We start from the raw sequence: 112863 nt of genomic DNA, 5'->3' as shown, positions 1-112863 counted from the left end.
GCGAGCGGGCCATCAGGTGAATGATGCATTCGGTATCTGAGCTGGACTGGAAAATGCTGCCACGTTCGATCAGCTCTTTGCGCAAGGCGTCGGCGTTGGTGATATTGCCGTTATGCGCTATCGCCGCGCCACCCATCGCGAATTCGCCGAAAAACGGCTGTACGTCGCGAATCTGGGGGGCTTTGCCGCCAGAGGTGGAATAACGCACATGGCCGATGGCCAACGGGCCGGGCAGCGTCTCCATCAGGCTTTGCTTGGTGAAATTATCGCGGACATAGCCGAATCGGCGGGCGCTGTTGAAGCCCTGTTCGGGATCGTGGCAGACGATCCCGCCTGCCTCTTGTCCGCGATGCTGCAGCGCATGCAGGCCGAGGGCAACGAAATTGGCGGCATCCGTCACGCCGATAACGCCGTATACGCCGCACTCTTCTTTCAACTTATCCTCGTCGGCGACATCGCGCAGGTACGAGGTATCGAACGGGTGGGCAGGGGGCATGTGTTTGGACAAGGCAGGGCAGCTCCAAATCCGATTGTCTTTGATGTCACCCTAATAGGGGGTGCGGCAGCCGATGTCACGGGCCGATCCGCAGGGAATGTCCGATGAGGTACAGCGGTTGCAGAATTCGGTGCCGCAAAGTGTGGCTCAGAGCCGTGAGAGAATCACGCCGCCGACAACAAGTGCCGCTGCCAGCAGCCGAGTCGGTGACAGCGCTTGTGCGGGCAGGCCGAAGGCGCCGAAATGATCCAGCAGCAATGCGGCGACCAATTGACCCAGAATCAACACCGCGGTGGTGGTCAGAACGCCCAGTACCGGCACGCTCCAGATGGTGGAGAAAACAAAAAGCGCCCCCATCGACCCGCCGATCAGCAACCACAACGGCACTGAGCCCAGTCGTGTCAGGTTGCTGCCGTGACCGATGAGCAGGGTGAGCGCGAGCAGTACGGCAAAGCCGACCCCGAACGAGACCGCCGCCGCGGCCATCGTGCTGCCGAGGCCGCGCCCGAGCATCGCATTGATTGGCCCCTGCACCGCAATTGCCACACCCGAGGCCGCCATCAGCAACAGCGCGATCAGGGTTGAACTGGACATCGCTTATTCAGGCGCGTCGCAAGCACCGACCAGTGCTTCGTATTGTGCGGTGATCCAGCCAAGTGCCTGTTCGGGGTTGCCGTCTTCGATCCGCCCCGTGAGGTGGGCAAAGACCCGCGCCGATCGGCTGTCGTCGATCATCTGGATGCTCTGACTGGTGATGACTGTCTCGTAGACGAAATAGGCAATCGCCACCAACAGGATGCCGCGCGCCACGCCAAAGAGGAACCCGATCCCCTGATCGAGCCCGCCGAGCGCCGAGCGTTGCACCAGCGACGAAAAGAGCGGCGTGATCAGCGATGCGACGATCAACGCGACGGCAAAGACCAGCGCGAAGGCGCCGATCATACTCAACTCGCAACTGTCGGCGATGAATTCGCCAACGACGGGGATCTCCTTGACCAGCGGTTCGACCTGCGGGGCAAAGATGAAAGCGACGATGCCCGCCACGATCCAGCCGGCGATTGCCAGTGCCTCGCGGACGAACCCGCGGCTATAGGCCAGCAGCGCCGAGAGCACGATAACCAGCGCTACGACGCCGTCGATGATGGTGAAGCCTTCCATATGCCTTGCCTCGTCCTGATGGGCGCTAGCCTGCGCCGAAAATGTCACCCACAAAAGCGGTCAGATCTTCCAACTTCGTCAAGGTCAGACCGGTCGCGCCGCCGGATTTGCCACCTTTGGGAACGATAGCGGCGTTGAAACCAAGTTTTTGGGCTTCTTTCAACCTGTTTTCGGTCTGCGGCGCGGGTCGAAGCGCCCCGGACAGGCTTATTTCTCCAAAAACCACCGTATCGGCGGGCAATGCGCTGTCTTCTCTTGCGCTGAGAAGCGCCGCCGCGACGGCCAGATCGGCGGCCGGCTCGCTGATCTTCATGCCACCCGCGACGTTGAGATAGACATCGAGCCCGGCAAAGGGGATGCCGCAACGCGATTCGAGCACCGCGAGGATCATCGCCAGACGCGCGCCATCCCATCCAACCACCGCGCGCCGCGGCTGGGAGTGTGGGCTGGGCGCCACCAGCGCCTGCAACTCGACCAGCACCGGGCGGGTGCCCTCGATCCCGGCAAAGACCGCCGAGCCGGGCGTGGGTTTGCCGCGTTCGCTGAGAAAGAGCGCGGATGGGTTGGTGACTTGTGCGAGGCCGCGCCCGGTCATCTCGAAAACGCCGATCTCGTCGGCGGGGCCGAAGCGGTTCTTGACCGCGCGCAGGATGCGGAACTGGTGGCCGCGCTCGCCCTCGAAATAGAGCACGGTATCGACCATGTGTTCGACCACGCGGGGGCCAGCGATCTGGCCGTCCTTGGTGACATGCCCGACCAGAACGACCGAGACACCCTTGCGCTTGGCAAAGCTGGTCAGCTCATGGGCGGCGGCGCGGACCTGGCTGACGCTGCCCGGCGCAGAGCCGATGGTATCGAGCCACATGGTCTGGATCGAGTCGATGATGACCAACTGCGGCTTTTCCGCCTCCATCGTGGTCAGGATATCGCGCAGATTGGTCTCGGCGGCCAGTTGTACGGGCGCGTCGCGCAGCCCCAGGCGTTCGGCCCTCATGCGCACCTGCGCGCTGGCCTCCTCACCGGAAACATATATTGTCTTCAATCCCTTGCGCGCAAATTCTGACGCAGCCTGAAGGAGCAGCGTCGATTTGCCGATGCCCGGATCGCCCCCCACCAGCAGCGCCGATGCCGGGACGAGGCCGCCGCCCAGCACGCGGTCCAGTTCTGCCATGCCGCTCATCGTGCGCGGCGGGGGTGCTTCGCGGGCCGACAGGTCGGTCAGCGTCATGCCCTTGCCGCGTTTGGCGCCCAGCGTGTTGGCCGCAGGCCCGGTGCTGAGGCCGGTATCCTCGACGATGGTGTTCCAGTCACCACAGGCATCGCAGCGCCCGGACCATTTGTTGTGGACCGCGCCGCAGGCGTTGCAGGTGAAGCTGGATGTCTTGGCCATGATTGGGTCATGCCCCAAGGGCCGGGTGGCGTCAAACGCCTTGTGGCCTGCGCTTCTCTGTCAGATGCCCGATAACTATCGACGCCAGGATGCAGCCGGTAAAGAGATAGAGGCCCCAGGCGGTCTCGACCGTGGCCATGCCGACACCCTTGACCACCACGATATAGAGCGCGATCAGGAAGACGTCTGCCATCGCCAATTTGCCGAGAATTTGCAGTGCGGGCAATGTCTTGCGCCGCATCAGGCCGAAGTGGATCAGCGCGAGACCAATGGTTTTCACGTAAGGTGCGAAGAGCGCAAAGAAGGTGACGAGCAAGGCCAGTGCCACATCCGTGGACCAGAGCGATTGCAGGCCGGAGAGGACGCTGATTTCCGAGAGACCGAAGAGCGGCAGGTTCAGCCCGGCGCGCAACATCGGCGCGGACCAGGCGACGGGAAAGAGGATCAGCAGGGCGAGGTTGGCGAAGCGGAGCATGGGCGTAGCCTTGGGCGGGTCAGGTTAACAGGAGCTAGGCGCGGCGTGCGGCGGGTGCAAGGATGCGTGTGGGCCCTTGGTTCAAGGTTGGGTTGTAAGGCTATGGAATTCAGTGGAAATGCCGGATCGGCATCACGGCGGTATTCCATCGGTATCGCGTCGGTGCCGTGACGGGGGACTCCACCAGCATGTGCGCAGTCTAGCGTACCGCCTCGATTGGTCCCTCGGCGCGGCCGTGGATGAACTGGTCAAGATAGGGATCGCCCGAGGCATCCATTTCCGCCACCGGGCCGGTCCATTGAATCACCCCGTCATGCAGCATCGCCACATTGTCGGCGATGGCGCGGACGCTTGTCATGTCATGGGTGATGGTCATCGCGGTTGCGCCCATCTCGACCACGATTTCGCGGATCAGATCGTTGATCACGCCGGACATGATCGGATCAAGGCCGGTCGTCGGCTCGTCAAAGAAGATGATCTCGGGCTCTGCCGCGATTGCCCGCGCCAGTCCGACACGTTTTTGCATCCCGCCAGACAGCTCTGCCGGGAACAGATCGGCCACATCTGGTGTCAGCCCGACGCGGCGCAGCTTCTCGATGGCAATCTCGCGCGCCTCGGCCTTGGGGCGTTTCAGCGAGCCGCGCAGCAGGCGAAAGGCGACGTTTTGCCAGACGGGCAGCGAATCAAACAGAGCGCCGCCTTGAAAGAGCATTCCGAAACGGGCCAAGAATGCATCCCGCTCTGCGGTCAGCACGTTTTCACCGTCCAGCGTGATCGTGCCGCTATCCGGGCGTATCAACCCCAAGACCGATTTCAGCAGCACCGATTTGCCCGTGCCCGATCCACCGATGACAACCATCGACGTGCCGCCCTCGATCTTCAGGTTGACCCCGCGAAGAACCTTTTTGGGGCCGAACGCTTTATGGACGTCGCTGAGTTCAATCATATCGAGAACATGATGCTGGTGAGGATGAAGTTGGCGGCAAGGATCAGGACTGCGGCGGCCTCGACCGCGCCTTTGGTGGCCTTGCCCACGCCAGCGGCGCCGCGTGTCGTGTTCATACCGTAATAGCAGCCCATGACCGTGGCGATAAAGCCAAAGGCCGCGCCCTTGGTGAGGCTGGAGACGATATCGCGCGCCTCGATGAAATTCACCGTGTTGTGCAGATAGGTGGCTGAGTTGAAGCCCAGGCTCTTGATGCCCACGATGTAGCCGCCAAATACGCCGATGATATCGCCAAGACCCACCAGCAGCGGCACCATGACCAGCCCCGCAAGGACGCGCGGCACGGTGAGGTATTTCATCGGGTGCGTGGACAGCGTGACCAGCGCGTCGATCTGTTCGGTCACTTTCATCGTCGCGATTTCGGCCGCGATGGAGGAGGTCACGCGGGCGGCGATCATCAACCCCACCAGCACAGGGCCCAGCTCTCGCACCATGCCGATGGCGACGATCTGTGGCACCACTGCCTCGGCGTTGAAGCGCGCGCCGCCGGAATAGATCTGCAAGGCCAGTGCGCCGCCGGTGAAGAACGCGGTGAGGCCCACGACCGGCAGGCTGAAATAGCCGACGCTGAGCAGGGCGCTGCCGATTTCCTTTAGGTAGATCGGCGGGCGGGCCATGTGCCCGATGGTCTGGCCTGAATAGATCGAGATGCGCCCCAGCGCGGCCAGGGCGTTCAGGACCGCCCGACCGATAGATGCAAGCAGGGCGGCGATCCAGCTCATCCGCCCAGATACCTGCGGGTATAGCGCGCGCCCAGCGATGTCAGGATTTCGTAGCCGATGGTGCCGGCGGCATCGGCCAGCGTATCGACCGACTGATGCGGGCCCAGTAGCTGTACCGATTTCGGGTCGCGCCCGAGGTCGGTCACGTCAATGCCGATCAGGTCCATCGAGATGCGCCCGGTGACGGGCAGGGCCGTGTCCTCGGCATGGACAAAGGCACGCGGGCCCATCGCGCGCATGATTCCGTCGGCATATCCTGCGCTGATCGTGGCGATTCGGCTGCTTCGTTGGGCGGTCCAGCTGTTGCCATAGCCCACGGTTTCGCCCGGCGCGACATCGCGGCACTGGATCACCGGGATATCGAGCGTAACCACGGGCCGCGCGTCAACGAAGGGCAGGCCGCCATAAAGGCCGATGCCCGGGCGGGTCAGGTCGAAATGATAGGCGCTGTCGAGCAGGATCGCGCCGGTGTTGGCCAGGCTCAGCGGGCAGTCGCAGCCCTGGGTCATGTCGAGAAACTGATTGAGCTGGTGCGGGTTCATCGCGTGATCGGGCTCGTCGGCGCAGGCGAGGTGGCTGATGATCAGTTGCGGGTTCTGTGCCAGCGCGATTTCGCGCACGGCGCTCCATTCGGAGGGCTCCATCCCCAGTCGGTTCATCCCGGTATCAAGCTGCAGGCCAAAGCTGCGGCCCGGCAGGGCCTCGACATGGCGGATCATCTGGTCAAGCGAGTTGATCACCGGCACGAGTTCGAGATCGTTGATCATGTCCGCATCGCCGGGCATGTGCCCGGACAGGATGTAGATCGCGGGGCCGGGGCCGAGCGCTTCACGCAGGGCCGCACCCTCTTCGGCGACGGCGACAAAGAAGGTCCGCGCGCCGGCCCGAGCCAAGGCGCGCGCGACGCGGTCGGCACCGAGGCCGTAGGCGTCTGCCTTGACGGCGGCACCGGTCTCGCCCTCGGACAGGGCGTTCAGTGCGCGCCAGTTGGCAACGATTGCGTTCAGGTCGATGGTGAGAATGGGCGTGCTCATGTCTGGGGTTTTGACATGGCGGCCACAGAGGTCAAGTGCAAAGCGCCGCCCGTCCGGGACATAAGGCGCCGCGCCCAGCCACGGGCGCAGAAAATTCGCGAATTTTCTTTGATCCAAGATTTTTCTGCGAAAAATCTCTGGCGCGCAGGGGCGACCGTATCAGAATTCCTGATCGTCCGACTGCTGCCAGGGCTGCACAAGGTTTCCGAACCGGGTGAATTTGCCCTCGAAGCTCAGCTTGATGGTGCCAATGGGGCCGTGACGCTGTTTGCCGATGATCACCTCGGCCATGCCGTGCAGCCGTTCCATGCGTTCCTGCCACGCGGCCATCTCTTCCAGCCGGTCCTCGGAAGGTTGCTCGCGTTCGGCATAATATTCCTCTCGGAACACGAACATCACCACATCGGCGTCCTGTTCGATCGACCCTGATTCGCGAAGGTCGCTGAGCTGTGGCCGCTTGTCTTCGCGGCTCTCGACCTGACGGCTGAGCTGCGACAGGGCGATCACCGGGATGTCGAGCTCCTTGGCGATCGCCTTGAGGCCCATGGTGATCTCGGAGATCTCGTTCACCCGGTTGTCGCTCTTGCCGGTGCCGCGCACCAGTTGCAGATAGTCGATGATCAGCAGATCAAGCCCCTGCGTCCGTTTCAGGCGCCGGGCGCGCGCCGCAAGCTGACTGATGGGCAGGGCAGGCGTGTCGTCGATAAAGAGCGGGCAGGATTCCAGCTGTTTGGCGGCATCGACAAATTTGCGGAATTCGGCCTCGGTCATGTCACCCGAGCGGATCTGCTGGCTGGGGATCTCGGAGGCTTCCGACAGGATCCGCGCGGCGAGCTGCTCGGCGCTCATTTCCAGGCTGTAGAAGCCGACAACGCCACCTTCCACGGCCCCTTGGGTACCATCGGGTTTGGTGCCGCGGCGGTAGGCCTTGGCGACGTTGAAGGCGATGTTGGTGGCCAGCGAGGTCTTGCCCATCGAGGGCCGTCCGGCGAGGATCAGCAGGTCGGATTTGTGCAGACCGCCCAGCATCTTGTCCATGTCGGTGAGGCCCGCGGAAATGCCTGACAGGCCGCCATCGCGCTGATAGGCCGCGTTGGCGACATTGACGGCGTCGGTTACCGCCTTGAGAAAGCTCTGGAAGCCGGTCTGGGTCTGGCCCTGTTCGCTCAGCTTGTAGAGCTGTTGTTCGGCCTCGACGATCTGGTCTTTGGGCTCGCTGTCCACTTCCATCCGCGCGGCCTTGCCCGCGATATCGTGGCCAAGGGCGATCAGCTCGCGCCGGATCGCCAGATCATAGATCATCTGGGCATAGTCGCGCACCGCGAAGCTGCTGATCGCGGCACCGGCGAGATTGACCAGATAGGCCGGGCCGCCGAGTTCCTTCAGCCCTTCATCATCTTCCAGAAACGCCTTGAGGGTCACTGGCGAGGCGAGGTTGTTCTTGGCGATGCGGGCGGCAGCGGTTTCGAAGATTCGGGCATGGACGGGATCGTAGAAATGCTGCGCTCCGATGATGGCGGCCACACGATCATAGACGTCGTTGTTGGTCAGCAGCGCGCCCAGCAATTGCTGTTCGGCCTCGATCGAGTGGGGCATCGTATCGGCGTTCTGGATCTGCGCGCCGGTGGCATTGAAAGCGGTAATTTCGTTCATGTCGAGTCCCATTGGCTGGCGGGCTTTGTCATACTAGAGGCGCGCGCGATGAGGCAATGGACAGCTACCCTGCGGGCGCATGTATCTTTTTGTGGATAACCGATAGGCGGCCCGAACTGGCGTATCTTGCGTCATATTGGCCTGACGGGTCAAGATATAGTGTGTCGCAGCTCGGGCTTTGGCCCTGTTGCGGCAAAGATGGGACAGGACCGGGCAATTTGCCCGGGATGCTTGCAGGGTGGCGGAGGGGAGTTGCGAATCGCGCGGTTGCGACGGGGCCGGGGGCCGGGCTGACGCCCGGCCTATGCCCGGGCGTCCTGCCAGGCGCGCGGTGCTTTGAGGAAGGCCTCGACCTCGTGCAGGGTCTCTTCGTCGAAGGCGCCTTGCGCGCGGGCTTCGGCCAGCACGTCCCACCAAGTGCACAGATGGTGCAGCGTGACGCCGTGGTCGCCCAGCGTCTTCATCGTGCCCGAGAAGATCCCGTAGTAGAAGATCACCGCCGTATGGGCGCAGGTGGCCCCGGTCTCTCGGATCGCATCGACAAAGCTGATCTTGGAGCCGCCATCGGTGGTCAGGTCCTCGACCAGCAGCACGCGCTCGCCCTCGGTCATCACGCCCTCGATCCTGGCATTGCGGCCGTAGCCCTTGGGCTTTTTGCGCACATAGGTCATCGGCAGCGCCATGCGTTCGGCCACAAGTGCGGCAAAGGGGATGCCGGCCGTCTCGCCGCCGGCGATATTGTCGAACGCCTCGAAGCCCGCGTTGCGCATCACGGTGACGGTCAGGAAGTCCATCAAGGTGGCGCGGATGCGCGGAAAGCTGATCAGCTTGCGGCAATCGATATAGGTCGGACCCGGCAGGCCAGAGGCGTAGATATAGGGCTCTTTGGCGTTGAAATGCACGGCACCGATTTCGAGCAGCATGCGGGCGGTGAGGCGGGCGATTTCGTCCTGGGCGGGGTAGGTGGAGGGAATCATGTGTCGGTCCTTTGTTCGGGCAGCGCGCGGCCGGTCTTATGTCTTCCCTCTCGGCGGGGAAATTCGGAGCCGGAAGATGCTCAGGTCACGCGCCAGTGAAGGGGGTAGCCGGGATCGAAGACGGTGACGGGGCCATCTTCCGTGTCGATCTGCGCGGGGATGTCCGGCGTGCCGCGTTCCAGCGTGAGTTGCGTGTCGTTTGGCGGCAGGCCGTAAAAGGCGGGGCCGTTCAGCGATGTGAAAGCCTCCAGCCGGTCGAGCGCACCCTCATCCTCGAACACCTGCGCGAGGATCGGCATCGTGTTGGGGGCAGTGAAGCAGCCGGCGCAGCCGCAGGCCTGCAGCTTGGCCGGGTCGGTATGTGGTGCGCTGTCGGTGCCGAGGAAAAACCGGGCGTCGCCGGACGTGGCAGCGGCGCGCAGGGCGAGGCGGTGCTCTTCGCGTTTGGCCACGGGCAGGCAGTAGTAATGCGGTTTGATTCCACCGGCCAGGATATGGTTGCGGTTGATCACCAGATGATGCGTGGTGATGGTCGCGGCCAGCCCTGCCGGTACGCTGCGCACATAATCGGCGGCGCGCGCGGTGGTGATATGTTCCATCACCACCCGCAGGTCGGGCACACGGGTGCGCAAGGGCTCCAGCACGCGATCGATAAACACCGCCTCGCGGTCAAAAATATCGACCGCCGGGTCGGTGACCTCGCCATGCACGCAGAGCGGCAGGCCGATTTCGGCCATCCGTTCCAGCACGCCCCGCACGCGGGTGAAATCGGCGACTCCGCTGGCGGAATTGGTGGTGGCGCCTGCAGGGTAAAGCTTGACGGCGGTGATCAGCCCGCTGGCATGGGCGGCGGCGACATCGTCGGCGTCAGTTTCCTCGGTCAGGTAGAGGGTCATCAGCGGGGTGAAATCGCTGCCTTCGGGCCGGGCGGCCAGAATCCGCGCGCGGTAGGCAGTGGCATCGGCGGAAGTCACCACTGGCGGCACCAGATTGGGCATGATGATGGCGCGGGCGAAATGCGCGGCGGAATGGGGCAGGACGGCGCGTAGCATCGCGCCATCGCGCAGATGCAGGTGCCAGTCATCGGGGGTGCGGAGTGTCAGGCGCTGGATCATGGCCCGGCTTTACACAATCGCGGCACGCAGCACCAGAGCCGCGCGTGCAGTGCAGGCGTGTCAGTTCCCCGCCGCGGTTTCGGCGTCGTTGCCGTCTTCGATGCCGGGGGGCAGGGCGGCGCCTTCGGCCTTGAGAGTGTTGATCGCGGCCTGCTTCATCTTGCGGAAGCGCGGTGCGCGGCGCTGCTTCAATACCTTGCCCGCCAGCAGGATGGTCAGGTAGTGCCGCGAATCGGCGGTTACGCGGCGCAGCAGATTGAACTGGTAGCCCGGATCGGTCCTGCGGGCGCGAAACAGGCGCGCCAATGCGGTGCGGTTCAGCTTGCCCGCGCTGGCCTGTGCGAGGATGCGGTAGAGGATCTGCATCCGGATGAGGCTCTTGTCGAGATCCTCGGCCATGAAACGCATGCGGAACTTGGTCACGTTGGGACGGGTGAAGAGCGCGGCATGCATCGCGTCCAGCTCGATCTCGGGATCGTAGAGGATATAGGCATGGGACGCGGCATCAAGCATGTCGGGCGCATAGCCGTAACGGTCATCAAAAGCGGTGCGGCGCATCCGCAGATAGCGGTCGTCCCATTCGGCAACCCGCGGGTCAAGCGTTGCCTGCGGCTGAATCGCCACCACCTGCGCGCCGGGGGCCGCAACCGAAAACGCCGCGGCCGCATAGCCGCAGGGGCCGGCGCCGTAAAAGATGACCTGGTCGAAATCCTCGAAAAACCCGTCATCCACAAGCCGGTCGAAATAGCCGTAAACCGACCGGTCGCGAAACCAGGTGTCGCCATCGCTGACGAGGCACAGATGCGACCAGCCCAGTGCCTTGACCAGGTCCCAGCCCATCGGCTGGCAATCCTCGGAAATTTCGGCGATGCGCTGGTGGGTTTCGAAGGTGACCAGCAGAATCGGCTTTTCCTCGACGAAAATGGCCGCGTGCCGGTCGCCCAGCCGCGCCGTATAGCCGTCTTCCTCGGTCAGTTCAGCCACCTTGTCGAGCCAGGCATCGCGGTCCTTGAGGCCCGAAAGCGGCATGTCGAATGTATTGGCTGCGTCCTGCATGGGATGGCGTCCTTACTGCTCGTCCGGTTTTTTTAGCCGGTTTGGAGTCGGGGTCTAGCGGACAATATGGGCGAAAATTTGGAAAATCCGAGAGGATTGGACGACATGGGCCGTATTCCCGCCTTCATCTGCGAGGCGGGCGGCGGGACCGTGGGTGCGGAGGGGTGATTGAACTTCCCCGGTGAGAAGGGCATTCTGGCGCGTGAAATGGTCAGGAGGACTCGGGCCATGAACCGATTTGACGACATCCCCGAAACAGCGCTGGCCTGGCACCGGGCCGGCAAGGGCGCGGCGCTGGCCACGGTGGTTCAGACCTGGGGCAGCGCGCCGCGCCGGACGGGGGCGCAGCTGGCGATTTCCGGTGAGGGCGAAATTGCAGGTTCGGTTTCGGGGGGCTGTGTCGAGGGCGCGGTGATCACCGAGGCGCTGGATGCGATTGCGGCGGAAAAACCCGTGATGCTGGAATACGGGGTCAGCGACGGCGATGCCTTTGCCGTGGGGCTGGCCTGTGGCGGGACGATCCGCGTGTTGGTCGAACCGGTGGGCCGTGTCCTGCCAGAGCCGTTGCTGGCCGAACTGGTCGAGGCGCGCGCCGCCCGCACGCCGGTGGCCTATATCACTGGCATGACCGGGACGCCGCGAATCGAGCGAGACGGGCACGAGGAGCGGTTTCGCATGGACCGCTCGGGGTTCGAGGAGGATGGCGAGACCTTCGTCGCGATCCACAATCCGCCCCTGCGGCTGTTGATCGTCGGGGCGGTGCATGTGGCGCAGGCGCTGGTGCCGATGGCGCGGCTGGCAGGCTATGATCCGGTCCTGATCGACCCGCGCCCGGCCTTTGCCAGTGCCGCGCGCTTTCCCGGTGAGACGATCATCGACGACTGGCCCGACCAGGGCGTGCGCGGCTTCGGCCTTGATACACGCACGGCGCTGGTGCTGTTGACCCATGATCCCAAGCTGGACGATCCGGCGCTGATCGAAGCGCTGGAGACAGATGTGTTCTATATCGGTGCGCTCGGCTCGACCCGGACACATGCGAAACGCATCGCCCGGCTGAAAGAGGCCGGGCTGAGCGAGGCGCAATTGGCGCGCATTCACGGCCCCATCGGCATTGATATCGGTGCGGCAGGCCCGGCCGAGATTGCCGTCAGTATCCTGGCGGAAATGGTCCGGGTTCTGAGGCAAGGGGCATGATCTTTGGCCCTGTACCGCTGGCAGAGGCGACGGGGGCCATTCTGGCGCATTCGGTTTCGGTCTCTGATGGCCGGTTGCGCAAGGGGATCGTGCTGACCGAGGCGCATGTTGCCACGTTGCAAGAGGCCGGTGTGGCCGAGGTAATCGTCGCGCGCCCCGAGGCAGGGGACCTGCACGAGGATATAGCGGCGATGCAACTGGCCGAGGCGGCCTGCGGGACCGCGCCGGGCATCACGCTCAGCCGCGCCTTTACCGGGCGGGTGAACCTGCTGGCGGCGGGGCCGGGGGTCGTGCGGCTGGATCCCGCGCGTATCAACGCGGCCAATGCGGTGCATCCGATGATCACCATCGCCACGGTGCCCGAGTATCAGCAGATGCGTGACGGCGGGATGATCGCGACGGTCAAGATCATCTCTTATGCAGTGCCCGAAACGGCGGTGCGCGCGGCGGCGCAGGCCGTGCAGGGGGCTGTCTCGTTCGCCCAGCCGGTGCTGCGCGATGCGAAGCTGATCATCACCCAGACACCCGGCGGCCCCGGCGAGAAGGGCAGCGAGGCGATTGCCGCGCGGCTTGAAGCGCTTGGGATGACATTGCGCACCCAGATCACCGTCCCGCACGAGATCGACCCGATCGCGCGTGCGCTGGCTACGGCGCAGGGGGATATGATTCTCGTCCTGACCGCCTCTGCCACATCGGACCCGAATGATACCGCGCCTGCGGCGCTGCGGGCGGCGGGCGGTCGGGTCGAGCGGTTCGGCATGCCGGTCGATCCGGGCAACCTGCTGTTTCTGGGCGCACTCGGGGGGCGTCCGGTGATCGGCCTGCCGGGTTGCGCGCGCGCACCATCGCTGAATGGCGCCGACCGGGTGTTGAGCCGGGTGGCCTGCGGGATCGCGGTCACGGCTGACGATATCGCGGGCATGGGGGTTGGCGGGCTGCTGAAGGAAATTCCGACCCGTCCGATGCCGCGCCGGGGCCGGAAGGATACGGCCGGATGATTGCGCAGATCTGGGCCAGCTATCGGGCTTTGCCATTTTGGGTGCAAATCTGGGTATTCGGCATTCTGGTGCCAGTCAACGCGGCTGCGATCTTCTTTGTTGCTGCGCCCTTCGGCGGCTGGGTGGCGGCGCTGGCGATTGGCGGCATGCTGCCGAACCTGTGGATCATGCTGCGCGAACGCGGCTTCCCCGACACGATGGCCCTGCCGCATGTGCTGGTCTGGACGCCTCTGGTGGTGCTTCTGGCCTGTCTGCTGGCCGGGACCGTCGAGCTGAGCGCTGGCTACACCCGTTATCTGTGGCTGCTGCTGGTGGTTGATCTGATCTCGCTGTTGTTCGACTTCAACGATGTGCGCCATTGGCTGCGAAGACGACGTGAGCATCCCTAGCGCAGCCTGACAGCCTGCCCCGGACATGAAAACGGCGCCCGCATCGGGGCGCCGTCCAGATCGCGTTTGCGACAGAAATTACCGCGCTGCGGGGCCGATGATCATGATCATCTGACGGCCTTCCATCTTGGGCATGTTTTCCACCTTGCCGACGCCTTCGACATCGGTGGCCACGCGCTCCAGCAGTTTGCGGCCCAGATCCTGGTGCGCCATCTCGCGTCCGCGAAAGCGCAGGGTGATCTTTACCTTGTCGCCGTTCTCGAGAAACTTGAAGACGTTGCGCATTTTCACTTCATAATCATGCGTGTCGGTGTTGGGCCGAAACTTGACCTCTTTCACCTCGATGATCTTCTGCTTCTTGCGGGCTTCAGATTCGCGCTTCTGCGTCTCGTACTTGTACTTGCCATAGTCCATGATCTTGCAGACCGGCGGGCTCGCGTTGGGCGAGATCTCAACGAGGTCCAGCCCCGCTTCTTCGGCCATTTCCAAGGCACGGCGGCCGGATACGACTCCGACATTTTCGCCGTCAGCGCCAATCAGGCGGATTTCGTCGTCACGTATGCGCTCGTTGACGCGGGGACCAGTGTCACGTGTCGGGGGAGCGTTGTGGGGTCTGCGGGCTATGGTTTTTATCCTTCGATGATTTGTAGGGTCGACTGAGTGGGCAAGCTAACCGCGTGACCCCTGCCTTTCAAGCCGCAAAATAGGCTGATCTGAGCCGAAATGCCGGTTATTCCCCTTGTGTCTTGGCAGGAGGGCCGCCATTTGGTCTGACATAACCAACGGCCTTGCGATCATGCATGAGCCAGAACGGATAAAGAGGGAAGATTAATGAAAAATCTGCTGTGGATCATTGTAGCCGCGGTTGTGCTGGGTGGTGGGTATTTCCTGATGACCGGCAAATCGCCAACCGAAATGTTGGGGACGACCGAAGAGCCGATCACGCCGCCCGCCGAAATCGACGTGGTTGAAGAGCCTGAAGCCGCACCTGCCGAAGCCGAAGACGTGACCGAGCAAACGGTTGAAGAGGCCGTCGAAGAGAAGGTCGAGGAAGCAACGCAGGAAGCGACCGACGCGGTGGACGAGATCACCGACGAGGCCAAATCGCTGGCCGATGACGCCGCCACGCAGGTGGATGACGCCGTGAACGAGGCCACACAGGGCGTGTCCGATGCGATCAATGACCTGACCGGCAATGCCGAAACCGCCGCCGAAGCGACCGAAGAGGCCGTTGAAGCAACCACGGATGCGGCAGCAGACACGGCAATGGATGCCGCAGAGGCCACTGAAGAGGCTGTTGAAGCGACGACCGATGCGGCGGCCGACACTGTAACCGATGCGGCCGAAGCAACCGAGGACGCTGTTGAAGCAACCACGGATGCGGCGACAGACACGGCAACTGACGCAGCAACGGATGCGGCAGACACGGCCACCGACGCCGCGACAGATGCCGCTGCGAACGACGTGCTGAGCGTGGACAATTTCGACCTCGGCGCGGCCACCGACATGATCGATAATTCGAGCATCGATGTGTTGCAGAAGACCGTGCTGAAAAAAGCACTGCAGGGCGCGGCCGACAATCCAGAGATGCTGAAAATGGCGATTGAACAGGTCAAGACCGCTCTGGGTCTCTGAATTCTGAAGCCTTCCGCGCTTTTCCTCGATGAGGGAGAGTGCGAAAAGCCCGCACCGATAATTTCGGTGCGGGCTTTTTTTATCCGTCGTTGCGGGAGTGACGAGCGTCCGCGCCTAGCCCGCGCGCGGCGGCGTCAGTCCAGAAACGCCTTTTCCACCACGTAATGCGCGGGCTTGGAATTGGCGCCTTCCTCCAGACCGTAGCTTTCCAGCAGGTCCTTGAGCTCCAGGTTGAAGGCCAGGTTGCCGCAAATCATCGCGCGATCGGTCTCGGGGCAGAGCGGGGGCACGCCAAGGTCCGCGAACACCTCACCGGAGCGCATCAGGTCGGTGATGCGGCCCATCTTGGGGCTCTCTTCGCGGGTGGTGGTGGGATAGTAGCGCAGCTTGTCGGCAAATCCCTCGCCGATCAGTTCCGCCAGCATCTCGTCTGCCCGGATGCTCTCGATCAGCTTTGCACCATAGGTCAGTTCGCCAACCTCGCGGCAGGTGTGTGTGATGATCACCTCGTCATAGTCGTCATAGGTTTGCGGATCGCGCAAGAGCGAGGCAAAGGGCGCGAAACCCGTGCCGGTGGCAAACAGCCACAGCCGTTTGCCCGGCAGCAGCGCGTCATGCACCAGCGTGCCGACGGGTTTGGGCCGCAGGATGATCTGGTCGCCCGGCTCGATATGTTGCAGGCGGCTGGTCAGCGGGCCGTCCTGAACCTTGATCGAATAGAATTCCAGCTCGTCGTCCCAACTGGGCGAGGCAATGGAATAGGCACGCAAGAGCGGCTTTTGCTTGCCTGTCTCGGGGTTGGGATCGCCCATCAGGCCGATCATCACGAATTCGCCCGAGCGGAACCGCAGGCTTGCGGGGCGCGTCACGCGAAAGGAAAACAGCCGGTCGGTCCAATGCGTGACCTGCGTCACGGTCTGGGCGTCGGGCAGGGTGGGCACTGGTTTGATCGGCGCGGCGTCTGTCACGGGCGAAATCTCGTTCATGGGTCCATTGACCGGCTGCATAGGCCGGCCCCTCTTACTAGGCTTTGATGTGGATCAGGAAAAGGGTGTGATTATCCGCGTATGCGCGCCTGATAGTCATGGGCCTGCCAGTTGGCGCGAAATTGCCACTGGTCCTGGGGTTGGCGGGCGGCCAGATCCGGGGCGATCTCGATCTCGTCGTATCCCACGCGGCGGGCCATGGCATATTGGTCGGCGATCACATGCCCCCTCGCCCGCAACCTGCCGGTATAGCCGTGCAGGCGCAACTGCCGCGCGAGGGTAAAGCCGCGCCCGTCCGCCGCGCTGGGGAAATCCACCCGCACCATGCGCAGGTTCGGGATCTTGTCCAGCAGCGCCTCCAGATCGGCATCGGCGGGCACGTCCAGCACGCCGGTCGTTTCGGTGGCCTCGTCCAGCGGCGTGAACGGCTCGTTCCAGCCATCACTGTCAAACCCGGTATCGGTGACGATCACGTTCATGCATTCACTCCTTGTCTTACGATCTTGCCATTCACGACGTGAATCCCACATTCGCTTTTTTCCGCGCCGCGCCAACGGCCTGCGCGTGGGTCTTCGCCCGGTTTCACCGGCGAGGTGCAGGGCATGCAGCCGATCGAAGGATAGCCGCGCGCCACCAGCGGATGACGCGGCAGGCGGTTTTCCTCCATGTAGGTGCGCACGTCGGTGGGCTGCCAATGTGCCAGCGGATTCACCTTCATGCGGCCGGTGGCCTCTTCGACTTCGAAGAAATCCATTTCGGCGCGGGCGCCGCCCTGATAGCGTTTGCGCCCAGTGATCCAGCCGTCAAAGCCGCGCAGCGCCTGTTCCAGCGGGCGTGTCTTGCGCAGCGCGCAGCAGGCATCGGTGTCGCGTGTATGCAGCGTCATGTCCGGATCGTCGGCCGCTTTTTCGGCAGGATCGGCGCGGATGATGCGCACATCGGTCAGGCCCAGCCGTTCGGTCAGTTCCTGTTGGTAGACCAGCGTTTCGGCAAAGAGCAGTTCGGTGTCGAGAAAGATCACCGGCGTATCCCGTCGGATCACCGAAACCATGTGCAAGAGCACGACGGATTCGGCCCCGAAGCTGGAAACCAGCGCCAGACGCCCGGCATCAGGGCCGGTCAGTGCATGTTGCAGGACCGTATGGGCTGCGTTCAGCCGGTACCAGTCATTGAGCGACGCAACCCGCGTCCCCAGCTCATTCTGCGGCATAGGCCTGCGCCTCGATCTCGTAGAGCGCGGCCTTGAACGGGGCCAGCCCCAGCCGCTGGTAAGCCGCGAGGAAGGTCTCGGACGCATCGAGGCGCAGGTCCAGATAGGCGTGGATGATCCGCTCGATGGCGGGGACGATCTCATCGGCGGAAAAGCCCGGCCCGGTGCGGTCGCCCAGCCGTGCATCCTCGCGGTGATCGCCGCCAAGGGTGATCTGGTAGCTTTCCACGCCCGCCCGGTCGAGCCCGAGAATGCCGATATGGCCGACATGGTGATGTCCGCAGGCATTGATGCAGCCCGAAATCTTGATCTTCATCTCGCCGATTTCATGCTCCAGCTTCAACTCGTCGAACCGGGTCGCGATCTGTTGCGCGATGGGGATCGAACGCGCGGTGGCCAGGGCGCAGTAATCCATGCCGGGGCAGGCGATGATATCGCTGATCAACCCGATATTGGCGGTGCCAAGGCCCGTGGCGCGCAGCGCGGCAAACACGCTGGGAACGTGGGATTTGTGGACATACGGCAGGATCACGTTTTGCTCGTGAGAGATGCGCAGCTCGTCATGGCCGTAGCGTTCGGCCAGGTCCGCCATCAGGCGCATTTGCTGCGCCGATGCGTCGCCCGGCGTTGCGCCATGCGCCTTGAGCGAGATCGAGACGATCGCGTAGCCCGGCGCGCGGTGTTCCGACAGGTTGGTGTCGGCCCAGGAGCGAAAGACCGGATCGTGCTGGCGGGCCTGATTGTAGGGGGCCTCGGATGCGGTGATAAACTCCGGTGGGGCAAACTGGGCGCGGATGTCGGCCAGCATCTGTTGATCGACGCCTTTAAAGCTGGGTTTGATGGCGGCGAATTGTTTCTCGACCCGGGCGCGGATATCGTCGATGCCATGCTCGTGCACGGTGATCTTGATGCGCGCCTTGAACTTGTTGTCGCGCCGCCCCAGCAGGTTCCAGACGCCTACCACCGCCTCGATATAGGGCAGCAGATCGGCCTCTGGCAGGAAATCGGCCAGCACCTTGCCGATCATGGGCGTGCGGCCCAGACCGCCCCCCACGAGAACCTGATAGCCGATTTCGCCATCCCGTTCGACGATGCGCAGCCCAATGTCATGCGCGGCTGTCACGGCGCGGTCATTGGGGCTGCCGGTGACGCCGACCTTGAACTTGCGCGGCAGGAACTGGAATTCGGGGTGGTCGGTGGACCATTGGCGGATCAGCTCGGCCACCGGGCGCGGGTCGGCCACCTCGTCGGCGGCGGCGCCTGCGAAATGGTCCGCGGTCACGTTGCGGATGGTGTTTCCGGAGGTCTGGATGCAATGCATTTCCACCTCGGCCAGTGCCTCGAGAATGTCGGGGACATTGGCGAGGTTCGGCCAGTTGAACTGGATATTCTGGCGCGTGGTGAAATGGCCATAGCCCTTGTCCCACCGCTCGGCGATCATTGCCAGCTGGCGCATCTGCGCGGAATTGAGCGTGCCGTAAGGGATCGCCACGCGCAGCATGTAGGCGTGCAGTTGCAGGTAAAGCCCGTTCATCAGGCGCAGTGGCTTGAATTCATCCTCGGTCAGCGAGCCGTCGATACGGCGTTCGACCTGAGCACGAAACTGGCGGTTGCGTTCGGCGACGAACGCCTTGTCAAATTCGGTATAGGTGTACATGACTTTTTTCCTGAGAAGAGGCTGCGAAGCGTTAATCCGGGTCAGGCTCGGGTCGCGCTGTCTGCCTGTTTGCCGTGGAAATGGTTCGAGGGGCCGGTGCGCCGGAATTCCTCGCGGAAATGCACCGGGACAGGGCCTTCGGGGGTGGGTTTCATCGCCGTCAGGTAAACGCCGACCACTTCGTGATGGCGTGCCTCGGCGATCAGCAGACGCAATGCGGCATCGGCCTCGTCGGTGAGAATGTCGGCATCGCTCAGGGCGCGGCTCCAGGTGTCCTGGGTGGTGAAATAGACCACGTCGCCCTCGATCAGGGCGTTGGCGGTGATGACTTGGGGCGTGAATTCGCGGGGCATCAGGCAGTCTCCTGCAAGGGGGTAAGATTGGGCAACGGGGCGATGCCGGGAATGACCAGTGCGGCGATCCCGGCGCTGCGACAGGAAGCCAGCAATTGCGCATCCGGTGCGGACGGCATCAGGCAGATGACGTGCTGTCCGGCGCGCGCGGCGTCGATCAGCGGCCGGGCCGAGCCGGGCAGGGCGCCGAACGCTGCTTCGCGTCGGGCCAGATCGAGGATCTGTGGAGAAATGGCCGCGCCATGCAGGACCAGATCGGCCTCGTGCAGGATGTTGCGCGTCTTGAGCGGCAGCAGTTCGGGATCGGCGGCCCCGACGATGGCAAAGCTCACGCGGCCTGCGCTGCTGCGTGCGCCCAGATGCGCGGCCAGATGGGTGTCCAGAACCTGGCCCAGATCGGCGGTGGCGTCACGGTCCAGCGCGTCCGGGCCTGCGTGAAAGAAGAATTCGCTCCAGAAACGGCGCCGTGCGCGGCCCATCGGCAGGGCCTCGGCCATGCGGCGAAAGGCGCTCGCGGCGCGGGCCAGTGGGCCGAGCGTTGCGGGCAGGCGGGCCTCCAGATCGGCCTTGATCGCGCGCGCCAGAACCGGGGCCGTGCCTTCGGTGCCGATGGCGATGGTCACCGGGTCGCGATCGACGATGGCGGGGGTGATGAACTGGCTGTCCTGCAGATTGTCGACGATATTGGTCAGCGGGCCATCGGCGCGGGCGATGCGCGTGGTGCGGGCATCCTCGGACGCATCCTCATCGGCGGCATAAAAGAGCACGGCACCGCGCGTGTCGCCGGGGGCCAGCGGGCGACGGACCAGTGTCAGGGCGCCGGACTTGGCCCAAGCGACGATCTCGGCGGCGGGCGACGCGGCATATACGGTCAGCTGGGCTTGGGTCTTGAGCAGCAGGCGCAGCTTGGCCAATGCGGCGTCACCGCCGCCCGACAGGACGACGCGGCGTCCCTCAAGAGCCAGGAAGATTGGGAAATGTTTCATCTGCGGGCTGTCCGTTCTCGTGTTGACTTGCCGCATTATAGAAAATAATCCCGCATTTGCGCCAGATGGGCGGGGGAATAAGGACGTATGTTCCAATCACGCCCGCCGCTTGCTGGATTGTTCCAAACGCAAAAGGATAATGGAATGTCTGTTCGCATCGATGACCTGGATCGAAAAATCCTCATGGAATTGCAGGCCGATGGCGGGCAGTCACTCGACGATATCGCGCGCGCGGTGGGCAGTTCGAAGACGCCGGTGTGGAACCGGATTCGCAAGATGCGCGAGAACGGGGTGATCCGGCGGCAGACCTTTCTGCTGGATGCTGACGCGCTGGGGTTCGAGGCGTGTTTCTTTGTCCTGATCCGCACGTCGGAACATGATGCGAACTGGCAAAAGACCTTTCTGAAGGCGTTGCAGGACCGCCCCGAAGTGCAGGAGGCGCACCGGCTGGCGGGTGATATCGACTATATCCTGAAGGTCCGCGTGGCCAATGCGCGGGCTTATGACACGTTCTACCAGGCGCTGATTTCAGAGGTGAAGGTGCATAACGTGACGGCGCTGTTGTCGATGGAGGAGATCAAATCGACGACGATCCTGCCGCTCTGAAAATAGCCAAGGGCCGCCGGGTGCTGCGGCAGGAGTAGTTAAGCAGCACTCTCCAACGCGTTGATAATGGGGCTGAAATCATCCGCCTTCAGGCTGGCGCCACCGACCAGCGCGCCGTCGACATCGGGGATTGCGAAAATCTCGGCGGCGTTGCCGGGCTTGACCGATCCGCCATAGAGCAGACGCATGCCATCCGCCTGCGCGGCGCCGAAACGGGTGGTCAGCCGCGCACGGATGAAATCATGCACTTCGCCGATCTGTTCGGGGCTGGGGGTCAGGCCGCTGCCGATGGCCCAGCAGGGTTCGTAGGCGATCACGGTGTTGGCCGCTGCTGCGCTGTCGGGCACCGAAAGCGACAATTGCCCGGCGATGATATCGAGCGTGTTGGCCGCCTCGCGCTGTGCAAGGCTCTCGCCTAGGCAGATAATCGCGGTCAGGCCGGCGGCATGGGCGGCCTTGGCCTTGGCGCGCACGATTTCGCTGCTTTCCTCATGAGCCTCGCGCCGTTCGGAATGGCCGACGATCACCGCGCTGGCGCCGGCATCCTTGAGCATCAGGGCCGACAGATCGCCGGTGAACGCGCCCGAGGCGCGGGCGTGGCAATCCTGCCCGCCGATCTGCATCGCGCTACCTTCGCAGGTGGCACAGGCGGCGGTGATCAGCGTCGCGGGCGGGCAGATCAGGATGTCGATCGCGGGCGCAGGGTGGGTCGCGTTCAGTGCCGTGAGCTGCGCCAGATCGGCCTGCAGCCCGTGCATCTTCCAATTGCCTGCCACCAGTTTGCGTCGCATGATCCCTCCACTTTTCAGGTGCGGTATCATCGGCCATGAGGCCGCGCAATGCAAGGGTGCAGGTGCCCAGAAGTATCTTTTATTACAGCCGGTTAAGCAGGTATCTTACATACCTTCGAACTTGATCGACTCGCCGCAGCCGCAGGCCTCGGTCACGTTGGGATTGCTGAAGCGAAAGCCCGATTCCAGCAAGCTGGTCTGATAGTCGATCTCGGTGCCAAAGAGGAACATCTGCGCCATCGGCGCGATCATGATCCGCGCGCCTTCCTGCTCGACCACCTCATCGTTGGGGTCGACCTCGGTCACATAGTCCATGGTGTACTCCATGCCTGCGCAGCCGCCCTTCTTGACGCCGATGCGCAACCCCTTGTGGCCGTCCTTGGCCATCAGTTTGGATATCTGCTTTGCCGCCTTGTCGGTCATGGTGACCGCTTGTTTGCCGGGAATGCCGAACATTTTGGAACCTCATGTTACCTGCTGCAAACTTAGTGCGCCTGTGTCGCGATCTCAAGCGGGGGCAGATGAGAAAGCAGCAGTTGCGTGCCAAGGGCCACCGCGATGGCCCAGCCGAACGAGGCCAGCGTGCCTATGATGACATATTCCGCCGTGCGCTGGTCGCGGGTCGCGGTGCCGTAACGCAGGATCGACTTGGCGGTGATCAGAAAGCCAACACCGATGGGCAGGCCCGACAGGATCAGAAGGTAGATCAACCCGCGTTCCAGCACCCCGATCAGCCGCCCGCCATCGCGCAGCCCGTTGTTGCGAATCCGCTGGCTGTGGGGCTGCATCAGCAGCCCGACGGCATATTGGCCGGCCGTGACGCAGAGGATGAGGCCGGTCAGCAGCGCATAGAGCGGCAGAAACACCGACAGCTCTGCCCAGGCGCCGCTGTGCCAGAGCGCCGGGGCAAGGTAGGCGGCGACGAGCAGCGTCACCAGATGTGCGCCCTGATCGGCCATGAAAGCGGAAAACCCGCGAAATCCGGTGAACCGTCTTGCCGCCTGAAGCTTGGCCGTGTCGATGATGACATGCGCAACCGCGAGCGCGGTCAGCACCGGATCATAGGGCAGGCCCAGCGCGGCATGGGCGGTGATCCAGACGATGGCGCCATGTAGCAGCATGACGGACGGGCGGGATTTGTTGGCGTTGATCCAATCGGTTTGCAGCGCGAAATCGGCGAGGACATGGGCGAAGAGGAGGGCGGCTAGGGTTTCGATCATCGGGCGGCCCCGCAATGCAAGCAAGTTATTTCGCTTGCTTTTGAGTGAAGCAAGCCATTCGGATTGCGGCTCTTCACTGTGCCGTCTCCACTGCATCAAGCGCGTCGATCAGTGCGTGATACCCGGCCCCGGCCAAGGCCTGATCGACCGCTTGCCGGGAAATCCCGAGCGTCTCTGCGGCGATCCGCCGTGGTCCGCTATCGGGGGGTAAGGTCAGGCAAAGCGCGCGGGCCTGGGCCTGAGTCCAGCCCTGCGAGATGTGATCGGCAAGGCGGAAGGTGGCATCGAGCGCGCCGCCTTCTGCATGGGCCATCAGGGTCCGGGGCGGCAATGCGTCGAGCAGGCGTCCGGAGGCGGTGAAGACCGGGCCATGCGCGCTGTTGAGGTCGGCCCCCGGACGGTCCGGAACCTCGCCAATGCCGGTGGCCACTGCGATGCGGGTGGCGGCGGTTTCGCTTTGGGCGCGGATGCAGGCCTGGGCGCAAAGGGCAGGGCGCAGGCTATAGCGAGGGGTGTCGATCAGGATCTGCCAGCCATCGCCGCCCCGGCGGGCGAATCCGGTGCGGGTTTCATCGCGGCCCTCGGACGGCCAGCGGGAGATTTCCACGGCAAGCCGGCTCAGGGCCGCGATCAGATCATCAAGCTCTCGGGGGGGCAGTTCCGATGAGTTTACGATGTCGCCAGTGAGGACGGTGCGAAGCATTGGCAAGCAATAAGGCTTGCAATCGCAAAATGCAAGCTAAATTACTTGCACTTTACATGAACCCCAGTTCGAGACGGGCTTCGTCGCTCATCATGTCCATGCCCCAGGGCGGTTCCCATGTGAGTTCCACATCGACCTGCTTGATGCCCGCCAGCGGTTCGACCGCTTCGGCGACCCAACCGGGCATTTCGCCGGCGACCGGACAGCCGGGGGCGGTCAGGGTCATCACGATCTTGACCGCGTTCTCTTCGTCGATGTCGATGGTGTAGATCAATCCCAGATCAAAGATATTCACCGGGATTTCGGGATCGAACACGCTGCGGCAGGCTTCAACCACCGCGTCGTATTGCGGGTGATCCGTGGTGGAAGGCGCGATCAGCGGAATGCCTTCGAAAGGTTGCGGGTTTTCGGTCATGACAGGGCCTGTTCAGTTACCTGACCAAACATATAGGGATTGCGGTCGCCCGCGTCCAGAGCCCGATCAGTGGCGAGTCGTCGCAAGCGCGCGAGATGCATTACTTGACCTTGCGGCGCCGGATCGGGGTGGGGCGCACCCGCGTTTCGATCATCTCGTAGAGCGTGCCGACGATGTTCTTGCCGGTGGAAGCCTCAATGCCTTCAAATCCGGGGGAAGAATTGACCTCGAGCACCTTAGGGCCGGTTTCGGCGCGCAGGAGGTCCACGCCGGCCATGTTGAGATCGAATGCCTTGGCCGCGCGTAACGCGGTCTCACGCTCTTGCTTGGTGATACGCACCGCCTTGGCGCTGCCGCCGCGGTGCAGGTTCGAGCGAAAATCGCCATCTGCGCCGGTGCGCTTCATGGATGCCACAACCTTGCCGCCGATCACCAGGCAGCGGATATCCTCGCCTGCGGCTTCCTTGACAAAATCCTGCACCAGGAAGTTCGCCTTGAGCCCGCGAAAGGCGTCGATCACCGATTCTGCGGCCTTGCGGGTTTCGGCCAGCACGACGCCCTTGCCCTGTGTTGATTCCAGAAGTTTGACGATCAACGGCGCGGTGCCCACCAGCGCGATGATGTTGCCGGTATCGCCCGGGCTGGCGGCAAAGGCGGTGTTGGGCATGCCGATCTTGGCGCGGGCCATGATCTGATGCGCGTGCAGCTTGTCCCGGCTGGCGACGATGCCGGTACTTCCATTGACGCACCATGTGCCGATGGTCTCGAACTGGCGCAGGATGGCCGCGCCGTAGGGCGTCACCGATGCGCCGATGCGCGGGATCACGGCGTCGAACCGCGGCAGGCGCTTGCCGTCGTAATGCACCTCGGGGGCCATCGCGTTGATCGCCATGTAGCAGCGAGTGGTATTGATGACCTCGACCGTATGGCCGCGTTTTTCACCCTCTTCCACCAGGCGGCGGGTCGAATAATTGTCCTCGCGGCTGAGCACCGCGATACGCAGTGCGCGGTCCGGTGCGGATTGGCGCATCTTGGCGGTGTGATAGACGTCATAGCTGAGTTCGGGCTGCAGGAACCGGTCGGTGGCGACGATCGAAATATGGTCCTTTAGCGCCTGCCGACCCAGCAACATGCGGCTGTTCATCTTGTCGCGGTTGGTCAGGGTGATTTCGATCGGCCAATCATCCCCGTTCACTTCCAGCTTGGTCTCGATTACGAAGCGCGATTCCTTTTCGCCGTTCGAGGATGTCACCTCGCGCCGGTCGATGATCGGAGCCGAACAGGGGATGATCAGATCGTCGCGGCCGGGAATGGGATGCACGGTAAAGCGCACCTTTGGCTTGGCGATGGGGCCGAAGGTTTCGATGTCGAAGGCGTGCAGCGCCGAGGTGCGCGCGCCGGTGTCCACCTTGGCGCGGATGGCGGGCACGCCCAGGTCTGGCAAGCCAATCCATTCTTCCCAGCCAAATTGCAGGGGCTCAACCGGATCGGATGGGGACATGGGGCACTCCTTGCTGGGGGGCTCTGGATAGGGGGATGGGTGGTGTTTCGGCTCAGGGTCGTTGGTTTCGCGGATCGCGTAGCCCAAGTATTCGGGTAGACCCTGCATCATGCCGCGCGATTGCCGGACCGCAAGACAATGCGCAGGCGGCAACCCCGAGGCGACCTTGATATCGCACCCGGTGCCGCCGTGCAATCGGGCCGGCTACTTGTTCACGTCATCCTTGATATACCGCACCTGACCTTCGCGCAGGCGAAAGCTGCGGCGCAACACCGCCCAGGCGATCAGCGACAAGGCCGCAAAGATCGCCAGCAGGGGTGGCAGACCCCAGCCCGCGCCGGTCACGGCCAGCAGCAGCCCGACAAGGGCCGCGCCAATGGCAAAGCCCAGAAACAGGAAGCCCGGCAGCACGACTTCGATGATCGCCAGCACCAGCGCCACCGCCATCCAGACCCACCACAGGGACCAGAGCGCCGCAGCCATCAGGCCTTGCCCTTGAGCATCTTGAACGCGTCGCCGAACGCCTCGAGCGCGCTGGCGGGGACGACGATGGTGGACGATCCGGCGCTGGAGCCCAGCGCGTTCAGCGCCTCGACCTGTTTCAGCGCGACCTGGTACTGCGCCGCCTCAAGCCCGTTATCGGCAATCGCCTGCGCCACCGCAGCGGTCGCATAAGCCTCAGCATCGGCCTGGATGCGGCGCGCCTTGGCGATCTGTTCCGCCGCATAGAGTTGGGCATCGGCATTCAGCTCGACACTGCGCTTGTGGCCCTCGGCCTCGGTCACCTGGGCGCGGCGGGCGCGCTCGGCATTGAGCTGTTGCAGCATCGCGTCGCGGGTGGCCTGATCGAGATTGACATCGAGGATTTCGGCGCGGGTCACTTCGATGCCCCAGTCATCCACCGAATCCTCGACCAACACCTTGATCGTCGAGATCAGCTCGTTGCGGTTCGATTGCACCTCGTCGAGATCCATCTTGCCGATCTCGGCACGCACGATCCCGGCGACGGTGGTCGAGATCGCGGCATCGACATCGCGGATACGGTAGACGGTCTTTTCCGGCTGGGTGATCCGGTAGAACACGGATGTATCGACCTGCACCAGCACGTTGTCCTTGGTGATGGCATCCTGGCTGGCGGTCGGCAATTGCCGCTCGAGAATGGAAATCTTGTGTGCGATCCGGTCGAGAAACGGCACGATCAGGTTGATCCCCGGCCCCAGTACGGAATGCAGGCGGCCAAAGCGCTCGACCACGTGCTGTTCGGATTGCGGGACGATCTTGACCGCCTTGATCGCCAGAATGACGAGCAGCACAGCGCCGAGCAGGTAGAGCAGGTTTTGTTCCAGCAGATCGCTGAGCAATGTTTCGAGATCCAAGGCGGGCATCCTTCCATAGGGGGGCGTCCTGAGAGATATGGCCGTAGTTCGGGAAAACTGCAACGGTCCACGGGTGGCGCAAGGCGCGGAGTTGCTGGCAGCAAAGGCGCCATGCGGGTTCCCGGTGTCCCATAACCCTTGGGGGCGGGGCCGGTGGTGACAACCCGATCCGGTCGTGTCTGCACTTGTTCCCATTGCCCGTCCGCGCATCTGCGCCTATAGCCCGGCCATGACCAGATTTACCTTTGACCTCAAGGCCCGCGACGGGCGCGCGCGCGCAGGATTGATCAGCACGCCGCGCGGCGACATCCGCACGCCGGCCTTCATGCCCGTGGGCACCGCCGCAACCGTCAAGGCGATGCTGCCCGAAAGCGTGGCCGCCACCGGCGCCGATATCTTGCTGGGCAACACCTACCACCTGATGCTGCGCCCCACCGCCGAGCGGATCGCCCGGCTGGGCGGTTTGCACAAGTTCATGAACTGGGATCGGCCGATCCTGACCGACTCGGGCGGCTTTCAGGTGATGAGCCTTGCAGGGCTGCGCAAGCTGACCGAAGAAGGGGTGACGTTCAAATCCCATATCGACGGCTCGAAACATGCCCTGACGCCGGAACGGTCGATGGAGATACAGGCGCTACTGGGCAGCGACATCGTAATGTGTTTCGACGAATGCCCGGCGCTGCCGGCGGATCGCAAGCGGATCGAGGCCAGCATGCAGCTGTCGATGCGGTGGGCGGCGCGGTCGCGCGAGGCCTTCGGCGACCGGCCCGGACATGCCCTGTTCGGGATCCAGCAGGGCGGGCTGGACGAGGAACTGCGCGGGCAGAGCGCCGAGGCGTTGCGCAGCATCGGATTTGACGGCTACGCGGTTGGTGGTCTGGCCGTGGGCGAGGGGCAGGAGGCGATGTTTGGTGCGCTGGATTTCGCGCCCGCGCAATTGCCCGAGGACAAACCGCGCTACCTGATGGGCGTGGGCAAGCCCGACGATATTGTCGGCGCCGTGGAGCGCGGCATCGACATGATGGATTGCGTGCTTCCCTCGCGCTCGGGGCGCACGGGCCAAGTGTTTACCCGCATGGGCGTGCTGAACATCAAGAACGCGCGTCATCAGGACGATCCGCGCCCTCTGGACGAGAACTGTGGCTGCCCTGCCTGCCGCAACTACAGCCGCGCCTACCTGCACCACGTATTCAGGTCACAAGAGATCATCTCGTCGATGCTGCTGACCTGGCACAACCTGCAATATTACCAGGATCTCATGGCGGGGATGCGCGCGGCCATCGCGGAGGGCAGCTTTGCCCGGTTCGTCGCGAATTTTCATGCCCAGCGCGCCGAGGGCGATATCGTGCCGCTGTAGGGCCGCCGCCCGCGACGCCGAATTGACGACATGAAAAAGGCGCCCCCTCGGGAGCGCCTTTTACCAATTTCGGGTGTAGTGTTGCTGGCTGTCAGGCCGCTTTCTTCCGGCGGCGCAGGGCGACGAGACCACCCAGGCCACCCAGAAGCAGGGGCAGGGCGCCCGGCACAGGCACCGGCGTCATGTTCGATGTCAGGACGACGCGTTCCCAGTTGGCGGCGCTGTTCAGGTAGTTGTCACCTGACCGATACCCAAAGCTGAGGAAGGATGCCTCGTTATTGGGGCTTCTTCCGGCAAGCCCGACATCGGTGTGCCAGCTCATCCGGTCGCGCTCGAAACGGCCACTTGTATCGGCGGAACTTTGTCGAATGCGGTCGGTCAGGCCGGCAAAGCCCATCGAATAGCCGTTCTTGTACCATTGTGCGCCATTGGCGACGATCGTGGCACTACGGTCCGTTTGCAGCGGGATGTAGGTGGCACTGTCGATCGTGGCCAGCAGGTCGAATGTCGACGAGCCAACGCGGCGAGAGGCCAGCATGATCTGGTCACCGGCCCCGGCGAACAGGTTCGCGATAGGGACGTCAGTGTCACTGAAAAACCCCTTGTAGATGACGCTCCAGCCGCCATTCAGGACGTCGCTGACCGCGACGTCATTCTGGGGGCCGATGTAATTGACGGTGGCAGCCGAGGCAGAGCCTCCGGCCAGACCGGTGGCAACGATCAGCGCTGCGACCGTGGTCTTCATGGATTTAACGAAGTTCAATGCAATTTCCCCTGTGCGAAAAAGCGAATGTTGAAATGTCTCTGTACTCAGGGGAGTTAGTCACGCCTCGTGGGGGCGTCACGGGGAAAGAAATCACTTCCACCTCACTTGTAGGAAGCGCGGCGGATTCCGGGAAACAGTGCGCTGGTACGCCGCGCATTGTTGCGCCGCCGGAAGCGTCGTGCGCGCGCCGGAAGATGCATGGCAGGAATGGGCTGATCGGGTATCGCCAAACCCAGGACATGAAAAAGGCGCCCCGTTGGAGCGCCTTTCATCCCTCTCGGGTGTAGAGTTGCGGGCTGTCAGGCCGCTTTCTTCCGGCGGCGCAGGGCGACGAGACCACCCAGGCCACCCAGAAGCAGGGGCAAGGCGCCTGGCACGGGTACCGGCGTCATGTTCGCCGTGAGGACGACGCGTTCCCAGTTGGCGGCGCTATTCAGGTAGGTGTTGTTCCCTGACCGCCAGCCTGGGCTGAGCCAGGCAGCCGGATCGGACGCATTCTGACCCGGGGCGTAGCCAGTCCAGTTGGTGTGCCAGCTCAGACGGTCGCGCTCGGTCTGAGCTTGGACGTCTGCGGTGTTTTGGCTGATTGCGTCGGTGGCCCCGGCAAAGCCCATCGAATAGCCGTTCTTGTACCAGCGCGCACCATTGGCGTCGATCGTGGTGTTCAAGCTGGTTTGCAACGGAATGAAGATGGCACTGTCGATCGCGGCGAGCACGTCGAAGGTGCTGGAGCCGACCCGGCGAGCGGCCAGCATGACCATGTCGCCCGCACCGGCAAATACCGAAGTAAGCGAGGCGTTTTGTGACATGCGACCGGAATAGATCACGCTCCAGCCGCCGCTGACCACGTCAGCCACGGCGACGTCGTTCTGCACGCCGAAGGGATTGTAGGTAGCGGCCGAAGCGGCACCGCTGGTCAGCCCCGTCGCCACGACGAGCGCGGCTGCGGTTGTCTTGATGTACTTAATGAAACTCACGAAACTCTTTCTCCAGATATGCGTATTTCGAAAATGATATACGCGCGGTTAATTTCGACCGGAGCATGTCGGGCAAGTTTCTATTTTTCCACAAAAAAGTGGATTTCCCCGTAAACAGCGGTGCAACGCCGGTCCTGCGCGAAACAACGATATTGTCTCGCGCTCATTGGGGCGAATTTGGAAACCTTGTGTGGCGTGGGGAGGATGCGGGAGGGGGCTCTGATTCGGATGCCCGCCGTCCCGCTTAAGCGCGCTGTTGCGGGACGTCAGGCGGCTTTCTTCCGGCGGCGCAGGGCGACGAGACCGCCCAGGCCACCCAGAAGCAGGGGTAATGCGCCCGGCACGGGAACCGGCGTCACGTTGGCCGTCAGAACAAGGCGCTCCCATTCGTCGGAAGAGTTCAGATCAGTGTTGTCTCCCGACCGCCAGCCGCCGCTGAGGAACGAGGCGGCGTCGTTGCGGTCCCCTCCGACATTGGTATGCCAGCTCAACCGGTCGCGCTCTGACTGGCCGTTTATGTCGGCAGAGCTCTGATTAATGGTGTCGGTTTCACCCGCGAAGCCCATTGAGCGGCCGTTCTTGTACCAGCCCGCGCCGTTGGCGACGACGGAGGTATTCGGGGCGGTTTGAAGCGGAATGAAGATGTTGCTACCGATCGTCGCCAGCAGGTCGAATGTGGTCGAGCCGACGCGGCGAGTGGCCAGCATGAGCTTGTCACCGGCCCCGGCGAACAGGTCCGCGATGGGGACGTCGTCGTCACTCATGAGTCCTTGGTAAATGATGCTCCAGCCACCATTCAGAACGTCGCTTACAGCGACATCGTTCTGGGGGCCTGTATAGTCGACCGTCGCGGCCGAGGCAGAGCCTCCGGCCAGGCCGGTGGCAACAAACAGCGCTGCGAGGGTGGTCCTCATGGATCTGACGAAAGTCACAGCATTCCCCTAACACAAAAAAAACACATTTTTGACACTTCTCGTCTAACTGCTAATCGCGGGGATAGCCACGTGAAAGTTACTCATTCCCAAATAATTGCTGTCAGGGGGTCGGGGAGCATTGCCCGTTGGGAAACTGTGGTGCGGCGGGGCTGTCATTGTTGCGCATTCAGAAACTCATGTGCGACGGGCTTTGCACCGTCCGAAGCGTGGGGCGCTGTCCGAAGAATGTGGCACGGGTGACGATTCGGGGTGTGGCATTTTCTACAGTTACCTGCTTGCCCCTTGGGGCAGCAGCAGGCATTCTGAATCGCGTCGTGACGGTAGGGCGACAGACTTGAACAGGCCCGAACGGACCCCTACCTAAGACAGCCAGAAGGAGCCGGTGGGCGCTGCCGCATTGCGGGGCCAGTCCGGCTTGCCAAAAATAAGGAAAGAGCATGCAAGAGCCCCTCAATTTCTCTTATCCGGTGCTGCCGCTGCGCGACATCGTCGTATTTCCGCACATGATCGTGCCGCTTTTCGTAGGGCGCGACAAATCCGTGCGCGCGCTGGAAGAGGTGATGGCCGATGACAAGCAGATTCTGCTGTCCAGCCAGATCGATCCAAGCGTCGACGATCCTGACGCTGCGGGCATCTACAAGGCCGGCGTGCTGGCCAATGTGCTGCAACTGCTGAAGCTGCCCGATGGCACTGTAAAGGTGCTGGTCGAAGGCGTCGCACGTGTGCGCATCTCTGAATATCTCGACAACGAAGAGTTCTTCGAGGCACGCGCCGAATACCTGACGGAAATGCCCGGCGACCCCGCCACCATCGAGGCGCTGCTGCGCACCGTCGGTAACGAGTTCGAGCGTTACGCCAAGGTGAAAAAGAACATCCCCGAAGAGGCGCTGGCCGCCGTGTCGGATTCCGAAGAGCCCGCGCGGCTGGCCGATCTGGTCGCGGGGCATCTGGGCATCGACGTCGAACAGAAGCAGGAATTGCTGGAAACGCTGTCGGTCTCGGAGCGCCTGGAAAAGGTCTATGGCCTGATGCAGGGCGAAATGAGCGTTCTGCAAGTCGAGAAGAAGATCAAGACGCGCGTGAAATCCCAGATGGAGCGCACCCAGCGCGAATACTATCTGAATGAGCAGATGAAGGCCATTCAGAAGGAGTTGGGCGATGGCGAGGAAGGCGAAGGCGAGATCGCCGAGCTGGAAGCGCGCATCAAGGAAACCAAGCTGAGCAAGGAAGCGCGCGAAAAGGCCGAAGGCGAGCTGAAAAAGCTCAAGAACATGAGCCCGATGAGCGCCGAGGCCACGGTGGTGCGCAATTACCTCGACTGGATGCTGTCGATCCCGTGGGGCGTCAAATCCCGCGTGAAGAAAGACCTGAGCCGCGCCGAGAAGATTCTGGACGACGATCACTACGGGCTGGAGAAGGTCAAGGAACGGATCGTCGAATACCTGGCCGTGCAACAGCGCAGCAAGAAGCTGAAAGGCCCGATCATGTGCCTTGTCGGCCCTCCGGGCGTGGGCAAGACCAGCCTGGGCAAATCCGTGGCGCGGGCCACCGGGCGCGAGTTCATTCGCATCAGCCTTGGTGGTGTGCGTGACGAATCCGAGATCCGCGGCCACCGTCGGACCTATATCGGGTCCATGCCGGGCAAGATCATCCAGGCGTTGAAAAAGGCCAAGACCACGAACCCGCTCATCCTGCTCGACGAGATCGACAAGATGGGTCAGGATTTCCGTGGCGACCCGGCCTCTGCCATGCTCGAAGTGCTTGATCCGGAACAGAACTCCACCTTTGTGGATCACTATCTTGAGGTCGAGTATGATCTCAGCAACGTGATGTTCCTGACCACCTCGAACAGCTACAACATGCCTGGGCCGCTGATGGACCGGATGGAGATCATTCCGCTGGCGGGCTACACCGAGGACGAAAAACGCGAGATCGCCAAGCAGCACCTGTTGCAGAAGCAGATCAAGAACCACGGCCTGAAGGCCAAGGAGTTCTCGCTGTCCGACGAGGCGCTGACCGACATGATCCGCTATTACACACGTGAAGCGGGCGTGCGGAACCTTGAGCGTGAGATTGCCAAGGTGGCGCGTAAGGCGGTGACCAGGATCATCAAGAAAGAGGCGACCACGATCAACGTGACGCCGGAAAATCTGAGTGATTTCCTTGGAGTCAAGAAGTACAAGTTCGGCTTGGCTGAGGAAAAGGATCAGGTCGGTGTTGTTACCGGGCTGGCCTATACCTCGGTCGGTGGCGAGTTGTTGAACATCGAGGCCCTGCGCCTGCCGGGCAAGGGCCGGATGAAGACCACCGGCAAGCTGGGTGATGTCATGAAGGAATCGATTGATGCGGCGTCTTCCTACGTCCGGTCGGTCGCGCCCAGCCTTGGCATCAAACCGCCGAAGTTCGACAAGTGGGACATCCACGTGCACGTTCCCGAGGGCGCCACGCCCAAGGACGGGCCGTCGGCAGGGCTGGCGATGGTTACTTCCATCGTATCGGTGCTGACCGGCATTCCGGTGCGCAAGGATATCGCGATGACCGGCGAAGTGACCCTTCGCGGTAACGCGTTGCCCATCGGCGGGCTGAAGGAAAAGCTGCTGGCGGCACTGCGGGGCGGGATCAAGACCGTCATCATCCCGCAGGAGAACGAAAAGGACCTGGTGGAGATCCCTGACAACGTCAAGGAAGGGCTCAAGATCGTGCCTGTCACGCATGTCAGCGAAGTGCTGCGCATGGCGCTGACCGAACAGCCCCAACCGATCGAGTGGGACGAAGCCGCCGAAGAGGCTGCCGCCGCCGAGGCCGCGCTCAAGAACGAGAACAAGGGCAGCGGCGCGACAGCGCATTAAGTTCTGTACGCAAATATATGAAAAGGGGCGCTTTTGGCGCCCCTTTTTTATGTTCGATACTGTGTTTTCCGGGCGCTGCACAGGCCGGCGCAGATCAAGGGGTGCTGCGCAAATCCGCGAGCAAGTCACGATAGGCCTTTTCGGCGCGAGCGATACGCTGTGGGGGCAATGCGGTGTTTTCGACCCGGATCAGCGCCTCGAAGCCCAGCATGAAGGGCAGGAAGACGTCGCGCTCTGCGGGCTCAAGCCGGAAAGCCGTGCAGAAGGCCTCGAACCCGGCGCGGTTGACGCCGTAGAGCAAGGGGCCGCCCATATTCACCCGCCGGCGTCCCAGATGCATCAGGAAGCGCGCCATGTCCTTGTAGATGGGCATTTTGCGCGACCCGCCGATGTCGATCCCTGTCAGCCTGTTTTCCTTTGCGATCAGATTGTTGGGATGGAAATCACCGTGACTGATCGCGGTGCGCCATTGGCTGCCCTCGATCTGTTCCGCGAGCCGCTCCATTTCGGTCACGATGCCGGATTCGTACCGCGCGAGGTTGTCCCATGGCTGTGTTTCCGAGGCGGCTCGGGCCCGGCGCAACCAGCCCTTGGCCGAGGCGACATGCCAACCTTTGGTCATCGATGTGCTTTGTCGCAGCCAGTTCGCGGCAGCGGGCAGATAGGGGGGGCGTGCCGCAGGCGTGAGGCTTTGCAAGTGTTTCAGCAATGGCACCCCCGGCACCATGGCGGTGACGACGATTCCATGGGCCGGGCAGGCGAAAAGCGGACGCGCGATGCGCATGCATCCCTCTTTCATGTAGGGCCAGAGGCGCTGCATTTCGGCCCATTCGCGGGCGGGGCTGCCATCCTCGGGCGTCAGGCACAGGCGGACGACGGCATCATGGCCTTCGAAACCGGCGTGAAAGATCGCCCTTTTGCCGGGCACATGGCGGATCAGTTCGCGGGGCTCGATCGCGGCCACACGCGGATCGGTGGCGCAGGCGGCCTCAAGCTGGCCTGCGATGATCATCGCACTGTCGAAATCGGCGATTGGCGGCGTGCTGTCGGATGGGACCATGCCCCAACTGAGCCGAACGCTGGAGGGGCGTCAACCGAATTGAACCCGGCTGCGAGCACCGTTATGGTGTTCGGGCAATTCAGCCGCCAAGGAGGCACCAACAATGGCCGATAAACCGGTTTCGGAAATGACGTTCGAAGAAGCTATGACCGAACTGGAGCAGGTGGTCGGCCAGCTGGAGCGTGGTGATGTTGCGCTGGATGCGTCGATCACCTTGTACGAGCGTGGCGCGGCGCTGAAAAAACGCTGTGAAGACAAGCTGAAGGAAGCCGAAGAGAAGGTGGCGGCGATCACGCTCGATGGCAATGGCCAGCCCAGCGGAACGACTCCGGTAGAGGCGCAGTAGCGCCCGTGCAGGACAGGTTGGAAGCGACGCAGCGCGCGGTGGCGGCGCATTTGTCGCAAGCACTCGCACCGTTCGGAGATGGCCCCGTCACGCAGGCGATGGGCTATGCCGTGGCGGGGGGCAAGCGGATCCGCGCGATGCTGGTGATCGAAGGTGCGCGATTGCATGGTGTGAGTGCCGACCGGGCGTTGTGGCCTGCGGCCGCGATCGAGGCGATGCATGCCTATAGCCTGGTGCATGACGATCTGCCCGCGATGGACGATGATGCGCTGCGCCGGGGGCAGCCCACGGTGCATCTGCGCTGGGACGAGGCGACGGCGATCCTGACCGGGGATGCGCTGCAGGCGCTGGCCTTCGAACTCGTCACGCATCCGGAGGTGGGCAGCGGCGAGGTTCGTGCCGATCTGGCCCGCGATCTGGCGCGCGCGGCCGGGGCGCAGGGCATGGTGCTGGGGCAGGCGTTGGATATTGCCGCCGAATCCGCACCCGTGCCGCTCGATCTGGACCAGATCACGGCGCTTCAGGCGGGCAAGACGGGGGCGCTGATCGAATGGGCCGCGACATGCGGTGCCCGGATGGCCGGTGCAGATCCCACACCGCTGGGCCGCTATGCCCGCGCGCTTGGTCTGGCGTTCCAGATACAGGACGACGTGATCGATGTGACCGGAAATGCCGCGGCAGCAGGCAAGGCGGTGGGCAAGGACGCCGCGGCAGGCAAGGCCACCTTTGTTTCCCTGCTGGGGCTGGATGGGGCGAGATGCCGCGCGGCCACGCTGGTTGACGAAGCCACGGATGCCCTATCTATGTATGGCAAGGACGCGGAAACCTTGCAGCAATTGGCGCGTTTCGTTATCTCGCGCCAGACCTGAGCCGATCCGCCCTGAACCACTACGCACCCGGAGGCCGCCACCCCATGCCGAACCGCCCTGAAACTCCGCTGCTCGACCGCGTTGACAGCCCATCGGACCTCAAGCGGTTCAGTGATGCGGAACTGACGCAGCTGGCGCATGAGTTGCGCAGCGAGACGGTCAGCGCGGTCAGCGAGACCGGCGGCCATCTGGGCGCGGGCTTGGGCGTGGTGGAATTGACCGTGGCGCTGCACGCGGTGTTTGACGCGCCGCGCGACAAGATCATCTGGGATGTGAGCCACCAGTGCTATCCGCACAAGATCCTGACCGGAAGGCGCGATCGCATCCGCACCATCCGGCAGAAGGACGGGCTGAGCGGCTTCACCAAGCGCTCGGAATCTCCCTATGACCCGTTCGGCGCCGCCCATAGCTCGACCTCGATCAGCGCTGCGCTCGGTTTTGCCGTGGCGCGGGATCTGGGCGGGGCGAGCGAAACCGGCCATGGCGACGCGATTGCAGTGATCGGCGACGGCGCGATGAGTGCCGGCATGGCCTTTGAGGCGATGAACAATGCCGGGCACCTGAAAAAGCGCCTGATCGTCATTCTGAACGATAACGAGATGTCGATCGCGCCACCGGTTGGCGCGTTTTCCTCGTACCTTTCGCGGCTCTACGCCGAAGCCCCCTTTCAGGACCTCAAGGCGGCGGCCAAGGGGGCGGTGTCGCTGTTGCCGGGGCCGTTTCAGGAAGGCGCACGGCGGGCCAAGGACATGCTCAAGAGCATTGCCGTGGGCGGAACGCTCTTTGAGGAACTTGGGTTTTCCTATGTCGGGCCGATTGACGGGCACGACATGGATCAGCTTCTGCCGGTGTTGCGCACGGTGCGCCAGCGCGCGACCGGCCCGACCCTGATCCATGTGCTGACCAAGAAGGGCAAGGGCTATGGCCCTGCCGAAGAGGCGCGCGATGGCGGCCATGCCACCGCCAAGTTTGATGTGGTCTCGGGCAAGCAGAAAAAGGCGCCCAGCAACGCGCCAAGCTATACCTCGGTCTTTGGCCGCGCACTGGTCGATCACGCTACACGCGACGAACGGATTTGCGCCGTGACCGCCGCGATGCCGGATGGCACGGGGCTGAACCTCTTTAACGAACGCTATCCCAGCCGGTGTTTCGACGTGGGCATTGCCGAACAGCATGCCGTGACCTTTGCGGCGGGCATGGCGGCGGGCGGGCTGCGGCCGTTCTGTGCGCTTTATTCGACATTCCTGCAACGCGGTTACGATCAGGTGGTGCATGACGTGGCCATCCAGCGCCTGCCGGTGCGGTTCGCCGTTGATCGTGCCGGGCTGGTTGGGGCCGACGGGGCGACCCATGCGGGCAGCTATGACATCGCGTTTCTGGCCAATCTGCCGGGCTTCGTGGTCATGGCCGCTGCCGACGAGGCGGAACTGGTGCATATGGTTGCCACGGCCGTCGCGCATGACGAAGGTCCCATCGCGTTCCGCTATCCGCGTGGCGAGGGCGAGGGCGTCGAGATGCCGCAAACCGGCGTGCCGCTGGAGATCGGCAAGGGCCGCGTGATCCAGGAGGGCGCGCGGGTGGCGTTGCTCAGCTTCGGCACCCGTCTGGGCGAAGTGCGCCGCGCCGCCGAGGCGCTGGCCGCCAGGGGGATCACGCCGACCATTGTTGATGCCCGATTTGCCAAGCCGCTGGACCGCGATCTGATCTTGCGGCTGACCCGCGACCACGAGGCGATGATCACCGTCGAGGAAGGCGCGATTGGCGGGTTCGGCAGCCATGTGGCACAGCTCCTGGCCGACGAAGGGGTGTTTGATCACGGCTTCAAATTCCGCGCGATGGTGCTGCCCGACATCTTTATAGATCAGGCCAGCCCGGCCGATATGTACAAGGTCGCGGGGCTGAGTGCCGCACAGATCGAAGCCAAGGTGCTGGAAGTTCTCGGTGTGGCGCAAATTGCGGGCAAACGTGCCTGATTATCGCGATTTGTAAAGTTACCCACAGGTTTATCCACAAGTATTTGTGGGTAAAGTCACGAATGTGATTCTGGACTTTCGCGCCAGCGGCCACATATTTAGTCGTGATCCTATCAGGAGGGCGGCATATGCACTGCCTGAGAACGCTGTTATTCGTCCCGGCATTCCTGCTCTGCCTGACCGCGCCACTGGCCGCGCTGGACAGCAGCGCAGGCCGCCTCACGGTCGAGACGGTCGTAAGCGGGTTGAAATCGCCGTGGGCCTTCGGGTTCCTGCCCGATGGCGCGGTGTTGATCACTGAAAAATCCGGTCGGCTTTGGCATGTGGGTCCGGATGGAGAACGGCGCGCCGTTGACGGTGTCGGGCCGGTGGATGTGAACGGGCAGGGCGGTCTGCTCGATATTCTGGTGCCGCGTGATTTCGCGCAGAGCCGACAGCTATTTTTCACGCAGGCATTGGCGCAGCCGGCAGGCGGATCGGGCACCGCCGTTGCCACGGCCCGGCTGAGCGCCGACGCGCGACAACTGACCGACTGGCGCGTGATTTTCGAGATGACCGAGGGCAGCCGCGGTGGCCAGCATTTCGGGTCGCGTCTGGTTGAGGCGCGCGACGGCACGCTTTTTGTCACGATGGGCGAGCGCGGCGACCGGCCTTCGGCGCAGGATCTGGGGCGGGAGAACGGCTCGGTCCTGCGGATCGCGCGCGACGGCAGCGTGCCGCGTGACAATCCCTTTGTGGGCAAACCGGGCGCACGGCCCGCGATCTGGTCTTACGGGCACCGCAATCCGCAAGGTGCGGCACTGGATCGTCGGGGCCAGCTCTGGGTCAGCGAACATGGGGCCAAGGGCGGTGACGAGGTGAACCTCATCCGCAAGGGCGCCAATTTCGGCTGGCCGGTCATTTCCTACGGACGGCATTACTCGGGCCTGAAAATCGGCGAGGGCACTACGAAACCGGGCATAGAGCAGCCGGCATTCTATTGGGACCCGTCGATCGCGCCGTCTGGATTGATGATCTATTCCGGGCGGCTATGGCCGGAGTGGGCAGGGCATTTCTTTGTCGGATCGCTGAAATTCGGTCATGTGGCGCGCCTATCGGGTGAGCCATTGGCGCTGCGCGAACGGATCAAAGGCCCCGAAACCGCCCGCACCCGCGATATTCGCGAAGCCCCGGATGGCACGATCTGGGTGCTGTCCGCAGGGCAGGGCGCGCTTTACCGGCTATCGCCGTAGGCCATGCATCAACAGCTCTGCGCCTGCTGAATCGGGTTGCGTGATGTTTGCGAAGATCAGACCGACAGACGCGAGGCGTGCGCGCCGCGTTCGCGGTAGGGCGTCGTGTCGTAATGCGCGCGGTAGCATTTGGAAAAATGCGAAGGTGACGAGAACCCACAGGCCAAGGCCACATTGATCACGGTCATGTCGGTCTGCATCAGCAGGTTGCGGGCCTTTTGCAGCCGCAATTCCATGTAATAGCGTTTTGGCGACCGGCTGAGGTAGCGGCGAAACAGCCGCTCGAGCTGGCGCGTGGACATGCCTGCCTCGCGGGCCAGAATCGAGGGGCTGATCGGTTCCTCGATATTGGCTTCCATCATCTGGATGACCTGGCTCAGCTTTGGGTGGCGCACGCCGATGCGGGTGGGGACCGACAGGCGCTGTGTGTCCTGATCGGTACGGATCGAGCTGTAGATCAGTTGATCGGCGACCGCGCTGGCCAGTTTTTCGCCGTGCTCGTCCGCGATCAGCTTTAGCATCAGGTCGATGGAAGAGGTGCCGCCCGCCGTGGTCATGCGGTTGCCATCTACGGTAAAGACGGATTTCGTCAGGTCGACCTCTTCGAACTCTTCGGCAAAGCTGTCGTGGTTTTCCCAGTGGATCGTGGCGCGCTTGCCGTCCAGCAGCCCCGCCTTGGCCAGGACGTAGGACGCGGTGCACAGCCCGCCGATCTTGAGGCCGCGCCGGGCCTCTCGCCGCAGCCAGTTGAGCAGGCGTTTGCTGGTCGCCTGCTGGATGTCGGCACCGCCGCAGACGATCACGGTGTCGTCGCGCAAAAGCTCGTCGAGGTTGATATCGACCTGAAAGCGCGCACCCGCGGAACAGGCAACCGTATCGTCGGAATCGCCTGCGACGATCCAAGTGTAGAGCTTGCGCTCGGCCATCCGGTTGGCGATCCGCAGGCATTCGACGGCAGAGGCAAAACTGAGCAGCGTGAAATTATCAACCAGCACGAAAACGAAACGGCGCGGAGGCTCTTGCCCGCCGACCTGTCCTTTTGCCACTTCGTCGAGCATCGGATATCACTCCCAAGTCCGAGTTTGCACCGCATCGGTGATCCACGATTGTGCCGTGGAACACAAGGCTTCGGCGGCGAATTTGACTTAATTCGCACGGTCCCCATATGGCCTATCAGATGTGGCTTTGCTAAAGAAGCATTTCATAAACACGATCAGCGGAGATCACGACCATGACAGAATGGCAAAAAACCACCTGGCGCACCAAGCCGCGGGTTCAGATGCCGGTCTATACCGACACTGGCGCTCTGGCCGATGTCGAGGCCAAGCTGTCGAAGTTTCCGCCGCTGGTTTTTGCCGGCGAGGCGCGCCGCCTGAAGGCAGAGCTGGGCGCCGCGTCGCGGGGCGAGGCGTTTCTGCTGCAAGGTGGGGATTGTGCCGAAGCCTTTGATCAGTTCAGCGCCGATGCGATCCGCGACACGTTCAAGGTGATGCTGCAGATGGCCATGGTCCTGACCTTCGGGGCCAAGGTGCCGGTGGTCAAGGTGGGCCGCATGGCCGGCCAGTTTGCCAAGCCGCGCAGCGCGCCGACCGAAACGGTGAACGGAGTGGAACTGCCCAGCTACCGTGGCGACATCATCAACGAGTTGTCCTTCAGCGAGGCATCGCGCACGCCTGATCCCACGAAGATGCTGCAGGCCTACACTCAGGCAGCGGCGACCCTCAACCTGCTGCGCGCCTTTTCCAAGGGCGGCTATGCGGACATGCACAAGGTACACAGCTGGACGCTTGGATTTACCGAGGGCGAAAAGGCCGCGCGCTACCGAGACATGGCGAACCGGATCAGCGATGCGCTGGATTTCATGAAGGCGGCAGGTCTGAACAGCGACAATACCGAAGCGCTGCAAACTGTGGATTTCTACACCAGCCACGAATCGCTGTTGCTGGAATATGAAGAGGCGCTGACGCGGCTTGACAGCACGTCGGGCAATTGGCTGGCAGGATCGGGCCACATGATCTGGATCGGCGACCGCACGCGGCAGCCGGATGGCGCGCATGTGGAATTCGCACGCGGCGTGCTGAACCCGATTGGCCTGAAATGCGGCCCGTCGATGACGGCCGAGGATCTCAAGCTGCTGATGGCGCGTCTCAACCCGAAAAACGAGGCGGGGCGCCTGTCGCTGATTGCACGCTTTGGCGCGGGTAACGTGAACGAGCATTTGCCACGTCTCATTCGCACGGTGAAGGAAGAGGGCGCCAAGGTGGTCTGGGTCTGTGATCCGATGCATGGCAACACGATCAAGTCGGAGTCCGGCTACAAAACCCGGCCCTTTGAATCCGTCTTGCGCGAGGTGCGTGAATTCTTTGCCGTTCACAAGGCCGAGGGCACGATCCCCGGCGGCGTGCATTTCGAGATGACAGGCCAGGACGTGACCGAATGCACCGGCGGTGTCCGCGCGGTCAGCGATCAGGATCTGAGCGCACGCTATCACACCGCCTGCGATCCGCGCCTCAATGCGTCGCAGTCGCTGGAACTGGCGTTCCTCGTGGCCGAAGAGCTTTCGAGCCTGCGCGCCGAGCGGCCAGCCGAAGCGATCTGATCGGATGGCATGTGCCGGGCGAAAGCTCGGCTTGCGGCAATTTCGGAAACCAGTTCTCAATGGAAAGGCCGGGTTTTAGCCCGGCCTTTCTGGTTTCGGAGCGGGACCTGCCCGAGAGTCATTCATCGGGTTGCGAATGAACGAGGCGCAGATATGGGCGTTCGGAACGGGATTTCGGCGTGAAGGGGGCTTTCGTTTCTGCAAAGCCTCTGGCGGCCTTTGGCACCGCGCCTGCCGTCGGCGCCGGCCCGGTCACGTCGAGCGGGACGATCTGGCTGCCGGTGATCTCGAACCGGCGCGGCGGGCGCAGGGCCGTGCCGTTGGTGACGAGGCAACCCAGGGCGCGCGAGATATCGCCGAGGTCGCTGGTCAGCGGCAGCAACAGCATCGTCCCGGTGAGCGCAGCTTCGCCGTGGCCCCCTTCGGACCGGAGCGACAGATTCATGGTTGCGGGCGAGTCAAACACCTGAACCAGATGTCGAGCCAGCGCGTCGCGATGACCGGCGTTGAAAAACGCGCTAATCGGCATGCCGCGCACCTCCATTCCCAGCAGATCCGACAGATGCACGCCGGCCACGCGCAGACGCGCCAGACCCGGCGCGATCCGCTCGACGATAAAGGCATTGGACAAGAGCGGCTCGATCCCGCGCGGGTCAATATCCGCGCGGCGCGGCACCCTTCCATTGACACGAAGCTGCTGCCAGTAGCCGACGAAAGCCTTCAGCGCCTTCGCGTCCTTGGCGCCCGCGATGTTCCCTGCAAGGCGGCGAAGACCTATCGTATCAGGGTTTTCGTTCCGGGGCTCGTCGGACATTTCATCAACCTCGCTCATCTGCCCGGACCAGAGCGGGTACCGGGCGCTTCGCAAAGTATCTCATAAATCGACATGATTTTATCTAAAATTCCATGCAAATAGTTAACCTGTCGATCCTGTGGGTCCTTGAGGGGCGGATGCTTGCCTATGAAGGAGCAACCGCTTAGGACACGGGGCACGACATGACTTCGCAGCTTCTGGAGGGCAGTTCTTGCTGATATCAATGACAGGTTTTGCCTCGGAGCGCGGAGCGCATGCGGGTTACGCTTGGGTCTGGGAGTTGCGCAGCGTGAACGGCAAGGGGCTGGATCTGCGCCTGCGCGTTCCCGATTGGATCGAAGGGCTGGAGGCGGGGCTGCGCGCGCGGCTGACCAAGGCACTGGCGCGCGGCAATGTCTCGCTGGGCCTGCGGGTGCAGGCCGAAGAACAGGGTGGACGGCTGCGGGTGAACACGGCGCAACTGGATGACGTGCTGGCGGCGATGGCCGAGGTCGAGGCGCGAGCGATGGCGCAGGGCCTGTCGCTGGCGCCTGCGCGCCCGGGCGATGTGTTGTCCGTGCGCGGCGTGCTGGAGACGGCCAGCGCCGAGCAGGATACTGCGGAACTGTCCAAGGCGCTGATGGCGGATTTCGATGCTGTGCTGGCGGCGTTTCAGGCCATGCGCGCCGCCGAAGGCAAGGCGCTGCACGGCGTTCTGGAGGCCCAGCTGGACGAGGTGTCACGCCTGACGGACGAGGCGGCACTGGCCGCCGAAGCGCGTCGCGACGACATGGCCGCCGCGCTGCGCGCGTCGCTGGCGCGGGTGCTGGACAATGCCGACGGGGTGGACGAGGCGCGGCTGACGCAGGAACTGGCGATGATCGCCGTCAAGTCGGACGTGACCGAGGAGATTGACCGCCTGCGCACCCATGTGACCGCCGCGCGTGATCTGCTGGCGCAGGACGGCGCGGTGGGCCGCAAGCTTGATTTCCTGATGCAGGAATTCAACCGCGAAGCCAACACGCTGTGTTCCAAGGCGCAATCAAGCGGGCTTACCAGCATCGGCCTTGCGCTCAAGGCGGTGATCGACCAGATGCGTGAGCAAGTGCAGAATGTGGAATAGGGACGACATATGACCCAGCGGCGTGGCCTACTGATCATCCTCTCGTCGCCCTCGGGCGCGGGAAAATCCACCCTTTCGCGGCGGCTGCTGGAATGGGACGAGAGCCTGAGTTTCTCGGTCTCGGCCACCACCCGCGCACCGCGCGAGGGCGAAGTGGACGGGAAACATTACCATTTCCTGAGCGAAGAGGCATTCCGTCACGACGTGGCGAATGGCCAGATGCTGGAGCACGCGCATGTGTTCGGCAATTTCTACGGCTCTCCCAAGGCGCCGGTGGAGGCGGCAATAGATGCCGGGCGCGACGTGCTGTTCGACATCGACTGGCAGGGCGCGCAGCAGATTCAGAACTCTGATCTGGGCAAGCATACGCTGTCGATTTTCATCCTGCCCCCCTCCATCCCCGAATTGCACCGCAGGCTGGAGGCGCGCGGTCAGGACAGCGCCGAGGTGATCACCAAGCGTATGCAGAAAAGCTGGGATGAAATCAGCCACTGGGCCGAGTATGATTATGTTCTGATCAATGACGATCTGGACGCGACTGACGCGCAATTGAAACAGATCATCTCGGCGGCGCGGCTGCGCCGTATCCAGCAGCCCGGCCTGACGCATCATGTGCGCAAGCTGCAACGTGAATTCGAGGACCGCAAATGACCCTTTATACTCTGGACGGAGTTGAACCCAGCACACCCGATGACGGCGATTTCTGGGTGGCGCCCGACGCCAATGTGATCGGATATGTCAGGCTGGAGAGCGGCACATCGGTTTGGTTCGGCGCGACGCTGCGGGGCGATAACGAGTTGATCACCGTGGGCGAGGGCACGAATGTGCAGGAAAGCACGGTAATGCACACCGATATCGGCTATCCGCTGACCATCGGCACGGGCTGCACCATCGGGCACAAGGCGATGCTGCATGGTTGCACCATTGGCAACAATTCCCTGATCGGCATGGGCGCGACCGTGCTGAACGGTGCGACCATCGGCGACAATTGCCTGATCGGGGCTGGCGCGCTGATTACCGAAGGCAAGACCATTCCGGATGGCAGCCTGGTGATGGGCAGCCCCGGCAAGGTGGTCCGCCAGCTGGACGACAAGGCGATTGCCGGGCTGAAGGCGAGCGCGCTGCATTATCAGGAAAACATGCGCCGGTTCCGCGCCGGTCTGATCCCCGTCGCCGTACCTTTGCGCGGCTAGGGGCGCGGATGCAGCCCGAGGGGCTCAGCGCGCTTTTGCAGGCGATCCCGATGCCTGCACTGCTGATCGGCACATCGCAATGGGTCGTGGGCGCCAACAGTCGCGCGCGCGCTCTGCTGGGCGAGGCGATAACGGGACGGCACTACATCACTGTCCTGCGCCAGCCCAATGTTCTGGATGCCATTGAGGGTGCGCTAAACGATGAGGGCCAGCGCACCACGCGCTACCTTGGCAGCGACGGCGCGCAGGACACCACCTTCATCGTCACGGCAAGCCACGTGCAGCATGCGGGCGAAGCCGCCGCGCTGGTCTGTTTCGAGGATATCACCCATCTGGAGCAGACCGACCAGATGCGCCGCGATTTCGTCGCCAATGTCAGCCACGAGCTGCGCACGCCTCTGACAGCGCTGCTGGGCTTCATCGAGACCCTGCAAGGCCCGGCAAAGGGCGATGCGGTTGCGCATGAACGCTTCCTTGCCACGATGCATCACGAGGCCAGCCGGATGGAACGGCTGGTGCGCGATCTACTGTCGCTCAGCCGGGTCGAGGGGCAAGAACGCGTCCGTCCTGCGGACATGGTCGATCTGGGGGCGCTGTTGACTTCGGTCTGTGATGCCCTGCGCCCGCTGACCGACAGCGCAGGGGTCGAGGTGGTACGCGATCTGGCCAATGAGGCCGTCTGCGTTCCGGGTGATCCCGACCAACTGCGGCAGGTCTTTACCAATCTGCTGGAAAATGCGCTGAAATATGGTGGCGCGGGCGGGCGCATCGACGTGACCCTGCAGCTTTCGGACCATGAACCGGCGTTGCGTGGCGCAGCGGCGGTGGTGGCGGTGGCGGATCAGGGGCCGGGGATTGATCCGTTGCATATCCCGCGCCTGACCGAGCGATTCTACCGGGTGGACAGCCATCGCAGCCGCGAAATGGGCGGCACCGGCCTGGGACTGGCGATCGTGAAACATATCGTCAATCGCCATCGCGGCCGGTTGCAGATAGACAGCGACCTGGGAAAAGGCAGCACATTCAAGCTGTTGCTGCCTCTTGGGCAAGGCTGAGGCGGCGCGCGGCGCGTATGTGTCAGCCCATCGCGTCGCTGGATTGTCGTGACGGAAGGCGTCTTTGTCATGAAAGCGTTACAAAACCGTAACAAAAGCGCAGCACAACGCCCTTAGGCAGCACCCGTGAGGTCGCCGCACAGGTGGCGGCCAAGACCGAAAACAGGAGCTGCGAAATGTCCCTTTTGAAACTGTCCGCATCGGCACTGGCCATCGCGGCCGTCACCGCGGGTGCCGCCGAGGCCCGCGACAATATCCAGGTTGCCGGTTCGTCGACGGTGCTGCCTTACGCGTCGATCGTCGCCGAAGCATTTGGCGAAAACTTTGACTTTCCTACGCCGGTAATTGAATCGGGTGGATCCTCTGCGGGCCTCAAGCGGTTCTGCGAAGGCCTGGGCGAGAATACCATCGACATCGCGAATGCCAGCCGGGCGATCCGCGAGCGCGAGCTCAAGGTTTGCGCCGAAAACGGTGTGACCGACATCATCGAAGTACGCTTTGGCTATGACGGCATCGTGTTCGCTTCGGACATCAACGGCAACGCCTTCGAATTCACGCCGACGCACTGGTACAAGGCCATGTCTGACAAGCTCGTCGTGGACGGCGCCACGGTGGACAACCCCTATACCATGTGGAACGAGATCGACCCGGCTTTGCCCGCGCAGGAAATCCAGGCCTATGTGCCCGGCACCAAGCACGGCACGCGCGAAGTATTCGAGGACAAGGTGATCCTCGCTGGCTGTAAAGAGACGGGCGACTTCGACACATTCAAGGCGGCGTTGGACGGCGACAAGAAGGCCGCAAAGCATGCCTGCATCGCGCTGCGTACCGATGGCCGTGCTGTTGATATCGACGGTGACTACACCGAAACGCTGGCCCGTGTTGACGCCAACAAGGCCGGTATCGGTGTCTTTGGTCTGGCTTTCTACGAGAACAACACTGACCGGTTGCAAGTTGCGACCATGGGGGGTGTTGCACCCACGACCGAGACGATCTCGACCGGGGACTATCCGGTGTCGCGCCCGCTCTACTTCTACATCAAGAAGGCACATCTCGATGTGGTTCCGGGCCTCGCCGAGTTCGCCGCGTTCTTTGTCGCGGACGAAATCGCAGGTCCTGACGGCCCGCTGGCACAATATGGTCTGGTCGCCGACCCCGATCTGGAGGCAACCCAAGCTGTTGTGGCCAACCAAAGCACCATGAACGGGATGTGATCCCCAAGTGGTTCTCGAGAATGGCGGGAGCGCCCGCCATTCTCGTCCTTTTCCCAAGCTTTGCGTAATTGATCCCACGGAGCACCCATGCCGGTTTCCTGGCTTATATCAATCCTTCTGACACTCGCCGTGATCGGCTACTTTGCCGGGCAGGCGCGGGCGATGCGCAGTGCCGGCGGGGACCCGCGAAACCTGCATTCGCGGCCCGGCTATTATGGCGCGCATGTCGCGCTTGCGGGGCTCTTGCCCGCGCTTGGCCTGTTAGTGGTCTGGCTGATACTCCAGCCACTGGTGCTGGACCATGCGCGCGCCGCCACCGGCAACCTGATCGGGACGATAGCAATACTCGGCCTGATGCTGCTCGGATGCGGCTTGGCATATCATCGCACGCGGCGAGATTTTCGCGCCCGAAATGTGATCGAGGCCGGGGTCATGGCGCTGCTGATCGGTGCCGCCAGTATCGCGATCCTGATCACCATCGGGATTGTGCTGTCGCTGGTGTTCAACACGGTCGAGTTTTTCCATCTCTATCCGGCCGGAGATTTCTTTTTTGGTACTACATGGTCGCCCAGCTTTGGCGGCGGGTCCCAACTGGCGGTGCTCCCGCTCTTGTGGGGGACGTTCTACATTTCGATCATCGCACTTGGCGTGGCTGTGCCGATCGGGCTGTTCGCCGCGATCTACCTGTCTGAATATGCCGGGGTCCGGGTCCGCAGCGTTGCCAAGCCGATGCTTGAAGTGCTGGCCGGTATTCCGACAATCGTTTACGGCCTCTTTGCTCTGCTGACGGTGGGGCCCTTGCTGGCCCGTGTCTTTGGCGATGGCGGCCTGGGCTGGATGCAGGCGGGGATGTCTGTGATGACGGCCGGCCTTGTGATGGGGGTGATGCTGATCCCCTTCGTCAGTTCGCTGAGCGATGACATCCTCAATGCGGTGCCCCAGGCACTGCGCGACGGGTCATACGGGCTGGGAGCGACGCGCTCGGAAACCATCCGTCAGGTCGTTCTGCCAGCGGCCCTGCCGGGCATTGCGGGGGCGATCCTGCTGGCCGCGAGCCGCGCCATCGGCGAGACGATGATCGTCGTGCTGGGGGCAGGGGCCGCGGCCCGGCTGAGCCTGAACCCGTTTGACGCGATGACCACCGTAACCGCCAAGATCGTCAGCCAGCTGACCGGGGATGCCGATTTCGCCTCGCCCGAGGCGCTGGTAGCCTTCGCACTTGGCATGACGCTGTTTGTCATCACGCTGGCATTGAACATTGTCGCGCTCGTCATCGTGCGCAAATACCGGGAGCAGTACGAATGACCGACACGCATGATGGCAGCGTTGCCCGCCCTTCGCTGATCCAGCCGGACACGCGCACCCGACGCCGCAATGCCGCCGAAGCACGATTCCGCGCCTGCGGCCTGGCGGCGGTCGTCATCGGGTTGATCTGCCTTGCAGGGTTGCTCGGCGCGATCGTGATGAACGGGGCCGGGGCCTTTCAGCAGACATTCATTCACCTGTCGGTACATCTGGACCCGGCCAAGCTGGACAAGAAGGGCAACCGCGATATCGAGGATATCAAGAAGGTTTCGACCTTTGGCTATGCGCCACTGGTGCAGGCCGCATTGTTGCAAGCGGTTCAGGATCACGGCATCGATACGCCACTGACCCGCGCCAAGGATGTGAAACACCTGATTTCGGCCTCTGCCCCGGCGCAAGTTCGTGACTACGTGGTCGCCAACCCCGACCAGATCGGAACAACTGTAACGTTTCGCGTGCTCGCCTCTAGCCGGGTGGACGGCTATATCAAGGGCCGGGTGACGCGCGAGGATGTGGCGCGCGACAAGAACATCTCGGTGGAGCAATTGGACCTTGCCGATGCGCTGGTCGATGCCGGTGTGATCGCCAAGACCTTCAATACCGGCTTCATCCTCGGCGCGGATGCCAGTGAAAGCCGCCCCGAACAGGCGGGTATCGGGGTGGCGATGCTGGGGTCGTTCTTCATGATGCTGGTGGTGCTGGGGCTCAGCCTGCCCATCAGTGTCGCCGCTTCGATCTATCTTGAGGAATTTGCCCCCAGGAACCGGCTGACGGATCTCATCGAGGTCAATATCTCGAACCTCGCGGCGGTGCCTTCCATCGTGTACGGTATTCTCGGGCTGGCGGTGTTCATCCAGTTCGCGCATCTGCCACAATCGGCGCCGCTGGTGGGCGGTCTGGTGCTGACGTTGATGACGCTGCCGACGATCATCATCGCCACGCGCGCCTCGCTCAAATCTGTGCCGCCGTCGATCCGGGACGCGGCCCTCGGAGTGGGCGCGTCGAGGATGCAATCGGTCCTTCATCATGTGCTGCCGCTGGCGATGCCGGGTATCCTGACGGGCACGATCATCGGTCTGGCGCAGGCCCTGGGCGAAACCGCGCCGTTGTTGCTGATCGGGATGATGGGCTATGTCGCGACCAATTATCCGGGCGGGCTGGCCTCCGGTTTTTTCGATCCGAATTCGGCCATGCCCGCACAGATCTATGAATGGGCCAAACGCGCTGACCCGGCCTATTACGAACGCGCCTGGGGCGGCATCATCATCCTGATGGTGTTCCTTCTGGCCATGAACATCATTGCCATCATTCTGCGCCGCCGCTTTGAACAGCGCTGGTAAAAGAGAGGACGCCCCAATGTACGATGCGCAAATTCCCCAAAGTACCGTGGACCAGACGGATATCAAGTTTTCCGCCCGCGGCGTGCAGGTCCATTACGGTGATACCCACGCGATCAAGAACGTGGATGTGGATATCGCCGACAAGACCGTGACTGCCTTTATCGGCCCGTCGGGTTGCGGCAAATCCACCTTTCTGCGCTGCCTGAACCGGATGAACGATACCATTGATGTGTGCCGGGTCGCGGGTGATATCCGCCTTGACGGGGTCGATATCTACGACAAGCGCATCGACCCGGTGCAGTTGCGCGCAAGGGTCGGCATGGTGTTTCAGAAACCCAACCCGTTCCCCAAGTCGATCTACGACAATGTTGCCTACGGGCCGCGCATTCACGGGCTGGCCCGCAACAAGGCCGAGCTGGACGAGATCGTGGAAAACGCGCTGCGCCGTGGGGCGATCTGGAACGAGGTCAAGGACCGGCTGGACGCGCCGGGCACGGGCCTCTCGGGTGGGCAGCAGCAGCGGCTGTGTATCGCGCGCGCCGTGGCGACAGAACCCGAAGTGTTGCTGATGGACGAGCCATGTTCCGCGCTCGACCCGATTGCGACGGCGCAGATCGAAGAGCTGATCGACGAGTTGCGCCGCAGCTATTCGTTGGTCATTGTGACCCATTCGATGCAGCAAGCCGCCCGGGTCAGCCAGAAGACAGCTTTTTTTCACCTTGGCCATCTCGTCGAATTCGGCGAGACCGGACAGATATTCACCAACCCCGTTGATGAACGGACCGAGTCCTACATCACCGGGCGGATCGGCTAGGGAGCCAAACCCATGCAGGAAACGCATATCGCCTCGGCCTTTGACCGCGATCTGGAGATGATCCAGGCGCAGATCATGAAGATGGGCGGGCTGGTCGAAGAAGCGATCATCGACGCCGCCACCTCGCTGGAGACGCGCGACGCGGATCTGGCCGAAACCGTTCGCCGCCGCGACAAGGTAATCGACAATCTGGAATTGCAGATCAACGAAGAGGCCGCGCGCGTCATCGCATTGCGCGCGCCCACCGCCAGGGACTTGCGTCTGATCCTGTCGGTAATCAAGATCAGCGCCAATCTGGAGCGGATCGGCGACTATGCCAAGAACATGGCAAAACGAACCGGCGTGCTGGCCGGGCTGGCCCCGGTCGATGAATCAATCTCGGCGCTGCGCCGGATGGCCCGCGAGGTCGAGCGGATGTTGAAAGACGCGCTCGACAGTTACATCCAGCATGACGTGGACCTGGCTGCCGAGATCATTCTGCGCGATCGCGATGTGGACCAGATGTACAACGCACTGTTTCGCGAGCTCCTGACCTTCATGTTGGAGGATCCACGCAGTATCACCTCGTGCATGCATCTGCATTTCATTGCCAAGAATACCGAGCGGATGGGCGATCATGTCACCTCCATCGCCGAGCAGGTCATTTACCTCGTGACCGGCGAGATGCCCGACGAGGCCCGCCCCAAGGGTGACCGGACATCGACCGATGCGGGGTTGATCCCATGAGCGGGGCGCGCGAAGTGAACCGCGACCGCCCCTGCGTTCTGCTGGTCGAAGACGAGGCCGCGCAACGCCAGATGCTGTCTTACAATCTGGAGGCGGACGGCTATCAGGTGGTGATGGCGGAAGACGGTGAAGAGGCGCTGCTGGTGGCGGCGGAAACGTCGCCCGATGTTATCGTGCTGGACTGGATGATGCCAAAGGTATCGGGCATCGAAGTCTGTCGCCAGCTCAAGACCCGGGCCGAAACCCGCGGCGTGCCGATCATCATGCTTTCAGCGCGCTCTGAAGAAGTGGACCGGGTGCGCGGCCTGGAAACCGGGGCGGACGATTACGTTGTGAAACCTTATTCGGTGGTCGAACTGATGGCGCGGGTGCGCGCGCAGTTGCGGCGTACCCGTGCCGCCGCCGTGGGCCAGCGGCTGGAATTCGGGGATATCGTCTTGGATTCCGAAACCCACCGCGTCATCCGTGCGGAACAGCCGCTCAAGTTGGGGCCGACCGAATTTCGGCTGATGGCCACGTTCATGGAAAAGCCGGGCCGGGTGTGGAGCCGCGAACAGCTGCTGGACCGGGTCTGGGGGCGTGATATCTACGTCGACTCACGCACTGTCGATGTCCATATAGGTCGCCTGCGCAAGGCGCTGTGCCGGCATGGCGGCGATGATCCGCTGCGCACCGTGCGCGGGGTAGGGTATGCCTTGGGGTGATGGCGACTGAGGCGCTGCCCCTTATCGCGGCAGCAGATCCTCTTCGCCGACCTGACCCGAGATCCAGTCCCGGAACTTGACCAGCGCCGTGTCCTCGGCCTTGGATTCGGGCCAGACCAGCCAATAGGCCCCCGGCGACGGGGTCACTCCGCCCCAGGCGGTGACCAGCCGCCCGGTGGCCAGATCCTGCTCGGCCAGGTAATCGGGCAAGAGCGCCACGCCGAGCCCGTGCAGCGCCGCCTGAGTGATGGTCGAGAACTGATCATGTACGGTGCCTGCAACCCGCTGAGCCGCAACTCCATGCGCCGCGAACCAGGCAGGCCATGCTTCGGGCCTCGTTTCGATATGCAAGAGCGGCAGTGCCAGAAGATCGCGCGCATCAGCCGGGGCGCGGCCAGCGATGAGTGCGGGGGCGCAAACCGCGATCACCGCTTCAGGGCGCAGCTGGATCGCATCGGTGCCCGGCCAGTCGCGCTGACCGAAATGGATCGCAGCGTCAAAGCCTTCGGCGGCGAAATTGAACGCCTTGAACCGTGTTGACAGGTTGATCGTCACTTCTGGATGGACGCGCGCGAAATCCGGCAGGCGCGGGACCAGCCAACGCATGCCGAAGGTGGGCAGGATCGCGAGGCTGACACTGCCGCCAGCGGGGTTCAGCGCCGCCTTCATCGAGGCCTGGGCGATCTGGCCCAGGGCGCTGCGGATCTCACCGGCATAGTCCGTGCCCTGCGGCGTCAGAGACATGCCGCGGCCTTCACGCCGGATCAGCGATACGCCCAGTTGTTCTTCCAATGTCTGCAATTGGCGGCTGACCGCGCTCTGGCTCAGCGCCAGTGCCTCGGCCGCCGCGGTGGCGCTGCCCAGCCGGTCAAGTGCCTCGATCGCACGCAGGCTGGCGATGGACGGCAGAAAGCGGCGGGGCAGGGGCATCTATGCGGTTTCCTCATGTGTGTTTGCCAAAACCTCGCTATTCTTTTGCCTGCTAACTGGGTATAGAGCAACCTAAAGCGTTACACGAAAAGCCTGAATTCCCGGCCATGGCAAAGCGCGCGCAGCTTCCGAACCTTGTGCGCCCTTCATTTTTTGCCAGATGCCGCAAGTTACAGGTGAAACGCTTTGATCAGATTTATCTTGCGCAAAACGCATGAAAGGACCCGACATGAGCCTCGACGCCCCCAAGATCAAAGCCAAGGACGCCCCCGACCTTAGCAATTTTGACTGGCAGGATCCGTTCCGCCTTAACGATCAACTCGAAGAAGACGAGCGGATGATCGCGGAAAGCGCCCGCAGCTTTGCGCAGGAAAAGCTTCAGCCGCGTGTGATCAAGGCCTATGCTGAAGAGACCGTGGCACCCGAGCTGTTCGTCGAAATGGGCGAGATGGGTCTGCTGGGCACCACCATCCCCGAGGAATATGGCGGGCTGGGCGGCGGCTATGTGGGCTACGGGCTGGTCGCGCGCGAAATCGAGCGTGTGGACAGCGGTTATCGCTCGATGATGTCGGTGCAATCCAGCCTGGTGATGTACCCGATCTATGCTTACGGCTCGGAAGAGCAGCGGCAGAAATACCTGCCGGGCCTCGCCGCCGGGACGCTGATCGGTTGCTTTGGCCTGACTGAGCCGGATGCTGGCAGCGATCCTGCGGGGATGAAGACCCGCGCCGAAAAGATCGATGGCGGCTACCGGATCACCGGGTCGAAAATGTGGATTTCCAACAGCCCGATCGCTGATGTGTTCGTGGTCTGGGCCAAGTCTGACGCCCATGACGGCAAGATTCGCGGTTTCGTGCTCGAAAAGGGCATGAAAGGGCTGAGCGCGCCCAAGATCACTGGCAAGCAATCGCTGCGCGCCTCGGTCACCGGCGAGATCGTGATGAAGGGTGTCGAAGTGGGCGAGGATGCCTTGCTGCCCAACGTGCAAGGCCTGAAAGGTCCGTTCGGCTGTCTGAACCGCGCGCGCTATGGTATCGCCTGGGGCGTCATGGGGGCCGCCGAATTTTGCTGGCATGCCTCGCAGCAATACGGGCTCGACCGGCACCAGTTCCGCAAGCCGCTGGCACAAACGCAGCTTTTCCAGTTGAAGCTGGCCAACATGCAGACCGAAATCACGCTGGGCCTGCAAGCGGCGTTGCGGGTAGGGCGCTTGATGGACGAGGCCAATGCAGCCCCCGAGATGATCAGCCTGATCAAGCGCAACAACTGCGGCAAGGCGCTGGATATCGCGCGGATGTCCCGCGACATGCATGGCGGCAACGGCATCTCTGAAGAGTTCCAGGTCATCCGCCACATGATGAACCTTGAGACGGTGAACACCTACGAAGGCACCCACGACGTGCATGCGCTGATCCTTGGTCGGGCGCAGACCGGGCTGCAGGCGTTCTTCTGATCTCGATCAACGCAGGCACTGTGCAATGATGCACAGTGCCTGCGTATATGTGGCACTTGTGCATTCGGCATCTAGATGCTTGATCCCGGTTCGGCGCAAATCGCGCCAGCCGCAACGTGATCAGGTATCCAAAAATGGCGCACGCATCTTCTGACCCCAGCTTCGTGACCGGCTCACTGATGCGGCATGTATCGGTCATGTCCCTGACATCGAGCATAGGATTGATGGCGATTTTCGCCGTAGATCTGATCGACATTCTCTTTATCTCGATGCTCGGACAGGACGCGCTGGCGGCCGCGGCGGGCTATGCCAGCACGGTGATGTTCTTTGCCAGTGCGATCAATATCGGCCTGTCAATTGCGGCCGGGGCGCTGGTGTCTCGCGCGTTGGGAAGCCGAACCGATGACAGAGCCCGAGAACTCGCCGCCAGCGTAGCGGTGTTTGCGGCAATCGTCGGGTTGCTGGTGCCGCTCGTGGCTTTGCCGAACCTACCTTTCTTGCTGGCTCTCATCGGTGCCGAAGGCGAGATTGCAGCGGCAGCCGAACGCTATCTCTGGATCATTCTGCCGACCACGGCACTGTCGGGGCTGGGCATGACGGCGGTTGCCGTGCTGCGCGCCTATGGCGATGGCAACCGCGCGATGTATCCCGCGCTGGTCGGGGGCGGGGTCAATGCGGTGCTGGACCCGATCCTGATCTTTTCCCTCGGGCTCGGGCTGGACGGGGCAGCGATTGCAACGGTGCTGGCCCGGCTGGCAACCATGCTGACTGCGTTTTATCCGGCGATCCGGCGCTACGGGGCCTTCGTGCTGCCCAGTCCGCAATGCGTGATGCGGGATTTTCGCGTCGCGTTGCAGATTGCGGTGCCGGCGGTTCTGGCTACCATTGCGACACCCGTTGGCGTTGCGATCGTCACCCGCGAGATGGCCAAACATGGCACAGATGCTGTTGCCGCGCTGGCGGTGATCAACCGGATGACGCCCGTGGTCTTTGCCGTCGTGCTGGCGCTTTCGGGGTCCTTGGGGCCGATCATCGGGCAGAATTTCGGGGCCGGGCAGATGGGCCGCGTGCGCACTGCGTTCTTTGACGGATTGATCTTTGTCGGTCTCTACGTGGTTGTCGTGTCTGTGTTGCTGTTCGCGCTGCGCGCCCAGATTGCCGACCTGTTCGACGCGACAGGCGGGATGCGGATGCTGATCTTTCTCTTTTGTGGGCCACTCGCGCTGGCGACGTTCTTCAACGGTGCGATTTTTGTCGCGAACGCGTCATTCAACAATCTCGGGCATCCAAGCTATTCGACCTGGATCAACTGGGGGCGCCACACCTTGGGCACCTGGCCACTGGCCATGGCCGGTGGCGCACTGTGGGGTGCGTCGGGAGTTCTGATCGGACAGGCGGTGGGCGGTGTGATCTTTGCCGGTATCGCGATCTGGCTGAGCCTGCGGTTGATCGGCGATCCGTCCGACAGGCCACGCAAGGTGAGCTTTCGCCACAAGGACCTTCGTATGCATGTTGTATGCAATCGAGGGCATCGCTGAGCCCGGCCTGTATCCTGTATGTGTAAGTCGCATAATCAGTATTATGTTAATATATAGATATGCAATGATCGTGATTGCGCCTTTAAAGCTCAGCGCTTAGGCCGCATCCCTCAACCGGCATGAGCGCCCACGTCAGGTAGCGCGTACAGGGTTACACGCCCAGGAACCGATCCGCGACAGCGGCATCCAGTTTCTCGATCGACCCGTGCCAGACATCGCGGCCCCGTTCGAGGATCACCGCGCGATCCGCGACTCCGCGCAGTTCTGCCAGCGATTTGTCGATCACCAGGATCGACATGTCCGACTGGGCCCGCAGCGCCGTCAGCGCCGCCCAGATCTCGGCCCGGACCAGCGGCGCCAATCCTTCTGTCGCCTCGTCAAGAATCAGCAGCCTTGGGTTGGTCATCAGCGCGCGTCCGATCGCCAACATCTGTTGTTCGCCGCCCGAGAGTGTCGCCGCGATCTGCGAACGTCGTTCCTCAAGCCGCGGGAAAAGTTCAGAAATCCGGCGCAAGTCCCAATGGCCGGGTCGCGCGGCGGCGATAAGGTTTTCGGTCACGGTGAGCGGCGCAAAGCAACGTCGCCCCTCGGGCACCAGCCCCAGACCCAGCCGTGCGGCACGAAAGCTGCTGAGCGGCCCAAGGTCACGCCCGGCAAAGCGCAGCGTACCGCCGCTGGGCAGCATCCGGCAGATCGCCTTGACGGTAGTTGATTTGCCCATGCCGTTGCGGCCCATCAGCGCCAGCGCCTCGCCTTCTGCGATGTCCAGTGAGACGCCGAACAGCGCCTGCGCCGGGCCGTAGGACGCGGTAACGTCCTGCAATGTCAGCAAACTCATGCCAAATCCCCCAGATAGGCCGCGCGCACCTCTGGATTGGCTCGGATTTCGCTGACGGTTCCGGTGGCGATGATCTGGCCATAAACCAACACACTGATCCGATCAGCGAGCGCAAATACCGCATCCATGTCATGTTCGACCAGCAGCACCGGTGCCTCGGCACGCAGACCGTCCAGCAGCGCCGTGATCTCGCGCGACCCTTCGATGCCAAGACCGGCCATCGGTTCATCCATGACGAACGCCTGTGGCGCAAGGGTGAGCGCGATGGCGATCTCCAGCTGACGACGCTGGCCGTGCGACAGCTCGCCCGTGGGCATCGCCGCGTGATCTGCAAGGCCCGTGCGCTCCAACGCGGCCAGCGCTTGGTCCCGAAGATCGGTGTGCCCCAGCGCAGGTCGGAACAGGCCCAGCCAGCGTCCGGACGCGCCTAACGCGCCCAGCAGCGCGTTTTGCAGCACGGTATCCTGCATCGCCAGCGCCGATATCTGAAATGTGCGCGCGATCCCGGCGCGTGCGCGGGCCGCCACGTCCCAAGCGGTCACGTCACGGCCTGCCAGCCAGACCTGCCCGCTGTCAGGTTTAATTCCGCCGCATATCTGGCTGATAAGAGTTGATTTTCCAGCGCCATTCGGGCCAATCACGGCGTGGATTTCACCGGCCCGCAGATCAAGCGTCACGTCGCGGCTGGCCTCCAGCGCGCCGAAACGTTTGCACAAGCCCCGCGTCTCGATCACCGGATCAGTCATGGGCTGCCTCGCGCCGTGTCACAATTCCGATAAGCCCGCCGGGTGCAAACAGAACCACCGCCAGCAACAGAAGCCCCAGGTAGATGTGCCAGTACTCGCTGAGGCCGCCCAGCCAATGTTCCAGCGCGATGAACATCGCAGCCCCCGCGACCGGCCCGCAGAGCCGCGCAGTGCCGCCCAGAATGACGAACACCATGATTTCGCCCGATAGCTGCCAACTGAACATCGTGGGGCTGACGAAACGGTTAAGATCGGCAAAGAGCGCCCCCGCCAGCCCGGTGATCACACCCGATATGACAAAGGCCGCGAGTTGCAGGCGAAACGGGTTCAGACCCACGGTTTTCACGCGCTCGGGCGATTGCCGCGCTGCATTCAGAGCCAGACCAAACGGCGAACGGACCAGCGCGGCATGGAACAACAGCGCCAGCAACAGCAGCGCAAAGGTAATGCCGAAGAACTGGATCGGGTCGAGCGTGTTCAACCCCGGAAAGCTGTTGCGGACATAGATGCTCAGCCCGTCCTCTCCGCCATAGGCGGGCCAGGATATTGAAAAGTAATAAAACATCTGCCCAAAGGCGAGCGTGATCATAATGAAATAGACACCATTGGTGCGCAGCGATACCAGCCCGATCGACAGCGCGACAAGCCCGGCGGAAACCATCGCCGTGAGCCAGATCACCGGCATCGACTTGGTGCCTTCGATCATCCACGGGCCGAGTGTCATCGGCTGATAGCTCTGCGCGTGGCTGGCGAGGATTCCCATCGCGTAGCCGCCAATACCAAAGAACACCGCATGGCCGAGGCTGATCAAGCCCCCCTGCCCCAACGCGATATTCAGCCCGACACCAGCCAGTGCCAGGATCGTTACCTTGGTCAGCAGCGTGATGGTAAACGGCTCGTCCGCGCCGTAGGCCCAGAACGCAATCAGCGCCAGCCCGCCCAGCAGTGCGGCGTTAAAGTATTTCTCAGCAATCATGCCGCACCACCAAAGAGGCCGCGCGGCCGCAGAAAGAGGACAGCGGCCATCAGCAGGTAGATCAGCATCGAGGCGACCGCCGACCCGGCGGATGTCGCGCCGGAATTGTCCATGAATGTCGCAAATATGCGCGGCAGCAGCACGCCGCCCAGCGTATCGGTCAGCCCCACCAACAGCGCGCCCACCAGCGCGCCCTTGATCGAGCCGATGCCGCCGATCACGATCACCACGAAGGCCAGGATCAGCACCGGCTCTCCCATGCCGACCTGCACTGACTGGATGGTGCCCACCAGCGCGCCAGCTAATCCGGCAAGCGCCGCGCCGAGCGCGAAGACAATTGTGTAAAGCCTTGATATATCGACACCAAGTGCCGCGATCATTTCGCGATCTGCTTCACCGGCGCGGATCTGGATGCCCAGCCGTGTGCGCGCGATCATCAGGTAGAGACCGCCGGCAATCGCCAGGCCAACAACGATGAGAAACAGCCGGTAGAGCGGATACTGGATACCGCCCGGCAAGGTCACAGGCCCCGCCAGATAGGCCGGCACGTTGAGATAGAGCGGAAAGGACCCGAAAACCCAGCGCGTGCCTTCGGAAAAGATCAGGATCAGCGCGAAGGTTGCCAGCACCTGATCGAGGTGGTCGCGCGCATAGAGCCTGCGAATGACCAGCATCTCGACGATGGCGCCCGCCGCCGCAGCCGCAGCCAGCGCCGCGCAAAGCGCCAGCAGGAACGATCCCGTCGCCGCCGCCACGCCCGCCGCAGCAAAGGCCCCGACCATGTAGAGCGAGCCGTGCGCAAGGTTGATCAGGCCCATCACGCCAAACACAAGCGTCAGGCCAGACGCCATCAGAAACAGCATCACACCCAGCTGAACACCGTTCAGCACCTGTTCGGCGAATAAGACAAATGTCATGGGGAAACCTATGGGCCCCGGCGGCGCTGCCGCCGGGGCGAATGGACCTACATCTTGCAGTCTGCGCCGTAGACGTCCTGATGATCTTCGAGGGCGACACCAATGATCTTGTTGGTATAAACGTCACCCTCCTTGATCACTTCGCGAACATAGATGTCCTGGATCGGGTGGTGGTTCGGCGCGAAGGCGAAATCGCCGCGCACGCTTTCGAAATCGGCTTCTTCCAGCGCCGCGCGGAACGCGTCCTGGTCATGGATGTCGGCCTTGGCCATGGCGCTGATCAGCAGGTTGGCCGTATCATAGCCTTGGGACGCATAGAGCGATGGCAGGCGACCGTATTCGGCCTGGAACGCCTCGACGAAGGTCTTATTGGCCGCGTTGTCGATGTCCTTGTTCCACTGGCTGGTGTTCACCACACCCAGGGCCGCATCGCCCACGGCTTGCAGGATGCCCTGGTCAAAGCTGAATGCGGGGCCTATGACGGGCAGGTCGATGCCGCTGTCGGCATATTGCTTGAGGAACGAAATGCCCATGCCTCCGGGCAGGAAGAAGAACACACTGTCCGCACCGCTGGCGCGGATCTGCGCCAGTTCGGCGGCATAGTCCTTTTGCCCCAGTTGGGTGAACAGCTCGCCGGCCAGTGCGCCGGTATAGTGTCGCTTGTAGCCAGTCAGTGAATCATGCCCTGCGGGATAGTTTGGCGCGAGGATGAAGCTATTTTTGTAACCGGCGGAATTGGCATAGGCGCCCGCCGCTTCGTGCATGTTGTCGTTCTGCCATGCGACGTTGAAGTAGTTCTTGTGGCACCCCTTGCCCGCCAGCGCCGATGGGCCCGCATTGGGTGAAAGGTAGAACTTCCCCTGCGCGGTCGCCGAGGGCACCACTGCCATCGCCAGGTTCGACCAGATGATGCCGGTCAGGAGATCGACCTTCTCGGACTGGATCATCTTGTCGGCCAGTTGCACGGCGATGTCGGGCTTGCGCTGATCGTCCTCGATCACCACCTCGATATGGCCGGTGTCGGCCAGTTTGACCGCCAGCATGAAGCCGTCGCGCACGTCAATGCCGAGGCCCGCACCGCCGCCCGAAAGCGTCGTGATCATGCCGACCTTCACATCGCTCATATGTGCGCCTGCCAGTGCCGCTGTTCCCAGCGTCCCCGAACAGAGCGTCAGGGCCGAAGCCGCCGCTGCGATCAGTTTGGATTTCATCATCTGTCTCCCCTTAAATGACATTGCCGGACGCGTGCTTGCGCCGCACCTTCGGCTCCTGATTGACTTGCCGCCTAACAAAGATCAAAACGCCGCTCAAGGAAAGGGTGCAGCGACACTTTCCGCCGCTTACCCTACGTATTCTTTAGTTTGGCGGCCAGTGCGCCGGCGCAACAGCGCCCTGCGCAATCGACGCGCCCTTGCAAAGGCGGCTCGACAGTCGCGCGGGCTGCGAGCTAAGACTGAGGCAAAGAGGCGTGAAATGACATCGATCCTGATCCTGAACGGTCCCAACCTTAACCTGCTCGGCACCCGTCAGCCCGAAGTTTACGGCTCCACGACGCTTGCCGATATCGAGGCGATGTGCCGCGCCAAGGCGCAGGAACTCAACATCGCCTTGGCGTTCGATCAGGAAAACAGCGAGGGCGCGCTGCTGGATCATATCCACGCGGCACGTGGCGTGCATGACGGGATCATCCTCAACGCGGGCGCCTACACCCACACATCCGTGGCCCTGATGGACGCGATCAGCTCGGTCGCGCTTCCGGTGGTTGAGCTTCACCTCTCAAATATCCATGCGCGCGAGGAATTTCGCCACAACAGCTATATCTCCAAGGTTGCGGTTGGCGTGATCTGCGGCTTTGGGGCTGCGGGTTATCCGCTGGCAATGGAGGCGCTGGCAGGGCATTTGGCGCCGAACGAGTGAAGGGCGGTTTCGGGGGGCAAAGGCCGGTATTTTCGCGCGATTGACCGATGCCGGATCACGCCTTTTGGCGTACGTAAATCACTCATGCCGAGCAGAGGCCACTGATGTTGGGGATCGTTTTTGGCCGGATACCTTCAATTTTGGCCGGATACCCCCAATCGGCAGAAAACGAAACAATGATCTGAAAATCACCGGATTGTTAACCTCCCTCCCCCAAGAACACTGGATATTTGACGCGAAACCGGTTTCCTCCTGCCTGAAATGGTGCACTTTCTTTACAGCGCCTACTAAAAACAGCAGGATATCGATACATACATAGCTGGGAGGTAGTTTGATGAAGTATCTAATTTCTGTTTTTACGTTGGTGCTGACTGCGACAGTTGCCCAAGCTTCGGTCATTGCGACGCTTTCGGAACGCAATACTGATGTTCTTCTCACGATCGAAGGAAGCCTTGATATTTCTTCATTTGGTTCGGTGTTAACCCTCTCCAACAGCATCGATGTGAATGGTTTTTTGCCGTCGAATGGAGAGGTTTTCGTTGAGACACCGTTTGAGAGCGACGTTGATAGGTATGAATTTTCCGGTGTTTTGACACCTTTCGGTACAGGCGCGATTTCGTTTGGATCTTTCGATGCGGGCGGGCAAGTCGCCTTTTTTCGTAATGGATCCAATATTCAAATCCAGTTGCCAGACGCATATACGAGCGGCACCAAGTTATTCGGGCAGGCTTCCGTAGGCGGCGACTTTGCCAGCCTTGGAATATCGACCGGGATATTCGTCACCGCCCTTCCTGGGAATCAAAGCCTCACAGTGGTTACGACCCCATTGTCTGCCGTTCCGCTGCCGGCCGGGGGACTTCTACTGCTTTCGGGTGTCGCGGGTCTGACAACGCTACGGCGGCGGAAGAAAAAGGTCAGCTAACAAGAGATGATTGCGCACCGGTGAGGTTCGAAGCGGGGAAATCGCCGCAGGATCGCGGTGTGCGCTACACGTCCTTCAATTTGATATCTGTGGTGGCGGCTGCTCTGGTGTAGACCGAGTCCTGCGGACTTGGCCCGTAAAGGGCAATGCAAGACTCGGGCTCGCCCTCGCAAGCCCCCGGCTCAAAATGAAAAGGAGCGAGTCTTTCGGCCCGCTCCCTGAATTCACGGTCTGACGCCGAAGGCTCAGCCCTTGGCGGTCTTGGCGACTTCTGCGGCAAAGTCTTCTTTCTCGACTTCGATGCCTTCGCCGACTTCGAGCCGGACGAACCCGGTGATCTCGGCGCCTGCTTCCCTGGCGGCCGCTTCGACCGTCAGGTCAGGGTTCATCACAAAGGACTGACCCATGAGCGTGGATTCCGCGATGAATTTCTTCATCCGGCCCATGATCATCTTCTCGATGACCTGCTCGGGCTTGCCGCTCTCGCGAGCGATATCCATTTGAACCTGGCGTTCCTTTTCAACAACGGCCGAATCCAGCTCCGCCTCGTTGAGCGCGGCGGGGTTGGTGGCGGCAATATGCATCGCGACCTGCTTGCCGAAAGTTTCATCGCCCTTGAGCGCGACCAGAACGCCGATCTTGCCCATGCCGTCTGCGGCGGCATTGTGGACATAGGACACGACGGCATCACCGGTCACCGACGCCATCCGACGCAGCGACATGTTTTCGCCGATGGTGGCGATCTTGGCGGTGATGGTCTCTTCGACGGTCTTGCCGCCCAGATCGGTGGCCTTCAGCGCATCAATGTCAGCGGCCTTCACGGCGGCGTCTGCGACGCTACCGACCATCGCCTGAAACTCGGCGTTCTTGCCAACGAAATCGGTCTCGGAGTTGATTTCGACCGCGACGCCACGTCCGCCTTCGACCTTGACGGCCACGAGGCCCTCAGCCGCGGTGCGGCCCGATTTCTTGGCGGCTTTGGCCAGACCCTTGGTGCGCAGCCAATCAACAGCTGCCTCCATGTCGCCGTCGGTTTCGGTCAGTGCCTTTTTCGCGTCCATCATGCCGGCGCCGGTGGTGTCGCGCAGCTCTTTTACCATTGCAGCGGTAATCGCCATTGTGGCTCTCCTCAGAATTCAAATCGGATGGGGGGCAGCGATTGCCACCCCCTCGGTTTTCAGTGTCGCGGCGGGGTGCCTTGGCGTTACGCCTTGGCCTCTTCCGTCACTTCCGCAGCGGGGGCTGCGTCGGCCGCGGGCTCTTCTGCTGCGGCAGGCTCGAGGATCTCTTCGACCGGGGCCTGTTCCATCGCGCCGATATCAACACCGGCAGCGCCCAGCTGGGCCGACATACCGTCCAGCGCCGCACGGCTGACCAGATCGCAATAGAGCGCGATGGCACGGGCCGCGTCGTCGTTGCCGGGGATGATGTAATCGATCCCGTCGGGCGAGCAGTTGGTGTCGACGACAGCAACGACCGGAATGCCCAGCTTGTTGGCTTCGGCAACGGCCAGGGCTTCTTTTTTAACGTCGATGACGAACAGCAGATCAGGAACGCCGCCCATTTCGCGGATGCCGCCCAGCGATGCTTCCAGTTTGCTCTGGTCGCGCTCAATGCCCAGACGCTCTTTCTTCGTCAGGCCTTCGGCGCCGCCTTCCAGCGATTCGTCGATCTCTTTCAAACGGTGGATGGATTTCGACACGGTCTGCCAGTTGGTCAGCGTGCCGCCCAGCCAGCGGTGGTTCATGTAATACTGCGCGCATTTCTCGGCCGCTTCGGCGATGGGTGCTGCCGCCTGACGCTTGGTGCCGACAAACAGGATGCGGCCGTTCTTGGCGACTGTCTCGCGGACGACGTTCAGTGCCGCGTCCAGCATGGGAACGGTCTGCGTCAGATCCATGATGTGGATGCCGTTGCGCGCGCCGTAGATGAACTCGCCCATGCGGGGGTTCCAGCGTTGCGTCTGGTGGCCAAAGTGAACGCCGGCTTCAAGCAGCTGGCGCATGGTGAACTCGGGAAGAGCCATGTCGTTTCCTTTTCCGGTTTTCGCCTCGGTACGGAGAGAGAGGCGGATGCCTCAACCGGTGGACAAACAGGGATGTCTCCCCCATTGGCCCGCCCGTACCTGCGGATTTCTAGTGCGGCGCGTATAGACTGGCCCTTTACCGAGCGCAAGAGGCAAGCGATCCGACCGAGTCATCGCAGGCCGTGGGGCGCGTATCGCTATATGCCTTTACGGCACGGCTACGGCACGGCGCACCTCAGAGGAAGACACGCTCCATGAACCAATACACCCCGACAGCTGCAATCACACATGACGCCGGGACCGCGATCCGGGCGCGGTACCAATCCTTATTGCGGAACCACACGCCGACCGCCAGGAACGCCAGCGCAATCACGGTCAGCTGCCCCAACTCGACGCCCACGTTGAACCCTATCAGCGCCGGGATGAACTGATCCGGAGGCAAGCCGAACTCGCCCAGCACGCTGGCAAAGCCCAGCCCGTGCAAGAGCCCGAAACAGAACACCACGACAGGCCGCCAAGGGGTCAGCCCGCGCGCCAGAATATTTTCGACCGCGACATAGGTGATTGAGGCGGCGATCAATGGCTCGACAATGCTGCCGGGCACATTGACCCAGCCCAGCGCGCCCAGCGCCAGCGTCACCGTGTGCGCCGCCGTAAAGGCGGTGACCTGCCACAACAACGGCCCCAACCGTGCCGACAGGAAAAACAATCCAAGCACGAACAGGATATGATCGAGCCCTTTGGGCAGGATATGATCGAAACCGACGGGAACGTATCCCGCAAAGGCCTGCCAACCGCTTTGTGCGCCGCCACCTTGAATGGCGATCTCGTCACTTTGCGCGCCTCCCCTGATAAAGCCGGTATAGGGCTCTGCCACCCCCTGCTGGCGCAGCACCAGCTCGCCAAAGCCCGCGCCCCACGCCAGAACCAGCGTAGAGGCCCCAACAGGCACCGCACCCTGCAAGGTCAGCGTGGTCCGGCGCGGCAGGTCTGTATTGCCGATCTGATCGACCTCGACCCGCTCAAGGCTCAGCGGAATGGCATCCGCCCCTGCCCGCAGTGCGATACCGATGGCCAGATCAGGCCAGACAGCGCGAAGCTGCTCTGCCAGCACCTCGGGCGGCAGCGCCCGCAGGGTATCGTAACGATCCGACAGGTCTGTCTCATTGGTGTCGGTGACGTCATCCAGATTGATCCCGGCGATGAAAGCCTCGGCATTCATCTGAAGCTCCAGCACCGCAGTCCCGGCCCCGATAGTCAGATCGGCGATGCTGGGCGACACCTCATGCGCTGACGCGGTACAGAGCGACCAGATCACGATCAGGCTTGACAGGGCCGCCTGCCAGTACAGTTTGGTCTTCATGAAAAATGTTATGTTCACGCTGCTCGCCTGCCTGCTCATTGCCGGTGCCGCGCCGCGCGCCGCTGTCGCACACGAGTTTTGGATCGAACCGCAGGAGTTTCAAGTCGAAACCGGTGCGCCGCTGACCGCATCTTTGCGCAACGGGCAGCATTTCGAGGGCATCACGCTGGCCTATTTCGACCGGCGTATCATCCGGTTCGACTGGCGCATGGGCGGCAATGTAACCCCCGTTACCGGGCGAGCGGGTGACAATCCGGCACTTAACCTGGCGGCGCCCGAGGCCGGATTGATGGTGCTGACCTACCAATCGACAGCCAGCGAAGTACGCTACAAGACGTGGGAGAAATTTGCGCAGTTTGCCGAGCACAAGAGCTTTGCGGATATCCAGGCACGGCACCGGGCGCGTGATCTACCCGACGCGGATTTCACCGAAGTCTACACCCGCTACGCCAAGAGCCTGATCGCGATCGGTGCAGGTATGGGGGCAGACCGCGCCACCGGGCTGGAAATAGAAATCGTCGCCCTCCAAAACCCCTATACGCGCAGCGAAACCGGCCCGCTGCCGGTTCAGGTATTGTATCAGGATGCGCCACGCGCCGATGCGCAGGTCGAGATATTCGAGCGCGCGCCGGATGGCACTGTCGTTGTAACAACTATCCGCACGGATGATGCCGGCATTGCACAGATTCCGGTACGGCCGGGGCACGCCTACCTGCTCGACAATGTGGTGCTGCGCGTGCCCGCGCCGGCCGTAGCCGAGGCCCACGGTGCGGTTTGGGAAACGCTCTGGGCGTCGCTGACCTTTGCGGTGCCCCACTAGGCTTGTGCCGGGGGCGCGGGCGCGCCACAAACGGGGCATGTCGCCAGACAGGCAGACCATGCCACCACGCTGGCCCACGCGCTTGATGCCGCTGCCACCTTTGTTTCCGGGGAGATAGCCACATGAGTCTACTGCACTGGTCCGACGAGGTCCGAACCGCGCGCGAAAACGGGGTTCCCATCGTTGCGCTGGAAAGCACGATCATCACCCACGGCATGCCCTATCCGCAAAACCTGGAAACCGCGCGCGCGGTTGAGGATATCGTGCGTAAGGCGGGCGCGGTTCCGGCCACCATCGCGGTAATCGAAGGCGCGCTACTTATCGGGCTGTCCCCTGATCAACTGAACTGGCTGGCGCAGGTTCCAGACGCGCGCAAGCTCAGCCGGGCCGATCTGGCCGTGTGCATGGCCTCTGGCGGCACCGGCTCCACCACCGTGGCCGCCACGATGATCGCCGCGGCACAGGCAGGCATCGCCGTATTCGCGACCGGCGGGATCGGCGGCGTGCATGTCGGTGCCGAACACACGTTCGACATCTCTGCCGATCTGCAGGAATTGGCGCAGACCGCTGTCACGGTGGTTTCTGCCGGTGCCAAGGCGATTCTCGATCTCCCCAAGACGCTGGAAGTGCTGGAAACCTTGGGCGTTCCGGTCATCGCCTACGGGCAGGATGATCTGCCCGCCTTCTGGTCGGCACGCTCGACCCTGCCCGCACCGCTACGCATGGACAGCGCGGACGCGATTGCCGCGACACATCTGGCGCGTGCCGCATTGGGTCTGCCCGGCGGGCAACTGGTGGCCAATCCGGTGCCGGCTGCCGATGAAATCCCGGCAGAGGTTCTCGCCCCGCTCATCGCGCAGGCGACGGAGGACGCTGCCGCGCGCGGAATCTCGGGCAAGGCGGTGACGCCCTTCTTGCTAGATCGCCTCTTCGTGCTGACCGAAGGCCGATCGCTCGCTGCCAATATTGCGCTGGTCCGGAACAACGCACGACTTGCCGCGGAAATCGCCCTTTGCATCGCGGCGCGGCACAGTTGATCGCAGGCCGGGCGCAGCGGAGGCGCCATTGGCCATATTGTCCGGTTGCCCCCACCCCTGCCCATTGCCGCCTGCGACAATTACGCTTAGATAACGGCAGTCTGATGGAACAATAGGCCCGATGAACACACCCTTCGACGAAGACCCGATCATCCCACGCCGCCCCGGATTGCTGGCGCGGCTGCGCGCGAGTTTTCTCACCGGTCTGGTGGTCATCGCGCCTGTCGGGCTGACGATCTGGCTGATCTGGACGCTGATTGGCTGGGTGGATGGTGTTGTGCTGCCGCTGGTGCCCTATACGTTCAGCCCCGAGAAATATATCGGCATTAACCTGCGCGGCATCGGTGTCATCTTTTTCCTGGTCTTCACGATCATTGTCGGCTGGATCGCCAAGGGGCTGATCGGAAAATCGCTGATCAGGTTCGCGGAATCCCTGGTGGGCCGCATGCCGGTCGTGCGTTCGATCTATTCCGGGGTGAAACAGATCGCCGAGACGATCTTTGCGCAGAGCGAACGCTCGTTCGAGAAAGCCTGCCTTGTCCAGTATCCGCGCAAGGGTATCTGGGCCATCGGGTTCATTTCGACCACCGCCAAGGGAGAGATCACGCGCAAGGCCGAAACCGGCGGTCAGCTGATGAGTATCTTTCTGCCCACCACACCGAACCCTACCTCGGGCTTTTTGCTGTTCATCCCGCGCGAAGACGTGATCGAGCTGGACATGACGGTCGAGGACGCGGCTAAGCTGGTGATTTCCGCAGGCCTGGTCTACCCGGGCAGCAAGACACCGGCCGAGCTAGAGAAAGCCGACGACGAAGAGTGACACTGGCGCGGTGCATCACGCACTGAACCCCTTGCGACTTTTCCGGAGCAGGCCGTGGGCAAAGGTCCCACGCGCTTTCAATCTTGTGGGTGTTAGGCGTCTGCTATGCGGTTCGGATCAGATGCAAAACACCTTAGCTGAACATCGCCGTCAGATCGGTGGTGCCGCGCTGGCCAATATCGTCCTTGTGCGCCTGCAAAAACTTGTCTGCTGCCGCCCGTCCTGCGTCTTTCAACTGGCCCAGCAGATAAGGTGACGGCGTCAGCTTGGTCGAGACCGACAGCTCTCGCATCAGCGCATCATCGGCAACCATGTGCACAAAGAGCCGCTTGAGCCCGCCCTCTGGGACGTGCCCGGTGTCCAGCAGCCGCTGCGCAAAGGAGATCGCGCGCAATTCACGCAAAAGCGAGCTGTTGAAGCTGATCTCGTTGATCCGGTTCTGGATGTCCTGCGGGCTGCGCGGCACCTCGGCGCGTTCCAGCGGGTTGATGTTCACGATCAGGATATCGGCGGGCAGATCGGCGCCGAAAAGCGGGAAGAGCGCGGGGTTGCCGGTATAGCCGCCATCCCAGTAATGCGCGCCGTCGATTTCCACCGCCTGGAACAGCGTTGGCAGGCAGGCCGAGGCCAGCAGCGCATCGGTGCTGATCTCGGTGCCGGTAAACACCCGGATCTTGCCGTTGTGAACATTCGTGGCGCCGACACAGAGCTTTGGCGCGGACTCGGCGCAGACCTTGTCATACTCGAACGCTTCCACAACGCTGCGCAACGGATTGCTGTAGAACGGACCATAGGAATAGGGCGATACCATGCGCGAAAGCGTATCGGTCATTGCATAGGGCCAGGATTGCTCCCACGCCGAGCTGACGACGCCCGGCATGGACAGCGCGCCGACCATCCAGGCCGGCATGCGCATGTCATGCACCGCACCCATCCGGCCCCAGAGCCAATCGAGATTGGCGCGAGCACCTTCGCGCCCGTCCTTCACCCAGCCAGCCTTGAAGGCAGCGCCGTTCAGCGCACCTGCGGACGTGCCGGAAATCGCCGCCACTTCGATGTCTTCATCATCGAGCAGTCGGTCGAGCACCCCCCAGGTGAAAGCGCCGTGTGCGCCACCGCCCTGCAGGGCCAGATTAATGCGCTTTTTTGTCATGTCAGGCGACCTCGAAAGGCCAGAGGCAGGATGTCTCCGGCGGAGATTTCACAGGCTGGAATGAGCTTTGGGAAGCCTCAGAGCGCGGTCCAGCCGCCATCGACACTGATCGTGGTGCCGGTGATCTGAGCCGCGGCGTCCGAGCACAGGAACAGCGCCGTGCCGCCAAGCTGCTCGACGGTGGCGAATTCCTTGGACGGTTGACGCTCCAGCATGACCTTCTTGATCACGTCCTCGCGGCTCATCTCATATTTTTCCATCGTGTCGGGAATCTGTGCCTCGACCAGCGGCGTAAGCACGTAACCCGGACAGATGGCGTTGGCTGTGATCGGCTCTTGCGCGGTTTCGAGCGCGGTGACCTTGGTAAAGCCGACGATACCATGTTTCGCCGCGACATAGGCCGATTTGAAGGGCGACGCGGTCAGTCCGTGGGCGCTGGCGATGTTGACCACCCTGCCCCAGCCCGCCTTGCGCATCATTGGCAGCGCAGCGGCTGTAGTATGAAAGGCGGAATTCAGGTTGATCGCGATGATCGCATCCCATTTTTCGGTCGGAAAACCGTCGATCGGGGCCACATGCTGAATACCGGCGTTGTTGATCAGGATATCGCAGGCGCCGGCGGTTTCGATCAGCGCGCGGCACTGCTCGCCCTTGGACATGTCGGCCTGAATATAGCGGACATCGGTGTCGAATTCGCTGGCCATGTCGGCTGCCAGTTTGTGGTCGTCGGCCGAATCGGTGAACGAGTTGAGCACGACATGCGCCCCGGCGCGTGCCATTTCCCTGGCGATGCCGAGGCCGATTCCCGAATTCGATCCGGTGATGATTACCGTCTTGCCCTTAACGCTCATTTCCTGCACTCCCATCAAACATTGCGCGTGCAGCATACCATGCTGCACTTGCGAATGTCAGGGGGGTGACGAACACACTCGCGCGATGCCGCAGAGGGCAAGGCCGGAAAAAAGGACGAAACCGATCGACCAAAAAAAACGCCAGCACGAAGCTGGCGTTAAGTTATTGAGGCAGGTTTCATACAGGCAAGAAACCTATCGAGCAGTGACACCTTTATATCCAATCCCTCGCCTCTATCCAAGCTAAAAGTTTGAAAAGACATGAATCCAACTTTACGGTTCGCCCCAGACAAACAACGGGCCAGAGGGATTGTTGCCGAAATGAGATCACTATTTTTCCATGCGACATGGCGGCTCAGGGTGCTTTCGACCTCGGTTTTGCTGGCGCTTCTCACTGCCAAGGCAGCCCTTGCCGAGCCGGCGCATGGCATAGCTATGTATGGTGCTCCGGCGTTGCCACCCGATTTTGTGTCGCTGCCCTATGCCAACCCGGACGCCCCCAAGGGGGGCAGCGTCACGACCGGCAATGTAGGTGGATTCGATTCGCTCAATCCCTTTCAACTGACCGGACAGCCGCCCTGGCAGTTGCGCTATTTCGCCTACGAGTCGCTGATGGGCCGTTCATGGGATGAACCGTTCACGATTTACGGCCTGCTGGCCGAATCGGTCGAGACTGGGCCGAATCGCGAATGGGTCGAATTCACCCTGCGCCCCGAGGCACGGTTCTCGGATGGCAGCCCGGTCACTCCCGAAGATGTGATCTGGTCTTTCCGCACAATCGGCAGCGAGGGGCACCTGCGCTACCGCGATCTGTGGTCCAAGGTCGAGACAATCGAGCAGACCGGCCCCCGCTCGGTACGCCTGACCTTCAACGTGGCCGAGCAGGACCTGGCGCTGTTGGCGGGTCTGCGCCCGATCCTGAAAAAGGATCAATGGAGCGAAACCGCCTTTGACGACGGCACCATCGAGGATATCCCCATCGGATCAGCCCCCTACGTGGTTGAAAGCTACGAGGTGAACCGCAATGTCGTCCTGCGGCGCAATCCCGATTACTGGGGCAAGGACCTGCCGCTGCGCCGTGGCACCAACAATTTCGACGAGATCCGCATCGAATTCTACGGCGACAATGCCGTTCTCAAGGAAGCCTTCAAAGGCGGTGCCGTGTCCTATGTGCGCGAATTCAACGCCGAGAAGTGGGAGACGCAGTATGATTTTCCCGCCGTGCAACGCGGCGATATTGTCAAATCCGAAATCCCGCATCAGAAACCCTCGGGGATCACCGGCTTCGTGATGAACACGCGCCGCGCGCCTCTGGATGACTGGCGCGTGCGCGATGCACTGCTGCATGCGTTCAACTTCGAATACATCAACGACACGCTGACCGGCGGGCGCCAGCCGCGCATCACATCGTATTTCTCGGGGTCCATTCTGGCTATGCAGCCCGGCCCGGCGCCCGAACCCGTGCGCGCATTGCTGGAACCGTACAAGGACAGCCTGCTGCCCGGCGCGATGGAGGGCTACGCCTTGCCCCAAGGTGACGGCACCCAGCGCAACCGCGCCAATATCCGCAAGGCGCTGGCGCTATTGCGCGAGGCCGGATGGACGCCGAAGGAAGGCGTCATGCGCAATGCCGACGGCAGGGCGCTGGAACTGACGGTGGTGCTGCAACAGGACGGGTTGATCCAGCAGGCCTCCTCAATCATGGAAATCTACGCCCGCGCACTGGAACGGCTGGGGATCAATCTGAACATCGAGAGCATAGACAAGGCGCAATATGCCGAACGCGAACGCACCTATGATTTCGACCTTACATTCATCCGCCGCGCCCTGTCGCTCAGCCCTGGCAACGAGCAGTATTTTTACTGGGGTTCGGACGGCGTAAACGAACCGGGCAGTCGCAACCTGATGGGAATGGCGAGTCCCGCCGCCGACGCGATGATCGCCGCGATGTTGTCGGCGGACACGCGAGAGGCCTTCATCAATGCAACGCGCGCGCTGGACCGGGTGTTGATTTCGGGTCGCTACGTCATTCCGATTCATCAGTACTCCGTGGGGCGTATTGCCCATATCCGCCAGTTGCACTATCCTGAAGACCGGCTGCCGATCTATGGCGACGGCGTAGGGTTTCTGCCCGAAGTCTGGTGGTATGCCGAGGATTGAGCGAGCACATGTTTATCGATGACTGAGAAAATCAGCGGGATGACGTGAACCAAGAAAAGAGCAGGCAAGGCAATCGAATGAAAAAGTTGATCCTAGTTGCGATGCTGACCGCGCTTGCGGGCTGTGCCACGGTAGAAGGCGTGGGCCGCGACATTTCCGGCGCGTCGCGCGGGGTGCAAAGCTGGTTCTGACCGGCCACGCAGTCTGAGGACATACTCGACGCATCAACCGGCGGCACTCCTGCAGTGTCCGCCTGTTTTGGCGTGGATGGCGCTCTTCAACGCAGCGCGGTGACCCAAAGGATCGTTGCATCTTCGGGGCTGGTGGAAATGACATTATGGCCCATCGCAGCGTCGTAATAGGCGCTGTCGCCGCGGCGCAGTTCGACCGGCGCGTAGAACTCGGAATAGACCATGATCACGCCGGTCAGCACATAGAGAAATTCTTCGCCATCATGGCGCACCCAGCCATCGAATTCGTCAATGCTGCGGGCACGGACGCGGGTTGTGTAGGGCATCATCGCCTTTTGCTGCAGGCTGCCCGCCAGAAGACTGTGTTCGTAGGTCGCGGTCGCAAAAGGTGCGCCTTCTCCCGCGGCGGTGACGTCCATGCGCCCGTTGATCTGCCCCTGTCGCGGCGCGGTAAAGAGCTGTGGCACAGAGATTTCCAACCCGACTGCCAGCTTCTTGAGCGCCTCGTAAGTGGGTGACATCTGGTCGTTTTCGATCTTAGACAAGGTTGATCGCGCCAGCCCTGCCTGCCGCGCAGCGCGTTCGAGCGTCCAGCCGCGCGCCTTGCGCAATTCGCGCACCCTCGTGCCCAGATTCAGCGGTTCGCCATCATCCTCTGCGCCGCCTTCCCGGGTGATCTGGATCAGGTTCGTTTTGCGCTTGGTCATCATGTCAACCTATACGCCGCCACTTTGCAGGCTTGCAATGGGCGCGCGCGCGTCCTAGTCCAAGGAATGGTTTCGCTTTTCGATCACGGCCCCTTCCGGCCCTGCCCCGCCCCGTTCAATATGGCCGCGCATGTTCTGGAACATGCCGGGAAACACTCTGACAAGGTGGCACTATCGGTGCTTGGCCTTTCGGATGCCACGCACTGGCGTTATGGCCCGTTGCAGGCTGCGGTGCTTGGCACCGGGCATGGCCTGCTGGCAGCAGGCGCGCGGCCCGGCGACCGAGTGCTGTTACGGCTGGGCAATACGGTTGAGTTTCCCGTCGCCTATCTCGGGGCCATCGCAGCGGGGCTTGTGCCGGTTCCGACCTCACCGCAACTGACCGCGACGGAAGTGGCCAAGGTGCTGACGCATCTGAACCCGGCGCTGATCCTGCATGACGATACTGTGGCCTGCCCTGAATCCGCCTGCACCATCCTCGGCACGCAGACGTTGCGCGCGTTCTGGGACGGACCAAAGACCGAGTGGCATATGGGCGATCCGAACCGGCCTGCCTATATCGTCTATACCTCGGGCACGTCGGGCGTACCGCGCGCTGTGGTACATGCCCATCGCGCGGTTTGGGCGCGGCAGATGATGCATGATGGCTGGCTGGGGATCGGGCCCGATGACCGGTTGCTGCATGCCGGCGCGTTCAACTGGACCTACACGATGGGCGTTGGGCTGATGGACCCGTGGCGCGTGGGCGCAACGGCGCTGATCCCGGAGCCGGGCATCGCGCCCGAAGACCTGCCATTGTTGCTTCGGCAACATGAGGCGACGCTTATTGCTGCCGCCCCAGGTGTTTACCGGAAGATGTTGAAGCGCGGCGCGCCGCTCGACCTGCCCTCCATGCGCCACGGGGTTTCGGCTGGTGAGAAACTGGCGCAACCCATCCGCGATGATTGGGAGGCCGCGACCGGCACGCCGATCTACGAGGCATATGGCCTGTCGGAATGTTCGACTTTCCTCTCGGGGTCGCCCGCGCAGCCTGCCCCGCCGGGCACTTTGGGGCGGCCGCAACCGGGCCGTCGGGTTGCAATCCTGGGGCCGGACGGCCCGGTGCCCATCGGCACGCCCGGAGTGATCGCGGTTCATCGCGCCGATCCCGGCCTGATGCTGGGCTACGAAGGTGCACCAGAGGCCACGGCAGCGAAGATGCAGGGCGATTGGTTCCTTACGGGTGATCTGGGGCAGATGGATGAGAGCCATGCCGTCACCTACCTCGGCCGCGACGACGACATGATGAACCCGGGTGGCTATCGCGTTTCTCCGCTGGAGGTTGAAAACGCTCTCGCAGATTTTCCGGGCATCACGCAGATTGCCGTGACGGACATTGAGGTGAAACCAGATGTGCGCATCATCGCTGCTTTTTACACCAGCGACACGCCATTGACAGAAGAAGAATTGCGCACCTATGCGCGTACGAAACTGGCACATTACAAACAGCCACGAGCCTATTACTTTACCGATCACATTCCAGTGGGCGCAAATGGCAAAATTTCCAGAAAAAACCTCCATTTACTTTTGGAGAAATGATTTCATGACCACATTTTTACGACATATCATGTCCATTTTGCCCCTCTTTATCACTGTGGGAACGGCTAGCGCACAGGATAGATACTGGCGTGAGATAGAGTCGGCTTTCCAGTATGGCTCTTCTTTCGAATACGTCTCGCCAGCCATGATAGGGTCAGAGTTTGTTCGCGTGCATCTGCTCTATGGTCAGGGGATCGGACGCGCCCTTGCGCGGACCAATCGCGCCCGCAGTGATGACGCCTATCGAAGCCTTTATGAAGCGACAGAAGAGATAGGCGGGTCTTATGGGAGCTGGCTCAACATGTGCAGTGCCCTTGAAGCCCATTCCCCTGATTTTCCGCTCGATGTCGGCCGGTGCCTCGCATCCGAGTGGTCTGGGAAGCAAGAGATTTTCTTTGAGATGAGCTTGTATACTGAGTTCTCTGCTGCAACTGTCCAGCCTGTTTTTTACTCTGAAGAGGAGGACAAATTTCGTAGCGTGGCGCGGGTTGCGGACAATGGCTATCTATTGGGCGAAAATTCAACAAATGCTCACGGCAGATGCTTTGCCGAGCGCGATTCAATCAGTGCCCTAAAAAAATCACGTTCTGAGATGGAAACCCTTGGGGCAAATACCCAATGTGGCAAGCCCGGCACAAAGGCAGCATATATCTGGGTCTCGATGAAGCCAGAAGTGTTCAACAATTTGCAGGATGGGAAAATGCGCTTTCCTTCGGTAGGGATGAACATTAAAAACTCTACCGGCAGAAGCTACCTTACATTTGTCCGATTTCTTGACCTGTTCGACAGAATTGGTGATGAGCTGTAATGTACCCACGGGATTGGCGACTTGCCGTTCCGACTAAGACAAGGGCGCCTAGCACGCGCAAAGCGGTTGTCATCCAGTTAAGAAAGAGTCGCAGTGACACAATCGGTTAAACTCGACATCATCTCCGATCCGATTTGCCCCTGGTGCTATATCGGCAAGACCTTGCTGGACAAGGCGTTGGCAGAGCGCCCGGATCATCCCTTTACCCTCGAATGGCACCCGTTTCAGCTGAACCCGGATATGCCTGCAGAGGGCATGGACCGGCGTGAATATCTGGAAACCAAGTTTGGGGGCAAGGAGGGCGCTGTGCGCGCCTATGCGCCGGTGGTGCAACGGGCAGAGGCCGCCGGGCTGAAGATTGATTTCGAGGCGATGAAACGCACGCCTAACACGCTGGATGCACACCGCCTGCTGCATTGGGCGGGGATCGAGGGCAAACAGGACGAATGCGCCATGACGCTCTTTCGTGCCTATTTTGAAGAAGGCCGCGACATTGGCGATCACGAGGTTCTCAGCGATATTTCTGACGGGCTGGGCATGGATGCCGCCGTGGTTCAGAAGCTGCTGAAAAGCGATGCCGACCGTGCCGACATCATCAACCGGGACAAACAGTTCCGCGAGATGGGCGTAAGCGCCGTGCCGACATTCATCGTGAACGGTCAACATGCGGTGCCGGGCTGTCAGGACAGCGCGCTTTGGCTGCAGGTAATTGACGACATCACGGCAAAGATCGCTAAGGCGGAGTAATCTGGAGCGTGGCACCGCTCACCGGCTGCCCTGCCCGCTTTTGGCGGTGATCTGCGTCGCGGAGGCCGTTTGCGCCATTCCTGTTTCCGGCAGGTTCCCTGTATCTTTGGCACCGATATGCCTGCCTGCCAGCACGATTGGCCCCTTCTATCGGGTGTTACGGCTGACTTCCGGACAATATTGTATACTTTCGCATACTGGACTTTCGCTGGGCTTCAATTTGGTCTAAGAGGCGGCCAAGACGTTCGTTTCACCTTTCACCGCAAAGGATCTCACTATGGCTGATACATCCCGTCCCGACATTATCTACACCAAGGTTGATGAGGCACCAGAACGCGCCAGCGCGTCACTCCTGCCCATCCTTCAGCGATTTGCAGCGGCAGCCGATGTGTCTATCGGCACCAAGGATATTTCATTGGCAGGCCGCATCCTTTCCACCTTCCCCGATCACCTGACCGAGGCGCAGCGCGTGCCCGACGATCTGGCCGAGCTGGGGGCCCTGGTAAAGTCACCGGATGCGAACGTGATCAAGCTGCCGAACATCTCGGCGTCGGAGCCGCAACTTGTCGCGGCGATCCGCGAGTTGCAGGCCAATGGCTATGCGGTGCCGGACTATCCTGAAACGCCTGAAACCGATGCGGAAAAGCAGATCCGCGCCCGCTATGACGCGATCAAGGGGTCGGCCGTGAACCCGGTGCTGCGCGAAGGCAATTCCGACCGCCGCGCCGCGGCCGCCGTCAAGAAATTTGCGCAGAACAACCCGCACCGCATGGGCAAATGGAGCCCCGACAGCAAGACCCGCGTTGCCAGCATGTCCGACGGTGATTTCTTTTCGAACGAGAAATCAATAACGCTGGACAAGGACGCGACAGCGCGGATCGTCTTGGAAACTGCCACGGGCGAGATCGTTCTCAAAGACGCGCTTTCCTACCCTGCGGGCACCGTGATCGATGCGACATTCATGTCCGCCACGGCGCTGGATGCTTTCCTTGCGGAAGAAATCGAGCGGACGAAGGCCGAGGGCGTGTTGTTTTCGCTGCACCTGAAAGCAACGATGATGAAGGTGTCCGACCCGATCATCTTTGGCCATGCGGTCAAGATTTGGCTTGCCCCGGTTTTCGAAGCCCATGGCGCCCGGATGGCCGAGCTGGGAGTGAACCCCAATTCCGGTCTTGGTGATCTGCTGGAGCGGGTCAAGGACGAGCCCGCGATCATGGCAGCAATCCAGAAGGTCACTGCCGGACGCCCGCCGCTCTACATGGTCAATTCGGACAAGGGCATCACCAACCTGCATGTGCCCTCGGACGTGATCATCGACGCATCCATGCCCGCTCTGATCCGGGCTGGCGGCAAAGGCTGGGGTCCCGATGGCAACGAGGCGGACACCGTCTGCGTCATCCCTGACAACGCCTACGCACCCGTCTATGACGAAGCGATCAAGTTCTGCAAAGCCAACGGCGCGCTGAACCCGGCTACGGCTGGCACGGTGCAGAACATCGGGCTGATGGCGCAAAAGGCCGAAGAATACGGCAGCCACCCCACAACCTTCGAGATCCCCGAAGACGGCACCGTCAGGATGGTGCTGGAGGATGGCACCGTCCTGCACGAGCATGCGGTGTCCAAAGGGGACATCTGGCGCTCTTCCTCGGCGCGCAAGGCACCGATCGAGGATTGGGTGAACCTTGCCATCGAGCGGCAGAAAGCCACGGGCTATCGCGCGATCTTCTGGCTGGATGCGAACCGCGCCCATGACGCGCAGCTGATCGAATACGTCAAACCGATCCTCGAAGCACGCGGTGTTGCTGACAAATTCGAGATCATGTCACCAGCCGATGCGACCAAAGCGTCGTTCGAAACCATTACCAAGGGTGAAAACACCATCGCCATCACCGGCAACGTGCTGCGCGACTATCTGACCGATCTCTTCCCGATCCTCGAATTGGCGACATCCGCCAAGATGCTGTCGATCGTCAAGCTGATGCAGGGCGGCGGCCTGTTCGAGACCGGCGCGGGTGGCTCGGCCCCCAAGCACGTGCAGCAACTGGACCAGGAAAACCACTTGCGCTGGGATAGCCTGGGCGAGTTCTGCGCTCTGGGCGAGAGCTTCAAGTTTCTTGCAGAGGCCAAGGGCAACGCGCGCGCGCGCGTGCTGGGAGAGGCTGTCGAGGCCGCGACACAGGGCGTTCTGGACAACGATCGCTCTCCCAGCCGCAAATGTGGCGAGCCGGATAACCGCGACAGCCACTACTGGTTCGCCCGCTACTGGGCCGAAGCGTTGGCCGCCCAAACAGACGATGCCGCACTGGCCAAGGAATTCGGCCCGATTGCCGAGGCGCTGGCCGCCAACGAGGCTGCCATCACCTCTGAATTGGCAGCCGTACAGGGCCGCCCGGCGGATACCGGCGGATACTACTTTCCGGACCCGCAGAAATTGGCCGCCGTCATGCGGCCCAGTGCGACGCTGAACAAGATCATCGGCTGAAGCCCGAAATGACGGGCGCGCCAGCACCGCCTTTGATATTCAACGAGGCGGTGCTAACTGCTACGCGGCCCTCCCCCGAGGCGCAGGAACATTCTGAAAGGCTGTTATATGTCCAAGATCAAAGTCGAAAACCCCGTCGTCGAACTTGACGGTGATGAAATGACCAGAATCATCTGGGATTTCATCAAGCAAAAACTGATCCTGCCCTATCTCGATATCGACCTGAAATACTATGACCTCGGGATCATGGCGCGCGACGAAACCGACGACCAGATCACCATTGACGCGGCCCACGCGATCCAGAAATACGGCGTCGGCGTCAAATGCGCCACGATCACGCCCGATGAGGCACGGGTCGAGGAATTTGGTCTCAAGAAAATGTGGCGCTCGCCCAACGGCACGATCCGCAACATTCTGGGCGGTGTCGTGTTCCGCGAGCCGATCCTGTGCAAGAACGTGCCGCGCCTTGTGCCCGGCTGGACAAAACCCATCGTGATCGGCCGCCACGCCTACGGCGACCAGTACCGTGCGACGGACATGAAATTTCCCGGCCCCGGTACGCTGTCGATGAAATTCGTTGGTGAAGACGGCACCGTGATGGAAGAGGAAGTGTTCAAGGCCCCCTCTTCGGGTGTCTACATGGGCATGTACAACCTTGATCAATCCATCAAGGATTTTGCCCGCGCCTCGATGAATTACGGCCTGCAACGCGGTTGGCCGGTGTATCTGTCGACCAAGAACACCATCCTGAAAAACTATGACGGTCAGTTCATGATCCTGTTCCAGCAGGTGTTTGACGAGGAATTCAAGGACAAGTTCGAAGCGGCGGGTATCACCTATGAACACCGCCTGATCGACGACATGGTGGCAGCCGCGATGAAATGGTCCGGTGGATATGTCTGGGCCTGCAAGAACTACGATGGCGACGTGCAGTCTGACACCGTCGCGCAGGGCTTTGGCTCTTTGGGCCTGATGACAAGCATCCTGATGACCCCCGATGGCCAGACGGTCGAGGCCGAGGCCGCACATGGCACTGTCACCCGCCACTACCGCCAGCACCAGAAGGGCGAGGAAACTTCGACCAACTCGATCGCGTCAATCTACGCCTGGACCGGCGGGCTCAAGCACCGCGCGAAACTCGACGATAACCCGCAGTTGCTGAATTTTGCAGAGACGCTGGAAAAGGTGGTGGTCGCTACGGTCGAAAACGGCCACATGACCAAGGATCTGGCGCTGCTTGTCGGGCCTGACCAGGGCTGGCTCACCACGATGGGCTTCCTTGAGAAGGTGAACGAGAACCTGAACAAGGCGCTGGCGGGATAAGGCTCCAACCAAACTTAGAAAAATATAGCGGGTGCAAATATTTGCACCCGCTTTTTCATGCATAATTCGAAGAACGCTAAGACCTGCGTCTGTCAGCCCAACTTGCGTAGACGCTTGAACAGGCTGGATGTATCCCAGCGCCCGCCGCCCATCTTCTGCACGTCCTTGTAGAACTGATCGACCAGCGCCGTGACGGGCAGCGACGCGCCGTTCTCGTTGGCGGTATCAAGGCAGATCCCCAGATCCTTGCGCATCCAGTCGACGGCAAACCCGTGTTCGAAATGATCGTCCAGCATCGTCTCGTAGCGGTTGGACATCTGCCAGCTACCGGCCGCCCCCTGGCTGATCACCTCGGTGACGGCGCGCCCGTCAAGTCCGGCCTTTTCGGCGAAATGCAGCGCCTCGCTGAGCCCCTGAACCAGACCGGCGATGGCGATCTGGTTGCACATCTTGGTCACCTGCCCAGCCCCGCTTTCGCCGATCCGGCGGCAGAGCTTGGCATAGGTGTTCATCACGGGCTCGGCGGCGTCATAGGCATCCTGATCACCGCCACACATGACCGACAGTTGCCCATTCTCGGCACCCGCCTGCCCGCCGGATACCGGCGCATCGACGAAATTCAGCCCCGCCGCCTTGGCCGCTGCATAGAGCTCTGCCGTCACCTTGGCTGACACGGTGGTGTGATCGACAAAGAGCGCTCCGGACTTCATCCCCGCAAACGCGCCGTCCTCGCCGAGGCAGACAGACCGCAGATCGTCGTCATTGCCAACGCAGGCCATGACCATATCCGCGCCCGCAGCTGCCTCTCGAGGGGTGGACGCCTGGGTGCCGCCATGCTCCTCGACCCATTTGGTGGCCTTGGCCGCCGTCCGGTTGTAAACGCAGACCGAATGCCCTGCCGCCTGCAGATGCCCCGCCATCGGGTAGCCCATGACCCCCAGTCCCAAGAATGCCAAATTGCTCATGTTCTTTCCCCGCTTGCCATTGTCTTGGCGTGAATTTCTGACTATCCCGACCCGGGATGCAAGGGCAAAAGCCTTTTGCGTTTTCCCGAATCGGGAAAAGCGGGAGTGGGCGGCGCCTCTTCGATGATCTGGGCGTTTGGTATCAGGTCTGCTAATTCAGGTTGGATGCCGAACGTGTCAAAGACAGGGTAAGTGACAGCGCCGATGGCAGACCTCTTCAAATGGTTGATGCGAATCGCCGGCGCGCTTGTGGTGTTGGCGATACTCGCGGTGATCGCGCTCTATTTCCTGCTGTCTCGATCCTTGCCCGATTATGACAAGACCCTGGAAGTGTCGGGCCTCACAGCCCCGGTAGAGATCGTGCGCGACAACGCCAACGTGCCGCATATCTTTGGCACGAAGGATGAAGGGGTTTTCTTTGGCCTTGGCTATGCGCATGCGCAGGACCGTCTGTGGCAAATGATCGTGCTGCGCCGGACGGCACAGGGGCGCTTGTCAGAGGTGTTCGGAGCCCGGACGCTGGCGGTGGACAAGCTGCTGCGCCGGTTCGACATCTACGGTGCGGCGCGCGCCTCGGTAGCGGCGCAGAACCCGGCGACCTTGTCGGCGCTGGAGGCTTATGCCGCAGGCGTCAACGCGCGGGTGGCCGAAATCAACGAGGCATCACTGGGACGCGGCGCACCCGAGATGTTCCTCTTCAATGCCCCGATGTCGCCCTGGGCCCCGGCAGACAGTATCGCGATCGTCAAGTTGATGGCGGTGCAACTGTCGGCGCAGATGAGCTACGAGGTGCGGCGCGCCCGAGTGTCGCTGATGCTGAAGGATCCCGCCCGTCTGGTCGATATCCTGCCCGACGCGCCGGGACCGGGTATCGCCGCCCTGCCCGACTATGCGCAATTGATGCCCGGGCTTGATCTGCCGCGCTACGCCGCTGGCATGCCGATGCCAACCGATCCGTTGTCGCCCTTCCCGCCGCCCGAACTCGCCGGAGCCTCAAACGCCTGGGCTGCCGCGCCGTCACGTTCGGCGGCGGGTGGCACGTTGCTGGCCAACGATCCGCATCTGGGCTTTTCCGCGCCCGCGATCTGGTATCTGGCGCGGCTGGAGCTGGAAAGTGGCGGCGTGATCGGCGGCACAATCCCCGGCGTGCCCGCCATCCTGACAGGCCGCAGCGAGCAGCTGGGATGGGGGATCACCTCGGCCTATCTTGATGATCAGGACGTCTATATAGAGCAGCTGAATCCTGAGAACCCACAGGAATATCTGACGCCAGACGGGTTCAAGCCGTTCAAGACGCGCCGTTCCATCATCAACATATCCGGCGAGAACCCGGTGACAATGACCCTGCGCTGGACCGACAATGGCCCGGTCCTGCCCGGCTCGCATTATGATCTGGGCACCGTGACGCCAAAGGGGCATGTGGCCTCGCTTGCATGGACGGCGCTCAGCCCGCGGGACACGACCATGAGCGCGGCGATGGCCCTCATGCGCGCCGGGACCGTAGGCGAAGCGCTGGAGGCTGGAGAGCTTTTCGTGGCGCCTGCACAGAACCTCACGGTGGTGGACCGCGAAGAGATCGCGATGAAGATGATCGGTGCCATGCCCCGTCGCAGCGCCGAGCATGAAAGTCAGGGGCGCCTGCCCACTCGCGGCTGGATCGCGGATAATCGCTGGCAGGGGTATTTCCCTTACTCGGCCAACCCCGCCTTCATGGCCCCCATCGGCGGCATATTGGGCAACACCAACAACAAGACGGTCGATCGTCCGTTTCCGCAGCATGTCAGCCATGTCTGGGGCGACACGCAACGTATCCACCGCTGGCAACGCCTGATGCAGAGCCGCCAGGTGCACACCCGCGACAGCTTTATCGAGGCGCAGCTGGATACGGTCAGTTTCACCGCCCGGTCGCTGTTGCCTCTGATCGGCGCCGACCTGTGGTTCACCGGTGAAAGTGCGCCCGAGGGGACCGCGCAGGAATTGCGTCAGCGCGCGCTGGCACTGTTGGCAGACTGGAACGGCGAGATGAACGAACACCTCCCCGAGCCGCTGATCTACGCCGCATGGCTGCGGGCGCTTCAGACCCGGCTGGCCAAGGATGAGCTGGGGCCGCTGATCAGCGAATTCACCCATCCCGATCCGGTTTTCATCGAGCGTGTGTACCGGGATGTGGATGGTGCTTCGGTCTGGTGTGACGTGGTGCAGTCCAGTCCGGTCGAGACCTGCACGGATATCGCGCGGCTGGCGCTTGATGATGCGCTGGTGTGGATCACCGACCGTTACGGTACGGCGCTGGAATCGCTGCGCTGGGGCGATGTGCATCAAGCCGTTCAGGACCACCCGGTGCTGGGCGATGTGCCTTGGGTGCGGTATTTCGTGAACATCCGGCAATCCACCTCGGGCGGTGACAACACGCTGCAACGGGGGCTGACGCGCGGCACGGGGCCGGATCCGTTCCAGAACGTGCATGGCGCGGGGTATCGCGGTGTTTATGACTTTGCCGATCCTGACAGCAGCGTATTCGTCATCTCCACCGGCCAGTCAGGGCATTTCCTCAGCCGCCATTATGACGACCTCGCGCAACTCTGGCGGCGGGGCGAATACATTCCGATGTCGCTCGACCCGCGCCTGGCGCGTGCGGCGGCAGTTGGCGTCACAACACTGACCCCCGCAAACCCATAAGTATGTTGCGGGTTGGCGGGTGATTGGCTGTGGTGAAAACCGGATTTAAGCGGAGCGCATAGAATTAAAGCAGGTGTCGATCCTGCGTTCAGGTCGTTACAGGGACTCGAATTTCGCCGCATCGCGGGCGGTCCAGCATACGGTCAGATCGAAACCGTCTTCGGTCTGAACCTCGTGCTCGACCAATCCGCGCTCGAAGAGCCACGCACGTTTGCGCCCCTCGTTGAATGGCAAATGCAGCAGCACTTCCTGAGTCTCGACCGTCAGCGCGGTTGCAATTCGCTGAATAAGTGCGACCATCCCCTCGCCCGTCACGGCCGAGATCGCCTGCACGTCTTCCAACCGCTCGGCGCGGGTCATCATTGCGGCGCGGTCATCATCGTCAAGCAGGTCGATCTTGTTCCAGATCTCGATCCGGGGCGTGTCCTCGGAAACATCGAGGCTCTCAAGGATGGCCTCGACATCGGCTTTCTGCGCCTCGGTTTCGGGGTGGGCAATATCGCGTACATGGCAGATCAGATCGGCGCTCAGCACTTCTTCCAGTGTCGCGCGGAAGGCTGCCACCAGTTCTGTCGGCAGGTCCGAGATGAAGCCGACGGTATCGCTCAGAATCACTTCGGGGCCGCCATCCGGCAACTCGACCCGCCGCATTGTCGGATCAAGAGTGGCAAAGAGCATGTCCTCTGCCAGAACCTCGGCGCCGGTGAGATGATTGAACAGCGTTGATTTACCCGCGTTGGTGTAGCCCACCAGCGCCACGATGGGAAACGGCACCTTGGCGCGCGCGGCACGGTGCAGAGTGCGCGTCTTGACGACCTTTTCCAGTTGGCGACGCAGACGCACCAGGTGATCGTCAATGGCGCGCCGGTCCGCTTCGATCTGCGTCTCACCGGGGCCGCCGACGAAGCCGAGCCCGCCACGCTGCCGTTCCAGGTGGGTCCATGCGCGGACCAGTCGCGTCCGCTGATAGCTGAGCGCGGCCATCTCGACCTGAAGCACGCCTTCGCGGGTGGCGGCGCGGTCGCTGAAAATTTCAAGGATTAGCCCGGTTCGGTCCAAGAGCTTCACGCCCCAAGCCTTCTCCAGATTGCGCTGCTGCACCGGTGTCACGGGGCCGTCAATCAGGACAAGCTCGATCTCTTCGGCCTCGAACTTGGCGCGCAGCTCTTCGATCTTGCCCTTGCCGAACAGCATGCCAGGATGGGCCTTTGGCAGCTTGACCACCGTACCGCCAAGCGCCTTGAGCCCCGGCAGCGCACGCGCAAGGCCCATTGCTTCTTCGAGCGCCAGCGCGGGTGTGCGGGCGGCCTCCTGGCGGGACCAGATATCAGGGTGCAGCACCCATGCGCGGGTGTCTACGGGGGTGTGATCCATCACGCGGGATCGTCACCACTGTACAGGTTGATCGGCTGTGAAGGCATGATGGTCGATACTGCATGCTTGTAGACAAGCTGCGACTGGCCGTCGCGGCGCAGCAGGATGCAGAAATTGTCGAACCATGTGATAACGCCCTGAAGTTTCACACCGTTGATCAGGAACACTGTAACCGGGGTTTTGGTCTTGCGCACCTCGTTGAGGAACGCGTCCTGTAGGTTTTGACGGTCAGAAGCCATATTTCCTCAATGCCTTTATTCTTGTGCGCGCGGCGGATCCGTGCCGGAAATCAAATTCACTAGCCAGTATGTCTTGCCCGCGAAGGAGTTTCCAGCCTAAAAATCAATTCCTTGACGGCGTTTGCCACCAACCCGTCTCAATCGCGCCACAGCGAGGGATTGATCAACGCGATGATCGCAAGGGTTTCGAGCCGTCCCAGCACCATAGCGGCGCACAGCACCAGCTTTGCCGCGGCTCCGATCTGGATCAGCACGATGGGTGAATCGCCGACAACCTGGGTCAACGGGCCGGTGGTCGAAAGGGTGGCAATCGACAGGATGAGCGCGGGCTCGAATCCGATACCCAACCCGCAGAGAATGACCGTGATCGCCGCCAGTGACAACGCGAAGAGCATGAAGAATATCCATGCCACGAAGGCGCCGTGCCGCCGGATACGACGACTGCGCGCGCCCGCACCACCCACCGAGGACGGGTGTACCAGCCGCTCCATTTCCCGCTGGCCATTGAGGTAGAGCGCATAGACCCGCAGCAGCTTGACCCCGCCAGCTGTGGTTGCGACCCCCCCGCCCACAAGCGACAGGCCCAGCAGGATCAGCCCCGGTGTCCCGAGGCCAGACCAGTCGCGCGCGGCCTCCCAATAGGCGCTCTCGAATCCGGTCGTGCTAAGAAAAGACAGCACGCTGAACATACCGCCCCAAAGAGCCGCGAAAGCCGACGGAAATTCTTCGAGCTGGTCCACTTCCAGCGCGCCCAGCCAATGTCGCAGGAAGAGCAGCAAGGGCACGCCGAGAACCAGCAGCATGCCAAGGCGGAATTCAGGGTCGTGGTGCAAACCGGGGCGCGCGGTGGTGATCGTGTCGGACGAAAATGTGAGCCGCGACAGCGCGAACATCATGAAAAAGAAGATGATCACCTCTCCGCCCAGGCCCGACCCGGCATTCTGCACCCCGTTCACGGCCGAAATGCCGCTGGTGGCCATGGTCGACATTGCATGCACCACCGCAACCAGCGGTCGGTCGCCGCTCAGCACCAGGAAGAGCCAGAGCGCTGCGGTCAGCGCGACATAGATCGGGCCCAACACATAGGTCGCTTGGCCCATCCGTTTGCCAACGTTTGCCCGCTCGAACCGGTCAAGGCGCGTGTCGCCCTGCCCCGGCTCGGCTGTCGCCGTGACTTCGAAGCCACCCAGATTGAGCGGCGCCAGCACTGCCGAGGCCGCAACCCACATCAGAAGACCGCCGAACCAGCCCACCATGCCCCGCCACAGATGCAGGCTGTCGCCCAGCCGCCCAGGCGTGTCGAACAGCGTCGCGCCCGTAGTCGTTAGCGACGAAACCATCTCGAAATAGGCGTTGAGAAAGCTGGTATTGCCCACAGCTTCGTAGAACGGCACGGCAAGAAACAGCGGCAGGAGGATGAAGGTTAGGCACAGCGACAGCAGGTTGCTCAGATCGCTGGCCTCGCCGCGCTGGACATTGCCACTGAGTGCGAGGCCGATCAACCCGACAACAGCCAACCCCAGAACGCCCGAATAGGCAAAGCTGCGCGAGACCGAGTGATCATCCTGCATCAGCGCGTGCAGCGCAGGCAGAAACATCGCGATTGCCGCAAAGCCTGCGAGAACCAGGATCAGCGGGAATCGCAGCAGGCGATTCGATATCGGGTTAGAAGAAATCAATCGAGACCTGAAGCAGCTGTTCGACCCGCGCCACATCCGCTGCCATGGCAAAGATCACGATGACGTCGCCTTCCTCGATGCGCATGCCGCCCGAGGGTTTGTGGATCTCCTTGCCCTTCTTTACGGCGCCGATCAGGACACCTTCGGGAAAATCGATTTCCCGGATCGCTGCGCCGGCTATGGAAGAGGTCGACATCACCTGTGCCTCGATCACTTCGGCCTCGGCATCACCGATGGAATAGACACCGCGCACGCGGCCATGGCGGATGTGCCGCAGGATCGAGCTGACCGTGGTGGCACGCGGGTTGATGTAGGCATCCACGCCGATGGGCTGCAAGAGCGGCACCAGCGTCGGGTCATTGACCAGACTGATGGCAAACGGACAGCCTTCAGATTTTGCCCGCACGGCGGCCAGCAGGTTGGTCTTGTCGTCGTCGGTCACGGCCAGCACGGCATCGGCGCGCGAAATGCCCGCCTCGTTCAGCAGCGCGCTGTCCAGCGCATCGCCGTTGAGAACGATGGTCCGCTCCAGCGCGTCGGCAGCACGTTCTGCGCAGGCGCGGTTGCGTTCGATCATCTTGGTACGGATACGCCGCCCGCTGTTTTCCAATGCGCGGGCCACGGCCAGCCCGACATTGCCGCCGCCCAGAATGACAAGGCGTTCCTGTTTCTGCGACTTCTTGCCGAAGACTTCCAAAGTACGCGGGATATCCTCGTTGGGGGCGAAGACATAGCACTCGTCGCCCACGAACAGCTGATCGCCCGCATTGGGCGCAAAGAGCCGCCCTTCGCGGCGCACGGCCAGCACCACCACGCGCAGCGTCGAGAAGAGATCGCTCAGCTGGCGCAACGGCGTGTTGACGACCGGGCAATCTTCTTCCAGGCGCAGCCCCATCAACTGGGCCTCGCCATCGAAAAACTTTTCGGTGTCAAAGGCCGCCGGTGCGGCAAGCCGCTGCAACGCGGCCTCGGCCACTTCCTTTTCCGGGCTGATCACCACGTCGATCGGCATGTGATCGCGGCGGTAGAGGTCGGAATAGATGGCGTCGAGGTAGGATTGGCTGCGCAGGCGCGCGATCTTGCGGCTGATCGCAAAGACCGAATGGGCGACCTGGCAGGTGACCATGTTCACCTCGTCCGAATGGGTGGCGGCGATGATCATGTCCGCGTCGCGCGCACCCGCCCGCTCCAGCACGTCAGGATAGCTGGCGAAACCCGCCAGGCCCTGCACGTCCAGCGTATCGGTGGCACGGCGCACCAGATCGGGATTGCTATCCACCACGGTAACGTCGTTGCGTTCGCCCGATAGATGGCGCGCGATCTGCCAGCCAACCTGGCCCGCGCCGCAAATGATAACTTTCATGTGACCCCTACGCCTTGCGCCTTGATCGGACTACAGGCATGGCAGAGGGGACTGGCGGGGTCAAATCAATTCAGATTCTCCCCGCAGGGCTCAGTCAGCCTCTTCTTCGGCAATCTTGGCCACGCGCGCGCCGGATTTGGCCGATGTGACCACCCCCAACGATTTCAGCTTGCGATGCAGCGCGCTGCGTTCCATCCCGACAAATTCGGCCGTCCGGCTAATATTGCCACCGAAGCGGTTAATCTGTGTCAGAAGATACTCGCGCTCGAACGCTTCGCGGGCCTCGCGCAGCGGCATGGTGGCCAGAGCACCGGCCAGAACGACGCGGCCATCCTCGGGTCCGCCGGCGTTTTCTCCCGGTAATTCATGCGCCTGGATCTCGCCTGTGCCTTCGCCGAGGATCAACACACGTTCGACCATATTGCGCAACTGGCGCACGTTGCCCGGCCAGGGCATCGTCTGCAGCAGGGCATTGGCCTCGCTGCTCAAACTGCGCAGCGGCAGGCCCTGCGTCTTGTTCAGCATCTCGATGAAGTAGCTCGCAAGCAACGGAATATCGTCGCGTCGTTCCTCCAGCGAGGGCACGCTGATCGGTACCACGTTGAGCCGATGATAGAGTTCGCGGCGGAACCGGTCGGCGGCGATTTCGGCCTCGAGGTCATGGCTGGTCGAGCTGATCACGCGCAGATCCACCTCGACCTTTTCCGATCCTCCGACGCGCAGAAACTGCTGGTCGACCAGCACGCGCAATATCTTGGACTGCGTGCCGGGCGGCATGTCGGCCACTTCGTCAAAGTAAATGATCCCGCCATTGGCCTCTTCCAGCAGGCCGGGCTCGATTCCGCGTTCTTCGCTTTCGCGGCCAAACAGCACCTCTTCCATGCGTTCCGCCTCGATCGAGGCACAGCCGACCGAAACGAACGGCGCCTGAGCCCGGTTCGAATTGACATGGATGTAACGCGCCGCCAATTCCTTGCCGCTGCCCGCAGGGCCGGTCAGCATGACCCGCCCGTTCGAGCGGGTGACCTTGTCCAGTTGGCTGACCAGCGCGCGAAACACGCTGCTTTCGCCGAGCATGTCCGCCGGTCCGGTCTCGCGCCGCTTGAGGCTGTTATTTTCGCGGCGCAGGCGGCTGGTTTCCATGCCGCGCCGGATAACCACCATCAACTGATCGATATTGAACGGCTTCTCGATGAAATCATACGCGCCCTGCTTGATGGCGGCGACGGCGATCTCGATGTTGCCATGCCCCGAAATGATCACGACCGGCACATCGGGGTAATCGCGCTTGACCGTCTTAAGGATGTCGATCCCATCCATGTTGCTGTCTTTAAGCCAGATATCGAGGATCAGGAGCGCGGGCGGCTGTTCGGCGATTTCGCTCATGGCGTCATCCGAATTGCCCGCCAGCCGGGTCGTATAGCCCTCGTCCTGCAGGATATCCGAGATCAATTCGCGAATATCGCGTTCGTCATCAACTATAAGAATATCGTTCATGGGTTTCCTCACACTGCCTCTGCGGCTTGATCTTTGCCACTGTCCGCTACTGTCAATTCAAGGGTGATGATGGCCATCGCCCCCCGTTGTGCCCCGTCAAAGAAAGGATCGGCATCCACCAGTTCCAGTTTGCCGCCGTGCTCTTCGATGATTTTCTTGACGATCGGCAGGCCCAGCCCGGTGCCCTTGTCGCGGGTTGTCACGTAGGGCTCGAACAGGCGCGACCGGTCTTCTGGCAGGCCGATACCGTTATCGGAGATGCGCAATTCGGCGCGCCCGTCGCGGCGCATGCTCTGGATGCGTATCGTCGGCTGAAAGCCATTTGGAGCCTGACCTTTTTCCACAATGGTTTCCGTGGCTTCACCGGCATTCTTTATAAGGTTCGTCAGGGCCTGACTAATCATCGTTGCGTCCACATCGGCCCACAGATCGTCATCGACGAAATCGGTCTCGAATGTCACATCGGGCTGGCCCGCTTCCTGCAACAGCGTGGCCTCGCGCAGCAGTCGGGTCAGGCTCTCGGCTTTGCGCTGCGGTTCTGGCATGCGGGCGAATTTCGAGAATTCATCAACGATGCGCCGCAGGTCGTCGGTCTGGCGGACGATCACATCCGTCAGTTGCGCCAGATCGGCGGCGTCCTTTTCCCCTAGCAGTTTCGAGAACTTGCGCCGCGTGCGTTCTGCCGACAGCTTGATCGGCGTCAGCGGGTTCTTGATCTCGTGGGCGATCCGGCGCGCGACATCGCCCCAGGCAGCCATGCGCTGTGCGCTGACCAGATCGGTCACATCGTCAAAGGCCACTACATAGCCTTCGCGCCGCCCGGCCTCACTGCGCCGGGTGGAAATGCGCACCAGCAGATGTTCCTGCGTGCCGCCGCGCGTCACCCGTACCTCATCCTGAACAAAGCCGTTGGCGCTGCGTTTGAGCCGCTCAAAGAGCTCGGAAAACTCGGGCACGGCCACAGACAGGTCCACCGATTGGCGGTCCTCCTGCCAGGCAAGCAGCCGCTCGGCCGCGCGGTTGACGAAGGTCACGCGCCCTTTGGCATCAAGCCCGACAACCCCGGAAGAAACGGACCCGAGCACCGAATCAAACAGTCTGCGACGCCGCTCGATCTGTTCGGTATTGGTCAGCAGTTTGGCGCGCTGTGCCTTCAGTTGCCGGGTCATCTGGTTGAAATAAGTGCTGAGTTGGGCAATCTCGTCATTGCCCTCTTCCTCACGGACTTGGACATCCAGATCGCCTGCGCCGACACGCTGTGCCGCGCTGGTCAGGCGCCCCACGGGCCGCGCCAGACGTTCGGCGAACCACAAGCCCAGCCAGACAGCGGCCAGAATCAGGATCACGGCGAAGCCGAGGTAGAGCAGCCCGAATTCGAACAGCACCCTGCCCCGCTCGCTTTCTCGCTGTTGATAGAAAACCGCGGTTTCCTTGGTTTCGTCCAGCAGGTTCAGGATGTCGCCGTCTACATTGCGGCTGACATAAAGAAACCTGTCGGGGATGGTTCGCAGTGGCAGAAGGGCGCGAAACTCGTTGTTGTCCCAGTCCTGAATGACGATGACATCCTCTTCCAAAGCGCGCTGGATCTGCTCTGGTGTCGGTTCTTCGAAATCAAAGAGGTAAGAACTTTGGCCGCGGGCGCGAATTTCGCCGGTCCCGTCGATTACGAAAGCCTCGCGCAGCCCGCGCTGGATTTCGCGTTGGCCTTCCGACAGGACCTTGCGGATGTCGCCGTCATCCAGAAACACTGTCGCGCGCTTGGTGGCGTTGATGATCGAGGCCAGCACCTTTGCGTCGGTGATCAAATCGCGCCGGTGTTCCTCTTCGTAAGCTTCGGCAGCCGCGACCGAATTGCTGACCACGCGTCCGACACGGTCCGAAAACCACGCCTCAAGCCCCATGTTGACCGACAGTGTGGCGAAAACCGCGACCGTCACCGTGGGCAAGAGCGCCATGATCGCGAACACACCCGTGAGGCGAAGGTGCAGGCGCGATCCAGCCGATTGGGCGCGCCGGGCGGTGATCATCTGGACCACCCGCTGCAAGACCAGCGCCGCGACGATGATCACATAGACCAGATCGGCCAGAAGGACGACGCGCAGACCGTTGGATTGTGCGCCTTGTTCAAGCGGCCCCATCACCAGGAACGTGACCAGCGCCAGAATAGGTCCGAGAACGACCAGGCCGAGCGTCGCGACGTTCTGGAAACGCTGCCAACGCCGCAACCTGACGATCCGGTCCCAAGTCGAAACGCGTGTCCTGGTTGCCACCAGCTCCCCCCCGCTCCTGATGCATGCGCACATGCCATCCCACAACATCTTGTGACGTTGACGGGCAGTGCCCCTTTTGCGCCACAGGCCTGTTGCGGTTTTACATCAATTTGCGGCGGCGTGTCACGCGAATATCAAGATCAGTGATTTTCTTGCGCAACGTATTGCGGTTGATGCCCAGCAGATCGGCGCATTTGGCCTGATTTCCCCCTGTCGCATCCAGCGCGATCTCGATCAGGGGTAGTTCCACTTCGCGCAGGATGCGCAGGTAAAGCCCGGCTGGAGGCAGCATCTCTCCGTGCAGGTCGAAATACCGTTGCAGGTGTTGCGCCACCGAACTGGCCAGCCTTTCAGGATCGCCCGGCCCCAACACCGGCGCGGCGGCGGGTTGATTTCCCAGCACGGCGGCGACCTCTTCACGGCTGATCTCGTCGGTGCGCGCGGTAAGCCCCATGTGCCGCACGGCATTCTCCAACTGGCGCACATTGCCCGGCCAGCTATAGGTCCGCATCATTGCCAGCGCCGTATCGGACACCCGCCGCGCCGGAGCGCCATCATTTTCGGATTTCTGCAGGAAATGCATGGCCAGTAGCGGAATATCGTCGACTCGTTCGCGCAGGCTCGGCACGTCGATCACGGCGCCGCCAAGCCGGTAGTAGAGATCGTCGCGCATCTCGCCCGGCCGGGGCTGGCGCGCCTGGATGGTTGCCATGAAACGCGGCCGGCTATCGGCCGGCATATCCATCATCCGCACCACCCGGCCTTGCGCGGCATCGTCCAGATCGGCAACTTCGTCCAGCACGATGGTGCCGCCCTTGGCCCGCGCCATGATGCGTGCAGGTCCGTCGAGATCGACCAGATCGGCAGGGCTGACCGTGACAAAGGGCAATGAGCGCCGGTCCGAGAAATCATGGATCGCCCGCGCGATCAGCGATTTTCCGGTGCCCGATTCGCCAGTGATCAATACCGGCAGATCCGCGTTCATCACCTTGGCCACCACACGGTAGAGCGCCTGCATCGCGGCGGTTTGCCCGATCAGCGGCAGATCGTCGGGGCGCTCGTGCTCTTCGCGCCCGGTCTGGCCCGTGCGCTTGCTACAGCTCGCCAGCGCGCGCGCGGTGCGCTTCATCAGGTCAGGCAGGTCAAACGGCTTGGGCAGGTAGTCATAGGCTTCGGCCTCGGCGGCCTTGATCGCGGTCATGATGGTGTTCTGGGCGGAAATCACGATGACCGGCATGCCGGGGCGGTCTTGGGCGATCTTGGGCAGCATCTCGAGCCCGTTGCCATCGGGCATGACCACGTCCGAGATCACCACATCACCGCGTCCTTCGGCGACCCAGCGCATCAGCGTGGTCAGCGACGATGTCGCATGAACCTTGCAGCCCGCGCGGGTCAGCGCCTGCGTCAGTACCGTGCGGATCGTGCGATCATCATCAGCGACAAGAACCGTGCCGTCCATCAGGTATTCTCCTCGTCAAGTTTCGGCGCGCGGGCCAGCGAAATGCGAAAGACCGTGCGCCCGGGCACCGAGGTGACGGATATCCAGCCGCCGATCTCGGAAATGATCTTGGCCGCCAACGCCAGACCGAGGCCGGTGCCATTTTCGCGCCCGGATACGAACGGGTCAAAGACGTCATCGGCAATGTCCGGCGGCAGGCCCGGGCCGTCATCGACAACCTCGATCTGCAAGGGCAGCGAACGCCCGGCACCATCGGCATCGCGCAGGCGTAGCGATTGCTCATAATAGGTGTGCAGCGTGATCGTCCCGCCCCGCCCGCCAGCCGCCTCGGCTGCGTTCTTGAGCAGGTTCTGCACCACCTGAAGCAGTTGATCGGGATCGCCCCATGCAGGTGGCAGCGAGGGGTCGTAGGCCTCGACCACGGTCATGTCGGCGGCAAAGCCCAGCAATGCGGATCGCCGGGCGCGGTCCAGCACGTCGTGGATATTCACCGCTTGCAGGCGCGGTGCGGTCACATTGCCGAATTGCTCAACCTGATCGAGGATGCCGACAATCCTGCGGCTTTCGCTCACGATCAGGTCGGTCAGTTCCAGATCCTCGGCCCCCAGCCCCATCGACAGCAACTGCGCCGCCCCGGTGATGCCTGCCAGAGGGTTCTTGATCTCATGGGCCATCATCTCGGCCATGCCGATGGCCGATTTGGCCGCAGATTTCACCGAATGGTTCTGCGTCATCCGCCCAGCTAACTCACGCGGTGACACCAGCATCAACATCTGCCCCGATGCCCCGCCCAGTGGCGCGATCTGCAGGTTGCATTGCAACGGTGCCCGGCTGCCGGTGCCCACATCCACATCGTTGACAAAAAGCGGCGTGCCGACCTGCCGGGCGCGGGCATAGGCCTCTTCCAAAGGAGCGTCGACCATCAGCGTATCCCAGACCGGCACGCCGACAAGCGCGCGGGAAGAGGAATTCAGGAACCCTTCGGCCGCCGGGTTGATCCGGGCTATGCGGTCCTGGGCGTCGAGGATCAGACCAGGTACTGGCAGTGCCGCCCAGATCGCGTCATCCGCCCCGGTCATGCCGCTTCCTCCTGTGGCATGGTTAGTGCCTCGGGCAACAGGGTCAGCACCTCTGCGGGCGCGCGGCTGGTCAGGATGCGGCGGCGCATTTCAGCTCCGGCACCGGCGTCGTCCAGATACCAACCCAGATGTTTGCGTGCGACGCGCAGCCCCAGATCGGTGCCGTAAAACCCCAGCATCGCCTCGTAATGCCCCGCGACCATGTCGGCCAAAGCGGCGCCCTGCGGTATGTTGGGCGAGGGCGTGTCATGCAGCGCATGTGCCACCTCGGCCAGCAGCCAGGGCCGCCCCTGCGCGCCGCGCCCGATCATCACGCCATCCGCACCGGACTGGGCCAGCGCCCGGCGGGCCGCGGCCGTATCTGTGATATCGCCGTTGGCGATCACGGGAATGCTCACCGCGTCCTTGACCGCGCGGATCGCGGCCCAGTCGGCGCGGCCCTTGTAGAACTGGCAGCGCGTGCGCCCGTGGATGGTGATCATCACGACACCCGCATCTTCGGCGCGGCGGGCCAACTCGGGCGCGTTCAGCAGCGTATCATCCCAGCCCAGCCGGGTCTTGAGCGTGACGGGAACATCTACCGCGCCGACCACGGCCTCGATCAGGCTGAGCGCGTGATCAAGATCCTTCATCAGCGCCGAGCCGGAGGCCCCTGCGCCGCTGGCGCTGGTCACGCGTTTGGCCGGGCAGCCCATGTTGATGTCGATCAGGCGCGCGCCGTTGGCGCAGGCCATGCGCGCGGCCTCGGCCATCCAGTAGGCCTCGCGCCCGGCCAGTTGCACCGCGCTCGCCGCCTGCCCAAAGCCCAATTCGGCGCGCTCGCGTACGCCCGGCTTTGCCTGAACCATTTCCTGGCTTGCCACCATTTCGCTGATCACGAGCCCCGCACCAAAGCCCGCAACCAGCGTGCGAAACGGCAGATCGGTGATTCCCGCCAGCGGCGCCAGCAGAACTGGCGGCGTCAGGGTCATGTCTGGCAGCTTCAGGTGCAAATGCTCAATCCTTGTGCAATGCGGGCTTTCTACCTGTGGAAGTTATGGGCGGCAATGAATGCTGGGGCATTTTGGCTGGTCTCAGAACCTTTCCGCCTAAATTTTGAGCATCCGTCACGGTCATTGCACAGGCCGCGCCGACCGCGCTATCACAGCCAACATGATCGTCGCAGCCATCATCGTAGCCGCCGGACGTGGCACCCGCGCGGGCGGGCCGGTGCCAAAACAATGGCAACCGCTTGCCGGTCGACGTGTGATCGACTGGACGCTCGACCGCTTTCGGGCACATCCGCGCATCGCACGCTTGGTGCTGGTGCTCCACCCGGATGACATGGCGGATTGGCCGCACGTACCGGGGATCGAGGTCGTCGCTGGCGGTGCCACGCGCAGCGCCTCGGTGCGCAATGGTCTGGAGCATCTGGCGTCCAGCGACGTGACACATGTTCTGATCCATGATGTCGCCCGCCCCTGCACGGCGCCCACCACCATCGATGCTGTTGCCGATGCGCTGGAACATGCCGTTGCCGCCGCCCCTGCACTGCCGGTGACCGATGCGCTCTGGCATGGACAGGCCGACCGCGTGACCGGCACGCAGGACCGCACAGGGCTTTACCGCGCGCAAACGCCGCAAGGGTTTGATCTTGCTGCGATTCTCGAGGCGCACCGCGACCACCCCGATCCTGCCACAGACGATGTGGCCATCGCCCGTGCTGCCGGGCTTGACGTGGTGATCGTGCCGGGCGATGAAACCAACCTGAAGATCACTCATCCCGGTGATTTCGCACGCGCAGAGGCGCATCTGGGGAAACCTATGGATATTCGTATCGGCAATGGCTACGACGTGCACCGGTTTGGCCCCGGCGATCACGTCATGCTCTGTGGTGTCGCGGTCCCGCATGAGCGCGGGTTGCAGGGCCATTCGGATGCTGATGTCGGGCTGCACGCGTTGACGGATGCAATCTATGGTGCGCTGGCCGAAGGCGATATCGGTCGTCACTTTCCGCCCAGCGATCCGCAATGGAAGGGCGCTGAGAGCCTCATTTTTCTGCGCCATGCGGTTGCGCTGGCATCTGAAAAGGGGTTCAGTATCAGCAATATGGACCTCACTCTTATCTGTGAACGGCCCAAGATCGGGCCACACGCCGCCGCGATGCAGGCGGCAGTGGCCGAGATTACCGGCCTCGCGCCAGAGCGTATTTCGGTCAAGGCGACCACATCCGAACGTCTGGGCTTTACCGGGCGCGAAGAAGGCATCGCCGCCATCGCCACCGCCGCACTGGTCAAACCATGAGGGTTGCAACATTCATCGCCACGGTCGGCGGCGTCGGCCATTTGCGCCCCGCACCCGGTACATGGGGGTCGCTCATAGCGCTTCCCATGGCCTGGCTGATCCATGTCATTGGTGGCCCTTGGCTGTTGGCGATTGCCATTATTGCGGCATTTATCATGGGCATATGGGCCACATCTCAGGTCACGCGTGGGAGTGAGAATCATGACCCGTCCGAGGTGGTCATTGACGAAGTCGCGGGCCAGTGGATCGCCCTTCTGCCGTTGTCTTTCGGGGCCTGGCATGCGGGGGCTGCTATCACTGCGCTTTGGCCCGGTTGGGTGGCTGCCTTTCTGCTCTTTCGCCTGTTCGACATTGCCAAGCCCAGCCTGGTTGGGTGGGCCGACCGGCGTAACGACGCGTTGGGTGTGATGCTGGATGATGTGATTGCCGGCGTCTTTGCGGCGATCGGCGTCGTGGCCTTCGCTGCGCTGTTCCACGGAGTGTTGGGCCTGTGAGCGCCTCGGCGGTTCTGAACGCAGCCCGCGCGGCAGGTCTGCGGATCGCCACCGCAGAGAGCTGTACCGGCGGCATGGTTGCCGCCGCCCTGACGGATATTCCGGGCAGCTCTGATGTGGTTGAAAGAGGCTTTGTAACCTATTCGAATACCGCGAAAATAGAGATGCTGGGCGTATCTCCTGAAACGTTGGAGCGCTTCGGCGCGGTCTCTGAAGAAGTGGCTTCCGAAATGGCCTCGGGAGCGCTGGCGCATGCCCATGCCGAATTGGCCGTGTCGGTCACCGGGATCGCCGGGCCGGGCGGCTCCGAACACAAGCCCGAAGGCCGCGTCTGCTTTGGTCTGGCGCGATCTGGCTCACCTGTCAGCACCGAAACACAAGAATTCGGGCCACTGGGGCGCGCCGCGGTACGGCAGGCAGCCTGCGACTACGCGCTCGCCCTGCTGTTGCGAGCGGCGTCCTGAGCAATGCGGTCAGCCGTATAGATCGGCTGCGCGCGCCTCGAACGCACGCACGATCCGCTGCATCGCCTCGTAGAAGAACAGCCCGCCTGCCTTTTGCAGCAAGAGGTTGCGAAACTCGAAATCGACCTTGAACGATACGTCGCAGCCTGCGTCCGTATCGGTGAATTTCCAGTTTGAGATCATGTATTTGAACGGCCCATCGAGATATTCTGTATCGATGGTCCGTGCCTCGGGGCGCAGCACGACCCGGCTGGTGAAACGCTCGCGGAATACCTTGAAACTGATCACCAGATCGGCGGTCATCACCTCGCTGCCATCATCCTGCGGGGTGACCGTCCGGACGCGCGCGGCGGCGGTCCAAGGCAGAAACTCCGGATAACGCGCAACATCGGCCACCAGGTCGTACATTTGCTGCGCCGTGTATGGCAGGTGGCGGGTTTCGGAATGGCTAGTCAAGAGAGCCTCGGTTTTCGCGTGACAGGAGGTGTCGTTGTCTTAGACTGACGGCAAAACTTCAAGGGGGCCTCATGGGCGAAAAACCTTATGTGATCGACCAGATGATTTCAGCCAAGTCGATTGCCGCACGGATCGAGGAATTGGCCCGCGAGATAACGACCGAGTTCGCGGAAACCGAGAAACTGGTGGTCGTCGGCCTGCTGCGCGGGTCGTTCGTGTTCATCGCCGATCTGGTGCGCGAGCTGCCGCTGCCCGTCGAAGTCGACTTTGTCGAGACCTCGTCTTATGGCAACGCGATGGAGAGCAGCCGCGAGGTCCGTATCCTCAAGGATCTGCGCGGCGATATCGAAGGGCGGGACGTGCTGGTTGTCGAGGATATCGTGGATACCGGTCATACGCTCGCGCATGTGCTGACGCTTCTCCAGAGCCGCAAACCGCGCAAGCTGCGCACCATCGCGTTGCTGGACAAGCCGTCGCGCCGCGAGGCCGCCATCAAGGCGGATTGGACCGGCTTCGAGATCCCCGATGAATTCGTCGTGGGCTACGGCATCGACTACGCACAGCGCAACCGTAACCTGCCCTATATCGGCAAGGTGCGGTTTACCGAAACATGATCCATCTGCCATGAACACCCGCTGGTTGCTCAGAATGGCCCGCTGGGCGCAGAACCCGCCCAGTGCGAGGAAGGTCATGTTCGTCTTTGGAATCGTGGCGGTTTGCCTCGCGCTGGCGGCGTTCGAGCATTTTTATGGCTGGCCGGACGCGCTGACCCCGAACCGCGATGTGCATCGCGGCTACAAACCCTGAAGTCTGTCACACTGCAAGAGGGGGAAAGTGGCGCGGTTGACGGGGCTCGAACCCGCGACCCCCGGCGTGACAGGCCGGTACTCTAACCAACTGAGCTACAACCGCGCGTGAGGGGTGGATTAGGCCAAGCGCGCGGGGCAGTCAATGCCCCAAAGGACAGAAAAACCATGCAAGTGCGCAATTTTTCAAAGACATGCCGATGCCATGCAAATGGCTTCGGCTGTCAGTGTCTGAATGTCCGGAAAATGCAGCGGTGGCGCGGTTGACGGGGCTCGAACCCGCGACCCCCGGCGTGACAGGCCGGTACTCTAACCAACTGAGCTACAACCGCCCACTGCACGCTCTGATCAGAGCGTCCGATGGGTTTAGTAGGGGCGCGCGGCGCCGTCAAGCGCAGAGGCGCAGCTTGCGTCGGTAAAATGTCGGTATTGCGTCGGTGCTGCGTAGGTTTGCCGGCAGGGAGGAAAGAGCGGCCTGTCCGCGAATCTGCTTTCGGCATTTCGCTATGCGATACGCCCGTCACTGATCGTTGGTACTTGTGGAGGCCGGGCCTTTTGCCTTGCAAAAGGCGTTTGGTGGGTGATGAGAGGCTCGAACTCCCGACATCTTCGGTGTAAACGAAGCGCTCTACCAACTGAGCTAATCACCCTGCCAACCGCCTCATAACCGGGAGCGCAAAGTCGTGCAAGAGGGGCTGTGGTTTTGTGTCGATTTCCGTGCGTCTGGCTTGGGCTACGCCTGGGGTTCCAGCAAGGTTTCAACCCCGCCGCGCAGCAGGAAGACACAGCCCTGACGATTCGGGAGCGCGGCCATTCCGGCACGATCAAGCCCGCAGACCAGCCCGCGCATCACCTGCCCCAGCAATCCGTGAGAGACGACAATCGCGGGGCCATCCAGCGAGTCCAGAAAGCGGCGCACCCGTGCCTGAAGAATATCGAATCCCTCGCCGTCGGGTGCGGCGGCATAGATGTCCAGATCAAAGCCGCCTTGTGGCAAGTCCGCCTTCAGGCAGCCTTCCCAGGCGCCGGTTCCGACCTCGGCCAGATCGGGATTGATTTCATAGGGCAGCCCCGGCATCGCAATCTCGGCAGTTGCCCGCGCGCGCCCCAGTGGCGAGACATGAATCGCCCCGCCAGCCGCCAGAACCTTGGGCACGATGGGCGCGACGATCGTCGCCTGCTGCGCCGCCTGCGCCCGGCCCCGCGCCGTCAGATCAGAATCACGGCGGCCCTGAATGCGCCCTTCGCGGTTCCACAAAGTTTCACCATGACGCAGAAACCAGATGTCGGGATAGTCAGGCAAGGATCAGGGCTTTCATCAAAGGCGTTGCGTCTGGGATGGGGGATGATCGCCCCGACGCACCGGCGATTTAGGGCCGTGCGCGGCATTGCGCGTTGTGAAACGCCCGCCGCTGATCATCGGGTGAACAAGGAACCTTGCACATGTAGCGGGCGAAAGATTTTTGGTGGGTGATAAGAGATTTGAACTCCTGACATCTTCGATGTGAACGAAGCGCTCTACCACTGAGCTAATCACCCGCCGGGCGCTTTTTAGCGTCACTCGGCAGGGTCTGCAATACTCTCTTTCACATCGAATGCACCAGCCACATGCGGCTTTTTCTGACGGATCTTGGCGATGATGATCCGCGCGGTCGGGGTTTCCTTGGTCCGGTTCTGCTTGACCTTGCCCAAGGGGGGCAGATTGAGTTCCCGACCCTCGGCCAGCGCCTCGCCGAGGACGGCGATCATCGCTTCCACGACCGGTTTGGCATATTTCTTCTTGATCTCGGAGCGGTCGACGACCCGTGCCAGCAGCTCCTGCTTTTTCATCTCGAGTTCCGCCGCCGGCGTATCAGGTGCGACGGCCGGTGCCGGGATGCCGGAGACCGTGGCGGGCTTGACGTCGTCCGGACGCTTGGCCGCCTTGGCGCGGGGCGGTTTTGGCACGCCGGGTTTCAACCGCATCTTGGCGGGTGGTTTCGGGTTCTTGGACCGGGATGCGGTTTTCGCGGTTGTTGAAGCCTCGTCTGCCGGTTTCTTGTGGGTTTTCATTGCCTGCGCCCCATTGTTTCTGCTCTGGAAACAGATTACCGGCAAAGCCCGAAAATAGCGAGCGTTTGTTGATATCCCGGCCCGCCTGCAGATAATTTGGCAACATGGATTTCTTGCGCGATTATCTGAGAGATCACGCCCTTTCAGGCGCGCGCGCCGCCCTGCCCTGCCGCCCTGTCAGCGCCCTTTGAACAATCCGCCAAGGATGCCGCGCACGATCCGTCGCCCGGTGGTGCCTTTCATCTCCTTGATCACGGCGCCGCTGATGGCCTTGCCGAACTGGCTGCCGAATCCTTCATCGCGCGAGGACGAGCGGCTGACACGTTTGCCGGAATAGCGCCGCCCGGCGTTGAATTCGCGCTCTGCCGTGTTTTGCTCTTCTGCCGCTTCTTCTGCGGACTGCGCGTCCTGCGCGGCAGCCTCGGCGCGGCTCTTGAGGATCTCGTAGGCTGAGCGACGGTCGATCAGTGTTTCGTATTTGCCCGCGATGGGCGATGCGGCGATGACCTGCTTGCGCTGTGCCGGATCAATCGGGCCGAGTTTCGACGATGGCGGACGGATCAGCGTGCGCTCGACGATGCCCGGCGCGCCCTTCTTCTCGAGCATCGAGGTCACGGCCTCGCCCACGCCCACATCGCGGATCGCATCGACGGTGCTGAACCGGGCATTGGGCCGGTAGGTTTCGGCTGCGCGGTTCAACGCCTTGCGGTCGCGGGCGGTAAAGGCGCGCAGCGCGTGCTGCACCCGGTTGCCCAACTGCCCGAGGATGTCTTCGGGCACGTCATCGGGGTTCTGGGTGATGAAATAGACGCCGACGCCCTTGGAGCGGATCAGGCGCGCGACCTGCTCGACCTTGTCCACAAGCGCCTTGGGCGCATCGTCAAACAGCAGATGTGCCTCGTCGAAAAAGAAGACCAGCTTGGGTTTGTCCGGGTCGCCTACCTCTGGCAGTGTCTCGAAGAGTTCGGACAACAGCCACAGCAGGAAAGTGGCATAGAGGCGCGGAGCGCCCATCAGCCGGTCGGAGGCCAGAATACTGATCCGCCCGCGACCGTCGGGGTCGCATTGCATCAGGTCGGCCAGTTCCAGCGCCGGTTCGCCAAAGAGCGCGGCGCCCCCCTGGTTCTCCAGCACCATCAACTGCCGCTGGATCGCGCCCACGGATTGCGGCGAGACGTTGCCATAGCGCAGCGACAGCGCATCGCGGTTCTCGCCCACCCAGACCAGCAGCGCCTGAAGATCCTTGAGGTCCAACAGCGGCATGCCCTCTTCGTCCGAGACGCGGAAGGCGATGTTCATGATGCCTTCCTGGGCGTCGGTCAGTTCCATCAGGCGGCTGAGCAGCAGCGGCCCCATTTCGGCCACGGTGGTGCGAACCGGATGCCCCTGCTGACCGAAGAGATCCCAGAAGGTGACGGGGAACGCCTCGTAGCGGTAATCGGTAAAGCCGATCGTCGCGGCACGGCTGGTGAATGCGTCGTGCAGCTTGAAATCCACGCTGCCGGCTGCGGCCAGACCCGACAGATCGCCCTTCACATCCGACAGGAATACAGGAACACCCGCCGCCGAGAAGCCCTCGGCCAGGATTTGCAGGGTCACTGTCTTGCCCGTGCCGGTGGCGCCCGCGATCAGGCCGTGACGGTTGGCATAGTCCAGGCGCAACCCCTGCTTGATGCCATAATCCGGCCCGCCGCCGCCGATAAAGACCTTGTTTTCCAATATTCTGCCCCCTGAATTTGCCCCACCGCGCGGGCTGAACATACTAACTTAACCAATTCCCGCCAGTCTAAAAGGGCCCCGGCGCCGCATGTCCTCCTGGTGTCACGGGGTGACTTCCTCCCTGTCAGACTGGCCGTGCCTTTGGGTGCAGCCCTTTTTCGCGGACAAAAAGCTTGTATTTTGACTGTTGACGGAGTTTTCGATCTGCCCTAGCGTTCGGTGTTAGTTTAGGTCGGCCGAGTCCGGCAGGGAGAAAAGATAGGGAGGGGCCGTTTCGGCCCCTTTCTTTTATCGTTCCTCCCTGCCCTTTGCCCCGCATTCCGCCGCTTTCCGGGACGCGCAGAAAAGGCAGCAGAATTCCGCCTTGTGGCGCTGACGGGACTGCGATTTACTCACTGACAGTGGCGACGCGACATGTTAGATCGCCATTGATTTCACATGATAGACGGGAACGCTATGCCCAGATCACTTTCGATATTGTCCTTTGCGCTGGCCGCGACCCTTGGCCACGCGGCACTGGCCCAAGAGGCCACAACGACCGAACCAGCGGCAGCCCCTGCCGCAGAAACCACCGATGCAGCCGATACCCCGACCGAGGGTGATTCGGAATTTGCCACCGGTCGCGAAGTCGCCGCCGAAGAGGACCTGACCTACACCAAGGAAACCTTTGGGGACTGGAGCGTGCGCTGCTTCCGTGCACAAGAGGGCGAAGATCCCTGCCAGCTCTACCAATTGCTGACCGAGGCGCAGGGCAACCCCGTCGCCGAGTTCAGCATTTTCGACATCAAGGATCAGGGCGCGGCAATCGCAGGCGGCACGATCATCGTTCCGCTCTTTACCCTGCTGACCGAAGAGCTGAAGATTTCCGTCGATGGTGGCAATCCCAAGAGCTACCCCTACCGGGTCTGCACCGAGGCGGGCTGTATCGCCCAGATCGGCCTGACCAAGGAGGATATTGACTCCTTCAAGCGCGGCGTGAAAGCCACCATGACGCTGGTGCCTGCACAGGCCCCGGATCAGAAGGTGCGCATCAACGTGTCGCTGAAAGGGTTCACCAAGGGCTTCGACGCGGTTTCCACGGCTGACAACTGATACGCGTCCCGACGTAATCGCTCAAAATAGCGGCCCGGCCCTGAAATCTCAGGGCCGGGCCGTTGCATTTTGGAGAGGTGATAGGCGCGCTGTGCTGCACGCGAATCTGGCAGGCGCGCGTCAGACGCCGCGCAGAGCCAGCACGGCGTTGAGGCCGCCAAAGGCGAACGCGTTCGAGAGCGCCACGTCTACTTCTCGTTCGCGTGCCTCATTGGGCACGATATCCAGCGCGCATTCCGGGTCCGGCTCTTCGTAGCCGATGGTCGGCGCGATCACGCCGTCGCGCACTGCCATGATGCAGGCCAGCAATTCCACCGCGCCGGTGCCACCGATCAGGTGGCCGTGCATGGATTTGGTCGAGGACATCATCAGCTTGTCGGCATGAGCGCCGAAGACATCGGCCACCGCCGCGCTTTCGGTCTTGTCATTGGCGGCCGTGCCGGTGCCGTGGGCGTTGATGTAACCCACTTGCTCGGGGTTGATCCGCGCGTCCTGCATCGCACCCGCGATTGCACGCGCAGCTCCCGGCTTGGACGGCATCACGATATCGGAGGCGTCCGAGGTCATGGCATAGCCGATCACTTCGGCCAGAATCTCGGCGCCGCGCTTCTTGGCGTGCTCGTATTCCTCGAAGACAAAGATGCCGGCGCCTTCGCCCTGCACCATGCCGTTGCGGTTGGCGGAGAACGGGCGGCAGGCATCGCGCGACATCACGCGCAGCCCTTCCCATGCCTTGACCCCGCCAAAGCACAGCATCGATTCAGAACCGCCGGTGACCATCGCGGGTGTCACGCCGCCATGCACCATCTGAAAGGCCTGCGCCATCGCGTGATTGGAGGACGCGCAGGCGGTCGACACGGTAAAGCTGGGGCCCTTGAGATTGAACTCCATCGACACATGGCTGGCAGCGGCGTTGTTCATCAGCTTGGGCACGACAAAGGGATGCACCCGGTTCTTGCCCTCTTCGTAGACGGCGCGGTAATTGTCATCGAGCGTGGTCATGCCGCCGCCGGAATTACCAAGGATCACCCCGGCGCGTGCCGCCAGTTCGCCCGAGAATTCCAGCCCCGACTGCGCGATCGCCTCGCGGGCGGCGATCAGCGTGAACTGCGTGAACCTGTCATAAAGCGACAGTTGCTGACGGTTGAAGCGCGTTTCGGGCTCGTAGCCGCGCACCTGGCCGCCGATGCGGATCTGCAGGCGTTCCACATCGCGGCATTCCAGCGGGCCGATTCCGCAGCGACCTTCGCGCATCGCCTCCAACGTGGTGGCGACATCATGGCCCAGCGAATTGATGGTGCCCGCGCCGGTGATGACGACCCGCTTCACGACTGCTCTTTCACCAGGGCTCCGATACCGGCGACGATGCTGGCAACGGAGGAAATGTCAAAATCGCTTTCTTTCGGATCATTTGCATTGAAGGGTATGTTGATGTCGAACTCTTCCTCGATGGCGAAAATACTCTCGACGAGACCCAGGCTGTCGATCCCCAACTCTTCCAGCGTGCTGGTGAGAGAGATGTCGGAAGGTTCGAGCACGGCCTGCTCTGCGATTATGGCAATCACCCTGTTCTGAATGTCGCTCATGTTTCTTGCTTCCTTTTCGGCAAACTCGCCGCATTTCCATGGCATTCGAAAACCGCATTGATGCGCAATGTGGCATCGTCAGCCTGACAGCGGTCATGTGTCGCGGTTATGACGGGGGACCACATTGGCGGCCCGACCGGCTTCACGAACGCTTAATCGCTCTGCTTTGGCTTGAAAACCGCTTTCTTGATCTCCGCGACGTCGGCAAACAGGCGCCCGAGCCGCCGCATGCGTTTGTACATCTCGACATGGACATCCATCTTTACCGCCGGATAGCCCATCATCGCGCGCCCGGCGGGCACATTGCTGATCACACCGGAGCCGCCACCGATGATGGCGCGATCCCCGATGAATGTGTTGTCGGCCACTGCCGAGCGTCCGCCCAGAACCACGTGATTGCCAACTGTCACCGACCCCGCCAGCCCGGCCATGCCGCAAATGAGCGTATCGGTCCCGACGATGCAGTTATGGCCGATCATCACCACTGCATCGAGTTTGGTCCGGTCGCCGATCACCGTGTCGCGGATCGTGCCGCGGTCGATCACCGTGTTCGCGCCGATCTCGACGTCATCGCCGATGCGCACCGAGCCAAGGCTGTGAATGCGCGAGTAGGATTGCGCGCGGGTTTCGCTCTGATCGCCCAGCGTCTCGCGCACCTTTTCAACGGCGGACAGTTCGGCGGTGACAAAGCTGAACCCGTCGCCGCCCAGAACTGCGCCAGGATGGATGATCACGCGCGCGCCAACATGCACGCGCGCCGTGATGCGTGCGCCTTCGCGAATCTTGCAATCCGCACCAATCACGGCATCGGCACCGATGCTGACATGCGGGCCGATCCGGGAATTGGCACCGATCCGCGCGCGCGCTCCGATGACCGCGAGCGGGCCAATCTGAACGTCTGCGCCCAGCTCGGCCGTTGGGTCGATGATCGCAGAGGGGTGAATGCCATCGCCCCAGCCATCGCCGGGGTCCATCATCGCCGTCAATGCGGCCATTGCGTAGCGCGGGCGCGGCACGAATATCGCCGCCTCCAGCCCCAACGCCTGCCAGTCGGCGCCTTCCCACAGCATTGCTGCGCGGGCCGCGCCCTTGGGCAGGTCCTCGGCATAGGCAGGTTTGTTGGCCAGCGCCAGATCGCGCGGCCCGGCATCGGCAGGCTCCGCAGCGCGGTCTATCTCGATATCGCAGGCCCCCACGGCTTTCGCCCCGAGCGCCTGTGCAATCTGATCAATCGTGTAGGCCATCCGGCTCCCCCTGGTGTCGGCGGAGTATCTAGCCCCGAACCGCGCTCAGCGAAACCCCTGCCTTTTGCAAGGCATCCCAGATACGGGCGTCGCGGCCGTAAACGTCGTTACGATACTGCATCGGACCTTTGGCCTGGGTGAACGCGGTGCGGTAGATGATATGCACCGGCACTTTCTTCTTCAGTTTCACCTGGGTCTGGCGCCGCGTGTCCAGAATCTTGTGAAAGAAGGTCTTGGGGTCCGCTTCCTGCTTGGCCAGCAGCGCATAGGCGAAATCGAACGGTTGCTGCAGACGGATGCACCCGTGGCTGAAGTCGCGTTTGTTGCGCAGAAAGAGGCTCTTGGACGGAGTATCATGCAGGTAGATGTTGTACTTGTTCGGGAACATGAACTTGACCAACCCCAACGCGTTACGCGACGAAGGCGGCTGTTTCAGGTCAAAGGGGAAGTTCCGCGCGTTATAGGCGGCGAAATTCACGTTTGCCCGGCTGACCTGTTGGCCCGACGCATTATAGAGCTTGAGGTGGCCCGCAGCCCCGGGATTGCGCTTCATCTGGGGCAGGTATTCCTTGACCGCGATCGAGCGCGGCACGTTCCAGGTCGGGTTGATCTCGAGATATTCCATCTCGTCGGAAAATTCGGGCGAGCGGCGATCCGAGACGTTTTTCCCCACCACGGCGCGGGTTTCAAAAGTCACCTTGTCATCGTCGATGATACGGGCGCTGAAATCAGTCAGGTTGACCAGGATATGACGCTTGCCGCGCGGCATGTTCAGCCAGCGCTCGCGTTCCATCGCGACCATGATCGACGCCAGCCGGGCCTCAATGGGTTTGTTGATTTCCTGGATCGTCGAGGGCCCGGCAGTGCCGTCGGCTTCCAGCCCGTGCGCCGCCTGAAAGCGTTGCACGGCCTGCTGCAGCTTCGTGTCGTAGCTGCTGGAGGACGAGCGCGCCAGAAAGCCCATCGCCGTCAGGCGATTGCGCAGCGCCACGACTGCAGCCTCCGACGATCCCGGCTTGAGTGAATTGGCAGGCACCTTGGCGCCCCAACCACCGGCGCTCATCTGGCGCTCGAGCCGGTTCTTTGCCTTCAGCAGGCGGGCGTATTCACCGGATTTTGGCGGCAAGGCGCGGAAAAAGCCGCGCGCGTTGCTCTTGGTGAAATTGGTCAGGTAGGATGTGGGGTCGCGGTACGGGACCTCGCGCACGATGCCGCTGTCCACGTTGGAGGGGATCAGCATGCCGGTCTGCATGTCGCGTGCCAGGCGCAGGAATGTCCGGCTCATCTCGACCTCGACACGGCCCAGATCGCGCGGCGTGCGTGCCGATTTCATCAGGCGCATCAGGTTGTCCGCGTCGTAGCGTTCGGCTGGCAGGCCGTGAACGCCGGATTCGGCAATCGCCTGCATCAGGGCCTGACGCCGCTGGCGATCCTTGCGGTCATTGCCGGTCCATATGCCGGTGTAGTTGTTGGCACGGTAGAAATCCGACAACGCCTCGTCGCGCGCCGCTGCTTCGGCGACCGCTTGCTTGAAGGCGGTGACCTGTGCAGATACTTGAGTGGGCAGCACAAGTATGGCCATCAAGACCGTGGCGATGCCGGCCAGAAGCCAGCGATGAATGGTGTACGAGGCAGTTAAAAGCATCGGTTCCCCCAGGAAACAAAAAACACATTTTCAGACGCGTCCCATTTTGAGGGGCCACCCGATGTTGTCCATTCAATTTTATGCCATCACGCCGGTATCTTGCGGGGCTGCGGCCAATTCGCACCGGTTCCATCGAATTTGACACAGTGCCCATGTTTTGCGCGGATTTGTGCCGAAATCACTTGTCCAGACAAAAAACCGCCCCACCCCGTCTTGAGTTAACGATTCTTTGTATGTCATAGATATGATGCATCTGGGGACGAGATGAACGCGCTCGCTGCTACGCGGGTAAATGAATAACGGGACAGGCGCAGATACATGGCTTTTGACACTTCTGGAAACGTAACGCGTCGCGCGTTGCTGGGTGCCTTTGCGGCGACGACGCTGGTGGCGGCACCCACATATTCGAACGCTGCAGGCTTTCTCAAAGGTGCAGGCGATATCCGCAGGATCCGGATGGTTTCACCGCGTACCGGTGAAAAGATCGACACGATCTACTGGATCGAAGGCCAGTATATCAAGGACGCCGTGCGCGAGATTTCGATCTTCATGCGTGACTGGCGCGTTGACGACATCAAGGATATCGACACCCGGACCATCGACATCATGGCGGCAAGCCATAACCTAGTCGATACCACGGAACCCTTCACAATGCTGTCGGGCTATCGCAGCCCCGAAACCAACGCGATGCTGCGCCGCCGGTCGCGCAATGTTGCGCGCAATTCCCGCCACATCGCCGGTCAGGCTGCTGATCTGCGGCTCAAGTCACGGTCTGTCGCCCAGTTGAGCAAAGCCGCCGTTGCCTGCCACAGTGGCGGCGTTGGTAAATATTACCGTTCAAATTTCGTCCATATGGACTGCGGCCCCACGCGCGTCTGGGGCGGCTGACGCACACCCTCCAAGCCTCTCTCAGGTTCATGATCAAGCGCCGTTCCCTTTGGAGCGGCGTTTTTTCTTGCCGATTGCCGATCAGGTGGCGACGGCTCGGCTTTGCTTTTGGTGGGTTCGATGTTGGCAAAGGGTGCGATTGCCTGTTCACGACCGCGCGCGGCCGTGAATTCCGTCAGCTTCGAGCTGCCTTGCAGCGCGTCTGCCTGTCAGCCCTTGGCCAGCTTTGCCATCCGCGCATCGCGCAGGCGCGCGAAATCGTCGCCCGCATGGTAGGAGGAGCGCGTCAGAGGCGTCGCCGAAACCATCAGGAAGCCTTTGCCGAATGCCGCCTTCTCGTAGGCGGCGAACTCTTCGGGGGTCACGAATCGGTCGATGGCGTGGTGCTTGGGCGTCGGCTGCAGGTATTGGCCGATTGTCAGGAAATCGATATCCGCCGCGCGCATGTCATCCATTACCTGATGCACCGCCTGACGATCCTCGCCCAGACCGACCATGATGCCGGATTTGGTGAACATGCTCGGGTCCAGTTCCTTGACCCGTTGCAACAGGCGCAGGCTGTGGAAATAGCGCGCGCCGGGGCGAACCTGGGGATAAAGCCCCGGTACGGTTTCGAGGTTGTGGTTGAACACGTCCGGCTTGGCGGCCACGACGATTTCCAGCACTTCGGGCGCGCAATTCAGGAAATCCGGCGTCAGGATCTCGATCGTCGTACCGGGGCTGCGGTGCCGGATGGCGCGAATCGTCTGGGCGAAATGCTCGGCCCCGCCATCGGCGATATCGTCGCGGTCCACCGAGGTGACGACAACGTGGTTGAGGCCCAGCTTTTGCACCGCGTCCGCGACGCGCCCGGGCTCGAACTCATCAAGCTCCTTGGGCGGCTTGCCGGTCGCGATGTTGCAGAAGGTGCAGGCGCGGGTACAGACCTCGCCCATGATCATCATGGTGGCGTGGCCCTGGCTCCAGCATTCGCCGACATTCGGGCATCCGGCCTCTTCGCAGACGGTGACCAGCTTGTGCTCGCGCATGATGTTGCGGGTATCGATATAGCCCTGGCCGGAGGGTGCCTTGACCCTGATCCAGCTGGGCTTCTTGGGCTGAGGATTGTCCGGGCGCCGGGCTTTTTCGGGGTGTCGCTGTTCCGGAATTTTGAGATCACGCACGTTTTTTTCCCCGCGAAAGATTTGGTAACTTCCCCTAGGTATAAGAGGTGGCGGGGGAAAGTTCCAGTAACGCAGAGCCGCATCGCGGCAGATGTGATTTGTGTAATGAGTATCCCCCGCACCCACGCTTTTGGGGCAAAGTGATGCCTGTATCCCGCCACCCGATTTTGAGCATGGCAGGTTTCCATATAGGCAAGAGTCGGCCCCTCTTCTCCCCCAAAAATGAGCGCGCTGAGCGGTGCAGATAACCGCGTTTATTGCGCCGGCATTATCGCCCCCAAATTTTGTTGGAATTCACCAGTAGCACGCCGTCAGGCGCCGCCGCCTTGCAGGCAAGGCTGATCGGGCATCACGGCCATGATGCGTCCCGCGACATAATGCGGCATCTTGTCAAAAGCAGCATTCCAGAGCTTGCACACGATCTAGAACCATTCTAAATCGTTCCCGTAACCACCTGAATTACTGTAATAGTAGAGGATAAAGCCATGAGAAAAGGCCTTCGCCTTCCCGACATCACGTTCCGCACGCGCGTCCGCGACGAAAGCATCGGCGGCGACAATCCCTTCCGCTGGGAAGACAAGACAACGGCCGATTATTTTGCCGGCAAGCGTGTCATCCTCTTTTCCCTGCCGGGCGCGTTCACGCCCACTTGCTCCACCTACCAATTGCCCGGCTTCGAGAAGAATGCAGAAGCTTTCCGCGAATTGGGTATCGACGATATTTACTGCATGTCCGTCAACGATAGCTTCGTGATGAACAAGTGGGCCGAAAGTCAGAACCTCAAGAATGTCAAAGTCATTCCCGACGGGTCTGGCCAGTTCACGCGCAAGATCGGCATGCTCGTCTCCAAGGACAATCTCGGCTTTGGCATGCGCAGCTGGCGTTACGCCGCGATCGTCGACGATGGCGTGATCGAAGCCTGGTTCGAAGAGCCCGGTCGCTGCGACAACCATTCTGACGATCCTTACGGTGAGTCGAGCCCGGAGAACCTGCTGCGCTGGCTGCGTGGCGAAGCGGAAAGCTCCGCCGCGTAATCATCCGCGCAAACGTTGTGACAGCATTGCGGCCCACCTAACCGGTGGGCCGTTTTTCGTGGTGCTGCTTGAGTCTGCAATCATCCGCCCTCACGGGGTGTTGCGCGAAGTCGCGATTGCTTTTCTCCCCGGCGCGGTGTTTGCTTTTAAACAAAGAAAAATACACCAACGGGAGAAGAGATATGGACGGCGACATCAAGTGCCCTTTTGCAACCCAAAAGCCGGTGACAAACCGCGACTGGTGGCCCGAGCAACTGAACCTGAAGGTGCTGCATCAGCACGGCCGGTCGCCCAATCCGCTGGGTGAAGCGTTTGATTATGCAGAGGCGTTCAAGAGCCTCGATCTGGAGGCGGTCAAGAAAGACCTGTTTGCGTTGATGACCGACAGCCAGGATTGGTGGCCTGCCGATTACGGTCATTACGGCCCGCTGTTCATCCGCATGGCGTGGCACAGCGCCGGCACCTACCGCATCGGCGACGGGCGCGGCGGGGCCTCGACCGGCAACCAGCGGTTCGCGCCGCTCAACAGCTGGCCCGATAACGGCAACCTCGACAAGGCGCGCCGCCTGCTTTGGCCGATCAAGAAGAAATACGGCAACGCGCTGAGCTGGGGTGATCTGATGGTCCTCGCGGGCAACTGCGCCATCGAATCCATGGGAGGACCGATCTTTGGCTTTGGCGGCGGGCGCGCCGACATT

Annotated in this window: 110 protein-coding genes and 4 tRNA genes (2 of these 114 only partly in view); 46 read left to right on the top strand and 68 right to left on the bottom strand. The window is 62.1% G+C overall.

The features are described 5' to 3' along the window. From purF to O3306_RS05795, 12 genes are all read right to left on the bottom strand, one after another. Nucleotides 1-496 carry the 5' end (the start) of an amidophosphoribosyltransferase gene (purF, locus tag O3306_RS05850; protein ID WP_272004488.1) on the bottom strand. Its footprint begins 983 nt before the window's first position, so 496 of the gene's 1479 nt are visible here — the first part of the coding sequence; the start codon lies at nt 494-496; the stop codon falls past the left edge of the window. Nucleotides 497-643: 147 nt separating this feature from the next. Beyond that, nucleotides 644-1090 carry a DMT family transporter gene (locus tag O3306_RS05845; RefSeq protein ID WP_272004486.1) on the bottom strand — a complete coding sequence of 149 codons (447 nt, stop codon included), beginning with the start codon at nt 1088-1090 and terminating at the stop codon, nt 644-646. Between the two features lie 3 nt (nt 1091-1093). Beyond that, nucleotides 1094-1654, bottom strand: coding sequence for a CvpA family protein (locus O3306_RS05840; RefSeq protein ID WP_272004484.1), 561 nt, complete (start codon nt 1652-1654; stop codon nt 1094-1096). Between the two features lie 25 nt (nt 1655-1679). Continuing rightward, a complete protein-coding gene (gene radA, locus O3306_RS05835) occupies nt 1680-3044 on the bottom strand; it encodes a DNA repair protein RadA (protein WP_272004482.1) in 1365 nt (454 codons plus the stop codon). 31 nt (nt 3045-3075) lie between these two features. After that, nucleotides 3076-3519 (bottom strand): paraquat-inducible protein A, encoded by a 444-nt coding sequence (locus O3306_RS05830; protein ID WP_272004480.1) that lies wholly within the window; start codon nt 3517-3519, stop codon nt 3076-3078. A gap of 199 nt (nt 3520-3718) precedes the next feature. Next, nucleotides 3719-4465, bottom strand: a complete 747-nt coding sequence (locus O3306_RS05825) for an ABC transporter ATP-binding protein (protein WP_272004478.1) — start codon at nt 4463-4465, stop codon at nt 3719-3721. Next, a complete protein-coding gene (locus O3306_RS05820) occupies nt 4462-5247 on the bottom strand; it encodes an MlaE family ABC transporter permease (RefSeq protein ID WP_272004476.1) in 786 nt (261 codons plus the stop codon). Before O3306_RS05820 ends, O3306_RS05825 begins: the two co-directional genes overlap by 4 nt. After that, a complete protein-coding gene (gene alr, locus O3306_RS05815; protein ID WP_272004474.1) occupies nt 5244-6281 on the bottom strand; it encodes an alanine racemase in 1038 nt (345 codons plus the stop codon). Before alr ends, O3306_RS05820 begins: the two co-directional genes overlap by 4 nt. 159 nt (nt 6282-6440) lie before the next feature. After that, on the bottom strand, nt 6441-7934 hold the full coding sequence (locus O3306_RS05810) for a replicative DNA helicase (RefSeq protein ID WP_272004472.1): 1494 nt from the start codon (nt 7932-7934) through the stop codon (nt 6441-6443). 302 nt (nt 7935-8236) lie between these two features. Next, nucleotides 8237-8911 carry an orotate phosphoribosyltransferase gene (locus tag O3306_RS05805; protein ID WP_272004470.1) on the bottom strand — a complete coding sequence of 225 codons (675 nt, stop codon included), beginning with the start codon at nt 8909-8911 and terminating at the stop codon, nt 8237-8239. An 80-nt stretch (nt 8912-8991) separates the two neighbouring features. Further along, on the bottom strand, nt 8992-10026 hold the full coding sequence (gene pyrC, locus O3306_RS05800) for a dihydroorotase (protein ID WP_272004468.1): 1035 nt from the start codon (nt 10024-10026) through the stop codon (nt 8992-8994). A gap of 60 nt (nt 10027-10086) precedes the next feature. Next, nucleotides 10087-11082 carry a phosphoadenosine phosphosulfate reductase gene (locus tag O3306_RS05795; protein ID WP_272004466.1) on the bottom strand — a complete coding sequence of 332 codons (996 nt, stop codon included), beginning with the start codon at nt 11080-11082 and terminating at the stop codon, nt 10087-10089. Between the two features lie 228 nt (nt 11083-11310). Here O3306_RS05795 and O3306_RS05790 point away from each other — a divergent pair, with 228 nt between their 5' ends. Genes O3306_RS05790 through O3306_RS05780 form a run of 3 tightly spaced genes read left to right on the top strand, consistent with a single transcriptional unit; the run spans nt 11311 to nt 13663 of the window. Next, a complete protein-coding gene (locus O3306_RS05790; RefSeq protein WP_272004464.1) occupies nt 11311-12276 on the top strand; it encodes an XdhC family protein in 966 nt (321 codons plus the stop codon). Continuing rightward, on the top strand, nt 12273-13274 hold the full coding sequence (locus O3306_RS05785) for a molybdopterin-binding protein (RefSeq protein ID WP_272004462.1): 1002 nt from the start codon (nt 12273-12275) through the stop codon (nt 13272-13274). Before O3306_RS05790 ends, O3306_RS05785 begins: the two co-directional genes overlap by 4 nt. Then, nucleotides 13271-13663 carry a hypothetical protein gene (locus tag O3306_RS05780; protein WP_272004460.1) on the top strand — a complete coding sequence of 131 codons (393 nt, stop codon included), beginning with the start codon at nt 13271-13273 and terminating at the stop codon, nt 13661-13663. The genes O3306_RS05785 and O3306_RS05780 overlap by 4 nt, the downstream gene beginning before the upstream one ends. Before the next feature lie 78 nt (nt 13664-13741). Here the strand turns inward: O3306_RS05780 and infC are convergent, their stop codons facing one another. Further along, nucleotides 13742-14287, bottom strand: coding sequence for a translation initiation factor IF-3 (gene infC / locus O3306_RS05775; protein WP_272004633.1), 546 nt, complete (start codon nt 14285-14287; stop codon nt 13742-13744). 207 nt (nt 14288-14494) lie between these two features. Here infC and O3306_RS05770 point away from each other — a divergent pair, with 207 nt between their 5' ends. After that, a complete protein-coding gene (locus O3306_RS05770; RefSeq protein WP_272004458.1) occupies nt 14495-15298 on the top strand; it encodes a hypothetical protein in 804 nt (267 codons plus the stop codon). Between the two features lie 134 nt (nt 15299-15432). On the opposite strand, the gene O3306_RS05765 is transcribed toward O3306_RS05770, so the two are convergent. The 6 genes from O3306_RS05765 to O3306_RS05740 all read right to left on the bottom strand — a co-directional run bounded on the left by O3306_RS05765 (nt 15433) and on the right by O3306_RS05740 (nt 20490). Continuing rightward, nucleotides 15433-16284 (bottom strand): ferredoxin--NADP reductase, encoded by an 852-nt coding sequence (locus tag O3306_RS05765; RefSeq protein WP_272004632.1) that lies wholly within the window; start codon nt 16282-16284, stop codon nt 15433-15435. A gap of 71 nt (nt 16285-16355) precedes the next feature. Continuing rightward, complete coding sequence (locus O3306_RS05760) at nt 16356-16763, bottom strand: DUF934 domain-containing protein (protein WP_272004456.1); 408 nt, start codon at nt 16761-16763, stop codon at nt 16356-16358. Further along, nucleotides 16760-17494 (bottom strand): phosphoadenylyl-sulfate reductase, encoded by a 735-nt coding sequence (locus tag O3306_RS05755; protein WP_272004454.1) that lies wholly within the window; start codon nt 17492-17494, stop codon nt 16760-16762. The genes O3306_RS05760 and O3306_RS05755 overlap by 4 nt, the downstream gene beginning before the upstream one ends. After that, complete coding sequence (locus O3306_RS05750; RefSeq protein WP_272004452.1) at nt 17481-19151, bottom strand: nitrite/sulfite reductase; 1671 nt, start codon at nt 19149-19151, stop codon at nt 17481-17483. Before O3306_RS05750 ends, O3306_RS05755 begins: the two co-directional genes overlap by 14 nt. A gap of 41 nt (nt 19152-19192) precedes the next feature. Further along, nucleotides 19193-19504: a DUF2849 domain-containing protein gene (locus tag O3306_RS05745; protein ID WP_272004450.1), complete on the bottom strand. Its 312-nt coding sequence runs from the start codon at nt 19502-19504 to the stop codon at nt 19193-19195. Next, complete coding sequence (locus O3306_RS05740) at nt 19504-20490, bottom strand: siroheme synthase (RefSeq protein ID WP_442969978.1); 987 nt, start codon at nt 20488-20490, stop codon at nt 19504-19506. Before O3306_RS05740 ends, O3306_RS05745 begins: the two co-directional genes overlap by 1 nt. 144 nt (nt 20491-20634) lie before the next feature. Between O3306_RS05740 and O3306_RS05735 the strand changes: the two genes are divergently transcribed. Further along, nucleotides 20635-21096 (top strand): Lrp/AsnC family transcriptional regulator, encoded by a 462-nt coding sequence (locus O3306_RS05735; RefSeq protein WP_272004448.1) that lies wholly within the window; start codon nt 20635-20637, stop codon nt 21094-21096. 38 nt (nt 21097-21134) lie between these two features. On the opposite strand, the gene tpiA is transcribed toward O3306_RS05735, so the two are convergent. The 8 genes from tpiA to O3306_RS05695 all read right to left on the bottom strand — a co-directional run bounded on the left by tpiA (nt 21135) and on the right by O3306_RS05695 (nt 27102). Beyond that, nucleotides 21135-21887 (bottom strand): triose-phosphate isomerase, encoded by a 753-nt coding sequence (tpiA, locus tag O3306_RS05730; protein ID WP_272004446.1) that lies wholly within the window; start codon nt 21885-21887, stop codon nt 21135-21137. A gap of 105 nt (nt 21888-21992) precedes the next feature. Then, the gene (locus O3306_RS05725) at nt 21993-22343 is read right to left on the bottom strand and encodes a HesB/IscA family protein (RefSeq protein WP_272004444.1); all 351 of its coding nucleotides are present in this window, start codon (nt 22341-22343) and stop codon (nt 21993-21995) included. A gap of 29 nt (nt 22344-22372) precedes the next feature. After that, complete coding sequence (locus O3306_RS05720; protein ID WP_272004442.1) at nt 22373-23107, bottom strand: DUF3307 domain-containing protein; 735 nt, start codon at nt 23105-23107, stop codon at nt 22373-22375. Between the two features lie 73 nt (nt 23108-23180). Next, entirely contained in the window at nt 23181-23810 is a 630-nt protein-coding gene (locus O3306_RS05715; protein WP_272004440.1) for a MarR family transcriptional regulator, read from the bottom strand. Between the two features lie 52 nt (nt 23811-23862). Then, on the bottom strand, nt 23863-24225 hold the full coding sequence (locus tag O3306_RS05710) for an SUF system Fe-S cluster assembly protein (protein ID WP_272004438.1): 363 nt from the start codon (nt 24223-24225) through the stop codon (nt 23863-23865). A 100-nt stretch (nt 24226-24325) separates the two neighbouring features. Next, nucleotides 24326-25726, bottom strand: a complete 1401-nt coding sequence (gene rimK / locus O3306_RS05705; RefSeq protein ID WP_272004436.1) for a 30S ribosomal protein S6--L-glutamate ligase — start codon at nt 25724-25726, stop codon at nt 24326-24328. 204 nt (nt 25727-25930) lie between these two features. Continuing rightward, complete coding sequence (locus tag O3306_RS05700) at nt 25931-26209, bottom strand: NfeD family protein (protein ID WP_272004434.1); 279 nt, start codon at nt 26207-26209, stop codon at nt 25931-25933. Next, nucleotides 26209-27102: an SPFH domain-containing protein gene (locus tag O3306_RS05695; RefSeq protein ID WP_272004432.1), complete on the bottom strand. Its 894-nt coding sequence runs from the start codon at nt 27100-27102 to the stop codon at nt 26209-26211. Before O3306_RS05695 ends, O3306_RS05700 begins: the two co-directional genes overlap by 1 nt. A gap of 229 nt (nt 27103-27331) precedes the next feature. On the opposite strand from O3306_RS05695, the gene tgt reads away from it, so the two are divergent. Then, on the top strand, nt 27332-28459 hold the full coding sequence (gene tgt, locus O3306_RS05690; RefSeq protein WP_272004430.1) for a tRNA guanosine(34) transglycosylase Tgt: 1128 nt from the start codon (nt 27332-27334) through the stop codon (nt 28457-28459). 91 nt (nt 28460-28550) lie between these two features. Here tgt and O3306_RS05685 read toward each other — a convergent pair whose 3' ends face one another. The 3 genes from O3306_RS05685 to O3306_RS05675 all read right to left on the bottom strand — a co-directional run bounded on the left by O3306_RS05685 (nt 28551) and on the right by O3306_RS05675 (nt 31116). Beyond that, nucleotides 28551-29204 carry a VPLPA-CTERM sorting domain-containing protein gene (locus O3306_RS05685; protein WP_272004428.1) on the bottom strand — a complete coding sequence of 218 codons (654 nt, stop codon included), beginning with the start codon at nt 29202-29204 and terminating at the stop codon, nt 28551-28553. Between the two features lie 320 nt (nt 29205-29524). Beyond that, nucleotides 29525-30202: a VPLPA-CTERM sorting domain-containing protein gene (locus O3306_RS05680; RefSeq protein WP_272004426.1), complete on the bottom strand. Its 678-nt coding sequence runs from the start codon at nt 30200-30202 to the stop codon at nt 29525-29527. A gap of 266 nt (nt 30203-30468) precedes the next feature. After that, complete coding sequence (locus O3306_RS05675; protein WP_272004424.1) at nt 30469-31116, bottom strand: VPLPA-CTERM sorting domain-containing protein; 648 nt, start codon at nt 31114-31116, stop codon at nt 30469-30471. A 458-nt stretch (nt 31117-31574) separates the two neighbouring features. Here O3306_RS05675 and lon point away from each other — a divergent pair, with 458 nt between their 5' ends. Then, nucleotides 31575-33986, top strand: a complete 2412-nt coding sequence (gene lon / locus O3306_RS05670) for an endopeptidase La (protein WP_272004423.1) — start codon at nt 31575-31577, stop codon at nt 33984-33986. A gap of 94 nt (nt 33987-34080) precedes the next feature. Here the strand turns inward: lon and O3306_RS05665 are convergent, their stop codons facing one another. Then, nucleotides 34081-35046: a phosphotransferase gene (locus O3306_RS05665; RefSeq protein WP_272004421.1), complete on the bottom strand. Its 966-nt coding sequence runs from the start codon at nt 35044-35046 to the stop codon at nt 34081-34083. A 103-nt stretch (nt 35047-35149) separates the two neighbouring features. On the opposite strand from O3306_RS05665, the gene O3306_RS05660 reads away from it, so the two are divergent. The 4 genes from O3306_RS05660 to O3306_RS05645 all read left to right on the top strand — a co-directional run bounded on the left by O3306_RS05660 (nt 35150) and on the right by O3306_RS05645 (nt 39466). Then, complete coding sequence (locus O3306_RS05660) at nt 35150-35392, top strand: exodeoxyribonuclease VII small subunit (protein WP_272004419.1); 243 nt, start codon at nt 35150-35152, stop codon at nt 35390-35392. A gap of 5 nt (nt 35393-35397) precedes the next feature. Further along, nucleotides 35398-36261 carry a polyprenyl synthetase family protein gene (locus tag O3306_RS05655; protein WP_442969977.1) on the top strand — a complete coding sequence of 288 codons (864 nt, stop codon included), beginning with the start codon at nt 35398-35400 and terminating at the stop codon, nt 36259-36261. Nucleotides 36262-36305: 44 nt separating this feature from the next. Next, nucleotides 36306-38234: a 1-deoxy-D-xylulose-5-phosphate synthase gene (gene dxs, locus O3306_RS05650; protein ID WP_272004417.1), complete on the top strand. Its 1929-nt coding sequence runs from the start codon at nt 36306-36308 to the stop codon at nt 38232-38234. Nucleotides 38235-38362: 128 nt separating this feature from the next. Further along, nucleotides 38363-39466: a PQQ-dependent sugar dehydrogenase gene (locus O3306_RS05645; protein ID WP_272004415.1), complete on the top strand. Its 1104-nt coding sequence runs from the start codon at nt 38363-38365 to the stop codon at nt 39464-39466. A 56-nt stretch (nt 39467-39522) separates the two neighbouring features. Here O3306_RS05645 and O3306_RS05640 read toward each other — a convergent pair whose 3' ends face one another. Next, nucleotides 39523-40524 (bottom strand): GlxA family transcriptional regulator, encoded by a 1002-nt coding sequence (locus tag O3306_RS05640; protein ID WP_272004413.1) that lies wholly within the window; start codon nt 40522-40524, stop codon nt 39523-39525. 173 nt (nt 40525-40697) lie between these two features. On the opposite strand from O3306_RS05640, the gene O3306_RS05635 reads away from it, so the two are divergent. After that, on the top strand, nt 40698-42065 hold the full coding sequence (locus tag O3306_RS05635) for a class II 3-deoxy-7-phosphoheptulonate synthase (RefSeq protein ID WP_272004412.1): 1368 nt from the start codon (nt 40698-40700) through the stop codon (nt 42063-42065). A gap of 118 nt (nt 42066-42183) precedes the next feature. Here O3306_RS05635 and O3306_RS05630 read toward each other — a convergent pair whose 3' ends face one another. Further along, entirely contained in the window at nt 42184-42897 is a 714-nt protein-coding gene (locus O3306_RS05630; protein ID WP_272004410.1) for a PAS domain-containing protein, read from the bottom strand. 205 nt (nt 42898-43102) lie between these two features. On the opposite strand from O3306_RS05630, the gene O3306_RS05625 reads away from it, so the two are divergent. The 10 genes from O3306_RS05625 (at nt 43103) to phoB (ending at nt 52332) form a co-directional block, all read left to right on the top strand. Next, the gene (locus O3306_RS05625; protein ID WP_272004408.1) at nt 43103-43981 is read left to right on the top strand and encodes a YicC/YloC family endoribonuclease; all 879 of its coding nucleotides are present in this window, start codon (nt 43103-43105) and stop codon (nt 43979-43981) included. A 9-nt stretch (nt 43982-43990) separates the two neighbouring features. After that, on the top strand, nt 43991-44632 hold the full coding sequence (gmk, locus tag O3306_RS05620; protein WP_272004406.1) for a guanylate kinase: 642 nt from the start codon (nt 43991-43993) through the stop codon (nt 44630-44632). Continuing rightward, nucleotides 44629-45174: a gamma carbonic anhydrase family protein gene (locus O3306_RS05615; protein ID WP_272004404.1), complete on the top strand. Its 546-nt coding sequence runs from the start codon at nt 44629-44631 to the stop codon at nt 45172-45174. Before gmk ends, O3306_RS05615 begins: the two co-directional genes overlap by 4 nt. Nucleotides 45175-45182: 8 nt before the next feature. After that, the gene (locus O3306_RS05610; RefSeq protein WP_272004402.1) at nt 45183-46229 is read left to right on the top strand and encodes a sensor histidine kinase; all 1047 of its coding nucleotides are present in this window, start codon (nt 45183-45185) and stop codon (nt 46227-46229) included. A gap of 176 nt (nt 46230-46405) precedes the next feature. Next, the gene (locus O3306_RS05605) at nt 46406-47443 is read left to right on the top strand and encodes a substrate-binding domain-containing protein (RefSeq protein ID WP_272004400.1); all 1038 of its coding nucleotides are present in this window, start codon (nt 46406-46408) and stop codon (nt 47441-47443) included. Nucleotides 47444-47530: 87 nt separating this feature from the next. Continuing rightward, nucleotides 47531-48748 carry a phosphate ABC transporter permease subunit PstC gene (pstC, locus tag O3306_RS05600; RefSeq protein ID WP_272004398.1) on the top strand — a complete coding sequence of 406 codons (1218 nt, stop codon included), beginning with the start codon at nt 47531-47533 and terminating at the stop codon, nt 48746-48748. Beyond that, nucleotides 48745-50088 (top strand): phosphate ABC transporter permease PstA, encoded by a 1344-nt coding sequence (gene pstA, locus O3306_RS05595; protein ID WP_272004396.1) that lies wholly within the window; start codon nt 48745-48747, stop codon nt 50086-50088. Before pstC ends, pstA begins: the two co-directional genes overlap by 4 nt. 16 nt (nt 50089-50104) lie before the next feature. After that, nucleotides 50105-50902, top strand: a complete 798-nt coding sequence (pstB, locus tag O3306_RS05590; RefSeq protein WP_272004394.1) for a phosphate ABC transporter ATP-binding protein PstB — start codon at nt 50105-50107, stop codon at nt 50900-50902. Nucleotides 50903-50914: 12 nt separating this feature from the next. After that, on the top strand, nt 50915-51628 hold the full coding sequence (gene phoU / locus O3306_RS05585; protein WP_272004392.1) for a phosphate signaling complex protein PhoU: 714 nt from the start codon (nt 50915-50917) through the stop codon (nt 51626-51628). Further along, nucleotides 51625-52332 carry a phosphate regulon transcriptional regulator PhoB gene (phoB, locus tag O3306_RS05580; protein ID WP_442969976.1) on the top strand — a complete coding sequence of 236 codons (708 nt, stop codon included), beginning with the start codon at nt 51625-51627 and terminating at the stop codon, nt 52330-52332. The genes phoU and phoB overlap by 4 nt, the downstream gene beginning before the upstream one ends. 21 nt (nt 52333-52353) lie before the next feature. Here the strand turns inward: phoB and O3306_RS05575 are convergent, their stop codons facing one another. After that, entirely contained in the window at nt 52354-53262 is a 909-nt protein-coding gene (locus O3306_RS05575; protein WP_272004390.1) for a LysR family transcriptional regulator, read from the bottom strand. A 229-nt stretch (nt 53263-53491) separates the two neighbouring features. Here O3306_RS05575 and O3306_RS05570 point away from each other — a divergent pair, with 229 nt between their 5' ends. Together O3306_RS05570 and O3306_RS05565 are read left to right on the top strand one after the other, a co-directional pair. Next, nucleotides 53492-54715 carry an acyl-CoA dehydrogenase gene (locus O3306_RS05570; RefSeq protein ID WP_272004388.1) on the top strand — a complete coding sequence of 408 codons (1224 nt, stop codon included), beginning with the start codon at nt 53492-53494 and terminating at the stop codon, nt 54713-54715. 134 nt (nt 54716-54849) lie between these two features. Next, nucleotides 54850-56253 carry an MATE family efflux transporter gene (locus tag O3306_RS05565; RefSeq protein ID WP_272004386.1) on the top strand — a complete coding sequence of 468 codons (1404 nt, stop codon included), beginning with the start codon at nt 54850-54852 and terminating at the stop codon, nt 56251-56253. Nucleotides 56254-56404: 151 nt separating this feature from the next. Here the strand turns inward: O3306_RS05565 and O3306_RS05560 are convergent, their stop codons facing one another. The 5 genes from O3306_RS05560 to O3306_RS05540 are packed head-to-tail and all read right to left on the bottom strand — an operon-like array spanning nt 56405 to nt 60941. Continuing rightward, the gene (locus O3306_RS05560; protein ID WP_272004383.1) at nt 56405-57091 is read right to left on the bottom strand and encodes an ABC transporter ATP-binding protein; all 687 of its coding nucleotides are present in this window, start codon (nt 57089-57091) and stop codon (nt 56405-56407) included. Beyond that, nucleotides 57088-57837, bottom strand: coding sequence for an ABC transporter ATP-binding protein (locus O3306_RS05555; RefSeq protein ID WP_272004382.1), 750 nt, complete (start codon nt 57835-57837; stop codon nt 57088-57090). The genes O3306_RS05560 and O3306_RS05555 overlap by 4 nt, the downstream gene beginning before the upstream one ends. Then, on the bottom strand, nt 57830-58813 hold the full coding sequence (locus tag O3306_RS05550) for a branched-chain amino acid ABC transporter permease (RefSeq protein ID WP_272004380.1): 984 nt from the start codon (nt 58811-58813) through the stop codon (nt 57830-57832). The genes O3306_RS05555 and O3306_RS05550 overlap by 8 nt, the downstream gene beginning before the upstream one ends. Then, nucleotides 58810-59730, bottom strand: coding sequence for a branched-chain amino acid ABC transporter permease (locus O3306_RS05545; protein ID WP_272004378.1), 921 nt, complete (start codon nt 59728-59730; stop codon nt 58810-58812). The genes O3306_RS05550 and O3306_RS05545 overlap by 4 nt, the downstream gene beginning before the upstream one ends. A gap of 47 nt (nt 59731-59777) precedes the next feature. Then, a complete protein-coding gene (locus tag O3306_RS05540) occupies nt 59778-60941 on the bottom strand; it encodes an ABC transporter substrate-binding protein (protein ID WP_272004626.1) in 1164 nt (387 codons plus the stop codon). 262 nt (nt 60942-61203) lie between these two features. Here O3306_RS05540 and aroQ point away from each other — a divergent pair, with 262 nt between their 5' ends. Together aroQ and O3306_RS05530 are read left to right on the top strand one after the other, a co-directional pair. Continuing rightward, nucleotides 61204-61647 (top strand): type II 3-dehydroquinate dehydratase, encoded by a 444-nt coding sequence (gene aroQ / locus O3306_RS05535; protein WP_272004376.1) that lies wholly within the window; start codon nt 61204-61206, stop codon nt 61645-61647. 334 nt (nt 61648-61981) lie between these two features. Then, complete coding sequence (locus O3306_RS05530; protein WP_272004374.1) at nt 61982-62569, top strand: VPLPA-CTERM sorting domain-containing protein; 588 nt, start codon at nt 61982-61984, stop codon at nt 62567-62569. A gap of 245 nt (nt 62570-62814) precedes the next feature. Here O3306_RS05530 and tsf read toward each other — a convergent pair whose 3' ends face one another. The 3 genes from tsf to O3306_RS05515 form a co-directional block, all read right to left on the bottom strand. Further along, complete coding sequence (gene tsf, locus O3306_RS05525; protein WP_272004372.1) at nt 62815-63687, bottom strand: translation elongation factor Ts; 873 nt, start codon at nt 63685-63687, stop codon at nt 62815-62817. Nucleotides 63688-63773: 86 nt separating this feature from the next. Next, nucleotides 63774-64595 carry a 30S ribosomal protein S2 gene (rpsB, locus tag O3306_RS05520; protein ID WP_272004370.1) on the bottom strand — a complete coding sequence of 274 codons (822 nt, stop codon included), beginning with the start codon at nt 64593-64595 and terminating at the stop codon, nt 63774-63776. A 235-nt stretch (nt 64596-64830) separates the two neighbouring features. After that, complete coding sequence (locus tag O3306_RS05515; protein WP_272004368.1) at nt 64831-65958, bottom strand: HupE/UreJ family protein; 1128 nt, start codon at nt 65956-65958, stop codon at nt 64831-64833. Between O3306_RS05515 and O3306_RS05510 the strand changes: the two genes are divergently transcribed. From O3306_RS05510 to O3306_RS05500, 3 genes are all read left to right on the top strand, one after another. Beyond that, nucleotides 65957-66778, top strand: coding sequence for a DUF4198 domain-containing protein (locus tag O3306_RS05510; protein WP_272004366.1), 822 nt, complete (start codon nt 65957-65959; stop codon nt 66776-66778). The genes O3306_RS05515 and O3306_RS05510 overlap by 2 nt on opposite strands. Nucleotides 66779-66900: 122 nt before the next feature. Continuing rightward, complete coding sequence (locus tag O3306_RS05505) at nt 66901-67815, top strand: pseudouridine-5'-phosphate glycosidase (protein WP_272004364.1); 915 nt, start codon at nt 66901-66903, stop codon at nt 67813-67815. Nucleotides 67816-67936: 121 nt separating this feature from the next. Continuing rightward, nucleotides 67937-68635 (top strand): DUF502 domain-containing protein, encoded by a 699-nt coding sequence (locus tag O3306_RS05500; protein WP_272004362.1) that lies wholly within the window; start codon nt 67937-67939, stop codon nt 68633-68635. Between the two features lie 133 nt (nt 68636-68768). Here O3306_RS05500 and O3306_RS05495 read toward each other — a convergent pair whose 3' ends face one another. Both O3306_RS05495 and O3306_RS05490 read right to left on the bottom strand, forming a co-directional pair. Beyond that, nucleotides 68769-69788, bottom strand: coding sequence for a patatin-like phospholipase family protein (locus tag O3306_RS05495; RefSeq protein ID WP_272004360.1), 1020 nt, complete (start codon nt 69786-69788; stop codon nt 68769-68771). A gap of 77 nt (nt 69789-69865) precedes the next feature. After that, nucleotides 69866-70639 carry a 3-hydroxybutyrate dehydrogenase gene (locus O3306_RS05490; RefSeq protein ID WP_272004358.1) on the bottom strand — a complete coding sequence of 258 codons (774 nt, stop codon included), beginning with the start codon at nt 70637-70639 and terminating at the stop codon, nt 69866-69868. Between the two features lie 321 nt (nt 70640-70960). On the opposite strand from O3306_RS05490, the gene O3306_RS05485 reads away from it, so the two are divergent. Both O3306_RS05485 and O3306_RS05480 read left to right on the top strand, forming a co-directional pair. Further along, nucleotides 70961-72799 carry an extracellular solute-binding protein gene (locus O3306_RS05485; RefSeq protein ID WP_272004356.1) on the top strand — a complete coding sequence of 613 codons (1839 nt, stop codon included), beginning with the start codon at nt 70961-70963 and terminating at the stop codon, nt 72797-72799. Nucleotides 72800-72876: 77 nt separating this feature from the next. Then, nucleotides 72877-72990: an entericidin EcnA/B family protein gene (locus O3306_RS05480; RefSeq protein WP_272004354.1), complete on the top strand. Its 114-nt coding sequence runs from the start codon at nt 72877-72879 to the stop codon at nt 72988-72990. Nucleotides 72991-73076: 86 nt separating this feature from the next. On the opposite strand, the gene O3306_RS05475 is transcribed toward O3306_RS05480, so the two are convergent. Further along, nucleotides 73077-73697 (bottom strand): helix-turn-helix domain-containing protein, encoded by a 621-nt coding sequence (locus tag O3306_RS05475; RefSeq protein WP_272004352.1) that lies wholly within the window; start codon nt 73695-73697, stop codon nt 73077-73079. A gap of 66 nt (nt 73698-73763) precedes the next feature. On the opposite strand from O3306_RS05475, the gene O3306_RS05470 reads away from it, so the two are divergent. From O3306_RS05470 to O3306_RS05450, 5 genes are all read left to right on the top strand, one after another. Further along, the gene (locus O3306_RS05470; RefSeq protein WP_272004349.1) at nt 73764-75275 is read left to right on the top strand and encodes a class I adenylate-forming enzyme family protein; all 1512 of its coding nucleotides are present in this window, start codon (nt 73764-73766) and stop codon (nt 75273-75275) included. 4 nt (nt 75276-75279) lie between these two features. Continuing rightward, nucleotides 75280-76083, top strand: a complete 804-nt coding sequence (locus O3306_RS05465) for a hypothetical protein (RefSeq protein WP_272004347.1) — start codon at nt 75280-75282, stop codon at nt 76081-76083. A 93-nt stretch (nt 76084-76176) separates the two neighbouring features. Further along, a complete protein-coding gene (locus O3306_RS05460) occupies nt 76177-76830 on the top strand; it encodes a DsbA family oxidoreductase (RefSeq protein WP_272004345.1) in 654 nt (217 codons plus the stop codon). 277 nt (nt 76831-77107) lie between these two features. Then, nucleotides 77108-79312 carry an NADP-dependent isocitrate dehydrogenase gene (locus tag O3306_RS05455; protein ID WP_272004343.1) on the top strand — a complete coding sequence of 735 codons (2205 nt, stop codon included), beginning with the start codon at nt 77108-77110 and terminating at the stop codon, nt 79310-79312. A gap of 108 nt (nt 79313-79420) precedes the next feature. After that, on the top strand, nt 79421-80635 hold the full coding sequence (locus O3306_RS05450; RefSeq protein WP_272004340.1) for an NADP-dependent isocitrate dehydrogenase: 1215 nt from the start codon (nt 79421-79423) through the stop codon (nt 80633-80635). Between the two features lie 92 nt (nt 80636-80727). Here O3306_RS05450 and O3306_RS05445 read toward each other — a convergent pair whose 3' ends face one another. Further along, a complete protein-coding gene (locus O3306_RS05445) occupies nt 80728-81600 on the bottom strand; it encodes an NAD(P)-dependent oxidoreductase (protein WP_272004338.1) in 873 nt (290 codons plus the stop codon). A 204-nt stretch (nt 81601-81804) separates the two neighbouring features. On the opposite strand from O3306_RS05445, the gene O3306_RS05440 reads away from it, so the two are divergent. Then, complete coding sequence (locus O3306_RS05440) at nt 81805-84279, top strand: penicillin acylase family protein (protein ID WP_272004336.1); 2475 nt, start codon at nt 81805-81807, stop codon at nt 84277-84279. 96 nt (nt 84280-84375) lie between these two features. On the opposite strand, the gene hflX is transcribed toward O3306_RS05440, so the two are convergent. The 9 genes from hflX to dusB all read right to left on the bottom strand — a co-directional run bounded on the left by hflX (nt 84376) and on the right by dusB (nt 96210). After that, nucleotides 84376-85653 carry a GTPase HflX gene (gene hflX / locus O3306_RS05435; RefSeq protein WP_272004334.1) on the bottom strand — a complete coding sequence of 426 codons (1278 nt, stop codon included), beginning with the start codon at nt 85651-85653 and terminating at the stop codon, nt 84376-84378. Continuing rightward, the gene (gene hfq, locus O3306_RS05430) at nt 85653-85892 is read right to left on the bottom strand and encodes an RNA chaperone Hfq (RefSeq protein ID WP_272004332.1); all 240 of its coding nucleotides are present in this window, start codon (nt 85890-85892) and stop codon (nt 85653-85655) included. Before hfq ends, hflX begins: the two co-directional genes overlap by 1 nt. A 137-nt stretch (nt 85893-86029) precedes the next feature. Then, nucleotides 86030-87490, bottom strand: a complete 1461-nt coding sequence (locus tag O3306_RS05425; RefSeq protein ID WP_272004330.1) for a TrkH family potassium uptake protein — start codon at nt 87488-87490, stop codon at nt 86030-86032. A gap of 67 nt (nt 87491-87557) precedes the next feature. Next, on the bottom strand, nt 87558-88934 hold the full coding sequence (gene trkA / locus O3306_RS05420; RefSeq protein ID WP_272004329.1) for a Trk system potassium transporter TrkA: 1377 nt from the start codon (nt 88932-88934) through the stop codon (nt 87558-87560). A 90-nt stretch (nt 88935-89024) separates the two neighbouring features. Beyond that, nucleotides 89025-90431, bottom strand: a complete 1407-nt coding sequence (gene ntrX, locus O3306_RS05415) for a nitrogen assimilation response regulator NtrX (protein ID WP_272004327.1) — start codon at nt 90429-90431, stop codon at nt 89025-89027. 8 nt (nt 90432-90439) lie between these two features. Beyond that, complete coding sequence (locus O3306_RS05410) at nt 90440-92701, bottom strand: sensor histidine kinase (RefSeq protein ID WP_272004325.1); 2262 nt, start codon at nt 92699-92701, stop codon at nt 90440-90442. A gap of 100 nt (nt 92702-92801) precedes the next feature. Further along, nucleotides 92802-94160 carry a response regulator gene (locus tag O3306_RS05405; protein ID WP_272004323.1) on the bottom strand — a complete coding sequence of 453 codons (1359 nt, stop codon included), beginning with the start codon at nt 94158-94160 and terminating at the stop codon, nt 92802-92804. After that, nucleotides 94160-95239 (bottom strand): two-component system sensor histidine kinase NtrB, encoded by a 1080-nt coding sequence (locus tag O3306_RS05400; RefSeq protein WP_272004321.1) that lies wholly within the window; start codon nt 95237-95239, stop codon nt 94160-94162. Before O3306_RS05400 ends, O3306_RS05405 begins: the two co-directional genes overlap by 1 nt. After that, nucleotides 95236-96210, bottom strand: coding sequence for a tRNA dihydrouridine synthase DusB (dusB, locus tag O3306_RS05395; protein WP_442969979.1), 975 nt, complete (start codon nt 96208-96210; stop codon nt 95236-95238). The genes O3306_RS05400 and dusB overlap by 4 nt, the downstream gene beginning before the upstream one ends. A 181-nt stretch (nt 96211-96391) precedes the next feature. Here dusB and O3306_RS05390 point away from each other — a divergent pair, with 181 nt between their 5' ends. Genes O3306_RS05390 through O3306_RS05380 form a run of 3 tightly spaced genes read left to right on the top strand, consistent with a single transcriptional unit; the run spans nt 96392 to nt 98480 of the window. After that, nucleotides 96392-97522, top strand: coding sequence for a bifunctional 2-C-methyl-D-erythritol 4-phosphate cytidylyltransferase/2-C-methyl-D-erythritol 2,4-cyclodiphosphate synthase (locus tag O3306_RS05390; RefSeq protein WP_272004317.1), 1131 nt, complete (start codon nt 96392-96394; stop codon nt 97520-97522). Continuing rightward, the gene (locus tag O3306_RS05385) at nt 97519-98016 is read left to right on the top strand and encodes a phosphatidylglycerophosphatase A family protein (protein WP_272004315.1); all 498 of its coding nucleotides are present in this window, start codon (nt 97519-97521) and stop codon (nt 98014-98016) included. The genes O3306_RS05390 and O3306_RS05385 overlap by 4 nt, the downstream gene beginning before the upstream one ends. After that, the gene (locus O3306_RS05380; RefSeq protein ID WP_272004313.1) at nt 98013-98480 is read left to right on the top strand and encodes a CinA family protein; all 468 of its coding nucleotides are present in this window, start codon (nt 98013-98015) and stop codon (nt 98478-98480) included. The genes O3306_RS05385 and O3306_RS05380 overlap by 4 nt, the downstream gene beginning before the upstream one ends. A gap of 9 nt (nt 98481-98489) precedes the next feature. Here the strand turns inward: O3306_RS05380 and O3306_RS05375 are convergent, their stop codons facing one another. Then, nucleotides 98490-98936 (bottom strand): type II toxin-antitoxin system RatA family toxin, encoded by a 447-nt coding sequence (locus tag O3306_RS05375; RefSeq protein WP_272004311.1) that lies wholly within the window; start codon nt 98934-98936, stop codon nt 98490-98492. A 71-nt stretch (nt 98937-99007) separates the two neighbouring features. Here O3306_RS05375 and hpt point away from each other — a divergent pair, with 71 nt between their 5' ends. Then, entirely contained in the window at nt 99008-99550 is a 543-nt protein-coding gene (gene hpt / locus O3306_RS05370; protein WP_272004309.1) for a hypoxanthine phosphoribosyltransferase, read from the top strand. Nucleotides 99551-99560: 10 nt separating this feature from the next. After that, complete coding sequence (locus O3306_RS05365) at nt 99561-99743, top strand: hypothetical protein (RefSeq protein ID WP_272004307.1); 183 nt, start codon at nt 99561-99563, stop codon at nt 99741-99743. A gap of 28 nt (nt 99744-99771) precedes the next feature. Here the strand turns inward: O3306_RS05365 and O3306_RS05360 are convergent. From O3306_RS05360 to O3306_RS05330, 7 genes are all read right to left on the bottom strand, one after another. After that, nucleotides 99772-99848: transfer RNA gene (locus O3306_RS05360), tRNA-Asp, on the bottom strand. Between the two features lie 149 nt (nt 99849-99997). Next, nucleotides 99998-100074: transfer RNA gene (locus O3306_RS05355), tRNA-Asp, on the bottom strand. A 242-nt stretch (nt 100075-100316) separates the two neighbouring features. Beyond that, nucleotides 100317-100392: transfer RNA gene (locus tag O3306_RS05350), tRNA-Val, on the bottom strand. 83 nt (nt 100393-100475) lie between these two features. Beyond that, nucleotides 100476-101045, bottom strand: coding sequence for a histidine phosphatase family protein (locus O3306_RS05345; protein WP_272004305.1), 570 nt, complete (start codon nt 101043-101045; stop codon nt 100476-100478). Nucleotides 101046-101206: 161 nt separating this feature from the next. Beyond that, nucleotides 101207-101281: transfer RNA gene (locus O3306_RS05340), tRNA-Val, on the bottom strand. Nucleotides 101282-101299: 18 nt separating this feature from the next. After that, nucleotides 101300-101794 carry an HU family DNA-binding protein gene (locus tag O3306_RS05335; RefSeq protein WP_272004303.1) on the bottom strand — a complete coding sequence of 165 codons (495 nt, stop codon included), beginning with the start codon at nt 101792-101794 and terminating at the stop codon, nt 101300-101302. Between the two features lie 177 nt (nt 101795-101971). Then, entirely contained in the window at nt 101972-103555 is a 1584-nt protein-coding gene (locus tag O3306_RS05330) for a helicase HerA-like domain-containing protein (RefSeq protein ID WP_442969975.1), read from the bottom strand. 414 nt (nt 103556-103969) lie between these two features. Between O3306_RS05330 and O3306_RS05325 the strand changes: the two genes are divergently transcribed. Beyond that, the gene (locus O3306_RS05325; RefSeq protein ID WP_272004299.1) at nt 103970-104605 is read left to right on the top strand and encodes an invasion associated locus B family protein; all 636 of its coding nucleotides are present in this window, start codon (nt 103970-103972) and stop codon (nt 104603-104605) included. A 120-nt stretch (nt 104606-104725) separates the two neighbouring features. Here the strand turns inward: O3306_RS05325 and O3306_RS05320 are convergent, their stop codons facing one another. The 4 genes from O3306_RS05320 to O3306_RS05305 all read right to left on the bottom strand — a co-directional run bounded on the left by O3306_RS05320 (nt 104726) and on the right by O3306_RS05305 (nt 109080). Then, nucleotides 104726-105934, bottom strand: coding sequence for a beta-ketoacyl-[acyl-carrier-protein] synthase family protein (locus O3306_RS05320; protein ID WP_272004297.1), 1209 nt, complete (start codon nt 105932-105934; stop codon nt 104726-104728). Next, on the bottom strand, nt 105931-106191 hold the full coding sequence (locus tag O3306_RS05315) for an acyl carrier protein (protein WP_272004295.1): 261 nt from the start codon (nt 106189-106191) through the stop codon (nt 105931-105933). Before O3306_RS05315 ends, O3306_RS05320 begins: the two co-directional genes overlap by 4 nt. A 152-nt stretch (nt 106192-106343) precedes the next feature. Then, on the bottom strand, nt 106344-107435 hold the full coding sequence (gene lpxD / locus O3306_RS05310; protein WP_272004293.1) for a UDP-3-O-(3-hydroxymyristoyl)glucosamine N-acyltransferase: 1092 nt from the start codon (nt 107433-107435) through the stop codon (nt 106344-106346). A 28-nt stretch (nt 107436-107463) separates the two neighbouring features. Beyond that, a complete protein-coding gene (locus O3306_RS05305) occupies nt 107464-109080 on the bottom strand; it encodes a L,D-transpeptidase family protein (RefSeq protein WP_442969974.1) in 1617 nt (538 codons plus the stop codon). A 318-nt stretch (nt 109081-109398) separates the two neighbouring features. Here O3306_RS05305 and O3306_RS05300 point away from each other — a divergent pair, with 318 nt between their 5' ends. Then, nucleotides 109399-109968, top strand: coding sequence for a YcbK family protein (locus tag O3306_RS05300; RefSeq protein WP_272004291.1), 570 nt, complete (start codon nt 109399-109401; stop codon nt 109966-109968). A 209-nt stretch (nt 109969-110177) separates the two neighbouring features. On the opposite strand, the gene lipA is transcribed toward O3306_RS05300, so the two are convergent. Next, nucleotides 110178-111131 (bottom strand): lipoyl synthase, encoded by a 954-nt coding sequence (gene lipA / locus O3306_RS05295; RefSeq protein ID WP_272004289.1) that lies wholly within the window; start codon nt 111129-111131, stop codon nt 110178-110180. 485 nt (nt 111132-111616) lie between these two features. Between lipA and O3306_RS05290 the strand changes: the two genes are divergently transcribed. Further along, nucleotides 111617-112165: a peroxiredoxin gene (locus O3306_RS05290; RefSeq protein ID WP_272004288.1), complete on the top strand. Its 549-nt coding sequence runs from the start codon at nt 111617-111619 to the stop codon at nt 112163-112165. Nucleotides 112166-112347: 182 nt separating this feature from the next. Then, nucleotides 112348-112863, top strand: the start of a protein-coding gene (katG, locus tag O3306_RS05285; protein ID WP_272004286.1) for a catalase/peroxidase HPI. 1674 nt of this gene lie beyond the right edge of the window; 516 of the gene's 2190 nt are visible here — the first part of the coding sequence; its start codon is at nt 112348-112350; its stop codon lies beyond the right edge, outside the window.

The organism is Roseovarius sp. ZX-A-9, from assembly GCF_028369135.1.
Taxonomy (GTDB): Bacteria; Pseudomonadota; Alphaproteobacteria; order Rhodobacterales; family Rhodobacteraceae; genus Roseovarius.
Note: the sequence above shows the minus strand (reverse complement) of the source record. Positions and strands in the feature narration are given on the sequence as shown.

Excerpts from the sequence above, each read along its gene's own strand:
- O3306_RS05645 (WP_272004415.1), top strand. The coding sequence starts at position 38,363 with ATGCACTGCCTGAGAACGCTGTTATTCGTCCCGGCATTCCTGCTCTGC.
- O3306_RS05510 (WP_272004366.1), top strand. The coding sequence starts at position 65,957 with ATGAAAAATGTTATGTTCACGCTGCTCGCCTGCCTGCTCATTGCCGGT.
- dxs (WP_272004417.1), top strand. The coding sequence starts at position 36,306 with ATGCCGAACCGCCCTGAAACTCCGCTGCTCGACCGCGTTGACAGCCCA.
- O3306_RS05725 (WP_272004444.1), bottom strand. The coding sequence starts at position 22,343 with ATGTTCGGCATTCCCGGCAAACAAGCGGTCACCATGACCGACAAGGCG.
- O3306_RS05735 (WP_272004448.1), top strand. The coding sequence starts at position 20,635 with ATGTCTGTTCGCATCGATGACCTGGATCGAAAAATCCTCATGGAATTG.
- pstB (WP_272004394.1), top strand. The coding sequence starts at position 50,105 with ATGTACGATGCGCAAATTCCCCAAAGTACCGTGGACCAGACGGATATC.
- O3306_RS05325 (WP_272004299.1), top strand. The coding sequence starts at position 103,970 with ATGCCCAGATCACTTTCGATATTGTCCTTTGCGCTGGCCGCGACCCTT.
- O3306_RS05555 (WP_272004382.1), bottom strand. The coding sequence starts at position 57,837 with ATGACTGATCCGGTGATCGAGACGCGGGGCTTGTGCAAACGTTTCGGC.
- aroQ (WP_272004376.1), top strand. The coding sequence starts at position 61,204 with ATGACATCGATCCTGATCCTGAACGGTCCCAACCTTAACCTGCTCGGC.
- O3306_RS05625 (WP_272004408.1), top strand. The coding sequence starts at position 43,103 with ATGACAGGTTTTGCCTCGGAGCGCGGAGCGCATGCGGGTTACGCTTGG.
- O3306_RS05750 (WP_272004452.1), bottom strand. The coding sequence starts at position 19,151 with ATGTACACCTATACCGAATTTGACAAGGCGTTCGTCGCCGAACGCAAC.
- O3306_RS05455 (WP_272004343.1), top strand. The coding sequence starts at position 77,108 with ATGGCTGATACATCCCGTCCCGACATTATCTACACCAAGGTTGATGAG.
- O3306_RS05570 (WP_272004388.1), top strand. The coding sequence starts at position 53,492 with ATGAGCCTCGACGCCCCCAAGATCAAAGCCAAGGACGCCCCCGACCTT.
- O3306_RS05400 (WP_272004321.1), bottom strand. The coding sequence starts at position 95,239 with ATGACCGGGGCGGATGACGCGATCTGGGCGGCACTGCCAGTACCTGGT.
- O3306_RS05790 (WP_272004464.1), top strand. The coding sequence starts at position 11,311 with ATGAACCGATTTGACGACATCCCCGAAACAGCGCTGGCCTGGCACCGG.
- hfq (WP_272004332.1), bottom strand. The coding sequence starts at position 85,892 with ATGGCTTCTGACCGTCAAAACCTACAGGACGCGTTCCTCAACGAGGTG.
- O3306_RS05540 (WP_272004626.1), bottom strand. The coding sequence starts at position 60,941 with ATGAAATCCAAACTGATCGCAGCGGCGGCTTCGGCCCTGACGCTCTGT.
- O3306_RS05365 (WP_272004307.1), top strand. The coding sequence starts at position 99,561 with ATGAACACCCGCTGGTTGCTCAGAATGGCCCGCTGGGCGCAGAACCCG.
- O3306_RS05825 (WP_272004478.1), bottom strand. The coding sequence starts at position 4,465 with ATGATTGAACTCAGCGACGTCCATAAAGCGTTCGGCCCCAAAAAGGTT.
- phoB (WP_442969976.1), top strand. The coding sequence starts at position 51,625 with ATGAGCGGGGCGCGCGAAGTGAACCGCGACCGCCCCTGCGTTCTGCTG.
- O3306_RS05830 (WP_272004480.1), bottom strand. The coding sequence starts at position 3,519 with ATGCTCCGCTTCGCCAACCTCGCCCTGCTGATCCTCTTTCCCGTCGCC.
- trkA (WP_272004329.1), bottom strand. The coding sequence starts at position 88,934 with ATGAAAGTTATCATTTGCGGCGCGGGCCAGGTTGGCTGGCAGATCGCG.
- O3306_RS05630 (WP_272004410.1), bottom strand. The coding sequence starts at position 42,897 with ATGAGCGAGGTTGATGAAATGTCCGACGAGCCCCGGAACGAAAACCCT.
- pstC (WP_272004398.1), top strand. The coding sequence starts at position 47,531 with ATGCCGGTTTCCTGGCTTATATCAATCCTTCTGACACTCGCCGTGATC.
- tpiA (WP_272004446.1), bottom strand. The coding sequence starts at position 21,887 with ATGCGACGCAAACTGGTGGCAGGCAATTGGAAGATGCACGGGCTGCAG.
- O3306_RS05495 (WP_272004360.1), bottom strand. The coding sequence starts at position 69,788 with ATGACAAAAAAGCGCATTAATCTGGCCCTGCAGGGCGGTGGCGCACAC.
- hflX (WP_272004334.1), bottom strand. The coding sequence starts at position 85,653 with ATGGATCACACCCCCGTAGACACCCGCGCATGGGTGCTGCACCCTGAT.
- dusB (WP_442969979.1), bottom strand. The coding sequence starts at position 96,210 with ATGACCCTGACGCCGCCAGTTCTGCTGGCGCCGCTGGCGGGAATCACC.
- O3306_RS05640 (WP_272004413.1), bottom strand. The coding sequence starts at position 40,524 with ATGCTCGACGAAGTGGCAAAAGGACAGGTCGGCGGGCAAGAGCCTCCG.
- O3306_RS05450 (WP_272004340.1), top strand. The coding sequence starts at position 79,421 with ATGTCCAAGATCAAAGTCGAAAACCCCGTCGTCGAACTTGACGGTGAT.
- O3306_RS05605 (WP_272004400.1), top strand. The coding sequence starts at position 46,406 with ATGTCCCTTTTGAAACTGTCCGCATCGGCACTGGCCATCGCGGCCGTC.
- hpt (WP_272004309.1), top strand. The coding sequence starts at position 99,008 with ATGGGCGAAAAACCTTATGTGATCGACCAGATGATTTCAGCCAAGTCG.
- O3306_RS05820 (WP_272004476.1), bottom strand. The coding sequence starts at position 5,247 with ATGAGCTGGATCGCCGCCCTGCTTGCATCTATCGGTCGGGCGGTCCTG.
- O3306_RS05565 (WP_272004386.1), top strand. The coding sequence starts at position 54,850 with ATGGCGCACGCATCTTCTGACCCCAGCTTCGTGACCGGCTCACTGATG.
- O3306_RS05755 (WP_272004454.1), bottom strand. The coding sequence starts at position 17,494 with ATGCCGCAGAATGAGCTGGGGACGCGGGTTGCGTCGCTCAATGACTGG.
- O3306_RS05760 (WP_272004456.1), bottom strand. The coding sequence starts at position 16,763 with ATGAACGTGATCGTCACCGATACCGGGTTTGACAGTGATGGCTGGAAC.
- O3306_RS05445 (WP_272004338.1), bottom strand. The coding sequence starts at position 81,600 with ATGAGCAATTTGGCATTCTTGGGACTGGGGGTCATGGGCTACCCGATG.
- lon (WP_272004423.1), top strand. The coding sequence starts at position 31,575 with ATGCAAGAGCCCCTCAATTTCTCTTATCCGGTGCTGCCGCTGCGCGAC.
- alr (WP_272004474.1), bottom strand. The coding sequence starts at position 6,281 with ATGAGCACGCCCATTCTCACCATCGACCTGAACGCAATCGTTGCCAAC.
- O3306_RS05660 (WP_272004419.1), top strand. The coding sequence starts at position 35,150 with ATGGCCGATAAACCGGTTTCGGAAATGACGTTCGAAGAAGCTATGACC.
- rimK (WP_272004436.1), bottom strand. The coding sequence starts at position 25,726 with ATGTCCCCATCCGATCCGGTTGAGCCCCTGCAATTTGGCTGGGAAGAA.
- tgt (WP_272004430.1), top strand. The coding sequence starts at position 27,332 with ATGACCAGATTTACCTTTGACCTCAAGGCCCGCGACGGGCGCGCGCGC.
- O3306_RS05440 (WP_272004336.1), top strand. The coding sequence starts at position 81,805 with ATGGCAGACCTCTTCAAATGGTTGATGCGAATCGCCGGCGCGCTTGTG.
- tsf (WP_272004372.1), bottom strand. The coding sequence starts at position 63,687 with ATGGCGATTACCGCTGCAATGGTAAAAGAGCTGCGCGACACCACCGGC.
- O3306_RS05335 (WP_272004303.1), bottom strand. The coding sequence starts at position 101,794 with ATGAAAACCCACAAGAAACCGGCAGACGAGGCTTCAACAACCGCGAAA.
- O3306_RS05675 (WP_272004424.1), bottom strand. The coding sequence starts at position 31,116 with ATGAGGACCACCCTCGCAGCGCTGTTTGTTGCCACCGGCCTGGCCGGA.
- O3306_RS05560 (WP_272004383.1), bottom strand. The coding sequence starts at position 57,091 with ATGAGTTTGCTGACATTGCAGGACGTTACCGCGTCCTACGGCCCGGCG.
- O3306_RS05840 (WP_272004484.1), bottom strand. The coding sequence starts at position 1,654 with ATGGAAGGCTTCACCATCATCGACGGCGTCGTAGCGCTGGTTATCGTG.
- O3306_RS05805 (WP_272004470.1), bottom strand. The coding sequence starts at position 8,911 with ATGATTCCCTCCACCTACCCCGCCCAGGACGAAATCGCCCGCCTCACC.
- lpxD (WP_272004293.1), bottom strand. The coding sequence starts at position 107,435 with ATGGCCTACACGATTGATCAGATTGCACAGGCGCTCGGGGCGAAAGCC.
- O3306_RS05765 (WP_272004632.1), bottom strand. The coding sequence starts at position 16,284 with ATGAACGAGATTTCGCCCGTGACAGACGCCGCGCCGATCAAACCAGTG.
- O3306_RS05665 (WP_272004421.1), bottom strand. The coding sequence starts at position 35,046 with ATGGTCCCATCCGACAGCACGCCGCCAATCGCCGATTTCGACAGTGCG.
- O3306_RS05505 (WP_272004364.1), top strand. The coding sequence starts at position 66,901 with ATGAGTCTACTGCACTGGTCCGACGAGGTCCGAACCGCGCGCGAAAAC.
- O3306_RS05810 (WP_272004472.1), bottom strand. The coding sequence starts at position 7,934 with ATGAACGAAATTACCGCTTTCAATGCCACCGGCGCGCAGATCCAGAAC.
- gmk (WP_272004406.1), top strand. The coding sequence starts at position 43,991 with ATGACCCAGCGGCGTGGCCTACTGATCATCCTCTCGTCGCCCTCGGGC.
- O3306_RS05845 (WP_272004486.1), bottom strand. The coding sequence starts at position 1,090 with ATGTCCAGTTCAACCCTGATCGCGCTGTTGCTGATGGCGGCCTCGGGT.
- O3306_RS05550 (WP_272004380.1), bottom strand. The coding sequence starts at position 58,813 with ATGATTGCTGAGAAATACTTTAACGCCGCACTGCTGGGCGGGCTGGCG.
- O3306_RS05710 (WP_272004438.1), bottom strand. The coding sequence starts at position 24,225 with ATGACCGAAAACCCGCAACCTTTCGAAGGCATTCCGCTGATCGCGCCT.
- rpsB (WP_272004370.1), bottom strand. The coding sequence starts at position 64,595 with ATGGCTCTTCCCGAGTTCACCATGCGCCAGCTGCTTGAAGCCGGCGTT.
- O3306_RS05330 (WP_442969975.1), bottom strand. The coding sequence starts at position 103,555 with ATGTTCAGCCCGCGCGGTGGGGCAAATTCAGGGGGCAGAATATTGGAA.
- ntrX (WP_272004327.1), bottom strand. The coding sequence starts at position 90,431 with ATGAACGATATTCTTATAGTTGATGACGAACGCGATATTCGCGAATTG.
- O3306_RS05490 (WP_272004358.1), bottom strand. The coding sequence starts at position 70,639 with ATGAGCGTTAAGGGCAAGACGGTAATCATCACCGGATCGAATTCGGGA.
- O3306_RS05770 (WP_272004458.1), top strand. The coding sequence starts at position 14,495 with ATGAAAAATCTGCTGTGGATCATTGTAGCCGCGGTTGTGCTGGGTGGT.
- O3306_RS05575 (WP_272004390.1), bottom strand. The coding sequence starts at position 53,262 with ATGCCCCTGCCCCGCCGCTTTCTGCCGTCCATCGCCAGCCTGCGTGCG.
- O3306_RS05405 (WP_272004323.1), bottom strand. The coding sequence starts at position 94,160 with ATGGACGGCACGGTTCTTGTCGCTGATGATGATCGCACGATCCGCACG.
- O3306_RS05780 (WP_272004460.1), top strand. The coding sequence starts at position 13,271 with ATGATTGCGCAGATCTGGGCCAGCTATCGGGCTTTGCCATTTTGGGTG.
- O3306_RS05315 (WP_272004295.1), bottom strand. The coding sequence starts at position 106,191 with ATGAGCGACATTCAGAACAGGGTGATTGCCATAATCGCAGAGCAGGCC.
- O3306_RS05715 (WP_272004440.1), bottom strand. The coding sequence starts at position 23,810 with ATGCTTCGCACCGTCCTCACTGGCGACATCGTAAACTCATCGGAACTG.
- O3306_RS05305 (WP_442969974.1), bottom strand. The coding sequence starts at position 109,080 with ATGCTTTTAACTGCCTCGTACACCATTCATCGCTGGCTTCTGGCCGGC.
- O3306_RS05475 (WP_272004352.1), bottom strand. The coding sequence starts at position 73,697 with ATGACCAAGCGCAAAACGAACCTGATCCAGATCACCCGGGAAGGCGGC.
- O3306_RS05470 (WP_272004349.1), top strand. The coding sequence starts at position 73,764 with ATGGTTTCGCTTTTCGATCACGGCCCCTTCCGGCCCTGCCCCGCCCCG.
- O3306_RS05300 (WP_272004291.1), top strand. The coding sequence starts at position 109,399 with ATGGCTTTTGACACTTCTGGAAACGTAACGCGTCGCGCGTTGCTGGGT.
- O3306_RS05745 (WP_272004450.1), bottom strand. The coding sequence starts at position 19,504 with ATGCCCCGCGAATTCACGCCCCAAGTCATCACCGCCAACGCCCTGATC.
- O3306_RS05635 (WP_272004412.1), top strand. The coding sequence starts at position 40,698 with ATGACAGAATGGCAAAAAACCACCTGGCGCACCAAGCCGCGGGTTCAG.
- O3306_RS05530 (WP_272004374.1), top strand. The coding sequence starts at position 61,982 with ATGAAGTATCTAATTTCTGTTTTTACGTTGGTGCTGACTGCGACAGTT.
- O3306_RS05610 (WP_272004402.1), top strand. The coding sequence starts at position 45,183 with ATGCAGCCCGAGGGGCTCAGCGCGCTTTTGCAGGCGATCCCGATGCCT.
- O3306_RS05795 (WP_272004466.1), bottom strand. The coding sequence starts at position 11,082 with ATGCAGGACGCAGCCAATACATTCGACATGCCGCTTTCGGGCCTCAAG.
- O3306_RS05700 (WP_272004434.1), bottom strand. The coding sequence starts at position 26,209 with ATGGCTGCGGCGCTCTGGTCCCTGTGGTGGGTCTGGATGGCGGTGGCG.
- O3306_RS05615 (WP_272004404.1), top strand. The coding sequence starts at position 44,629 with ATGACCCTTTATACTCTGGACGGAGTTGAACCCAGCACACCCGATGAC.
- pstA (WP_272004396.1), top strand. The coding sequence starts at position 48,745 with ATGACCGACACGCATGATGGCAGCGTTGCCCGCCCTTCGCTGATCCAG.
- O3306_RS05500 (WP_272004362.1), top strand. The coding sequence starts at position 67,937 with ATGAACACACCCTTCGACGAAGACCCGATCATCCCACGCCGCCCCGGA.
- O3306_RS05685 (WP_272004428.1), bottom strand. The coding sequence starts at position 29,204 with ATGAAGACCACGGTCGCAGCGCTGATCGTTGCCACCGGTCTGGCCGGA.
- O3306_RS05545 (WP_272004378.1), bottom strand. The coding sequence starts at position 59,730 with ATGACATTTGTCTTATTCGCCGAACAGGTGCTGAACGGTGTTCAGCTG.
- O3306_RS05480 (WP_272004354.1), top strand. The coding sequence starts at position 72,877 with ATGAAAAAGTTGATCCTAGTTGCGATGCTGACCGCGCTTGCGGGCTGT.
- radA (WP_272004482.1), bottom strand. The coding sequence starts at position 3,044 with ATGGCCAAGACATCCAGCTTCACCTGCAACGCCTGCGGCGCGGTCCAC.
- O3306_RS05785 (WP_272004462.1), top strand. The coding sequence starts at position 12,273 with ATGATCTTTGGCCCTGTACCGCTGGCAGAGGCGACGGGGGCCATTCTG.
- O3306_RS05740 (WP_442969978.1), bottom strand. The coding sequence starts at position 20,490 with ATGAAACATTTCCCAATCTTCCTGGCTCTTGAGGGACGCCGCGTCGTC.
- O3306_RS05390 (WP_272004317.1), top strand. The coding sequence starts at position 96,392 with ATGATCGTCGCAGCCATCATCGTAGCCGCCGGACGTGGCACCCGCGCG.
- phoU (WP_272004392.1), top strand. The coding sequence starts at position 50,915 with ATGCAGGAAACGCATATCGCCTCGGCCTTTGACCGCGATCTGGAGATG.
- O3306_RS05515 (WP_272004368.1), bottom strand. The coding sequence starts at position 65,958 with ATGAAGACCAAACTGTACTGGCAGGCGGCCCTGTCAAGCCTGATCGTG.
- O3306_RS05485 (WP_272004356.1), top strand. The coding sequence starts at position 70,961 with ATGAGATCACTATTTTTCCATGCGACATGGCGGCTCAGGGTGCTTTCG.
- O3306_RS05385 (WP_272004315.1), top strand. The coding sequence starts at position 97,519 with ATGAGGGTTGCAACATTCATCGCCACGGTCGGCGGCGTCGGCCATTTG.
- O3306_RS05290 (WP_272004288.1), top strand. The coding sequence starts at position 111,617 with ATGAGAAAAGGCCTTCGCCTTCCCGACATCACGTTCCGCACGCGCGTC.
- O3306_RS05465 (WP_272004347.1), top strand. The coding sequence starts at position 75,280 with ATGACCACATTTTTACGACATATCATGTCCATTTTGCCCCTCTTTATC.
- pyrC (WP_272004468.1), bottom strand. The coding sequence starts at position 10,026 with ATGATCCAGCGCCTGACACTCCGCACCCCCGATGACTGGCACCTGCAT.
- O3306_RS05425 (WP_272004330.1), bottom strand. The coding sequence starts at position 87,490 with ATGTTTCTGCCTGCGCTGCACGCGCTGATGCAGGATGATCACTCGGTC.
- O3306_RS05720 (WP_272004442.1), bottom strand. The coding sequence starts at position 23,107 with ATGATCGAAACCCTAGCCGCCCTCCTCTTCGCCCATGTCCTCGCCGAT.